93 protein-coding genes and 1 pseudogene (1 of these 94 running past the window's edge) are annotated in these 115,343 nt (G+C 51.6%); 57 read left to right on the forward strand and 37 right to left on the reverse strand.

Annotated elements, in window-relative coordinates; genetic code table 11:
- From M3090_RS06695 to M3090_RS06730, 8 genes are all read left to right on the forward strand, one after another.
- Nucleotides 1-189, forward strand: a 189-nt coding sequence (locus M3090_RS06695; RefSeq protein WP_249054730.1) for a DbpA RNA binding domain-containing protein, incomplete at its 5' end; no start/stop codon positions are given.
- Nucleotides 190-460: 271 nt separating this feature from the next.
- Nucleotides 461-1,528: a 3-phosphoserine/phosphohydroxythreonine transaminase gene (serC, locus tag M3090_RS06700; protein WP_249054731.1), complete on the forward strand. Its 1,068-nt coding sequence runs from the start codon at nucleotides 461-463 to the stop codon at nucleotides 1,526-1,528.
- Nucleotides 1,529-1,877: 349 nt separating this feature from the next.
- Nucleotides 1,878-2,801: an NAD(P)-dependent oxidoreductase gene (locus M3090_RS06705; RefSeq protein WP_249054733.1), complete on the forward strand. Its 924-nt coding sequence runs from the start codon at nucleotides 1,878-1,880 to the stop codon at nucleotides 2,799-2,801.
- Between the two features lie 12 nt (nucleotides 2,802-2,813).
- Nucleotides 2,814-4,067: a DUF1015 domain-containing protein gene (locus M3090_RS06710; RefSeq protein ID WP_249054734.1), complete on the forward strand. Its 1,254-nt coding sequence runs from the start codon at nucleotides 2,814-2,816 to the stop codon at nucleotides 4,065-4,067.
- Between the two features lie 109 nt (nucleotides 4,068-4,176).
- Nucleotides 4,177-5,031, forward strand: a complete 855-nt coding sequence (locus M3090_RS06715) for a DUF4469 domain-containing protein (RefSeq protein WP_249054735.1) — start codon at nucleotides 4,177-4,179, stop codon at nucleotides 5,029-5,031.
- Nucleotides 5,032-5,586: 555 nt separating this feature from the next.
- Nucleotides 5,587-8,274: a TonB-dependent receptor gene (locus M3090_RS06720; RefSeq protein ID WP_249054737.1), complete on the forward strand. Its 2,688-nt coding sequence runs from the start codon at nucleotides 5,587-5,589 to the stop codon at nucleotides 8,272-8,274.
- Between the two features lie 18 nt (nucleotides 8,275-8,292).
- Nucleotides 8,293-10,770: a choice-of-anchor J domain-containing protein gene (locus M3090_RS06725; protein ID WP_249054738.1), complete on the forward strand. Its 2,478-nt coding sequence runs from the start codon at nucleotides 8,293-8,295 to the stop codon at nucleotides 10,768-10,770.
- A gap of 71 nt (nucleotides 10,771-10,841) precedes the next feature.
- Nucleotides 10,842-12,164 carry a DNA/RNA non-specific endonuclease gene (locus M3090_RS06730; protein WP_249054739.1) on the forward strand — a complete coding sequence of 441 codons (1,323 nt, stop codon included), beginning with the start codon at nucleotides 10,842-10,844 and terminating at the stop codon, nucleotides 12,162-12,164.
- 188 nt (nucleotides 12,165-12,352) lie between these two features.
- On the opposite strand, the gene ettA is transcribed toward M3090_RS06730, so the two are convergent.
- Nucleotides 12,353-14,047 (reverse strand): energy-dependent translational throttle protein EttA, encoded by a 1,695-nt coding sequence (ettA, locus tag M3090_RS06735; RefSeq protein WP_249054741.1) that lies wholly within the window; start codon nucleotides 14,045-14,047, stop codon nucleotides 12,353-12,355.
- A gap of 399 nt (nucleotides 14,048-14,446) precedes the next feature.
- Between ettA and M3090_RS06740 the strand changes: the two genes are divergently transcribed.
- Nucleotides 14,447-15,694, forward strand: coding sequence for a DEAD/DEAH box helicase (locus M3090_RS06740; protein ID WP_249054742.1), 1,248 nt, complete (start codon nucleotides 14,447-14,449; stop codon nucleotides 15,692-15,694).
- A 107-nt stretch (nucleotides 15,695-15,801) separates the two neighbouring features.
- On the opposite strand, the gene M3090_RS06745 is transcribed toward M3090_RS06740, so the two are convergent.
- Together M3090_RS06745 and rfbC are read right to left on the reverse strand one after the other, a co-directional pair.
- Nucleotides 15,802-17,118 (reverse strand): UDP-glucose dehydrogenase family protein, encoded by a 1,317-nt coding sequence (locus tag M3090_RS06745; RefSeq protein ID WP_249054743.1) that lies wholly within the window; start codon nucleotides 17,116-17,118, stop codon nucleotides 15,802-15,804.
- A gap of 3 nt (nucleotides 17,119-17,121) precedes the next feature.
- Nucleotides 17,122-17,670 carry a dTDP-4-dehydrorhamnose 3,5-epimerase gene (rfbC, locus tag M3090_RS06750; RefSeq protein WP_249054745.1) on the reverse strand — a complete coding sequence of 183 codons (549 nt, stop codon included), beginning with the start codon at nucleotides 17,668-17,670 and terminating at the stop codon, nucleotides 17,122-17,124.
- Nucleotides 17,671-17,756: 86 nt separating this feature from the next.
- On the opposite strand from rfbC, the gene M3090_RS06755 reads away from it, so the two are divergent.
- From M3090_RS06755 to M3090_RS06790, 8 genes are all read left to right on the forward strand, one after another.
- Nucleotides 17,757-18,737, forward strand: coding sequence for a Gfo/Idh/MocA family protein (locus M3090_RS06755; protein ID WP_249054746.1), 981 nt, complete (start codon nucleotides 17,757-17,759; stop codon nucleotides 18,735-18,737).
- Nucleotides 18,738-18,781: 44 nt separating this feature from the next.
- Nucleotides 18,782-19,858: an SPOR domain-containing protein gene (locus tag M3090_RS06760; protein WP_249054747.1), complete on the forward strand. Its 1,077-nt coding sequence runs from the start codon at nucleotides 18,782-18,784 to the stop codon at nucleotides 19,856-19,858.
- Nucleotides 19,855-20,394 (forward strand): FHA domain-containing protein, encoded by a 540-nt coding sequence (locus M3090_RS06765; RefSeq protein WP_249054748.1) that lies wholly within the window; start codon nucleotides 19,855-19,857, stop codon nucleotides 20,392-20,394. The genes M3090_RS06760 and M3090_RS06765 overlap by 4 nt, the downstream gene beginning before the upstream one ends.
- A gap of 86 nt (nucleotides 20,395-20,480) precedes the next feature.
- Nucleotides 20,481-21,647 carry a nicotinate phosphoribosyltransferase gene (gene pncB, locus M3090_RS06770; RefSeq protein WP_249054750.1) on the forward strand — a complete coding sequence of 389 codons (1,167 nt, stop codon included), beginning with the start codon at nucleotides 20,481-20,483 and terminating at the stop codon, nucleotides 21,645-21,647.
- A 20-nt stretch (nucleotides 21,648-21,667) separates the two neighbouring features.
- Nucleotides 21,668-23,095, forward strand: a complete 1,428-nt coding sequence (locus tag M3090_RS06775; protein ID WP_249054751.1) for a phosphotransferase — start codon at nucleotides 21,668-21,670, stop codon at nucleotides 23,093-23,095.
- A gap of 12 nt (nucleotides 23,096-23,107) precedes the next feature.
- Complete coding sequence (locus tag M3090_RS06780; protein WP_249054752.1) at nucleotides 23,108-23,842, forward strand: NDP-sugar synthase; 735 nt, start codon at nucleotides 23,108-23,110, stop codon at nucleotides 23,840-23,842.
- A 73-nt stretch (nucleotides 23,843-23,915) separates the two neighbouring features.
- Nucleotides 23,916-24,521 (forward strand): uridine kinase, encoded by a 606-nt coding sequence (udk, locus tag M3090_RS06785; protein WP_249054753.1) that lies wholly within the window; start codon nucleotides 23,916-23,918, stop codon nucleotides 24,519-24,521.
- Nucleotides 24,522-24,532: 11 nt separating this feature from the next.
- A complete protein-coding gene (locus M3090_RS06790) occupies nucleotides 24,533-25,927 on the forward strand; it encodes a transglycosylase SLT domain-containing protein (RefSeq protein WP_249054754.1) in 1,395 nt (464 codons plus the stop codon).
- Nucleotides 25,928-25,948: 21 nt separating this feature from the next.
- Here M3090_RS06790 and metH read toward each other — a convergent pair whose 3' ends face one another.
- From metH to M3090_RS06815, 5 genes are all read right to left on the reverse strand, one after another.
- A complete protein-coding gene (gene metH / locus M3090_RS06795) occupies nucleotides 25,949-28,681 on the reverse strand; it encodes a methionine synthase (protein WP_249054755.1) in 2,733 nt (910 codons plus the stop codon).
- A 200-nt stretch (nucleotides 28,682-28,881) separates the two neighbouring features.
- On the reverse strand, nucleotides 28,882-29,328 hold the full coding sequence (smpB, locus tag M3090_RS06800; protein ID WP_249054757.1) for an SsrA-binding protein SmpB: 447 nt from the start codon (nucleotides 29,326-29,328) through the stop codon (nucleotides 28,882-28,884).
- 2 nt (nucleotides 29,329-29,330) lie between these two features.
- A complete protein-coding gene (locus M3090_RS06805; protein WP_249054759.1) occupies nucleotides 29,331-29,906 on the reverse strand; it encodes a Yip1 family protein in 576 nt (191 codons plus the stop codon).
- Between the two features lie 14 nt (nucleotides 29,907-29,920).
- A complete protein-coding gene (locus tag M3090_RS06810; protein ID WP_249054761.1) occupies nucleotides 29,921-30,733 on the reverse strand; it encodes a hypothetical protein in 813 nt (270 codons plus the stop codon).
- A gap of 105 nt (nucleotides 30,734-30,838) precedes the next feature.
- A complete protein-coding gene (locus M3090_RS06815) occupies nucleotides 30,839-31,336 on the reverse strand; it encodes a DMP19 family protein (protein WP_249054762.1) in 498 nt (165 codons plus the stop codon).
- 330 nt (nucleotides 31,337-31,666) lie between these two features.
- On the opposite strand from M3090_RS06815, the gene M3090_RS06820 reads away from it, so the two are divergent.
- From M3090_RS06820 to clpB, 3 genes are all read left to right on the forward strand, one after another.
- Nucleotides 31,667-32,368, forward strand: a complete 702-nt coding sequence (locus tag M3090_RS06820) for an iron-sulfur cluster assembly scaffold protein (RefSeq protein WP_249054763.1) — start codon at nucleotides 31,667-31,669, stop codon at nucleotides 32,366-32,368.
- A gap of 18 nt (nucleotides 32,369-32,386) precedes the next feature.
- Nucleotides 32,387-33,397, forward strand: coding sequence for a GGGtGRT protein (locus M3090_RS06825; protein WP_249054764.1), 1,011 nt, complete (start codon nucleotides 32,387-32,389; stop codon nucleotides 33,395-33,397).
- A gap of 240 nt (nucleotides 33,398-33,637) precedes the next feature.
- A complete protein-coding gene (gene clpB, locus M3090_RS06830) occupies nucleotides 33,638-36,232 on the forward strand; it encodes an ATP-dependent chaperone ClpB (RefSeq protein ID WP_249054765.1) in 2,595 nt (864 codons plus the stop codon).
- Nucleotides 36,233-36,843: 611 nt separating this feature from the next.
- On the opposite strand, the gene M3090_RS06835 is transcribed toward clpB, so the two are convergent.
- From M3090_RS06835 to M3090_RS06855, 5 genes are all read right to left on the reverse strand, one after another.
- Complete coding sequence (locus tag M3090_RS06835) at nucleotides 36,844-38,418, reverse strand: peptide chain release factor 3 (protein ID WP_249054766.1); 1,575 nt, start codon at nucleotides 38,416-38,418, stop codon at nucleotides 36,844-36,846.
- Nucleotides 38,419-38,436: 18 nt separating this feature from the next.
- The gene (rfbD, locus tag M3090_RS06840; RefSeq protein WP_249054767.1) at nucleotides 38,437-39,306 is read right to left on the reverse strand and encodes a dTDP-4-dehydrorhamnose reductase; all 870 of its coding nucleotides are present in this window, start codon (nucleotides 39,304-39,306) and stop codon (nucleotides 38,437-38,439) included.
- A gap of 28 nt (nucleotides 39,307-39,334) precedes the next feature.
- Nucleotides 39,335-39,874, reverse strand: coding sequence for a DUF4924 family protein (locus M3090_RS06845; protein WP_249054768.1), 540 nt, complete (start codon nucleotides 39,872-39,874; stop codon nucleotides 39,335-39,337).
- Nucleotides 39,875-39,902: 28 nt separating this feature from the next.
- The gene (locus M3090_RS06850; protein WP_249054769.1) at nucleotides 39,903-40,556 is read right to left on the reverse strand and encodes a LysE family translocator; all 654 of its coding nucleotides are present in this window, start codon (nucleotides 40,554-40,556) and stop codon (nucleotides 39,903-39,905) included.
- A gap of 549 nt (nucleotides 40,557-41,105) precedes the next feature.
- A complete protein-coding gene (locus M3090_RS06855; protein WP_410553189.1) occupies nucleotides 41,106-42,461 on the reverse strand; it encodes a DUF3078 domain-containing protein in 1,356 nt (451 codons plus the stop codon).
- 671 nt (nucleotides 42,462-43,132) lie between these two features.
- On the opposite strand from M3090_RS06855, the gene M3090_RS06860 reads away from it, so the two are divergent.
- The 3 genes from M3090_RS06860 to M3090_RS06870 all read left to right on the forward strand — a co-directional run bounded on the left by M3090_RS06860 (nucleotide 43,133) and on the right by M3090_RS06870 (nucleotide 48,681).
- A complete protein-coding gene (locus tag M3090_RS06860; protein WP_249054771.1) occupies nucleotides 43,133-44,752 on the forward strand; it encodes a CTP synthase in 1,620 nt (539 codons plus the stop codon).
- A gap of 151 nt (nucleotides 44,753-44,903) precedes the next feature.
- Nucleotides 44,904-46,757 carry a membrane protein insertase YidC gene (yidC, locus tag M3090_RS06865; RefSeq protein WP_249054772.1) on the forward strand — a complete coding sequence of 618 codons (1,854 nt, stop codon included), beginning with the start codon at nucleotides 44,904-44,906 and terminating at the stop codon, nucleotides 46,755-46,757.
- A 589-nt stretch (nucleotides 46,758-47,346) separates the two neighbouring features.
- Nucleotides 47,347-48,681, forward strand: coding sequence for an MATE family efflux transporter (locus tag M3090_RS06870; RefSeq protein WP_249054773.1), 1,335 nt, complete (start codon nucleotides 47,347-47,349; stop codon nucleotides 48,679-48,681).
- 67 nt (nucleotides 48,682-48,748) lie between these two features.
- Here M3090_RS06870 and M3090_RS06875 read toward each other — a convergent pair whose 3' ends face one another.
- The gene (locus M3090_RS06875) at nucleotides 48,749-49,303 is read right to left on the reverse strand and encodes a DUF4890 domain-containing protein (RefSeq protein WP_249054774.1); all 555 of its coding nucleotides are present in this window, start codon (nucleotides 49,301-49,303) and stop codon (nucleotides 48,749-48,751) included.
- A 123-nt stretch (nucleotides 49,304-49,426) separates the two neighbouring features.
- Here M3090_RS06875 and M3090_RS06880 point away from each other — a divergent pair, with 123 nt between their 5' ends.
- The gene (locus M3090_RS06880; RefSeq protein ID WP_410553185.1) at nucleotides 49,427-51,679 is read left to right on the forward strand and encodes a prolyl oligopeptidase family serine peptidase; all 2,253 of its coding nucleotides are present in this window, start codon (nucleotides 49,427-49,429) and stop codon (nucleotides 51,677-51,679) included.
- 182 nt (nucleotides 51,680-51,861) lie between these two features.
- A complete protein-coding gene (gene ald, locus M3090_RS06885; protein ID WP_249054776.1) occupies nucleotides 51,862-52,965 on the forward strand; it encodes an alanine dehydrogenase in 1,104 nt (367 codons plus the stop codon).
- A 141-nt stretch (nucleotides 52,966-53,106) separates the two neighbouring features.
- On the opposite strand, the gene M3090_RS06890 is transcribed toward ald, so the two are convergent.
- The 5 genes from M3090_RS06890 to hisG are packed head-to-tail and all read right to left on the reverse strand — an operon-like array spanning nucleotide 53,107 to nucleotide 59,448.
- The gene (locus M3090_RS06890; RefSeq protein WP_249054777.1) at nucleotides 53,107-55,089 is read right to left on the reverse strand and encodes an alpha-L-arabinofuranosidase C-terminal domain-containing protein; all 1,983 of its coding nucleotides are present in this window, start codon (nucleotides 55,087-55,089) and stop codon (nucleotides 53,107-53,109) included.
- A gap of 37 nt (nucleotides 55,090-55,126) precedes the next feature.
- Nucleotides 55,127-56,254 (reverse strand): bifunctional histidinol-phosphatase/imidazoleglycerol-phosphate dehydratase HisB, encoded by a 1,128-nt coding sequence (gene hisB, locus M3090_RS06895; protein ID WP_249054778.1) that lies wholly within the window; start codon nucleotides 56,252-56,254, stop codon nucleotides 55,127-55,129.
- A gap of 7 nt (nucleotides 56,255-56,261) precedes the next feature.
- Complete coding sequence (hisC, locus tag M3090_RS06900; RefSeq protein WP_249054779.1) at nucleotides 56,262-57,296, reverse strand: histidinol-phosphate transaminase; 1,035 nt, start codon at nucleotides 57,294-57,296, stop codon at nucleotides 56,262-56,264.
- The gene (hisD, locus tag M3090_RS06905; protein ID WP_249054780.1) at nucleotides 57,293-58,585 is read right to left on the reverse strand and encodes a histidinol dehydrogenase; all 1,293 of its coding nucleotides are present in this window, start codon (nucleotides 58,583-58,585) and stop codon (nucleotides 57,293-57,295) included. Before hisD ends, hisC begins: the two co-directional genes overlap by 4 nt.
- Nucleotides 58,586-58,596: 11 nt before the next feature.
- Nucleotides 58,597-59,448 carry an ATP phosphoribosyltransferase gene (gene hisG / locus M3090_RS06910; protein WP_249054781.1) on the reverse strand — a complete coding sequence of 284 codons (852 nt, stop codon included), beginning with the start codon at nucleotides 59,446-59,448 and terminating at the stop codon, nucleotides 58,597-58,599.
- Between the two features lie 557 nt (nucleotides 59,449-60,005).
- Between hisG and M3090_RS15985 the strand changes: the two are divergent.
- A pseudogene (locus M3090_RS15985) lies at nucleotides 60,006-60,271 on the forward strand (hypothetical protein); the annotation flags it as partial.
- 141 nt (nucleotides 60,272-60,412) lie between these two features.
- Here M3090_RS15985 and M3090_RS06920 read toward each other — a convergent pair.
- Nucleotides 60,413-60,814, reverse strand: a complete 402-nt coding sequence (locus M3090_RS06920; RefSeq protein WP_249054782.1) for an HU family DNA-binding protein — start codon at nucleotides 60,812-60,814, stop codon at nucleotides 60,413-60,415.
- 325 nt (nucleotides 60,815-61,139) lie between these two features.
- Entirely contained in the window at nucleotides 61,140-62,459 is a 1,320-nt protein-coding gene (locus M3090_RS06925) for an O-acetylhomoserine aminocarboxypropyltransferase/cysteine synthase family protein (protein WP_249054783.1), read from the reverse strand.
- Nucleotides 62,460-62,621: 162 nt separating this feature from the next.
- Between M3090_RS06925 and M3090_RS06930 the strand changes: the two genes are divergently transcribed.
- Nucleotides 62,622-63,083: an Lrp/AsnC family transcriptional regulator gene (locus M3090_RS06930; protein WP_249054784.1), complete on the forward strand. Its 462-nt coding sequence runs from the start codon at nucleotides 62,622-62,624 to the stop codon at nucleotides 63,081-63,083.
- 9 nt (nucleotides 63,084-63,092) lie between these two features.
- Here the strand turns inward: M3090_RS06930 and M3090_RS06935 are convergent, their stop codons facing one another.
- Nucleotides 63,093-64,091 (reverse strand): alpha/beta hydrolase, encoded by a 999-nt coding sequence (locus M3090_RS06935; RefSeq protein WP_249054785.1) that lies wholly within the window; start codon nucleotides 64,089-64,091, stop codon nucleotides 63,093-63,095.
- Nucleotides 64,092-64,195: 104 nt separating this feature from the next.
- Between M3090_RS06935 and M3090_RS06940 the strand changes: the two genes are divergently transcribed.
- On the forward strand, nucleotides 64,196-65,095 hold the full coding sequence (locus M3090_RS06940; RefSeq protein WP_249054786.1) for a helix-turn-helix domain-containing protein: 900 nt from the start codon (nucleotides 64,196-64,198) through the stop codon (nucleotides 65,093-65,095).
- A gap of 254 nt (nucleotides 65,096-65,349) precedes the next feature.
- Here the strand turns inward: M3090_RS06940 and xylE are convergent, their stop codons facing one another.
- From xylE to M3090_RS06960, 4 genes are all read right to left on the reverse strand, one after another.
- Nucleotides 65,350-66,828, reverse strand: a complete 1,479-nt coding sequence (gene xylE / locus M3090_RS06945) for a D-xylose transporter XylE (RefSeq protein ID WP_249054787.1) — start codon at nucleotides 66,826-66,828, stop codon at nucleotides 65,350-65,352.
- Between the two features lie 97 nt (nucleotides 66,829-66,925).
- Nucleotides 66,926-68,242: a xylose isomerase gene (gene xylA / locus M3090_RS06950; RefSeq protein WP_249054788.1), complete on the reverse strand. Its 1,317-nt coding sequence runs from the start codon at nucleotides 68,240-68,242 to the stop codon at nucleotides 66,926-66,928.
- Nucleotides 68,243-68,326: 84 nt separating this feature from the next.
- Nucleotides 68,327-69,811, reverse strand: coding sequence for a xylulokinase (locus M3090_RS06955; RefSeq protein WP_249054789.1), 1,485 nt, complete (start codon nucleotides 69,809-69,811; stop codon nucleotides 68,327-68,329).
- A gap of 37 nt (nucleotides 69,812-69,848) precedes the next feature.
- Entirely contained in the window at nucleotides 69,849-70,586 is a 738-nt protein-coding gene (locus tag M3090_RS06960; protein ID WP_249054790.1) for an NUDIX hydrolase, read from the reverse strand.
- A 318-nt stretch (nucleotides 70,587-70,904) separates the two neighbouring features.
- Between M3090_RS06960 and fabD the strand changes: the two genes are divergently transcribed.
- From fabD to M3090_RS06980, 4 genes are all read left to right on the forward strand, one after another.
- A complete protein-coding gene (gene fabD / locus M3090_RS06965) occupies nucleotides 70,905-71,792 on the forward strand; it encodes an ACP S-malonyltransferase (RefSeq protein WP_249054791.1) in 888 nt (295 codons plus the stop codon).
- A gap of 398 nt (nucleotides 71,793-72,190) precedes the next feature.
- Nucleotides 72,191-72,589 carry an HU family DNA-binding protein gene (locus M3090_RS06970; RefSeq protein WP_249054792.1) on the forward strand — a complete coding sequence of 133 codons (399 nt, stop codon included), beginning with the start codon at nucleotides 72,191-72,193 and terminating at the stop codon, nucleotides 72,587-72,589.
- Nucleotides 72,590-72,694: 105 nt separating this feature from the next.
- A complete protein-coding gene (locus M3090_RS06975) occupies nucleotides 72,695-74,923 on the forward strand; it encodes a RelA/SpoT family protein (protein ID WP_249054793.1) in 2,229 nt (742 codons plus the stop codon).
- 30 nt (nucleotides 74,924-74,953) lie between these two features.
- On the forward strand, nucleotides 74,954-75,325 hold the full coding sequence (locus M3090_RS06980) for a diacylglycerol kinase family protein (protein WP_249054794.1): 372 nt from the start codon (nucleotides 74,954-74,956) through the stop codon (nucleotides 75,323-75,325).
- Here M3090_RS06980 and M3090_RS06985 read toward each other — a convergent pair.
- Genes M3090_RS06985 through M3090_RS06995 form a run of 3 tightly spaced genes read right to left on the reverse strand, consistent with a single transcriptional unit; the run spans nucleotide 75,301 to nucleotide 77,731 of the window.
- On the reverse strand, nucleotides 75,301-76,239 hold the full coding sequence (locus tag M3090_RS06985) for an MFS transporter (RefSeq protein ID WP_249054795.1): 939 nt from the start codon (nucleotides 76,237-76,239) through the stop codon (nucleotides 75,301-75,303). The genes M3090_RS06980 and M3090_RS06985 overlap by 25 nt on opposite strands.
- Nucleotides 76,220-77,041: a 3-methyl-2-oxobutanoate hydroxymethyltransferase gene (gene panB / locus M3090_RS06990; RefSeq protein ID WP_249054796.1), complete on the reverse strand. Its 822-nt coding sequence runs from the start codon at nucleotides 77,039-77,041 to the stop codon at nucleotides 76,220-76,222. The genes M3090_RS06985 and panB overlap by 20 nt, the downstream gene beginning before the upstream one ends.
- Before the next feature lie 33 nt (nucleotides 77,042-77,074).
- Complete coding sequence (locus M3090_RS06995) at nucleotides 77,075-77,731, reverse strand: HAD family hydrolase (RefSeq protein WP_249054797.1); 657 nt, start codon at nucleotides 77,729-77,731, stop codon at nucleotides 77,075-77,077.
- Between the two features lie 123 nt (nucleotides 77,732-77,854).
- Here M3090_RS06995 and M3090_RS07000 point away from each other — a divergent pair, with 123 nt between their 5' ends.
- Entirely contained in the window at nucleotides 77,855-79,213 is a 1,359-nt protein-coding gene (locus M3090_RS07000) for an MATE family efflux transporter (RefSeq protein ID WP_249054798.1), read from the forward strand.
- A 13-nt stretch (nucleotides 79,214-79,226) separates the two neighbouring features.
- Here the strand turns inward: M3090_RS07000 and M3090_RS07005 are convergent, their stop codons facing one another.
- Nucleotides 79,227-80,003 carry a DUF4469 domain-containing protein gene (locus M3090_RS07005; RefSeq protein ID WP_249054799.1) on the reverse strand — a complete coding sequence of 259 codons (777 nt, stop codon included), beginning with the start codon at nucleotides 80,001-80,003 and terminating at the stop codon, nucleotides 79,227-79,229.
- A 461-nt stretch (nucleotides 80,004-80,464) separates the two neighbouring features.
- Here M3090_RS07005 and M3090_RS07010 point away from each other — a divergent pair, with 461 nt between their 5' ends.
- Nucleotides 80,465-80,692, forward strand: coding sequence for a winged helix-turn-helix domain-containing protein (locus M3090_RS07010; protein WP_249054800.1), 228 nt, complete (start codon nucleotides 80,465-80,467; stop codon nucleotides 80,690-80,692).
- A gap of 365 nt (nucleotides 80,693-81,057) precedes the next feature.
- On the opposite strand, the gene M3090_RS07015 is transcribed toward M3090_RS07010, so the two are convergent.
- The 3 genes from M3090_RS07015 to M3090_RS07025 all read right to left on the reverse strand — a co-directional run bounded on the left by M3090_RS07015 (nucleotide 81,058) and on the right by M3090_RS07025 (nucleotide 86,665).
- Nucleotides 81,058-83,391 carry an FtsX-like permease family protein gene (locus M3090_RS07015; RefSeq protein WP_249054801.1) on the reverse strand — a complete coding sequence of 778 codons (2,334 nt, stop codon included), beginning with the start codon at nucleotides 83,389-83,391 and terminating at the stop codon, nucleotides 81,058-81,060.
- A 127-nt stretch (nucleotides 83,392-83,518) separates the two neighbouring features.
- The gene (locus M3090_RS07020; protein WP_249054802.1) at nucleotides 83,519-84,199 is read right to left on the reverse strand and encodes an ABC transporter ATP-binding protein; all 681 of its coding nucleotides are present in this window, start codon (nucleotides 84,197-84,199) and stop codon (nucleotides 83,519-83,521) included.
- Between the two features lie 141 nt (nucleotides 84,200-84,340).
- Nucleotides 84,341-86,665 carry an ABC transporter permease gene (locus M3090_RS07025; RefSeq protein ID WP_249054803.1) on the reverse strand — a complete coding sequence of 775 codons (2,325 nt, stop codon included), beginning with the start codon at nucleotides 86,663-86,665 and terminating at the stop codon, nucleotides 84,341-84,343.
- Between the two features lie 357 nt (nucleotides 86,666-87,022).
- Between M3090_RS07025 and M3090_RS07030 the strand changes: the two genes are divergently transcribed.
- From M3090_RS07030 to M3090_RS07085, 12 genes are all read left to right on the forward strand, one after another.
- A complete protein-coding gene (locus tag M3090_RS07030) occupies nucleotides 87,023-87,829 on the forward strand; it encodes a metallophosphoesterase family protein (RefSeq protein ID WP_249054805.1) in 807 nt (268 codons plus the stop codon).
- Nucleotides 87,804-88,580 carry a hypothetical protein gene (locus M3090_RS07035; RefSeq protein WP_410553186.1) on the forward strand — a complete coding sequence of 259 codons (777 nt, stop codon included), beginning with the start codon at nucleotides 87,804-87,806 and terminating at the stop codon, nucleotides 88,578-88,580. The genes M3090_RS07030 and M3090_RS07035 overlap by 26 nt, the downstream gene beginning before the upstream one ends.
- Before the next feature lie 75 nt (nucleotides 88,581-88,655).
- On the forward strand, nucleotides 88,656-89,990 hold the full coding sequence (locus M3090_RS07040; RefSeq protein WP_249054810.1) for a sigma-54-dependent transcriptional regulator: 1,335 nt from the start codon (nucleotides 88,656-88,658) through the stop codon (nucleotides 89,988-89,990).
- Nucleotides 89,987-91,336 carry a sensor histidine kinase gene (locus tag M3090_RS07045; RefSeq protein ID WP_249054812.1) on the forward strand — a complete coding sequence of 450 codons (1,350 nt, stop codon included), beginning with the start codon at nucleotides 89,987-89,989 and terminating at the stop codon, nucleotides 91,334-91,336. Before M3090_RS07040 ends, M3090_RS07045 begins: the two co-directional genes overlap by 4 nt.
- Before the next feature lie 130 nt (nucleotides 91,337-91,466).
- Entirely contained in the window at nucleotides 91,467-93,134 is a 1,668-nt protein-coding gene (locus M3090_RS07050) for a long-chain fatty acid--CoA ligase (RefSeq protein ID WP_249054814.1), read from the forward strand.
- Nucleotides 93,135-93,208: 74 nt separating this feature from the next.
- Complete coding sequence (locus tag M3090_RS07055; RefSeq protein WP_249054815.1) at nucleotides 93,209-93,991, forward strand: DNA-binding domain-containing protein; 783 nt, start codon at nucleotides 93,209-93,211, stop codon at nucleotides 93,989-93,991.
- Nucleotides 93,992-94,329: 338 nt separating this feature from the next.
- Complete coding sequence (locus M3090_RS07060; RefSeq protein ID WP_249054818.1) at nucleotides 94,330-94,605, forward strand: tetratricopeptide repeat protein; 276 nt, start codon at nucleotides 94,330-94,332, stop codon at nucleotides 94,603-94,605.
- A 192-nt stretch (nucleotides 94,606-94,797) separates the two neighbouring features.
- The gene (locus M3090_RS07065) at nucleotides 94,798-95,031 is read left to right on the forward strand and encodes an ATP-binding protein (RefSeq protein ID WP_249054819.1); all 234 of its coding nucleotides are present in this window, start codon (nucleotides 94,798-94,800) and stop codon (nucleotides 95,029-95,031) included.
- A gap of 35 nt (nucleotides 95,032-95,066) precedes the next feature.
- On the forward strand, nucleotides 95,067-96,146 hold the full coding sequence (locus M3090_RS07070) for a 3-methyl-2-oxobutanoate dehydrogenase subunit VorB (protein ID WP_249054822.1): 1,080 nt from the start codon (nucleotides 95,067-95,069) through the stop codon (nucleotides 96,144-96,146).
- 21 nt (nucleotides 96,147-96,167) lie between these two features.
- Nucleotides 96,168-96,344 carry a hypothetical protein gene (locus tag M3090_RS07075; RefSeq protein ID WP_249054823.1) on the forward strand — a complete coding sequence of 59 codons (177 nt, stop codon included), beginning with the start codon at nucleotides 96,168-96,170 and terminating at the stop codon, nucleotides 96,342-96,344.
- A gap of 11 nt (nucleotides 96,345-96,355) precedes the next feature.
- Complete coding sequence (locus tag M3090_RS07080; protein ID WP_249054825.1) at nucleotides 96,356-97,117, forward strand: thiamine pyrophosphate-dependent enzyme; 762 nt, start codon at nucleotides 96,356-96,358, stop codon at nucleotides 97,115-97,117.
- 24 nt (nucleotides 97,118-97,141) lie between these two features.
- Nucleotides 97,142-97,684, forward strand: a complete 543-nt coding sequence (locus tag M3090_RS07085) for a 2-oxoacid:acceptor oxidoreductase family protein (RefSeq protein WP_249054827.1) — start codon at nucleotides 97,142-97,144, stop codon at nucleotides 97,682-97,684.
- 128 nt (nucleotides 97,685-97,812) lie between these two features.
- Here M3090_RS07085 and M3090_RS07090 read toward each other — a convergent pair whose 3' ends face one another.
- From M3090_RS07090 to M3090_RS07100, 3 genes are all read right to left on the reverse strand, one after another.
- A complete protein-coding gene (locus tag M3090_RS07090) occupies nucleotides 97,813-99,192 on the reverse strand; it encodes a BACON domain-containing protein (protein ID WP_249054830.1) in 1,380 nt (459 codons plus the stop codon).
- A 239-nt stretch (nucleotides 99,193-99,431) separates the two neighbouring features.
- Nucleotides 99,432-100,079, reverse strand: coding sequence for a response regulator (locus M3090_RS07095; RefSeq protein ID WP_249054832.1), 648 nt, complete (start codon nucleotides 100,077-100,079; stop codon nucleotides 99,432-99,434).
- Nucleotides 100,080-100,169: 90 nt separating this feature from the next.
- On the reverse strand, nucleotides 100,170-102,089 hold the full coding sequence (locus M3090_RS07100; protein ID WP_249054834.1) for a tetratricopeptide repeat-containing sensor histidine kinase: 1,920 nt from the start codon (nucleotides 102,087-102,089) through the stop codon (nucleotides 100,170-100,172).
- Between the two features lie 448 nt (nucleotides 102,090-102,537).
- Between M3090_RS07100 and M3090_RS07105 the strand changes: the two genes are divergently transcribed.
- From M3090_RS07105 to M3090_RS07120, 4 genes are all read left to right on the forward strand, one after another.
- Entirely contained in the window at nucleotides 102,538-104,643 is a 2,106-nt protein-coding gene (locus tag M3090_RS07105) for a putative porin (protein WP_249054836.1), read from the forward strand.
- Between the two features lie 51 nt (nucleotides 104,644-104,694).
- The gene (locus M3090_RS07110) at nucleotides 104,695-105,525 is read left to right on the forward strand and encodes a transporter substrate-binding domain-containing protein (RefSeq protein WP_410553190.1); all 831 of its coding nucleotides are present in this window, start codon (nucleotides 104,695-104,697) and stop codon (nucleotides 105,523-105,525) included.
- A gap of 188 nt (nucleotides 105,526-105,713) precedes the next feature.
- The gene (locus M3090_RS07115; RefSeq protein ID WP_249054838.1) at nucleotides 105,714-106,265 is read left to right on the forward strand and encodes a 30S ribosomal protein S16; all 552 of its coding nucleotides are present in this window, start codon (nucleotides 105,714-105,716) and stop codon (nucleotides 106,263-106,265) included.
- Between the two features lie 120 nt (nucleotides 106,266-106,385).
- Entirely contained in the window at nucleotides 106,386-107,483 is a 1,098-nt protein-coding gene (locus M3090_RS07120) for a TlpA disulfide reductase family protein (protein ID WP_249054840.1), read from the forward strand.
- Nucleotides 107,484-107,594: 111 nt separating this feature from the next.
- On the opposite strand, the gene M3090_RS07125 is transcribed toward M3090_RS07120, so the two are convergent.
- Complete coding sequence (locus M3090_RS07125; RefSeq protein ID WP_249054841.1) at nucleotides 107,595-108,953, reverse strand: MATE family efflux transporter; 1,359 nt, start codon at nucleotides 108,951-108,953, stop codon at nucleotides 107,595-107,597.
- A gap of 176 nt (nucleotides 108,954-109,129) precedes the next feature.
- Here M3090_RS07125 and M3090_RS07130 point away from each other — a divergent pair, with 176 nt between their 5' ends.
- The 7 genes from M3090_RS07130 to M3090_RS07160 all read left to right on the forward strand — a co-directional run.
- Nucleotides 109,130-109,525, forward strand: a complete 396-nt coding sequence (locus M3090_RS07130; protein WP_249054843.1) for a DUF1573 domain-containing protein — start codon at nucleotides 109,130-109,132, stop codon at nucleotides 109,523-109,525.
- 343 nt (nucleotides 109,526-109,868) lie between these two features.
- Entirely contained in the window at nucleotides 109,869-111,860 is a 1,992-nt protein-coding gene (locus M3090_RS07135; protein ID WP_249054846.1) for an OPT family oligopeptide transporter, read from the forward strand.
- A gap of 9 nt (nucleotides 111,861-111,869) precedes the next feature.
- The gene (locus tag M3090_RS07140) at nucleotides 111,870-112,751 is read left to right on the forward strand and encodes an alpha/beta hydrolase (protein ID WP_249054849.1); all 882 of its coding nucleotides are present in this window, start codon (nucleotides 111,870-111,872) and stop codon (nucleotides 112,749-112,751) included.
- A 24-nt stretch (nucleotides 112,752-112,775) separates the two neighbouring features.
- Nucleotides 112,776-113,567 (forward strand): N-acetylmuramoyl-L-alanine amidase-like domain-containing protein, encoded by a 792-nt coding sequence (locus tag M3090_RS07145; protein ID WP_249054851.1) that lies wholly within the window; start codon nucleotides 112,776-112,778, stop codon nucleotides 113,565-113,567.
- A gap of 39 nt (nucleotides 113,568-113,606) precedes the next feature.
- Complete coding sequence (locus M3090_RS07150; protein ID WP_249054854.1) at nucleotides 113,607-114,458, forward strand: helix-turn-helix transcriptional regulator; 852 nt, start codon at nucleotides 113,607-113,609, stop codon at nucleotides 114,456-114,458.
- A 76-nt stretch (nucleotides 114,459-114,534) separates the two neighbouring features.
- Entirely contained in the window at nucleotides 114,535-115,176 is a 642-nt protein-coding gene (locus M3090_RS07155; protein WP_249054857.1) for a CatA-like O-acetyltransferase, family 2, read from the forward strand.
- A 162-nt stretch (nucleotides 115,177-115,338) separates the two neighbouring features.
- Nucleotides 115,339-115,343, forward strand: the 5' end (the start) of a protein-coding gene (locus M3090_RS07160) for a hypothetical protein (RefSeq protein WP_249054859.1). The gene runs 256 nt beyond the window's last position; 5 of the gene's 261 nt are visible here — the first part of the coding sequence; the start codon lies at nucleotides 115,339-115,341; its stop codon lies beyond the right edge, outside the window.

Below are 115,343 nucleotides of genomic sequence, written 5' to 3' on the forward strand. Positions count from 1 at the left end.
AGCCGCGCCGACGTCGCAGGCTTCCTCGGCAAAAAAGCAGGACTCGGACGCGACGACCTCGGACGCATCGACATACTCCCCCACTTCGCCCTCGCCGCCATACGACGCAACCGCCTCCAACAGACACTCCGACTGGTGCAAGGCGAAAAAATCAAAGGCATGCACACACGCATCGAGCAGGCCAAGTGACAAACCCGCACTTTTCACGCCCGAAAACTGACAATTCCACCCACACCACCCCCACCCGCTTACAAAACGCATCCACCCTCCACACATTGGCACTTCCGCATAACAAATTGGCACAGAAATCACCCATCCGACAATAAAACGAAAGGAAAAACACCCCATCCGCTGAAAAAGCAGCAGGAAAGATTTGGTTTACCGAAATATTTCCGTAATTTCGCCCGGTCATAAGACACCAACTAATCAACAAAATGTGTAACTAAAAAACATTTTACCTATGCAGAAACATAACTTTAATGCGGGACCCTCCATTCTGCCCCGCGAGGTGATTGAGAAAACAGCCCAGGCCATCCTCGACTTTAACGGCTCAGGCCTCTCACTGATGGAAATCAGCCACCGTGCCAAAGACTTCCAACCCGTAGTAGACGAAGCACGCGCCCTGTTCAAAGAACTGCTCGACATCCCCGACGGATACTCCGTCCTCTTCCTCGGCGGAGGCGCCAGCCTGCAATTCTGCATGGTGCCCTACAACTTCCTGGAGCACAAGGCAGCCTACCTCAACACCGGCACATGGGCCAAAAAAGCCCTGAAAGAAGCCAAAGGACTGGGTGAAACCGTAGAAGTCGCCTCCTCGGCCGATGCCAACTACACCTTCATCCCCAAAGGCTACACCGTGCCTGCCGATGCCGATTACTTCCACATCACGACCAACAACACCATCTTCGGCACCGAACTGCGCACCGACCCCGACGTCAACGTACCCCTGGTAGGCGACATGTCGTCCGACATCTTCTCCCGCCCCGTCGACGTCTCCAAATACATCTGCATCTATGGCGGCGCACAAAAGAACCTGGCACCTGCCGGCGTGACCTTCGTCATCGTGAAAGACGACGCCCTGGGCCGCGTCAGCAGATACATACCCACCATGCTGAACTACAAGACACACGTAGACGGAGGCTCGATGTTCAACACACCGCCCGTCGTGCCCATCTACGCAGCCCTGCAGACCCTGCGCTGGATCAAGGCCCAGGGCGGCGTAACAGAAATGCAGCGCCGCGCCATTGAGCGTTCGGACATGCTCTACGGAGAAATCGACCGCAACAAGCTCTTCCAGGGCACGGCCGTGCAGGAAGACCGCTCGCGCATGAACATCTGCTTCGTCATGGCACCCGAATACAAGGAACTCGAGGCAGACTTCCTGAAGTTTGCCACAGAGCGCGGCATGGTCGGCATCAAGGGACACCGCTCGGTGGGCGGATTCCGTGCATCGTGCTACAATGCCCTGCCCAAAGAAAGCGTACAGGCACTCATCGACTGCATGCAGGAGTTCGAACGTCAACATTGATGAATCCTTTTTAGTTGACGAGGAGACAAGTTGACAAGTTGACGAGGCTACAAGTTAACGAGGGGACAAGTTGACGAGGATACAAGGACAGGAGTTATCCCTTGTCAACTCGTTCCCTTGTCAACTACAACAAGCCCCTGTTGACTCGTCAACTCGTTCCCTTGTCAACTACAATAAGACCTTGTTGACTCGTCAACTCGTCCCCTTGTCAACAACAACAAGACCTTGTTGACTCGTCAACTCGTCCCCTTGTCAACAACAACAAGACCTTGTTGACTCGTCAACTCGTCCCCTTGTCAACTACAATAAGACCTTGTCAACTCAATAATCATTTAATCATCTTATCATTATGAAAGTATTAGTCGCAACAGACAAGCCGTTCGCCCAAGTGGCCGTAGACGGCATACGCAAAGAGATAGAAAACGCCGGTTACACACTGGCACTGCTGGAGAAATATGGCGAGAAGGCCCGCCTGCTGGAAGCCGTGGCCGATGCCGATGCCCTCATCATTCGCAGCGACGTGGTAGACGCCGAGGTGCTGGACGCCGCCAAGCAACTGAAGATTGTGGTACGCGCCGGTGCGGGCTATGACAACGTAGACCTGGCTGCCGCCACCGCCCACGGCGTGTGCGTGATGAATACCCCGGGACAGAACTCGAACGCCGTGGCCGAGCTGGCCTTCGGCCTGATGGTGATGGCCGTGCGCAACCTGTACAACGGCACTTCGGGCACGGAGCTGAAGGGCAAGAAGCTGGGCATACATGCCTATGGCAACGTGGGGCGCAACGTGGCCCGCATAGCCAAGGGGTTCGGCATGGACATCCTGGCCTATGATGCCTTCCCCGCTGCCGTGGAGGCCATGAAGCAGGACGGCATCACGCCCGTGGACAGTGCGGAGGAGCTCTACGCGCAATGCAACGTCGTGTCGCTGCACATACCCGCCACGGCGGAGACGAAGGGTTCGATAGGCCATGACCTGGTGGGACGGATGCTCAAGGGCGGTGTCCTTATCAATACGGCCCGCAAGGAGGTCATCGACGAAGAGGGGATGCTGAAGCTGCTGGGCGAGCGTACTGACCTGAAGTATATGACCGACATCATGCCGGTGCGCCATGCCGAGTTCCAGGAGGTGGCCGCCGGACGCTACTTCTCTACCCCGAAGAAGATGGGGGCACAGACGGCCGAGGCCAACATCAACGCGGGCATTGCTGCCGCACGCCAGATTGTGGGTTTCCTGAAGGACGGGTGCGAACGCTTCCGGGTGAACAAGTAAGGAGGAGGGTGCATGGCAACAATCAAACCTTTCAAGGGATTGCGCCCGCCCCGCCAGTTGGTGGAGCGGGTGGCATCGCGCCCCTACGACGTGCTGAACTCGGACGAGGCACGCCGTGAGGCCGAGGGCAATGAGATGTCGCTCTACCACATCATCCGCCCAGAGATTGATTTCCCCGTGGGGACGGACGAGCACGACGAACGCGTGTACCAGAAGGCGGCCGAGAACTTCCGGCTGTGGCAGGAGCGCGGCTGGCTGGTGCAGGACAAGAATGCACATTATTATATATATGCGCAGACGATGAACGGGCGGACGCAGTATGGCCTGGTGGTGGGGGCTTACGTGCCGGACTACCTGAACGGGGTCATCAAGAAGCATGAGCTGACGCGCCGCGACAAGGAGGAGGACAGGATGAAGCACGTACGGGTGTGCAACGCCAACATCGAGCCGGTGTTCTTCGCCTATCCGGACAACGAGGTGCTGGACGCGCTGGTGCGCCGCTACGTGGCGGGGCGCGAGCCGGAGTATGACTTCGTGGCGCCGGGCGACGGGTTCGGCCACACGTTCTGGGTGGTGGACGACGGGAAGGACATCGAGACTATCACGCGGGAGTTTGACAAGATGCCTGCGCTGTACATTGCCGACGGGCATCACCGCAGTGCGGCGGCGGCCCTGGTGGGTGCGGAGAAGGCGCGGCAGAACCCCAACCACCGGGGGAACGAGGAGTATAACTACTTCATGGCTGTGTGCTTCCCGGCGGGGCAACTGACCATCATCGACTACAACCGCGTGGTGCGCGACCTGAACGGGATGACGCCCGCCGGGTTCCTCGAAGCCTTGGGCAAGCACTTCACGGTGGAGGACCGGGGCGCGGACGAGCCGTACCGCCCGACGGGGTTGCACAACTTCGCGCTCTACGTGGACGGGCGGTGGTACAGCCTGACGGCACGCGAGGGGACGTATGACGATGCGGACCCCATCGGGGTGCTGGACGTGACCATCTCGTCGCGCTACATACTGGATGAGTTGCTGGGCATACGCGACTTGCGCTCGGACCGGCGCATCGACTTCGTGGGCGGCATACGCGGCCTGGGCGAGCTGAAGCGGCGGGTGGACAGTGGCGAGATGGCCATGGCGCTGGCGCTCTATCCTGTCAGCATGAAGCAACTGATGGACATCGCGGACACGGGCAACATCATGCCGCCCAAGACGACGTGGTTCGAACCGAAGCTGCGCTCGGGGCTGGTGATTCATAAGTTGGAGTAGTTGACGAGGGGACGAGTTGACAAGTTGACAAGTTGACGAGTTGACAAGCTACCAACTACTAACTACCAATTACTAACTATTTTAATAACCTTATTAATACCCAAAGATTATGGAAGAGAAGAACAGCCAGCGCAGTGTGCTGAACCTGCTGGCGCAAGAGAATCTATTGACAAAGGACATCGACAACGATTATTACCTGAGCATCAGGCGGCAGGACACGCTCGACATCAAGGCGCTGGCGAAGGAGGTGGCCCAAAACCACGGGGGGAAGACGGCCTCGGAGGTGGAGATGCTGACCAACGAGGTGCTGGAGCTGGCGGCGTGGTACCTGTCGAACGGCTTCAGCGTGAACACCCCGCTGGGCTATTTCCAGACCAACGTGCAGGGCATCGTGACGGCTGCCGAACTGGCCGCCATCGACACGGGCCGCATCAAGCTGAGCGTGGGCTACACCATGAGCCAGGGGATGACCGCGATGCTGGGCAACGCTAAAATCAACGTCGAGGTGGACAAGGCGAAGGTGGGTCCCGAAATCTCGGCCGTCATCAGTTCGCAAGACGCCAAGAACCCCGCCGCCGTCACCCGCGGCGAGTCCGTCCCCGTCAAGGCCGGCGCAACCACCATCATCCGCGGTCGCAACCTCAAGGTGGACGGCCCGGCCGACTCGGGCGCAGGCATCACGCTGACCCGCGTGGACGAAGAGGCCGAACCCATCTTCATCTCCGCCACCGACCTCTACCCCAACGAGCCGAAGGAAGTGGGCTTCATCCTGCCCGCATCGGTGCCCGACGGGTCGACGTGGTCGGTGACGCTCAAGACGCAGATAGGCGCGCGGCCCGGCGTCTTCCTGAAAGAGCCACGCGAGTTCACCCTCCAGAGCGCCTTCACCGTGGGACAGGCATCATCGCCCACCACCCCCGGCAGTGGCGATGACGACGACAGCGGGCAGGGCACCTTCGGATAAGGGAAAAAACTCACCACCCCGTGAGGTAGCTACCTCACCACCCCGTGAGGTACATAGCTCACCACCCCGTGAGGTACATAGCTCACCACCCCGTGAGGTACATAGGTCACACCCCCGTGAGGTATATAGCTCACGGGGGTGTGAGATTTTCAGGCCCCCACTCACATCCCACTCCCCCCTGGCTCCAGGTGAGATCCTTCGATTCCGCTACGCTCCACTCAGGATGACAGATGCCACATCCCCTCCCGACTTACGCCCCCCTCTTTCCTGTCATCCTGAGCGAAGCCCGAAGGGCGCAGTCGAAGGAGCTCCCTACGAGCACCTACAACGTAAGGGAGATGTTTCGACTGCGCTGCGCTCCGCTCAACATGACAGCTCCCTCTCCCTTCCTGAACTTACACCCCCTCCCCCTCGCTTTTAACACTTCACCCCTGCAAATAGTCATACTGTTGTAACATACATTTAAGTTATATTGCTTACCTTTGCACAACGAAACAGATGTTAACGATGCGTTAACAGTAAATATTCACTAATTATTCACTAAAACCAAACAGTATGAAAAGACATCTTTTGCACATCCTGTTGTCAGCCCTGCTCTGCGTGGGCACCCTCACGGCCTACGCGCAGAACGTCAAGGTGAGCGGCCAACTGGTCGACGCCGAGACCGGCGAACCGCTCATCGGAGCCAGCGTCGTGGTGGAAGGCACCACACAAGGCAGCGTGACCGACATCGACGGCAACTTCCAGCAGACCGTCCCCCCACGCGCCACCCTCGTGTTCACCTACGTCGGCTACAAGGAAATGAAGTACACCCTTGAAGACGGCAAAACCCAGCTCGGCACCTTCCGCATGCAGGCCGACGCCGTGCTGCTGGCCGACGTCACCATCACCTCCAGCGTGGCCGTCGACCGCCGCACCCCCATCGCCGTCAGCAACATCGGCCCCGCCTTCATCGAAGAGAAGCTCGGCACACAGGAGTTCCCCGAACTGCTCAAATCCACCCCCGGCGTCTACGTCACTAAAGACGGCGGCGGCTTCGGCGACGCCAGCACCCGTGTCCGCGGCTTCAAGAGCGAAAACGTGGCCATGATGATCAACGGCGTCCCCATGAACGGCATGGAAAACCAGAAAGTCTACTGGTCCAACTGGGCCGGCCTCTCCGACGTCACCAGCACCATGCAAGTGCAGCGCGGACTGGGCGCCTCCAAAGTATCCGTCCCCGCCGTCGGAGGCTCCATCAACATCATCACCAAGAGCACCGACGCCAAGAAAGGAGGCTCCATCTCCTACGCCATGGGCAACGACGGATACAACAAGATACTCTTCACCGTATCCTCCGGCCTCACCAAAGACGGCTGGGCCTTCACCCTGCTCGGAGCCAAAACCTGGGGCGACGGCTACATCCAAGGCACCGCCTTCGAAGGCTACAACTACTTCGCCAGCATCGCCAAGCGCATCAACGACAACCACCAGCTCTCGCTGACCGTCTTCGGCGCACCCCAGACACACGACCAGCGCAACTACAACAACGCCCTCTCCATCAAAGAGTGGCAGCGCGTCAAACAATACATGGGCGACGACAGCCCCTACAAGTACAACCCCACCTTCGGTTACCGCAACGGCCAGGCCTACGTGTCCAACTTCAACGCCTACCACAAACCCCAAATCTCGCTCAACCACCTCTGGCAAATCGACCACAAGTCCAGCCTGAGCACCGCCGTCTACGCCTCCATCGCCCGCGGACACGGCAGCTACACCGGCGGTGACAGCGAACACCGCAACCTCTGGTACGGCGCCTCCAACGGCTACGTCAACAACACCTTCCGCCGACCCGACGGCACCTTCGACTACGACGCCGTCGACGCCCTCAACGCCGCCAGCACCACCGGCTCGAAGATGATCATAGGCAAGATGATGAACAACCACGAATGGTACGGCCTCCTGTCCACCTACACCACCAAGTTCGGTGAATACTTCGACTTCTATGGCGGCATCGACTTCCGCTACTACAAAGGCCTGCACCAGAACATCATCACCGACCTGTTCAGCGGCCAGTACTTCGTCGACAGCTACAACCGCTCCATCGTCTCGCCCGCCAACAACGCCGCAGCCGCCAACCCCGCTTTCGTCAACCAGAAACTCGGCGTGGGCGACGTCATCTTCCGCGACTACGACGGCCACGTCATGTCCGAAGGCGTCTTCGCCCAGTTGGAATACAACCGCGACAAACTCTCCGCCTTCATCTCCGGCGGCCTGTCCAACACCGGCTACTGGCGCTACGACCGCTTCTACTACGACGCCGACCACGCCAAGTCCGGCAAGAAGAACTACCTGGGCGGCAACATCAAAGGCGGCGTCAACTACAACCTGACCGACAAGCACAACGTCTTCTTCAACGCCGGCTTCATCAGCCGCGCCCCGATGTTCGACACCTCGTTCATCAACTCCCAGAACTCGCACGACCGCAACCCCGATGCCCTCAACGAAAAGGTCATGTCCTTCGAAGTGGGCTACGGCTTCCGCAGCCGCGTCTTCGCAGCCAACATCAACGCCTACTACACCCAATGGATGGACAAGAGCCTGTTCGACAGCCAAACCGGCCGCAGCGGCGAACGCTACACCCTCAACATGACCGGAGCCAACGCCAAACACATGGGTATCGAGCTCGACTTCAACTACCGCCCCACCCGCTGGTTCAGCCTCGACGGCATGTTCTCCTGGGGCGACTGGCGCTGGGACGGACTGGCCACCGGCTTCTTCTACAACTCCTCAGGCCAAATCATGGACGTAGCAACCGAACAGCCGATAAAAGACATGGCTAACGTAGAACAATACCGCTACCGTATCCGCATGGACAACGTCAACGTAGGCGGCTCCGCACAGACCACCGCAGCCCTCGGCGTCACCTTCCGACCCATGGAAGGCCTCCGCATCGGCCTCGACTGGAACTTCGCCGCACGCCTCTTCGCCGACTACGACATCGAAGCCAGCTCAGCCAAACTGGGCGAAGAATACATCGTCGGCAAACCCTGGCAAGTGCCCTCCTACCACCTGTTCGACCTCAACGCCGGCTACACCTTCGACTTCGGCAAGGTGCGTGCCACCCTCAGCGGCAACGTCAACAACCTCTTCAACCAAGAGTACATCGCCGATGCCTGGGACGGCAGCACGTGGGAAGACGTAGAGCGCGTGTTCTACGGCTTCGGACGCACCTACTCCGTGAGACTGAAATTCAACTTCTAATCCCTAACGCAACAGATTATGAAACATAAATACATACTATACAGTTTGTTTGCAGCCGCTTCGCTGACCGTGGCCAGTTGCGACTACAACGAGGACAACTTCCCCGGCTACGATGAACTGGCACAGCCCACTGACGTAAGGACAGACACCATTACGTTGGTTGCCAGCGACTATAGTGCCATCGCCAACTTGGAAGCCAACCGAGATACGGCATTATATCTAGATCCTGAAGGAGAAACCTATCTGAAAGCACTAACCGCCGTAGGTACCAACAAATATTTTACCGACGATGCACCCATCGCTACCTACATGCCGCCTTATTTGAAAACGCTGTATCCCTATTTGGACAATGACTCCAAAGTGACCGTAAACTACAACTACTATCAGGACCTGCCCGACTACGTCAAAGTATTCAACGGTACCACAGAATACCAGCTAAGCTCGTCGGATTACCGCAGCGTATGGGGCGAGTCAATATCGGCCACCTATCTTACGCCTTCTACCATAAGACAGATACCCAACATCCTGGCCAATGCAATCAACGAACCGGCCGACGGAACCATGAAACTGGTAAATTACGTATATTCGGAAACCGAACCCAGCACGGGAGGCGGTGAAACCGTTCCGATGGTTTATCGTAAAGTGGACGAACTGGATGCCACCGGCGGACGATATGTGATTGCAGCCCAAGCTCCGGATGGCACTTATTATCCTTTCGGAAAGCTCGATGACGAAAGCAGACCTTTCGGATATATGAATCCCGACCCCATCAATGTTACAGACGGCATCATCAGCAACGATGAGGGTGCGGAGCAAGTCATGGAAATCAGTAAGACGGACAACGGCTATTCTTTGCTGAACACATGGGGACAATATGTCTACAACAGTGGTAACTATAACAACTTCAACGTCTCCACTTCATTCCCGTCCAGCGGTGGCGAATGGACCATTACTCCCAACGGAGACGGAACCTTTGCCATCAGCAATGTCACAACCGGCAAGACAGTCAAACTGTATCCTTACCAAGACAGCTACTCTTTTGCCTGCTATGCCTCTTCGGTATTTGAAGTCGCAACTTACTACAACGAAACGCTGGCAGAGGGACAAGGCGACCTTACTATACAAGACATCTCACTGGGCGAAGGCATGAGCTATGCGTGGACCTATGACGATGGCTATAGTTGCATGAAAGCCGGAGCCTTTATCAACGGAGCAAACGTACCTTCAGAAAGTTGGCTGGTAACCCCAGAAATAGACCTTACCAACGCCAGCAGTCCGGTATTCTCCGCAGATATGGCCTTGAACTTCTTGAAAGGAGCCAACCGTGCAGACTTCGTATCGGTAATGGTTTCCACAGATTATGTAGATGATGTTACTACGGCAACATGGAAAGAACTGGAACTGCCGACTTGGCCGGAAGGAAACAACTGGACTTTCGTCAACTCCGGTGAGGCCGACCTGTCTGCATACAAAGGTGAGAAAATTCACATTGCCTTTAAGTATGTCAGCACCACTGCTACTGCCGCTACATGGGAAATCAAAAACCTGCTCGTAAAAGAGCCGGGCCAGTCTAACTATTGGGATGTTTGCTTGTTCCAAGAAATGCCCGAAACAGAAGCAATGTCTGCCACAACTAAGGCAGCTACCCGTTCAGCTTCCGATGTAAATGCTTCGGCAGTTTACCGTTACGATGCAGCCAACGGCGTATGGAGCCAATACACCAACAGCGATGCTCAAATTGCAGTGGTACAGCCTGCTGACTATGCACAAATGGGCGAAGACTATGTATCAAGCCCCAGCAATATGCTGCCTACCTTCCTTAGCCAAAAGTATCCGTATGCACAGGCCGATGATGAAGCAGCCGTAATCTACTACAATAGCGACGGCGATATCGTAGCAACAGGATTTACATTCGACGGAGCAACATGGACGGAAACGACCGTGGCAGCCCCGGCTGTAACGACATTCAAGAAGATGAATGGCTCATGGATCGAGGTTCTCGTCTATCTCGAATCGAGCTTGCTTGATGGTGAAAGCGGCGGTTTTGTAGCCCAAGACGTGGAACTTTCAGGTCTGAATTATGTATGGACTCTGGATGCAAACTACGGATGGAAAGCTTCAGGATATGCCAACTCCACAAACAACAAGACAGACAGTTGGCTGGTATCTCCCGAACTGGATTTGACGAAAGGCATCAATCCGCAATTAAGCTTTGACGTGGCCATCAATTACTTGAACGGCAACGACCGCTCGCAACTGTTCAATGTAGTGGTGCTGACAAACTATAACGGCGATGCTACTACCGCTACGCAAGAAGTGCTTGAAATGGAAGGATGGCCTGAAGGTACGTCGTGGTCATTCACAACTATGGGTCCGGTGGACATGAGTGCTTATATTGGAAAGAAGATACGCCTGGCTTTCCACTATGTTAGCACCGAAAGCGTAGCACCAACCATTGAAGTAAAGAATATCTCTTTCAAAGAGGTAGACGAATAATACATTTGTTTAATATAAAAAGGAGTTACAGGATATAAAATCCCATAACTCCTTTTTTGTCCTTGTATACGATGAAAAGAAACCTACTTATCTTCGTTATTGCAATGTTGGCTGGATTAGCTGGATGCGATAACAACAACGAAAATTCCCTTCCCCCTTCGACCGACAATGACCAACCCACCATCAGCGGCTCTACGTTCGATGTAATGGAAGGATATGAGAGTGCCGCCCAAGGCTTCAACACACTCAAGCCGGAAGGCCTGTCCGACCCTCTGTATATACGAGAAAAAGCATTGGCAGGAGACGCCTATCAATTTGCCGGCACTGACAAGCAACGCTTGGACGAAATGACGGCAATACCGACAGAAACGGGCGACTGGCAGCCTACGGCCTCTATTGCCGAAGGTAAATGCTACTGGATACGCCACACCTCTACTCTGCTCTACACTTACCTGAAACTGCGCATTGCCTACATCGAGGGTAACAACGTGGGCGTGGAATACATCATCGACAGTACGGAGCAACGCGACCCCTCAGCCGAGAATACCAACGCCAACCAGCCGTTGGAAGGCTATCCTTTTGTCACAGACCTGTCCATCCCCCATCTTGATGCTGCCAACCAATACGTAGAGCATACGGTGAATTACAACGATAACGAGATTTTGAACTACGCCCTCGAATGGGTCGAAGACAAACGCCACGCCGCCTGGGTAGCCTTCAGTTTCGATGCAGAGACCAGCCAGAAGAACGTGAACCGCAGCGACGATGCCTGGATGTCCGACCCCTTCGTCCCTACCAGCCCGGAGGAAAGCGACCACAAGAGTGACGGTTTCGACAAGGGACATCTCTGTGCCTCGGAAGACCGCGTATACAACCGCACAGCCAACGAGCAGACGTTCTACTACACCAACATCAGCCCGCAGATGAATTCCTTCAACGGCGGCTACTGGATAACCTTCGAGAAGCTGTTGCAGTCTTGGGCGCGCTCCGGCAACTATGAGCATATCTACGTGGCCAAGGGAGGGACAATGAACAACTTGCTCACCGACTTCACCGGTACACAAGAAGCTGCTGACGGACGACTCCCACAGACTGATGCCAACGGCCTGACCCGTCATGGACTGGCCTGTCCGGCCTACTACTTCATGGCCATCTTGGCACAAGAGGGCAACAATTACCAGGCCATCGGCTTCTTGGTGGAACACAAAGATGACTACGGGTATAGCAACAATCACCAGGCACCTGTCGACGTGACACAGGCTCATGCGCTCAGCATCGACGAACTGGAGGAGGAGACGGGACTGGACTTCTTTTGCAACCTGCCGGACAACGTGGAAACTGAGGTAGAAGCCAGCTATCAGGGAAATGAATGGCAATGGGTGATTACGGAATAAGTACTCCCCCTGAACGCCGGAACACACCATTAACGAGGAACCACAGATAAACAAGGAACCACAGATAAAACACGGATAAAACAAGATAATCACTGATGCCAAGGGATGATTCCCTCCCTCAAGCTGCCGTGGAAATCTGTTTTATCCGTGTTTTATCTGTGGTTCCTTATCTTTTACCGATTCTGCGTTTATTCCAACTTACGGTAACGCACCCGCGTCGGCTCTTCACGCCCCAGGCGTTTCAGCTTATTGGCTTCGTAGTCCGTATAAGAGCCCTCGAAGAAGAACACGTTCGAGTTGCCCTCGAAGGCCAGGATATGGGTACAGATGCGGTCGAGGAACCAGCGGTCGTGGCTGATGACCACGGCACAACCTGCAAAGTCTTCCAAACCTTCTTCCAACGCACGCAAGGTATTGACGTCAATGTCATTGGTCGGCTCGTCCAACAAGAGGACGTTGCCTTCTTCCTTCAGCGCCATGGCCAGGTGCAAGCGGTTGCGCTCGCCGCCGGAGAGGACGCCGCATTTCTTTTCCTGGTCGGCTCCGGAGAAATTGAAACGGGAGAGATAGGCACGGGCATTGATGTCACGTCCACCCATACGGATGAGTTCGTTGCCACCGGAGATGACTTGATAGACGGATTTCTCCGGGTCGATGTCCTTGTGCTGTTGGTCGACGTAGGCCAACTTGACGGTTTCGCCCACCTCGAAGTCACCGCTGTCGGGCTGCTCCAAGCCCATGATAAGGCGGAACAGGGTGGTTTTACCGGCTCCATTGGGGCCGATGACACCCACGATGCCATTGGGCGGAAGGGTAAAGTTGAGGTCGTCGAACAGCAGTTTGTCACCGTATGCTTTGGCCACATGGCGTGCTTCGATGACCTTGTTGCCCAGGCGCGGGCCGTTGGGGATGAAGATTTCCAGCTTCTCTTCCTTCTCCTTGACGTCTTCATTCAGCAGTTTATCGTACGAGTTCAGACGGGCCTTACCTTTGGCCTGCCGTGCCTTGGGGGCCATGCGTACCCATTCCAATTCACGCTCCAGCGTCTTGCGGCGCTTGCTGGCCACCTTTTCTTCCATCTCCATACGCTTGGTTTTCTGCTCCAGCCAACTGGAGTAATTGCCCTTCCAGGGGATGCCTTCGCCACGGTCCAGCTCCAGAATCCATCCGGCCACGTGGTCCAGGAAATAGCGGTCGTGCGTCACGGCGATGACCGTCCCCTCGTATTGCTGCAAATGCTGCTCCAACCAATCGATGGATTCAGCGTCCAAGTGGTTCGTCGGCTCGTCCAACAGCAGCACGTCGGGCTTCTGCAAAAGCAGGCGGCATAGAGCCACGCGGCGGCGTTCGCCTCCGGACAGGTGCGCCGTCAGTTGGTCTTCGGGCGGACAACGCAGGGCATCCATGGCCCGTTCCAGACGGGAGTCCAGGTTCCAGGCATCGGTAGCATCAATCTGGTCTTGCAGTTCAGCCTGACGGGCAAAGAGCTGGTTCATCTTGTCCTCGTCCTCATAATACTCGGGCAACCCGAATTTCTGGTTGATTTCCTCATACTCGGCCAACGTATCCACAATGGGCTGCACACCTTCCATCACCACCTGCTTCACCGTCTTCTCGGGGTCGAGGTACGGCTCTTGCGGCAGATAGCCCACGCTATACCCCGGCGCAAACACCACTTGCCCCTGGTAAGAGGTATCCAACCCGGCGATGATTTTCATCAATGTCGATTTTCCCGACCCGTTCAGACCGATGATGCCAATCTTGGCCCCATAGAAAAAAGAAAGGTAGATGTCCTTCAGCACCTGCTTGTTGTTCTGCTGGATGGTCTTGCTCACGCCGACCATCGAGAAAATGATTTTCTTGTCGTCCGTTGTAGTTGCCATAATTCTTGTTTCCTGATTTTGTTTAATGTAAGAATGAATCGGGCACAAACTTACGAAAAATTGGCGAGACCAGCAACGAATCCCCCACTTTGTCCCCGCCTCTCCCCCGGGATGAAGGCAGAAGACACGCCGGGCGACCTTACCATCATGTACGATGATGCCTATCATCATGTACGATGATCCTACCATCATATACGATGATGCCTGCCATCATATACGATGATGCCTGCCATCATGCATGATGATTCCCATCTGAAACCCGGGAAGAGGACAGGAAACTCCGGGGAAAAGCATACCTAAGACCACGGGAGAAGCCAGGCGGCCAGCCCTTTTGACAGCATACGCCTTGCACTTTCGCGGATTTATATTAACTTTGCGCTCAAATTGATAAAGAACCCCATGAAGTTTTCCGAACTGAACCTGAACGACCAGGTGCTCGACGCCCTGGATGCCATGCGCTTCGAAGAGTGCACCCCGATACAAGAGAAATCAATCCCCCTGCTGCTGGAAGGACGCGACCTGATAGCCGTGGCACAAACCGGCACCGGCAAGACAGCCGCCTACCTGTTGCCCATATTGAACAAATTGTCCGAAGGCGGATACCCGTCTGACGCCATCAACTGCATCGTGATGGCACCCACGCGTGAGCTGGCACAGCAAATCGACCAGCAGATGGAAGGCTTTTCCTACTTCATGCCCGTGTCCAGCGTGGCCGTGTATGGCGGCAACGACGGCATCCTGTTCGAACAACAAAAGAAAGGACTGACGCTGGGCGCCGACGTGGTCATAGCCACCCCCGGCCGACTCATTGCCCACCTCAGCCTGGGCTACGTCGACCTGTCGCACGTGTCGTTCTTCATCCTCGACGAAGCCGACCGCATGCTGGACATGGGCTTCTACGACGACATCATGCAAATCGTCAGCTACCTGCCCAAAGAACGGCAGACCATCATGTTCTCCGCCACCATGCCCGCCAAGATACAGCAGTTGGCACAAAACATCCTGCACGACCCCGCCGAAGTGAAACTGGCCGTCTCCAAGCCCGCCGACAAGATTGTACAGGCTGCCTACATCTGCCATGAAGGGCAGAAACTCGGCATCATCCAAAGCCTTTTCGCCGAACAAGTGCCCGAACGCGTCATCATCTTCGCCTCATCCAAGCTGAAAGTGAAGGAAGTGACCAAAGCACTGAAACGCATGAACCTGAACGTAGGAGAAATGCACAGCGACTTGGAACAGGCCGAACGCGAAGACGTGATGTACCGCTTCAAGTCCGGACAAATAAACATACTCGTAGCCACCGACATCGTGGCCCGCGGCATTGACATCGACGACATCCGCCTCGTCATCAACTACGACGTACCCCACGACAACGAAGACTACGTGCACCGCATCGGACGTACAGCCCGCGCCAACAACGACGGTGTAGCCCTGACCTTCGTCAACGAACAAGAACAAGGCAAGTTCCACAACATAGAAAAGTTTCTGGAAAAAGATATCTACAAGATTCCCCTACCCGAAGAACTTGGCCCCGCCCCTGAATACAAACCGGCCGAACGACGCAAAAGCAACGGTAAGAGCGGGCGACGAAACGGAGGGCGCGGTAACAACAAGGACAGAAGGAGGAACAGAAACAAAAAAGACTAAAGGCCATTGCCCCCCAATACACTAATTACGCGAACCACGCACTTACATCTTTTAAACAAGAAGTGCGCAATCCGCGTAATTAGTATTTTCAGGTGCAGAAAGACCTGTCAAGATTTCCCGATACAATGGTATTCAAACCCTAGCTCTTCCATCTCGGCACCATCGTAAATATTTCGCCCATCCAAGACCAAAGGCCTGCGCATCAGCTTTTTAACTACAGCCCACGAAGGCAAACGGAACTCCTTCCACTCTGTCACCAAGAGCAACGAATCAGCCTCAAGAGCAGCATCATACAAGTCCTTCGCATAATACACATCATCACCCATCCGCCGGCGGCACTCGTTCATTGCTACCGGGTCATATACCCTGATATGACATCCAGCCTCTAGCAAACGCTTCATAAGAATCAAAGAAGGAGCTTCGCGCATATCATCCGTTTCCGGTTTGAATGACAATCCCCACATAGCAACGGTTTTTCCTTTCAACTCCTTCCCAAGAAGCTTTTGCAATTTATCAAACAGCACTCCTTTCTGACGCTCATTCACTTCCTCAACAGCACGCAATACACGCATTTCATACCCATTCTGTTCTGCTGTCTTAATAAGCGCTTTCACATCTTTAGGAAAACAGGAACCACCATAACCAATGCCTGGATAAAGGAATTTACGACCAATACGGGTATCCGAACCAATACCACTGCGAACCATGTTAACATCAGCGCCAACCAACTCGCATAAATTAGCAATATCATTCATAAAACTAATACGAGTAGCCAACATGGAATTTGCAGCATATTTCGTCATCTCTGCCGAAGGAATATCCATGAATATGACACGAAAGTTATTAAGAAGAAATGGCTTATATAACTTGGTCATCAACTTTCTGGCTCGCTCCGAATCAACCCCGACAACCACACGGTCTGGGCTCATAAAATCGTTGATAGCATTGCCTTCCTTCAAAAATTCAGGATTAGAAGCCACATCAAACGGAATATCCACCCCTCTCTTACCCAACTCTTCAGAAATAGCCATACGCACCTTCTGCGCTGTCCCCACAGGCACTGTGCTTTTTGTCACCACTAATACATATTTCTGTAGGCTTCGCCCAATGGTATGCGCTACTTGAAGCACATAACTCAGGTCTGCACTTCCATCCTCATCAGGCGGGGTACCAACAGCACTAAACACCACATCCACCTCATTCAAACATTCTTCCAATGAAGTAGTAAAACTCAGGCGGCCAGCTTTTGCATTGCGAGAAACCATTTCCTCCAAGCCATTTTCATAAATAGGTATATGGCCTTTTTGCAAAGCCTCAATCTTCGCCTTATTGGTATCCACGCAAATAACATGTACGCCGATTTCTGCAAAACACGTACCTGTCACCAAGCCAACATATCCTGTGCCAACTATCGCTATCTTCATAGCCTAGTCAAAACAAACAGCATCCTTAAAGGCAACGCCACAATTATCTTTTACCGACAATACCAATTGAGACATAGCAATAGGCCAATCAATCTTCAAATCCGGATCGTCATAACGAATAGAAGCCTCAGCCTGAGGAGCGTATATATTATCTACTTTGTAAGTAAACAAGGCTTCATCACTTAACACCAAAAAGCCATGTGCAAAACCTCTGGGAATAAAGAACTGCCGCTTATTCTCATCACTCAACTCCACACTAACATATCGTCCAAAAGTAGGTGAAGAACGCCTCAAATCGACAGCTACATCAAGAACCTTCCCTTGCAATACACGTACCAATTTAGCTTGGCTATATTCTCCTTTCTGATAATGCAAGCCTCGAAGAACTCCAAAAGAAGATTTCGACTCATTGTCCTGCACAAAATGCACATCTCCTATATGTTCCCGGAATTCAGCTTCTTTAAATGCCTCCATGAAATATCCACGAGCATCAGCAAATACCTTGGGCTCTATCAGCCATACACCATTAATTTCTGTCTGTATGTAATTCATTTAACACTATATTTAAAATACGAGGCAAAAGTAGAAATATTTTTCCGAAAAATCTTATCTTTGCACCAGAACCCAATGCAAGCATTATGAAAAAATATAAAATAGGAATTATCGGAGCCGGACATATCGCACACAAAATGGCTGTTACTGTAAACGAATTAGAAGAGACAGAAGCATACGCCATTGCTTCACGAGATGCAGAGAAAGCTCAACTATTCGCACAAAAATACCAAATGTCCAAAGCTTATGGCTCATACGAAGAATTAGTTAAAGACCCCAATATAGATTTAGTCTATATCGCCACCCCTCACTCACATCACTATATGCACGCTAAATTGTGTCTGCAACACGATAAACCTGTATTGTGTGAAAAAGCTTTCACAGCCAATGCCCATCAAGCTGAAGAGTTAATAAATCTGGCTCGAACCAGAAATATATTTCTCACCGAAGCAATCTGGACACGCTTCATTCCTTTCTCTCAAACAATCCGCCAGCTAATCAACGAACGTATCGGCACTCCTATGACACTCACGGCCAGCCTTAGCTATCCAATATTCGGGAAAGAACGTATAATGCGCCCTGAGCTAGCAGGCGGAGCATTACTAGACTTGGGGGTTTATCCTATCAACTTCGCTCTCATGACTTTTGGCAAAGATATTGAAAAGATTACTTCCACTTGTCTTAAAACGAATACAAATGTAGATGCACAAAATAGTATCACATTTTCATATCATGATGGGCGTATGGCTGTAATGCAAAGCAATATATATTGTGCAGGAGACAGACAAGGAATTATTGCCGGAAACCAAGGATACATTATTATAGATAATATAAACAATCCACAAAGAGCAACTATATATTCTACAGATCACCAAGTTGTTGAAGAAATCTGCTGCCCACCACAAATCAATGGTTTCGAATATGAAGTTCTAGCATCTATTCATGCTCTGGAAAAAGGACAAATAGAAACCAATGAAATGCCACATGAGGAAACACTTTATGTTATGCGAATGCTTGATACGCTTCGCCGCAAATGGGAAGTATACTTTCCGGCAGATGATTTTTGAAAAGAAAATTCATATATCTGAGATTTTTATAATATTTTTGTAACATGATAGAACTAGCTCAACATATAAAGACACTGCTTACAGACAATGATTGTGTCATCGTTCCTGAATTAGGAGGATTTATAGCTCATTATACACCTGCCATGTGGATGGAAGAAAGAAATATGTTTTTACCACCCACACGAATGATTGGCTTTAATCCACAACTTAAAATGAATGATGGCCTGTTAGTACAATCTTACATGGCAGCAGAAAATCTCAATTTCTCAAAAGCTTCACAAAGATTGCAGCATGAAGTTTCTCAATTGATATCTAACCTTCATACCAAAGGTGAAATCATACTAACAGATATTGGTTCTTTGCGCCTTTCAATCTACAATACATTTGAATTTATACCCTGTCAACAACAAATCCAAGCACCTGCTTTATTTGGGTTCGCTCCTCTTAACATACAAAAAATAAGTGCAACGCAACCTGTATCTAAACAAATACCTTTCCCGACTTCTTCCGTGATAAAGAATGATCGGAAACCAAACTTCAAAATATCTATAAATGCATCTTTTCTCTCTAACGCCGTTGCTATAGCAGCAATTGTCATACTTTTCTTCACTCTTTCTATCCCGGTAGAGAATACGGAAGTCATCAAAGGGAATTATGCTCAGTTATTCCCGACAGATATGTTCGAAGAAATAGCTCCACAATCATTAGCGATAACTCCTTTAGCTATTCACGAAACTCCCCCAACGACATACATCACAATTATCCGCCCTACAGATAAGACAAAAGTAACAGATATAAATAAAAAAAATGAAAACAAAATTGCTCCACGCACAATAATGCCTTCGAATAAGCCACCAATGCCCAAAGTTACAGTTAATTACACTAAAGATTATCATATCATAGTTGCTAGTGTAGGTACAAAGTATGATGCCCAAAGTATGGCAGATGAATTGATAAAAAAAGGATTTTCAGATGCCAAAGCCATCATTGGAGACGGGAAAATGCGTGTATGCGTAAATTCTTACACCAACGAGACAGAAGCTTATCGAGCTTTGAACAAGTTACGTCAAAATAAAAATTATAAGAATGCTTGGATTCTTAAGAAAAAGCAGGAACAATGAAACGAATACGCTGCCCTAAATGCGAAAATTATTTGACTTTCGACGAAACGAAATACAAAGAAGGTCAATCATTGGTTTTCATATGCGAACATTGTAAGAAACAGTTTGCTATCCGTTTGGGAAAAACTAAAATACAAGCAATTCATAAAGAAGAAAATCTGGATGAAAACAAATACAAAGATACTTTTGGATACATTACCGTCATAGAAAATTCTTTTGGTTTTAAACAAATATTTCCTCTACGTGAAGGAGATAATATTATTGGCCGTAGATGCATAGGAAATACGATTCAAGTGCCTATTGAAACTTCAGACATGAGTATGGATAGATTCCATTGCATTATTAATGTAAAACGTAATAAGCAAGGAGATTTGATATACACTTTGCGCGATGCTCCTAGCTTAACTGGAACTTTCCTAAACAACGAATTATTAGAGGATAAAGATCGCATCCGAATAGAAGAAGGTGCAATCATTACAATTGGTGCTACAACATTTATCTTGCACACATACACACCCCAAGCACCCAAAGAATAAATCTTCAAAAAAGAAATATTCTCTCCAATCACAAAAGAAAGCTCTCTATTAATATTTCATCAGCTCTCATATATGTCACAGGTATTATGATTCACTCTATTCTAGATACAGATTTATATAAATTTACAACTTCATACGCCTATATCAAATTATTTCCTTATGCTATGGGCACTTTCAGTTTTACCGACCGTGACGACACAATTTATACAGAATTTTTTTTAGCAAAACTAAAAAATGCTATCGAGCATTTATCTCAGATTGTATTGACACCTGAAGAGTTGGAATATATGTCTGTTCATTGCCGTTTTTTACCTCGTGTATACTGGGAATGGCTGTCATCTTTTCATTTTCAACCTGAAAAAATTAAAGTACAATTAGATGAGAACTCTCATTTACACCTTGAAATCACAGATTACTTGTACAAAGCAACGCTATATGAAGTACCTCTATTAGCCATAATATCTGAAATAAAGAATGAGTCATTGCAACGTATTGTTAATATGGATTTAGTTATCCAAAAGTTGACTCAAAAAATAGAATTATCTAATGCCAATCGCTTATCATTTTCTGAATTCGGTACACGAAGACGTTTTTCTTTTGAGGTACAAGAAAAAGTAATCAATTATCTTAAAGGACATGCTCATTATTGTACTGGAACATCCAATTGCTACTTTGCCATGAAGTATAATATAAAGCCAATGGGAACACATCCTCATGAATGGTTCATGTTTCATGGAGCTCAATTTGGATATAAGCATGCCAACTATATGGCATTAGAAAACTGGGTTAATGTATACGATGGTGATCTAGGTACGGCTTTAGCAGATACATATACCACAGACGCTTTTCTAAACAATTTAAGTCGCAAACAAGCAAAACTTTTTGACGGCGTTCGTTGCGATTCTGGTGATGAATTTGATTTTACCAATCGACTTATTGAACGTTACCAAGAATTTGGTATCGACCCAACTACTAAGACTATTATTTTCAGCAATGCACTCGACTTTAATAAAGCTCTAGAAATACAAAAATATTGTGCTGGCAGAATCCGATGTGCCTTTGGTATAGGAACGAACCTAACTAACGATACAGGATTCAAGCCTTTGAATATTGTCATGAAGTTAACTCGATGCAAAATGAATACCCACCAGAAATGGCACGAATGCATCAAACTTTCTGATGACGAAGGCAAGCATTTAGGAAGCATTACAGAAGTACAAGCTTGCCTCCATGACCTTCAATTGACAAATTAAAGAAAACAAATCCCAATAATATGATAAAAGAAACACTTACAAATCTATATACTAATTATACAGGAATAAAGCCTGAAAAAATTGATGAATTACCAGCTTCTGGTTCTAACCGACGCTATTTCCGCCTTACAGGGAAACCTACACTCATCGGAGTTTATGGAGAATCGTTTGAAGAAAATCGGGCATTCTTGTATATGTCTCATCATTTTCAACAGAAAAGTTTGCCAGTGCCACAGGTATTTGCTCAATCAAATGACGGATTCTTTTATTTACAAGAAGATTTAGGAGACACACTCCTATTTAATGCCATTGAAAAAGCACGTCTTACCGGTGTTTTTGGTGAAGAAGAGAAAAAACTCCTTCGCAAAACAATTCGCTTACTACCTGCCTTACAAGTTTCTGGAGCCAAAGATATGGATTTCTCATACTGTTATCCTCGTTCCGAGTTCGATTTACGATCTATTTTTTGGGATTTAAATTATTTCAAATATTGTTTCCTAAAAGCTACTGGTCTTGACTTCCAAGAAGATCGCCTTGAAGATGATTTTCATAAGATGGCTGATATCTTATTACGTAACAATTCTACGACATTTATGTATCGCGATTTTCAAAGTAGGAACGTTATGATTAAAGATAACGAACCATGGTTTATTGATTTTCAAGGTGGGCGAAAAGGACCAGTATATTACGATATAGCCTCTTTTCTTTGGCAAGCTAAGGCCAACTATCCAGAAAGCTTACGCCAAGAATTACTGAAAGAATATATAGATTCTTTGCGACAATATCAAACAATAGATGAAACCTATTTTCATGCACAATTACGTCACTTCGTCCTTTTCAGAATCTTACAAGTATTAGGATGCTACGGTTTCCGCGGCTATTTTGAGAAAAAACCACACTTTATACAAAGTGTACCTTATGCAATCGAAAATCTACGGAAACTTCTACAAAAGCCTTACCCTGAATACCCTTATCTCAGCCAAATTTTAAAACAATTGACTGAATTGAAGCAATTTTGTCAATTACAAAAACATCGACTCATCGTCAGAGTAACTAGCTTTGCTTATAAAAAAGGCATTCCAGAAGATCCGACAGGCAACGGAGGTGGATTTGTTTTTGATTGCCGAGCTATAAATAATCCAGGAAAATATGATTGTTATAAGTCTTTTACTGGATTAGATGAACCTGTTATTCATTTTCTTGAAAAAGATGGAGAAATTTCATCATTTTTGGCCCATGCTTATGAGCTAACAGACGCAGCCATCAAACGTTACATAGAACGAGGATTCACCAGTCTGTCCATAGCTTTTGGCTGCACGGGAGGGCAACATCGTTCCGTCTATGCAGCACAGCATATGGCTGAACATATTAATAATAAGTTCGATGTTCAAGTGAATCTCCTTCATCGTGAACAAAACATTGAACAAATCTTACAGCCTCAAAATTAAAATCTTCGCACTATGAAAGCTATGATATTTGCTGCCGGAATGGGAACACGTCTCCGCCCTCTAACCGACAATATCCCCAAAGCATTAGTACGCGTAGGAGGAATACCCTTGTTACAAAGAATCATATTAAAATTGGCAGCATCCGGTTTTAATGACATTACTATTAACATTCATCATCGCGGGCAGCAAATCATTGACTTTTTACAAGCAAACAAAAACTTTGGACAGCACATAAATATTAGCGATGAGCGCGGACAACTCCTCAATACAGGAGGAGGCATTCGTCATGCCCAACATTTTCTAACAGGCGATGAACCTTTCCTGGTGCACAATGTAGATATTCTTACAGACGCAGATTTAAAAGCCCTTTGGCAACATCACCTATTACAAAAGTCGGAAGCGACTCTGCTTGTTGGAAAAAGACAAACAAAACGTTACCTTCTATTTGACAAAAACATGAATTTGCATGGATGGACCAATAAGCAAACAGGTGAGATTCGCCCAACCAATTTAGCTGGCAATTACGAAGAATGGGCTTTTGCAGGAATCCATATCCTATCTCCCTCGCTTTTTCGGTACATGAATGATTCATACTGGCAAGAGGCTTTTTCAATCATAGACTTCTATCTCAATATTTGTCCTTACAACCCCATTAAAGGCGTACCCATCTGTGCGACCCACTGGTTTGATACAGGCACACCTGAAACATTAGCCTGCGCAAACTCATGGTATGAACAATTGCACTAGAATTTTCAAGAATACACTTACTGTTTTTTTAAATTATTATACTTAACTTTGTCAAAAATCATATCTTTAACCCATGCTAATCATAGGAATTGCTGGCGGAACAGGTTCTGGAAAAACCACCGTCGTACGAAAAATAGTTGAAAGTCTACCGGCGAATGAAGTCGTTCTGCTCCCTCAAGACTCATACTACAAGGATAGTAGCCATATCCCCTTGGAAAAACGACAGAATATCAATTTCGACCATCCAGATGCTTTTGATTGGACACTTCTTTCAGAGCATGTAGCCGCTTTGCGCCGCGGTGAAAGCATTGAACAACCGACGTATTCATACCTCACTTGTACACGCCAAGCAGAAACCATTCATATAGAACCACGTGAAGTAGTCATCATTGAAGGTATTTTAGCCTTATGCGATCCTACTTTGCGAAACATGATGGATCTTAAAGTTTTCGTTGACACTGATTCTGACGAACGACTGATTCGAGTTATTCAACGAGATATGCAAGAACGTGGTCGGACAGCCGAGGCTGTAATGGAACGGTACATCCGGGTACTAAAGCCAATGCATCAACAATTTATTGAACCATGTAAACGCTATGCAGACCTTATCGTACCTGAAGGAGGAAATAACCAAGTAGCTATTGACATTCTGACCATGTATATTAAAAAGCACCTTTAAAGATAAAGACTATGAAGCTAAACCATTACGTCCTCTTCATACTTATTCTATTTACTCTGCTTGGCTTGACAGGAGGATGCAAAGAGAGAAAAGCCAAAACTCTCAAAGCTACACCGAATGACTTGCCGCAGCTAAAAGACAGCGGACGATTGGTTGTATTGACTCTTTACAACTCCACTTCCTATTTCATTTACCGAGGCCAGGAAATGGGATTCCAATATGAACTGGCTCAGCAATTCGCCCAAAGTTTAGGCCTGAAAATGGAAGTAAAAGTTGCCAGGAATGTGGCAGACATGGAACGTAAACTAATTAACGGCGAAGGAGATTTGATAGCCTATAATCTGCCCATTACTAAAGAAGGAAAGAATAGAGTAACTTACTGTGGAAATGAAATCATAACTCACCAAGTCATTGTACAACAAACAGGCAGACAGACCCGTCCCTTGAAAGACGTAACGGAACTGATTGGAAAAGAAGTCTATGTGAAACCAGGCAAATACTATGAACGACTCGTAAATCTTAACCAAGAATTAGGCGGAGGTATTCTTATTAAGAAAGTAACTTCTGACAGTATCGGAGTTGAAGACCTGATTGCACAAGTGTCAGAAGGGAAAATTCAATACACTGTGGCAGATAATGATATAGCCAGGCTAAATGCCACTTATTTCCCCAATCTCAATATCCATTTATCCATCAGTTTTGACCAACGTTCTTCATGGGCAGTTCGCCGCGATTGCCCCCTTCTGGCACAAGCAGCCAACGAATGGCAAAAGAACAATGCTACCTCACCAGCTTATACTGCCAGCATGAAACGATATTTTGAGACAAGCAAAAACCTCCCACATTCTCCTATTTTATCCTTGCGTGAAGGAAAAATCTCTCACTACGATGAACTATTCAAGAAATACGCCAAAGAAATAAACTGGGATTGGCGCCTTTTGGCTTCGTTAGCCTATAAAGAGTCTAATTTCGACACCACGGCTGTTTCATGGGCCGGAGCCAAAGGGCTGATGCAACTAATGCCTTCGACTGCACACGCCATGGGAATGCCTCCCGGCAAAGAACAGAATGCAGAAGAAAGCATCAAAGCAGCCGTCAAGTATTTGGGAATTACCACTAAAAGCTTTATGCAAATTCCCGAACCCGAACGCATCCATTTCGTTCTGGCCTCTTACAATTCTGGCCTCGGACACGTATTGGATGCGATGGCTTTAGCCGAGAAATATGGCAAAAAGAAATATGTATGGAAAGACAACGTTGAAAAATACATACTCTTAAAAAGCCAGGAAGAATATTTCACCGATTCCGTATGCAAATATGGCTATTTCCGAGGAACAGAGACTTATACTTTTGTACGCGACATCATGGGGCGATACGAACAATACAAGAAAAAAATCAAGCTCTGACGCCCTTCATGAAGGCTATTCTCAAAACAGCTTTAAACGATTCTTACGCGCTTCTTCCAACGGTATTGTATCGGACTGCTTCCGCCCATATTTCAGCCGGAGGTCCGCATATTCCTTGTCCAGTTCCTTCATGAGAATGACTCGCTGAGCGGGATTCATCAACCGGGCAGCCACACCTACATTCTGTGAGGCATCCTTCAGATGGACGACAGGGGCATGATAGACAGGGGCAATTCTCAATGCAGTATGAAGAAATGAAGTTGTGGCCCCACCAATCAACAGAGGAATGTCCAAACCAGCCTTTTCCAATTCTGTGGCAACGTGCACCATTTCCTCCAGCGAAGGCGTAATAAGTCCGCTCAGCCCTATCAAATCAACCTTTTCATCCATCGCTTTCTGGAGTATTACTTCTGCCGGTACCATCACACCTAAATCAATAATCTCGTAACCATTGCACGCCATTACGACCGAAACGATGTTCTTTCCAATGTCATGCACATCACCTTTGACCGTGGCCAACAGCACTTTACCCGCCGAAACTGTTCCACCACACTTTTCGGCCTCAATACTCGGCTGAAGTATGGATACAGCCTTCTTCATGGTGCGGGCCGTCTTCACCACTTGTGGAAGAAACATCTTTCCTTCTCCAAAAAGGTTGCCTACACGGTTCATGCCTGTCATCAAAGGACCTTCAATGATATCTACGGCTTTAGAATAATGCGGCAAAGCTTCAGCTAAATCTGTTTCTAGGTAATCGCTCACCCCCTTTATCAAGGCATATTGCAAACGCTCTTCCACCGAAGCATTTCTCCAATCGGCCACCTGGACATTGTCTTTCACTGACATGGACTGTAGAGAATGAGCCATTTCCAACAGGCGCTCGGCAGCATCCGGACGACGGTTCAACACAACATCTTCCAAGCGCTCCAACAAATCAACAGGGATATCGGTATAAAGTACAGACGAAGCCGGATTGACGATGCCCATGTCCATCCCGGCACGGATGGCATGGTAAAGGAAAACGGCATGCATCGCCTCACGTAAGTAGTTATTGCCTCGGAAAGAGAATGACAAGTTACTTACGCCTCCGCTGACATGCGCACCAGGCAAGTTACGACGTATCCAAGCAGCGGTCCGGATAAAATCCACCGCATAATTATCATGCTCGGGCATACCTGTGGACACAGCCAAGACATTAGGGTCGAATATGATGTCCTGCGGCTGAAAGCCGGCTTGTTCCGTCAGAAGGCGGTAAGCACGGGCACAGACCTCGATACGGCGCTCATACGTGACGGCTTGCCCCTGTTCGTCGAAGGCCATGACTACCACAGCAGCACCGAGGCTGCGTATGGTACGTGCATGCTGTAAGAAGGATTCTTCGCCTTCTTTCAAAGAGATGGAATTGACGATACCCTTCCCTTGCAGACACTTCAGGCCGGCCACTATCACTTGCCAGTCGGATGAGTCTATCATGACCGGCACACGGGCGATGTCCGGTTCGGAGGCCAGCAGATTGAGAAAGTTCACCATCTCTGTACGGGCATCCAGCAGACCGTCGTCCATGTTGACGTCAATCACCTGGGCACCATCTTCTACCTGTTTACGGGCAATCTCCAAGGCTTCTTCGTATTTCTTTTCATTAATCAGACGGAGGAACTTGCGCGAGCCGGCCACGTTGCAGCGTTCGCCGACGTTGATAAAGTTGCTCTCGGGCCTCACTTCCAGCAGGTCGAGCCCGGAAAGGCACAGGAAGGATGGCGCCGGGACGGGGACATGAGGGGCGGCGTTCGTTGCCAACGATGCAAAACGAGAGATGTATTCGTCCGTCGTGCCGCAACATCCGCCTACGATGTTTACCAGGCCTTCGTCCAGAAACTCTTTCACTTCAGCAGCCATTTCGCCGGGGGTCTGGTCATATTGGCCCAGGCTGTTGGGCAGGCCGGCATTGGGATAGACGCTGATGTAATAAGGTGCACGGGCGGCCAGTTGGCGCAAGAAGGGTTTCATCTGGCGGGCGCCGAAGGAGCAGTTCAGGCCGATTGAGAAGAGGCCACCGTGGCTGACAGAAGCCAGAAAGGCATCGAGGGTCTGGCCGGAGAGCGTGCGCCCGGCTTGGTCGGAGATGGTGACGGAGAGCATCAGGGGCACTTCCCTGCCTGTGAGCGTCATGGCCTGGCGGGCGGCATAGATAGCGGCTTTGGCGTTGAGTGTGTCAAATATGGTCTCGACCAGCAGTGCGTCGACTCCGCCTTCGAGCAGGGCAGTCATTTGTTCGACATAGGCTTCGGCCAGGCTGTCGAAGGTGAGGGCGCGCAGGGCGGGGTTGCTGACGTCCGGACTCATGGAGCAGGTTTTGTTGGTGGGGCCGACGGAACCTGCCACGTAGCGTGGTTTCGAGGGGTCGAGGGCGGTATATTCATCGGCCAGGCGACGGGCAAGGCGGGCGGCCTGGAGGTTGATGTCGCGCACGGCATCTTCGGTATGATAGTCAGCCTGGCTGATGCGTGTGGCGTTGAAGGTGTTGGTTTCGATGATGTCGGCTCCGGCTGCGAGGTATTTGCGGTGGATGTCGGCTATGATGTCGGGGCGCGTGAGGCAGAGCAGGTCGTTGTTGCCTTTCAGTTGGCCGGGCAAGGAGGCGAAGCGTGTGCCGCGGAAGTCGGCTTCGGTCAGGGGGTATTGCTGAATCATGGTGCCCATGGCGCCGTCGAGGATGAGGGTGCGGGTGCGGGCGGAGGTTTCGAGAGTCTGCATATTAAGATATTTATTTATTAGTTGACAAGGGGACGAGTTAACGAGACTACAAGGGGATGGCATACTTATTAACTTGTCTACTCCTCCACTTGTCAACTTGTTAACTTGTTAACTTGTCAACTTGTTAACTTGTTAACTTGTTAACTTGTCAACTTGTCAACTCGTCAACTTGTTAACTTGTCAACTTGTCTACTCCCAATCTATCGTTTGAACATGCGTGCCATGTCTCGTTTGTCGTCTTTCTCGCGCAGGGACTGGCGTTTGTCGTATTGTTTCTTGCCTTTGGCCAGGGCAACGACAAGCTTGGCGAAGCCTTTGTCGTTGATGAAGAGGCGGACGGGGACGATGGTGAAGCCGGGGTCGCGCGAGGTGCGGAGCAGCTTGTCCAGCTCTTTCTTGGTGAGGAGGAGCTTGCGGTCGCGGCGGGCGGCGTGGTTGTTGTAGGAGCCGTAGAAGTATTCGGCGATGTGCATGTTCTTGACCCAGAGTTCGCCGTTGGCAAAGTAGCAGAAGGTGTCGACCAGGCTGGCTTTGCCTTGGCGGATGGATTTTATCTCGGTGCCGGTCAGTACGATGCCGGCGGTGTAGGTGTCCAGCAGTTCGTAGTCGAAGGTGGCGCGGCGGTTCTTTATGTTGACGTTGTTCATTCTTAATTTAACAGTACGGTTAGTTCGTTGAACACCCACTCGATGAGCCAGGGGCAGAGAATGAGCAGGAGGGTGCTGACGAGGGTGAAGCGCAGGCGGTCGGCTTCGACGATGTCCAGCAGGGCGCGGCTGCCTTCCCATACGATGTAGAGGGTGTAGAACTGGAGGAGCAGGGCGATGATTTGGAAGTCGGGCAGGATGCCGAGTATGATGCGCAGCAGGAAGAGGACGACGAGGGCGTAGCCCGAGAACTGCCAGATGCCGGGCAGGTCGGAGGGGCGGTGGAGGAAGCGGGTGCAGAAGGCGTTGATGAGCCAGGCGGCCAGGAAGTAGCCTCCGAACAGGGCGACGGCCACGGCGCAGCAGCGGGTCATGGCGAGCTGGAAGCTTTGGGGGCCGCCCCAACCGTAGTCGACCAGGGTGCCGATGAAGACGCTGAGGCCGCACAAGCCTATCATAGGGTAGACGAAGGCGGTGAAGACGCGGCGCGGGTCGGTCTGCAAACGAATTTCCTCCCAGGCGCGGGCCGGGGAGGAAATCAGTCGTAGGGCTATTTGTAGGATGCTCTTGTAGTCCATCGGTTGCTAGTCCCCTATTCGGAAGGGGCCTTGTAAGTGACTGTATAATTGGTATATGTACTGGGCAGCACGGTGGTGGCAGCCTGCGACTCCTTGGCTTTCAGCACGATGCGCGTGGGATAGTTACCGGTCTTTGCGCGGAAGGATTGCACGGCCGTACTGACGTTGATGCCGCCGTAGAAATAGTTAGTGTAAGTCGTGCCTTCATCGCTGCCACGGTCGTGGCGCAGGTACAGGGTCATTTCGGTGCTGCTGGGGTCTACTTCCTCGTCCACGTAGGCCACGCGCACCCGGTGGTTTTGTAAGGATGACTCGCTGCCAACGAAGTAGCCGATGGTGGCCATCAGCATGGCGGAGTCGTACATGGCGGGGAAGCCGGAGGATGAGCTGCCAGCGTTCAGGGGCAGCAGGGGCGAGGTTTCGGGCATGCTGCTTTCCATCGTGGCTTGCGTGGAGGTGATTTCGGTGTCGTACACTTCTACTTCCTGGATGGAGAGCAGGTCGATGTTGTAGCTCTGTGTCAAAGTGGGGGTAGAGGCATCGGCGCTTTCAGAGTCGGGCCAAGAATAGTAGATGAATGCCATGCGGTAGCTCGACATATCGAAAGCAGGATTGTTGGCTTGGATGGCATTGAGGGATTCGGCGGTGGGGTAATAGATATTGCCCAAGGCATCGGCGAAGTAAGATACGCCCATCGAGTGGCGCACGTAAACAATGCCTGCGCCGTCGTATCCTGTGCTGTCGCTGTCCGAATCCAAGCACGATGTCAGGGTCATGCCCACGAACAGTGCGAGGGCCAGTGTCAAGAATTTCATTTGTTTCTTCATTGTTCTTTACTAATTTTGGTTTGCAAATTTAGGTAATATTTCGCTTCGTAAACGGGTGAGGGGGCGGAATACTGCACGGGGGAAGCGATTTTAACATATTTTCAGTCAGACAACCTCGGCGAAGTCGCCCAGGTGCTGGTCGACGTGGCGGGCCACGGCCTCGGTGGCCTCCTCCTCGGCGTCGAGGAACTGTTCTTCCAGGGGGTCGAACTGCTCGTATTGCTCGTACATGGCCATGAAGTCGTCGTCCGAGCGTTCGCGCTCCAGGTCGGCGCGGTGCTGGTCGTAGATGCGGCGGGCGGCGTTGAGCACGGCGGGCACGGCGGGGATGCCCCACTCGCGGAGGGCACGTGCCACGGGGTTGTGCAAGATGTAGGGTCCCCATCCGTTCTGGATGAGTTGGCAGAAACCGCCCTCCATCAGTTCGTCGCGCAAGATGCGGTAGGCCAGCAGCGTGTGTTGCGGGGCGCTGAGCAGGGCCATGTTGTCGGCGGTGAGGGTGCCGCCCAGTGCGCCGAGGTAGGCGTCGGCAAAGAGGTTGATGAAGGCGTCCATGCCGTCGGCGGCGGCGCGGCGCAGGTCGGAGTCGGATAGCTGTATCATTTTAATGAAGCATGAAGAGTGAATAATGAAGAATAGGCAGCCCGGAGGGTTGCGGGCACAAAGGTAGGGAAAGTTGGGGAGATATATATAAATAAAGGTGGAAATATTTGGAGATGTCGGATGGGATGGGTATGAGCCCGAAGGGCGAAGTAGAAGCAAGCCCCCTCGTAGCCTGAAGCCTCGTCAACTTGTCAACTCGTCAACTCATAGCTCGTAGCTAAAAAAATCCCCTCCCCCATAACCGATTATCAAGAAAAAACCTTATCTTTGCACGCGGTTAAAGCCAACCACGTTACATTAATTATAATAACTAATTAATTCGAGCTGATTATGACTTATTCACACGAAGTTGAACACATGTGTGTTGTAAAGAAAGGCCCCAACCACGGGCCAGCTCCCATCCCCGAAGAAGGCAAGTGGGTGAAAGCAAAAGAAATCGTAGACATCTCCGGCCTGACGCACGGCATCGGCTGGTGCGCACCCCAACAAGGCGCCTGCAAACTGACGCTCAACGTAAAAGAAGGCGTCATCCAGGAAGCCCTCGTTGAAACCATCGGTTGCTCCGGCATGACCCACTCCGCCGCCATGGCCTCCGAAATCCTGCCCGGCAAGACCATCCTCGAAGCCCTCAACACCGACCTCGTTTGCGACGCCATCAACACGGCCATGCGCGAACTCTTCCTGCAAATCGTTTACGGACGCACACAGTCAGCCTTCTCCGAAGGCGGCCTCATGATCGGCGCCGGACTCGAAGACCTCGGCAAAGGCCTCCGCAGCCAAGTAGGCACCCTCTACGGCACCCTGGCCAAAGGCACACGCTACCTCGAACTCACCGAAGGCTACATCACACGCATGGCCCTCGACGCCGACAACCAAGTCATCGGCTATGAATACGTCCACATGGGCAAATTCATGGAACAAGTAAAAGCCGGCAAAGACGCCAACGAAGCCCTCAAAGCCGTCACCGGAACCTACGGACGCTTCAAACCCGAACAGGGCGCAGTAAAATACATTGACCCACGTAAAGAATAATGAAGGAGGACACAGACAATGATTAGACCCGTACAATTTGAAAGCCAAGACCGCCGTATCAAGCAAATCCTTGCTGCACTGAATGAAAACGGCATCAAAGACATAGAAGAAGCGAACGCCATCTGTGAAGCCGCCGGCCTCGACCCCTACATGACCTGCCAGGAAACACAAGGCATCTGCTTCGAAAACGCCAAATGGGCCTACGTCGTGGGTTGCGCCATCGCCCTGAAAAAAGGCTGCAAGAACGCAGCCGACGCAGCCGAAGCCATCGGCATCGGACTCCAGGCCTTCTGCATCCCCGGCTCCGTAGCCGACGACCGCAAAGTAGGACTGGGACACGGTAACCTCGCCGCCCGCCTCCTGCGCGAAGAAACACAATGCTTCGCCTTCCTGGCCGGACACGAATCCTTCGCAGCAGCCGAAGGCGCCATCAAAATCGCCGAAATGGCCAACAAAGTACGTAAGAACCCCCTGCGCTGCATCCTCAACGGCTTGGGCAAAGACGCAGCCATGATCATCAGCCGCATCAACGGATTCACCTACGTACAGACACAGTTCGACTACTTCACCGGCAAGCTGAACATCGTCAAGGAGACCCCCTACTCCGACGGTCCCCGCGCTAAAGTAAAATGCTACGGCGCCGACGACGTACGCGAAGGCGTAGCCATCATGTGGCATGAAAACGTAGACGTATCCATCACAGGTAACTCTACCAACCCCACACGCTTCCAGCACCCCGTTGCAGGCACATACAAGAAAGAGCGCGTACTGGCCGGCAAGCCCTACTTCTCCGTAGCCAGCGGTGGCGGCACGGGCCGCACACTGCACCCGGACAACATGGCCGCAGGTCCCGCCTCTTACGGCATGACCGATACCATGGGCCGTATGCACTCAGACGCACAGTTCGCAGGTTCTTCATCAGTTCCCGCACACGTGGAAATGATGGGCTTCCTCGGCATCGGCAACAACCCGATGGTAGGCTGCACCGTAGCTTGCGCCGTTAACGTAGCTCTCGCCCTGAGCAAGTAATCTATATTATACTTACTCTACCTAAATCCCTGTAACTCGATGAGTTATGGGGATTTTTCATACATACCCTCCCCTCCCTCCAAAGTCCCCCATACAGCAAAGCGGAAAGCACCTGCCACACATCGACATATTGTCCGAAACTCCTCATACGTCCCTGACTTTTTGTCAGAACGAAGCCACTGGCAAATGTTTTGCATACAAGCTGGCGTATCTGAATAACGAAAAGAAAGGAGATAAAATATGAACTTCAACAACTTTACCATTAAAGCACAAGAAGCCGTGCAAGAAGCTGTGAACCTGGTACAAGCCAGAGGACAGCAGGCTATCGAACCGGTACATTTGCTGGCGGGCGTACTGAAAGCAGGCGAAAACATCGTCAACTTCATCTTTCAGAAATTGGCCATGAATCCCCAACAAATCGCACTGGTGCTGGACAAGCAAATCGACTCCCTGCCAAAAGTATCGGGAGGCGAACCCTACCTGAGCCGCGAAGCAAACGAGGTGTTGCAAAAAGCCATCGACTATTCGAAACAAATGGGCGATGAGTTTGTCTCGCTGGAACCGATACTGATGGCCATACTTTCCGTAAAAAGCACAGCATCAACCATACTGAAAGATGCAGGCATGACGGAAAGCGAACTGCGGAAGGCCATTGATGAACTACGGAAAGGCGACAAAGTGACCTCCCAATCGAGCGAAGACACCTACCAAGCCTTGGAAAAGTATGCCATCAACCTGAATGAAGCGGCACGAAACGGCAAACTGGACCCGGTAATCGGACGTGACGAGGAAATCCGCCGAGTACTGCAGATTCTAAGCCGACGTACCAAAAACAACCCTATCCTGATAGGTGAACCGGGTACGGGTAAAACGGCCATAGTCGAAGGATTGGCCCATCGTATCCTTCGCGGAGATGTGCCCGAGAACCTGAAGAACAAACAGATTTACTCGCTGGACATGGGCGCACTGGTGGCAGGAGCCAAGTACAAGGGTGAGTTTGAAGAACGACTGAAGGCCGTCATCAATGAGGTGAAGAAATCGGATGGGAACATCATCCTCTTCATTGATGAAATACACACATTGGTAGGGGCCGGTAAAGGCGAAGGTGCCATGGATGCAGCCAATATCTTGAAGCCGGCCTTGGCAAGAGGTGAATTGCGGAGCATCGGTGCCACGACGCTGGACGAGTATCAGAAGTACTTCGAGAAGGACAAGGCCTTGGAGCGCCGATTCCAGGTAGTCATGGTCAACGAACCGGATACGGCCAGCACCATCTCTATCCTGCGTGGACTGAAGGAGCGGTATGAAAACCATCACCATGTACGTATCAAGGACGATGCCATCATAGCTGCCGTGGAACTGAGCAACCGGTACATTACGGACCGTTTCCTGCCCGACAAGGCCATTGACCTGATGGATGAAGCGGCTGCCAAGCTGCGGATGGAGGTGGATTCCGTGCCCGAGGAGCTGGATGAGATTTCACGTAAAATCAAGCAACTGGAAATCGAGCGGGAAGCCATCAAGCGGGAAGACGATACGGCCAAGCTGGAGCAGATTGCCAAGGAGCTGTCGGAACTGAAGGAACAGGAAAGCTCATACAAGGCCAAATGGCAGAGCGAGAAGACTCTGGTCAACAAGATTCAGCAGAACAAGGTGGAAATCGAGAACCTGAAGTTTGAAGCCGACCGTGCCGAACGCGAAGGCGACTACGGACGGGTGGCCGAGATACGCTACGGCAAGCTGCAAGCCTTGAACAAGGAGATTGAGGAGACCCAGCAGAAACTCCACCAGATGCAGGGCGACAAGGCCTTGATTAAGGAAGAAGTAGATGCTGAGGACATTGCCGATGTCGTATCGCGCTGGACGGGCATCCCCGTCAGCAAGATGTTGCAAAGCGAGCGGGAAAAGCTGCTGCACCTGGAGGACGAACTGCACAAACGTGTTATCGGCCAGGAGGAAGCCATCGAGGCCGTGGCCGATGCCGTGCGCCGGAGCCGTGCAGGATTGCAAGACCCGAAGCGCCCCATCGGTTCCTTCCTCTTTCTGGGCACGACCGGTGTGGGTAAGACGGAGCTGGCCAAGGCCTTGGCGGAGTTCCTGTTCGACGATGAGTCTATGATGACGCGTATCGACATGAGCGAGTATCAGGAGAAGCATACGGTATCCCGCCTGATAGGAGCGCCTCCCGGATATGTGGGTTACGACGAAGGCGGGCAACTGACGGAGGCCGTGCGCCGCAAACCCTACTCGGTAGTGTTGTTCGATGAGATTGAGAAGGCGCACCCCGACGTGTTCAACATCCTGCTGCAAGTGCTGGACGACGGCCGGCTGACCGACAACAAGGGGCGCACGGTGAACTTCAAGAACACCATCATCATCATGACCTCGAACATGGGCAGCCAGTACATCCAGAGCCAGATGGAGAAGCTGAACACGGGCAACAAGGCTCAGGTTATCGAAGAGACCAAGCGCGAGGTGATGAACATGCTGAAGAAGACCATCCGCCCGGAGTTCCTGAACCGTATTGACGAGACCATCATGTTCTTGCCGCTGACGGAGACGGAAATCAAGCAGATTGTCAACCTGCAAATCAGCCATGTGCAGAAGATGCTGGCCGAGAACGGCGTAGAGCTGAGGATGACGGACAATGCCGTAAACTTCCTGGCCCGTGCGGGTTACGACCCCGAATTTGGTGCCCGTCCCGTCAAGCGTGCCATCCAGCACTACATGCTGAACGACCTGTCGAAGAAGCTGCTGTCGCAGGCAGTAGACCGCAACAGGCCCATCACGGTAGATGCGGACCCGTCGGGCAACGGACTGGTGTTCAGGAACTGACACCCGCTGCAACGCATACTCCAGAGAGTGCTTCCCCCCCACGGGGGGAGGCACTTTTTTTGTACCCACGCCCGGGGCGCGGCATCGCTGCATGTCACACATCCGCGACCTAACTATCTCACCCCCCCCGTGACCTAACTACCTCACACCCCCGTGACCTAACTACCTCACATACCCGTGACCTTACTACCTCACACCCCCATGATCCCCTTAGGCAACAGGTACTATTACAGTTTAAATAGCCACTTATTACAGCTTAAATACAAATCTATTACAGCTTAAATAGAAAAATATTACAGTTATAATAGTTGACTATCTTAGCTAAAATAGTTTTCTATGTAAACCATAATAACACCTGTTGCCTAAGGGGATCATGGGGGTGTGAGATAGTAAGGTCGCGGGGGTGTGAGACGATAAGGTATAGGGTATGTGACCTATTGCACCCGGGGGATGAAGGTGTGCCGAAATAAAAGAGTGTCAAATATAAAAAAGCACACAGATGACACAGATACAACAGATGACCGCCGATTGTATGTCATTGACGTACAATGAATCTGCGAGAATCTATTTAATCTGTGTTATCTGCGTGCCAATATCTCACTACGGAAGCGTCAGAACTCGCTGGTAAAGTGGAACTTGATGTGCTTGAAGTCGTTCTGCGCCATCTGGAGCACGTAGCCGCTGTCGGCCAGGAAGACGTCCCTCCCCTCGCGGTCGCGGGCCATGTACTGGTATTTGCGCTTCTTGAAGGCTTCCAGCTCGGCGGGGTCGTCGCTCTCTATCCAGCAGGCCTTGTAGAGACTCAGGGGCTCCCAGCGGCAGGAGGCGTTGTACTCGTTGAGCAGGCGGTACTGGATGACCTCGAACTGCAGTTGGCCCACGGTGCCGATAATCTTCCGCCCGTTGAACTGGTTGACGAAGAGCTGTGCCACACCCTCGTCCATCAGTTGGTCGATGCCCTTGGCCAGTTGCTTCTGCTTCATGGGGTCGGCGTTCTCAATGTACTTGAACATCTCGGGCGAGAAGCTGGGCAGGCCGCGGAAGTGCAGATGCTCGCCCTCGGTCAGCGTGTCGCCTATCTTGAACGTCCCGTTGTCCGGCAGGCCGATGATGTCGCCCGCCCAGGCCTCGTCGACGGTGGTCTTGCGCTGCGCCATGAACTGCGTGGGGCTGGAGAAGCGCATCGTCTTGTCGTGGCGCACGTGGTAGTAGGGCGCGTTGCGCACGAAGCGTCCCGAGCAGACCTTGCAGAAGGCCACGCACGAGCGGTGGTTAGGGTCGATGTTGGCCGTTATCTTAAAGATGAAGCCGGTGAACTTAGGCTCGTCGGGCTGCACCTCGCGCTCTTCGGCACGGACGGGACGGGGGCTGGGGGCAATCTCGACGAAGGTGTTCAGCAGCTCTTCCACGCCGAAGTTGTTCAGCGCCGAGCCGAAGAACACGGGGGCCAGGTGTCCCGCCAGGTAATCCGCGACGTTGAAGTCGGGATATACGCCTTCAATCAACTCCAGCTCCGAGCGCAGCCGATCGGCCAGGTCGTGACCGATGCGCTTGTCCAGCTCCTCGGTCGCGATGTCCACCTCCACCTTCTCCGTCACCACCTGCTTGGAAGGCTGGAAGAGGTTGAGGTTATGTTCATAGATGTTGTAGACACCCTTGAAGCGGATGCCGCTCTCGATGGGCCAGGTCAGCGGCCGCACCTTGATGGCAAGCTCTTCTTCCAGCTCGTCCAGCAGGTCGAAAGGGTCTTTGGCCTCGCGGTCCATCTTGTTGACGAAGATGATGACGGGCGTGTTCCTCATGCGGCAGACTTCCATCAGCTTGCGCGTCTGCGTCTCCACACCCTTGGCGCCGTCGACGACGATGATGACGCTGTCCACGGCAGTCAGCGTGCGGTAGGTGTCTTCGGCAAAGTCCTGGTGACCGGGCGTGTCGAGGATGTTGATTTTATATCCGTGGTAGTCAAACTCCATGACGGAAGTGGTAACGGAGATGCCGCGCTGCTTCTCGATGTCCATCCAGTCGGACGTGGCGGTCTTCTTTATCTTGTTGCTCTTCACCGCGCCTGCCACCTGTATCTGACCGCCAAACAGCAGCAGCTTCTCCGTGAGCGACGTCTTACCGGCGTCAGGGTGGGCGATGATGGCAAAGGTTCTTCTTCTTTCTATCTCTTGGTTATTGGCCATGATGGTTTCTTATGTAGTTTAATGTAAGTTCTTATCCCCCTCCAGACGGGCCACGCAGCGGGCCAGGCTCTCCTCCCAATGGGGGATGTCGATGCCCAGCGTGCGCTTGATTTTCGTCTTGTCCAGCACGGAGTAGTGCGGGCGCGGCGCCTTGGCCGGATACTCGTCCGTGTGCAGGGGGCTGACCTTGCACGTGCTGATGCCCGCCAGGCGGTGGATGGCTACGGTGAAGTCGTACCACGAGCAGACGCCCTCGTCGCTAAAGTGGTAGATGCCCGGCGTGACTCCCTGCTCGATGGCGGCGAAGATAGCCTCGGCCAAGTCGGCGGCATAGGTAGGCGTGCCGATTTGGTCGAACACCACACCCAGCGTCTCGCGCTCACGCCCCAGGCGGAGCATCGTCTTGACGAAGTTGTTGCCATACTCCGAGTAGAGCCATGCCGTGCGGATAATCATCGCCCGGCGGCAACGGGCCATCACCTCACGCTCGCCCGCCAGCTTCGTGCATCCGTAGACGCTGTTGGGGCATGGAGCCACCTCTTCGGTGTAAGGCACATGCGCCGTACCATCGAACACATAGTCGGTCGACACATGAATCAACGCGGCACCCACCCGCTCGGCCGCATCCGCCAGCCCGGCGGGAGCCAGGTGGTTCAGGCGGTCGCACAAGTCGGCATTGTCCTCAGCCTTGTCCACAGCCGTATAGGCAGCACAATTCACAATAAGCTCGATACCGTTCTCCGCCACAAAAGCCTGCACAGCCTGCGCGTCGCAGATGTCCAGCTCCTGCACGTCGGTAAAGAAATAAGTATGTTGCGCATATTTTACAGCCAAATCGCGCATCTCATTGCCAAGTTGACCGTTGGCACCGGTTACTAAAATCCTCATAATCTATTGCTTGTTATACACTCATTCTTCAGTCCCAGTCCAGCTCCCCTTCCCTGTCCTTCTCATAATAACTGGCCAGCAACGAGATGAAACCGGCAATGCTCTCCATGGCCTTCGCCGTAGCCGGACTGATTTCCTTCTTCTGCAGACGCAGCAGCAAAATGCCATACAGAGCCTCGAAACAGGTCTCCAGCTCCGGTTCCTCCTTCTCACCGTTCTTATGCCGCAGCTCCACAATAAAAGGCAGCGCCTTGAAATAAGCAGCATTGTAAAACGGGAACTTCGTAGATGACAACAAACGGGCATGCAAATCAGTCAAGTTCAGAATGACATTGCGGTTTATCTGCAAATGCCCCTTCTCGGTCACCCCCTCTACGTGCATCATGTTCACCAAATCACCATACCATCGTTCCAGCCCGTCACGTTCTCCGACAGGGAAACGGTCAATGACATTCACCCGGAGCTTATCCAGATCGCAATCGTTTGCCCGGATCAAGTCCTCCACTTGCCACATATAAATCAGATATTCGGCAATGTTCTTCTCCTTCAGTTGTTGTGCGATTCTCATACCTGCTTATATCCAGCTTGCTTATTCATTAATAAAGAGACTCACCCATCAAAGTAAACGACAGTCCCAACAAAGACACTATCACCACGATGCTCCCTATGACCCGGTTCAAAATCCAGATGCCACGCAAATTAAACTGCTTCCGCACCTTATTGACAAAATAAGTAATCCCGAACCACCAGGCTAAAGCACCCATGATAATAGCAACATAACCGGTCACCGTCTCAGACACCAAAGCCCCATTTCCCACAAATGAAAAACGAGCAAAGAGTCCCACAAAAAGAAAGATAACCAAAGGATTAGACAAAGTAACCAGGAAAGCCGTCACAAAATTGTGCAAATAAGTGCCCTTGTTTCCCGAAGGAGGCCTCAGTGAACGAACCGGATTACTGCGAAACGTATAAATGCCAAACACCAATAAAAGAATACTTCCAAAAAGCTGAAGATAGAAGATATTCTTATTGACATAATCGAAGACAAAACTCATGCCATACCCCGTCAACAAGGCATAACAGATATCACTCAGAGAGGCTCCGACACCAGTGACGAACCCATACCACCGACCCTTGTTCAGTGTGCGCTGAATACATAGCACTCCCACCGGCCCCAACGGTGCTGACACAATCACACCGATGATAAAACCTTTCCACAATATATCAAGTATAGTCTCTATCTGAATCATGGGTGCAAATATCGTACTTTTTTATGAGATGGGAACTATCTTTAGCCCTTTTTCCTCTTACAGAAAGATTAAAAACGCACAATCTACTTTCGTAGCTCATGCTTCTATCAAAAACAGGAAGACTAGAGGTACAGAATTGTTTATAAGTGCAAACAGGATAAGTCCAAATCAAAAACTATGTTATAAAACATATAAATCTACGGGCAACTATTTGCCATTATCAAAAAAAGCCCGTATATTTGCATCGCAGTTGAGAAATTGCATGACTTAATACATTAAAGCATTTTCATAGGTTAAAGATTTGGATTAATAGGTAATTAGGTAAAGGTAAAAATTAAACAGAAAAATGAGTTTTCAGTATTAGGTAATTGAAGTTTGTTTTTAAAGGTAAAGTAAAGATTGATTTTAGGTAACATTTGGATGTAAAAAAGAAAAGCCATTTTGGCTTTTCTTCAAGAGGCGAGGGGTTCGTGAGAACTGACTCGTTTTTTTGTTTTTGCCAGAAACACAAGCTCTACACCTTTTTAGATATACGATAATGGTAAATCCTTACCACGAATAGTTCAGACCAAAACCAAAGTTCTCATTGATTTGGAAATAAGAGCTATCCTCTGCCACTACTACCCCATCGTCGAATCGGCCATATACATAAAGCTTTGCAGACAAATAACGATTAAGTACAAAATTGAAGGTATTTTCCCACTCGATACGTACAGTCTTATAGCTGGTCAGATAGTCGAAACGAGACGTCACTGTAACAAACGATAAGGCATTCCACGTCAGATTGGCTTTCAATTGAGAACCAAAATCATGTTTCGTAGTTTTTCCTTCTTCCAGACCGAGAGAGGTTTCATTTACATCTGGATTCACGACCATTTTCATGGCATAAGTAAAAGGAGCTATCAAGACGGAGAGATTCACTTTGGGCTTGTTCAGTTTATAATCCATACCGATGCCGACAGTCCAATCAGCAGGGGAGAGAAATGACGAACTCATCGTCTGGCTGTTGGCTCCATAGCCTTTGCAGAACTGAGTCTTAAATTCGGTAGTGACAGTATAGTACCATTTCGATATGGCTTGCAAGCCCAGTTTCGATGCAATGCGCAACTGGTCATTATTGATAAGGTACTTATGGTATTGATCCGAGGGAGCTGAAATGAATCCTAATTTTGCATCTAACAGATTTTCCCATTGTACTTTTTCGCGGTCATTGTAATTCGCATAGAGTTGTATGTTCCCTAAAAGGGAATGTGTGCTTTCTCCCCCGTTATACCAGTTGTCAGAGATATGGTTCTGAGCGAATTGCAAAGAGCCGCTGCCTCCTGTCACCCACCAGTTGGGCTTATGTATGACGACTTCCGGTTCTTCACGCCTGACATGTTTCATGCTTTCGGAGGTGAACAATTTAAGGACGGAGGGACGTGATTGTTCTTCTTTTTCAATATCGTCATGATAGATAGGCAGGGAGTCCACCTGCTGCCCGGTACGCACAACCAGGTTCGGACAATCGACATAGGCCGAAAGCATGGCACGGTCGACGGCTTGGGCGGCCTGCTCTATGCGGGTATAGGGGAGTGTATCGACGTGCAAGGGAGCGACGGGAGGAAGCATGAAGGAGGAACGGCCGGTGAAATGCCAGTGCAACTGCGAGTAACGGGCCATGGGGCGTTCATAATAAGTGAAGGGAATGAACAAACGAAAGTAATAGGGGTCGTACTCAATGTAGCGCGCCGGAGAAGCCGGGTCGTTGAGGTAGGACAAGACGCCCAGATACTTTTCAAAGGCGACGGACACCGTATCCAACGTAAACGCATTGGTCTTGTCCGGACGGAGCTTCAGCACAAAATATTCCCGCAGCAAAGGGGACAAAGTCGGAATCGTAGCGGCTGCCGGAATCGTATCCATGCTTGCCGCTGACTGGCTTACTGTATCAGAGGAAAGGGCAAGTGTATCGGGGGCAACAACAAGACTATCGGGCGTAGCGGCAAGACTGTCGGACACAACGGCAAGGCTATCAGGCACAACGGCAAGGCTGTCGGACACAACGGCAAGGCTGTCGGCAACGGTTTGCGCACCTGCCACCGAAGGCATCGCGAGCGACAGCAGGCATAACATGAGTTGTTTGGCTTTCATAAGTTCCCTGTATGTTTCTTTGTTCGGGTGCAAATTTACTTTAAATATAGATAGAAGACAACAAGCAACCAGGAAAAATGGCTATCCGACGAAGACTTACAGGCAATACGGCAGAAAAACAACTCCGCACCTACGAAAAAAGACACCACACTCGTACAAAACTCTAAACCAACCGTTGGTTTATATATTTCAAACCTTGGTTTATATATTTCAAGCCTTGGTTTATATATTTCAAGGCTTGAAATAGAACTTCTCCCGATTGCCGACAGACATTCCGCCGTATGCCGACTGATTATCCCACGCTTCGCAGGACATTCTTCCTCCTTCCCATCCGCCAAAGCCGCCCGCGAAAGAAAATGTTATGCCAAATCGTAGGCGCTTCCCCTTTTTTTGCCTACCTTTGCGCCTTGAATGAACGATTTTTATTTAAAAAGACTATAACTGTGGGAGAAACTAAGTACATTTTCGTCACCGGCGGAGTGGCCTCCTCCTTGGGCAAAGGCATCATCTCCTCCTCCATCGGCAAGCTGCTGCAAGCACGCGGATACAAGGTCACCATCCAGAAGTTCGACCCGTACATCAACATCGACCCGGGCACACTGAACCCCTATGAGCACGGCGAGTGCTACGTCACCGTGGACGGCCACGAGGCCGACCTCGACCTGGGACACTACGAACGCTTCCTGGGCATCCAAACGACCAAGGCCAATAACCTCACCACCGGACGCATCTACAAAAGCGTCATCGACAAGGAGCGCCGCGGAGACTACCTGGGCAAGACCATCCAGGTCATACCGCACATCACGGACGAAATCAAGCGCAACGTCAAGATGCTGGGCAACAAATATAAGTTCGACTTCGTCATCACCGAGATAGGAGGCACCGTGGGCGACATAGAGTCCCTGCCCTACCTCGAGAGCATCCGCCAGCTCAAATGGGAGCTGGGGCGCGACGCCCTCGTGGTGCACCTCACCTACGTTCCCTACCTGGCCGCCGCCGGCGAGCTGAAGACCAAGCCCACGCAACACTCCGTCAAAGAGCTGCAAAGCGCCGGCATACAGCCCGACATCCTTGTGCTGCGCGCCGAGCACGAACTGAACGCCAACCTGCGCCGCAAGGTGGCCCAGTTCTGCAACGTGGACGAAGAGGCCGTCGTGCAGAGCATCGACGCCCCCACCATCTACGAGGTGCCCATCCTGATGCAAGAACAGAAGCTCGATGCCACCATCTTGAAGAAGATGGGACTCCCTGTGGGCGACACCCCGGGACTGGGGCCCTGGCGCAGCTTCCTCGAACGGCGCCACAAAGCTGAGGGAACCACGCCGCTGCACATCGCCCTCGTGGGCAAGTATGACCTGCAAGACGCCTACAAGTCCATCCGCGAGGCACTGTCGCAGGCCGGCACGTACAACGACCGCAAGGTGCAGGTGGATTTCGTCAACAGCGAACGCCTCACCGACGACAACGTGGCCGAGGCCCTGCAAGGCATGGCAGGCGTGCTCATCGGCCCCGGATTCGGCGAACGCGGCATCCCCGGCAAGCTCGTCGCAGCCAAGTATGCACGCACCCACGACATCCCCACCTTCGGCATTTGCCTGGGCATGCAGTGCATGGCCATCGAGTTTGCAAGGAATGTCCTCGGCCTGGCCGACGCCAACAGCCGTGAGATGGACGAGAAGACCCCCCACAATGTCATCGACATCATGGAGGAACAGAAGTCCATCACCAATATGGGCGGCACCATGCGCCTCGGGGCATACGAGTGCGTACTCCAGCCGGGCAGCAAGGCCTACGAAGCCTACGGCACCGAACACATCCAGGAACGCCACCGCCACCGCTACGAGTTCAACAACCAATACCGCGAGGCGTATGAGCAGGCCGGCATGAAGTGCGTGGGCGTCAACCCCGAGTCGGACCTGGTGGAAGTTGTCGAAATACCCACGCTGAAGTGGTACATCGGCACGCAGTTCCACCCGGAGTACAGCAGCACGGTGCTGCATCCGCACCCGCTGTTCCTGTCGTTCGTCAAGGCAGCCATCGAGAATGAACATCTTAACAGTTGACAAATAAATGAGTTTTAGTGGACAAGTTGACGAGTTGACAAGGGAACAAGGGCCGGAACGTTGCCCGGAGCACTCCCTGCCTCGTAGTCTCGTTAACTGGTCAACTTGTCAACTGACATATAATGTAAATCAATCATAAGCATACGTTCCAATGGACAAGAATACCATTACCGGGCTGGTGCTGATAGGCGTCTTGCTGGTGGGATTCAGCATACTGAGCCGCCCCAGCCAAGAACAACTGGAAGCCCAGCAACATTACTATGACTCTATCGCCCAAGTGCAGCGCGAGGCTGAACTGAAGGCCAAGGCAGAAGAGGCCCTCGCCAACGAAAGGGTCACGCGCAAAGACTCGACGGCTCTGTTCTTCCAAGCCATGCAGGGGGCAGATTCACTGGTGACCATCGAGAACAACGTGGCCAGCCTCACCCTCAGCACCAAGGGAGGAAGCATCTACAAGTCCGTGCTGAAGGAATACATGGAGCAGGACAAGGAGACGCCCCTGACGCTCTTCCGCGGGGGAGATGCCGAGCTGAACTTCCTGTTCTACAACACACGGGAGACCATACAGACGAAGGATTACTACTTCACCCCCGTGCAGCAGACGGACAGCAGCGTGACGATGCGTCTCCAGGCAGACAGCGCGAGCTACATCGACTTCCGATATACGATGCATCCGGACAATTATCTGGTGGATTTCGACATACAGGCTGTGGGCATGGACGGCAAACTGGCTTCCAGCAACAAGCATGTGGATATCGAATGGAGTGAGCGTGCCCGCCAGATTGAGAAGGGATATACCTATGAGAACCGCCTGGCCGAGCTGACCTACAAGATGGAGGGTGAGGGTACGGATTACCTCTCGGCCAACGGCAACGACGAGAAGGATGTGCCCGAACGTCTGGACTGGGTGGCCTTCAAGAATCAGTTCTTCTCGGCTGTGATGCTGAGCGAGGCGGGATTCGAAAAGACACATCTCGTCTCGAAGATGGACCAGGAGGGCAGCGGGTATATCAAGGATTACAGTGCCAGCATGAACACGGCCTTCGACCCCACGGGGCAGACGGCCACACGGCTCTATTTCTACTTCGGACCGAACCATTACAAGACGCTGACGGCGCTGGACAAGGACCGCGATGAGAAGTGGGAGTTGAACCGATTGGTATATTTGGGCTGGCCGCTGTTCCGCTGGATTAACAAGTGGATTATCATTAACTTGTTCGACTGGCTGTCGGGCCTGGGCCTGAGCATGGGCGTGGTGTTGCTGCTGCTGACGCTGATTGTCAAGGCCGTGGTCTATCCGGCTACGTGGAAGACGTACATGTCGTCGGCCAAAATGAGGGTGCTGAAACCGAAGATAGATGAAATCAATAAGAAGTATCCCAAGCAGGAGGATGCCATGAAGAAGCAACAGGAAATCATGGGTGTATATAGCCAATACGGCGTCAGCCCGATGGGTGGATGCCTGCCGATGCTGATTCAGATGCCCATCTTCATCGCCTTGTTCATGTTCATCCCGAGCGCCATCGAGCTACGCCAGCAGAGTTTCCTGTGGGCGGACGACTTGTCGACGTATGACGCCATCATCACCTTCCCGTTCCACATCCCGTTCATGGGCAATCACCTCAGTCTGTTCTGCCTGCTGATGACGGTGACGAACATCCTGAACGCCAAGTTCATGATGCAGCAGCAAGACACGGGTGCCAACCCGCAGATGGCGGCGATGAAGTGGATGCAGTATCTGATGCCCGTCATGTTCTTGTTCATACTGAACAGCTATCCGTCGGGCTTGAACTATTACTACTTTATCTCGACCCTCATCAGCGTGGTGACAACCATCATCCTGCGCCGGACGACCAACGAAGAGAAGCTGTTGGCGCAACTGGAGGCCAATAAGAAAGACCCGAAGCAGATGCGCAAGACGGGCTTTGCCGCCCGGCTGGAGGCCATGCAGAAACAGGCCGAAGAGATGCAGCGGCAGCGCATGGAGCAGCAACGGAGGCGTTGACGCGGGGGGAGTGCACCGAACGAAAGGCCGTATCCCGTCTGCGGATGAGTGCCCGTCGCACGGCCCATTCCCGCTGTCATCCTGAGCGGAGCGCAGCGCAGTCGAAGGATCTCACGACATGCCGCGCGTGACATGCCACGCTCGTAGTGAGATGTTTCGACTACGCCCTGCGGGCTCCGCTCAACATGACAGGGGGAAGAGGCGGGGCGAGGGAGGTTCTCCGCCGATGATACGGCCTTTCCCTTTCGCCTATTCTTGTAAACTATTTTCCAAACCCATCCCAAGCCTGCCCCGAAAAGGAGCCGAGCGAGGCCCCCGCGCGCCCCTTTCGAGCACCACCGGCCTCAGAAGGTATTCTGGAAGGGGTATGAGCGGTTGGAGGAATGGTACGGAACGATTCCGGGAATGGTACGGAACGATTCCCAGAATAGTAGGGAACCATTCCCCGGAAAGGTATATTACCTTTGCCCGAAAGGTATATTACCCTTCCCGGAAAGGTATAATACCCTTCCCCCAAAGGTAATATACCTTTCCCGGCACCCATAGGGATGTAAAGATTATTCATAACCAACGAAAACCATCAACCTATATGCAACAGACACGATACACCAACCGCCAAATCTGGCACATCGCCTACCCCATCCTCATCAGCCTCATTATGGAGCAGATGATAGGCATGACCGATACCGCCTTCCTGGGCCGCGTGGGCGAGGTCGAGCTGGGTGCGTCGGCCATCGCCGGCGTATTCTACATGGTCATCTTCATGGTAGCCTTCGGCTTCAGCATCGGCACGCAGATACTCATCGCCCGCAGGAATGGCGAGGAGAACTACCGCGAAATCGGCCAACTGTTCTACCACGGCATCTACTTCCAAGTGGCCCTGGCCGCCGTGATGTTCCTCCTGAGCTACTTCCTCTCGCCGCTGATTCTGGAACGCATCATCTCCTCACCCGCCGTCTGCCGGGCTGCCGAAGACTATCTGCACTGGCGCGTGTTCGGCGCCTTCTTCTCCTTTAGCGCCGTCATCTTCCGAGCCTTCTTCCTGGGCACGGTACAGACCCGCACCTTGACCCTGAACTCTGTGGTGATGGTGCTGAGCAACGTGGTGTTCAACTACATCCTGATTTTCGGCAACTTCGGCTTCCCGGCCATGGGCATCGCCGGCGCCGCCCTGGGTTCGTCGCTGGCCGAAGGCGTGTCGCTCCTGTTCTTCATCCTCTACACCCGCCGCCGCGTCGACACCCGCAAATATGGCCTCGACCGCATCCCCCGCTTCTGCCGCGGCGTGCTGCGCCGCATGCTGAACGTATCGCTGTGGACGATGATACAGAACTTCTTCTCGCTGGCCACGTGGTTCCTCTTCTTCCTCTACATCGAACACCTGGGTGAACGCGCCCTGGCCGTGACCAATATCGTGCGCAGTGCCTCAGGCTTGCTCTTCATGGTCATGATGGCCTTCGCCTCCACCTGTGGCTCACTCACCAGCAACCTCATCGGCCGCGGCCATGCCTCCGAAGTGCCCCACCTCATCCACCAGCACATACGCCTGGCCTACCTCTTCGTCATGCCCCTGGCCCTGCTGTTCGTGCTGTGCCCGCAACTCATCCTGGGCATCTACACCGACATGGCCGACCTGCGCGAAGCCGCCATTCCCTCGCTCTGGGTGATGTGCGCCTCCTACCTCCTGATAATCCCCGCCAACGTCTACTTCCAGTCCGTCTCCGGCACGGGCAACACCCGCACCGCCCTCGCCCTCGAGCTGAGCAGCCTCGTCCTCTACACCGCCTACATCACCTGGACCATCCTCATCCTCCGTCTCGACGTAGCCCTGTGCTGGACATCCGAGATGGTTTACGGCATCTTCATCCTACTCTTCTGCTGGCTCTATATCCGCCGGGGACACTGGGCAGGCAAGCAAATCTGACACACAAAAACAAGATGGGGCGTACCGAAATAATATGGCACAACCGCGCCTCACTCAAGCAACGTCCTCAACGTCTGCGCTCGCTGTATGCCTTATACTGCTCCTCCGTCATAATCTTCTGGAGACTCTTCTCATAAGCATCGCGGGCATCGCGCCATTCTTCCATCTTCTTCTGGCGTTCGGCCTGACGCTTCTCCCGTTCCTCCTTGGACAATTGGGGGCAACGCTCCTCTCCGTAATACGGGCAATCGGCCACATGATGGCCATCGGCACAACCATCCCCGCAGCAATAATCAGCAGGGCGAGGGGCACCACAACAACCACCCCGGCGAACATCCCGACGATGATGCCTCCGCCCGTCCCAACGCGGTGCACGGGCATCCCGGCGCCAAGCAGGCACATCACCCTGCTTCTGCAACCACTCCAAGTTCGCCTCCGTCAATTCCTTCACCTGCTTCTCGTCCAGGCCATAACGCTCGGCCATGTCCAAAGCCATCCATTCGGCACGCAACTTCATCCGCTCTTCCGAATAATCACGACGCTCGTCTTGCGCCACAACGCTCCCCACACCGGCAAAGAAAGCCAGCAAAAGAGAAACCACAGTCAATTTCATTGTCTTCATACACTACTTATTAATTAAATGTTACGAGCTTATGACACCCAAGCATACAAAAAGTTTAAAGCTTCCCTCCGGCTTTAACATTAAATTAGTAACTTCGCGCCATCAATATACAACCTAATGAACATGAAACCCATCCATTTTTTGTGTATGTCTGCAATCATCTTAGCAGCGACCTCCGCCTGTGACGGAGGCAAAAAAAACAGTACAGATACCCCTGGCACAGAAGACAGCCTCCTCATCCGGCGCTCGGACATCCGGATTGAGAACAAACGGCTGACACCCGAAGCCTTGTGGGCCATGGGACGCATCGGCGGCGTGGCCGTATCGCCCGACGCATCCAAAGTGGCTTATACCGTAAGCTATTACAGTGTACCGCAGAACAAGAGCAACACAGAAATCTTCCTGATGAACGCCGACGGCAGCGGCAACACGCAACTGACCCAAGACGCCTGGCAGGAAAACCAGCCCGTATGGATAAAGGAAGGCAAGAAGCTGGCCTACCTGAGCAACGAGAGCGGCTCCACACAGGTGTGGCAGATGGACCCCGACGGGACGAACCGCCGCCAACTGACCGACTATGAGGGAGGCATCGAGGGCTTTGCCTTCAGCCCCGACGGCAAGAAACTGCTCTTCATCGCGCAAGTAAAGACGGTGAAGACCACGGCCGAGAAATACCCCGACCTGCCCAAAGCAAGCGGCATCATCGTGGACGACCTGATGTACAAGCACTGGGACGAGTGGACCACCTCGGCACCCCATCCCTTCGTGGCCGACTTCGACGGTGACGAAATCAGCAACGTCCGCGACCTGCTGGAAGGCGAGCCCTACGAAAGCCCCATGAAACCTTTCGGCGGCATCGAGCAACTGGCATGGAGCCCCGACAGCAAGAAGATTGCCTACACCTGCCGCAAGAAGACGGGACTGGCCTATGCCGTGTCCACCGACTCGGACATCTATCTCTATGACCTGAAGTCGGACAGCACCCTCAACCTCTGCAAAGACCCGGAAATTAAGAAGATGGTACCCCTGGAGATAAAGAAAGCCTTGGCCGGAACCCCTGTCGTCAAGGGCGTCGGCCTCTCTCCCGAGGGAGACAAGAACGAAGGCTACGACACCAACCCGCAATTCTCGCCCGACGGCAAATACATCGCCTGGCAGAGCATGGCCCGCGACGGCTACGAGAGCGACCGCAACCGCCTCTACGTGCTCGACCTGGAGAAGAACGAGAAGTTCTGCGCCGATGCCGGTTTCGACACCAACGTGGACAGCTACGTCTGGGCGTCGGACTCCATGTTCTACCTCACCGCCACGTGGCACGGCACTACGCAAATCTACCGCCTCGGCCTGAACGACTGGCGTGAAGGCAAACAGCCCGTCCGCCTGACCGAAGGCCTGCACGACTACGGCAGCATCGCACTCTGTGGCAACAACCTCATCGCCACGCGCCACAGCATGAGCCAGGCCGACGAAATCTACGTCGTGGCACCCGGCACCGCCGCCCGCAACCAGTATGCCGAGAGCCGCCAACTGACACAGGAGAACCGCCACATCTACGACCAACTGGAGATGGGACGCGTGGAGGAGCGCTGGATAAAGACCACCGACCAGAAGGATATGCTCGTGTGGGTCATCTATCCGCCCCAGTTCGACCCGAAGAAGAAATACCCCACCCTGCTGTATTGCGAAGGCGGCCCGCAAAGCCCGCTGAGCCAGTTCTGGAGCTACCGCTGGAACTTCCAGATGATGGCGGCCAACGACTACATCATCGTCGCCCCCTGCCGCCGCGGCATGCCGGGATTCGGCACGGAGTGGAACGAAGACATCAGCGGCGACTACGGCGGCCAGTGCATGCAGGACCTGCTGACGGCCATCGACGAGGTGTCGAAAGAACCCTTCGTAGACCGTGACCACCTGGGATGCGTGGGCGCCAGCTTCGGCGGCTTCACCGTCTACTGGATGGCCGGCCACCACGAAGGCCGCTTCAAGGCCTTCATCGCCCACGACGGCATCTTCAACATGGAGATGCAGTATCTGGAGACGGAAGAGAAATGGTTTGCCAACTGGGACATGGGCGGCGCCTACTGGGACAAGGAGAACGAGACGGCCCAACGCACCTTCGCCAACTCGCCCCACAAGTTTGTGGACAAGTGGGACACGCCCATCCTCTGCATCCACGGCGAACGCGACTACCGCATCCTGGCCAACCAGGCCATGGCCGCCTTCGACGCTGCCAAACTGCGCGGCATCCCGGCCGAGCTGCTCATCTTCCCCGACGAGAACCACTGGGTGCTCCAGCCGCAGAACGGAGTGCTGTGGCAACGCACCTTCTTCGCCTGGCTGGACCGCTGGCTGAAACCCGCCAAGGAAGGGGTGTAAGACCCTGCACCCCGCTGGGTTATAACCCCCATACCCCCGGGGGTTATAACCCCCCGTACCCTCCGGGGCATAACCCCCATGCCCCACCCGATAATTATGTTATAAAACAACACGCCCGCAAGCACAGCGAACCGGTAAATTCGCTAACTTGCAGGCGTGTTTCACTTAAATAACCAACTACCATGATTATCGGAATACCCAAGGAGATTAAGAACAACGAGAACCGCGTGGGCATGACCCCGGCGGGCGTGGCCGAACTGACCCGACGCGGCCACCAAGTGTATGTACAGCACGAGGCCGGACAGAACAGCGGCTTTGCCGACGAGGCCTACGTGGCCGTGGGAGCCGGCATCCTCCCCACCATCGAAGAGACCTATGCCCGGGCTGAGATGATTGTCAAGGTCAAAGAACCCATTGCCCCGGAATACGGCCTGATTCGCCCGGGACAGGTGCTGTTCACCTACTTCCACTTCGCCGCCGACCGCACCCTGACGGAAGCCATGCTGAAAAGCGGTGCCGTCTGCCTGGCCTATGAGACGGTGGAAAAAGCCGACCACTCCCTGCCCCTGCTGATACCGATGAGCGAAGTGGCCGGGCGCATGTCGGTGCAAGAAGGCGCCCGCTTCCTCGAACGGCCGCAAGGCGGCAAAGGCATCCTGCTGGGCGGCGTGCCCGGCGTCCGTCCGGCGCGCGTGCTCATCCTGGGCGGCGGCACCGTAGGCACCAACGCCGCATGGATGGCCGCCGGCCTGGGCGCCGAAGTCACCATCGCCGACATCAACCTGGACCGCCTGCGCTACCTCAGCGAGATTATGCCGAAAAACGTCACCACGCTCTACTCGTCCAGCCACAACATACGCACCGAACTGCCCACAACCGACCTGGTCATCGGCTCCGTGCTCATCCCCGGCGACAAGGCGCCCCACCTCATCACCCGCGACATGCTCCCGCTGATGAAGCCGGGCAGCGTGCTGGTGGACGTCGCCATCGACCAGGGCGGCTGCTTCGAGACCTCTCACCCCACCACGCACAGCGAACCGGTCTACACCCTGGACGGCATCGTGCACTATGCCGTGGCCAACATCCCCGGCGCCGTGCCCTACACCTCGACGCTGGCCCTGACCAACGCCACCCTGCCCTACACCATCGCCCTGGCCTGCAAGGGCTGGAAACAGGCCTGCCAAGACGACCAGGCCCTGGCCCTGGGGCTCAACGTGGTGGAAGGCAAGGTGACCTACAAGGCCGTAGCAGACGTGTTCGGACTGCCTTATGAGCCGGCGCTATAAGCTCGTTTCAAAGCTACAAACTGATTAGGCGCGAACCGCATCGGGAATACACAGACCAAACTCTGTACAGCCGACGCGATTCACGCCTAATTCTTATCAATAAGGGGCTGCACCCGCAGAGGCAAGCCCCCTGATAAATACCTATTTCTTCAAGATATACACAGCAAAAGCATTAGGTCCCAAATCTACATGCAACGATTGCCCGGACACCTGTATTGCCTCTTCGCGCGGTGTAATCAGCGACGGGTTGTCCAACGTATTGTCTGCATATACATCCGGTGTAGACAATGTGATACGACGTCCTGCTGAAAGCCGCTCACCCTTCTTCATCCCCTTCAGAATAAAGTCAATGCTCTGCGTCTTGTCAGACGTATTGGCCACCTTGACAATCACCTCATCCGTCAGCTTATTATAGACAGCACTGGCAAAAAGCCCATCCTGCCCATCGGCACCCGTCACAGGCTTCCCATCCATAGTCAACGACAACACGTTCGTACCCTTGTTCAACGAATATAACTGCTGCACATAATAACTGGCAGTGCGCACAGAACGCAGATTATCATACCATATCATATCCGGACGCCACTGCCAACCTTCAACATGGGCAAACAACGGCGCGTATGTAGCCATATACACAATATCAGCATTACGCTCCAACCCGGTCATAAATGCAGCCTCCAGCAAAGAAGCATGGAAATGATTCCACTTCCGCCCCACCCCGTGACATGCATACTCACCGGCAAACACCTTAGGACCCTTCTTCCGGTCATATGTATCGTAACGTGCCCCTTGGCTCAAGAAGAACGATTCGGGACGATAAAAATGCTCGTCCACCAAATCCACTCCCAGATGCTTCATTTGCCCCCACAGGTAATCAAACTGCTTCCCTTCCGAGTCAGGCCCCGAACTTCCAATAATCTTTATCTCCGGATAAGCTTTACGAATGGCCTCAATAAATGGTTTAAGACGGACAGGATATTCCTCTCCCCATTGTTCATTGCCGATACCTATATACTTCAGATGAAAAGGTTCCGGATGTCCCATGTCGGCACGCACTTTTCCCCACCGGGTATCCGTGCCTCCGTTGGCGAACTCTATCAAATCCAATGCATCCTGTATATAACCATCCAACTGGTCCACCGGTTGATGCGCACTCTCATCCGTATTCTGGAACTGACAAGCCAATCCGCAACTCAAGACAGGAAGCGGTTCGGCTCCAATCTCCTCCGAAAGCACAAAGAACTCATAGAATCCCAATCCATAACTCTGATAATAATCAGGATACAGCCTATTGGGAAACGAATACTGCCAACGACTCTCATTCAAAGGACGGTTCTCCACCGGCCCTACCGAATTTTTCCAATTATAACGTGTCTCCAAATCTGTACCCTCGACAATACAGCCTCCGGGAAAACGGAAAACACCAGGCTTCAAATCTGCCAAAGCCTGCACCAAGTCCTTACGCAAACCATTCTCATAGCCTTTCCACGTATCCACTGGGAATAATGAGATATGCTCTAAATCAACCGACTGCGGAGAAACCAAGGAAATACGAAGAACAGCCTTCTCCAGCGTCTCCTCCGGTTTCAATATCACCTGATACTTCTTCCATTCCTTCGAATCAACCACCAGCTCCTGGGTAGCAAATGCCTGATTCTCTCCCATAGATGCTGTATTTACCAATTCTACCCGAATCTTACTTGCAGTATCTCCCTCAGGGATACGTGCCCAGACAGAAAAACGGTATTCTTCCCCTTTCTTCACACCAATACCGAAGAAACCCTCGTTGTCCAACCCCGTCTGTTTATGCGGATGCCCAGCAGGAGCCAATCGGACATAATGAGGATTACGATTAAAAGGCCCATCATCCATTAAGGAAACCTTGCCAAATACTTTCCAGCCTGTAAATGCCTGTGGGAACTCAAATGAGCGGTTCTTGATTAACTCCGCATACAAACCGCCATCAGCAGCAAAATTAATGTCCTCAAAGAACACACCATACATAGTAGGCTGAATCTCTGCACCTAGTTTTTTTGTTTGAATAACAAATTCATGCGTCTGTGCCTGTACTGTCATTCCCATGCCCATCAACAGAGCAGCTATTAATCCTTTATTTTTCATCATATTAGCTATATAATAAATACTATTGTTAACTGATTTACTACAACATTCCTTTCGAACTGGGCAATTCAAAGTGATAGATATCCCGTTTCACTGCCATTTTCATTGCACGCGCTAGAGCCTTAAAAATACCTTCTATCTTATGATGCTCATTTTTCCCTTCAGCCTTAATATTCAAATTCATGCGGGCAGCATCGCTCAGCGACTTAAAAAAGTGCAAAAACATCTCTGTGGGCATTTCGCCAATCTTCTCACGTCTGAACTCTGCATCCCAAACTAACCACGGACGACCACCAAAATCCAAACAAACCTGGCAGAGACAGTCATCCATAGTAAGAGCATAACCATAACGTTCAATCCCTCTTTTACTGCCAAGAGCTTGATAAATACACTCCCCTAAAGCTAAAGCCGTATCTTCAATCGTATGATGTTCATCTACCTCCATATCTCCTTTTACAGAAATCTCAAGATCCATTCCTCCATGTTTTCCTATCTGCTCCAACATATGGTCAAAAAAACCTAAACCTGTATGAATGTGGCAATATCCACTCCCATCCAAATTTAAAGTTACATGGATATCTGTTTCCTTCGTGGTACGTCTGACTTCTGCTCTGCGTTCACCAGCAAAAAGAAATTCAGCAACATGGTCCCAATCTTTGGACGCAAGGACACAGACATTTTCCAAATTTTTATCTCCCTGCAAAATAGATTTATCTTCTTGAAGAAGAATAGCACAGCATCCCAAATTATATGCCAACTCAACATCTGTCATACGGTCACCAATAACAAAACTATGCAATAAATCATAGTCGGGGCTATTGATATATTTTTTCAACATTCCTGTTCGCGGCTTACGAGTCGGGGCATTATCAGCCGGCATGCTTCGATCAATGCAGATATTATCGAAAGTAACTCCCTCACCAGCCAGAGTTTTGAGTATTAAATTATGAGAAGGCCAAAAAGTTTCTTCCGGAAAAGCTTCCGTACCTAAACCATCTTGATTGGTAACCATAACAAACTCAAAATCCAGCTTAGAACGAATAAAGCTTAAATTGCGTATGACTTTAGGATAGAACTCCAATTTTTCCAATGAATCCAATTGATAATCTTCTGGAGGTTCTATTACTAACGTACCATCACGATCGATAAATAAAACTTTCTTTTTCATAGGCTAATTAGTATTTCTTTAAAGCCCTTATCAATGTCTCATTTTCCATCTTCGTACCTACTGTAATACGTAAGCAATTTCCACAAAGGGCAACTGTATGTCGGTTACGCACAATAATGCCTTCTTCGACCAAGTATTTGTAGATTTGCACAGCGTCTGTTACTCTTACCAAAAAGAAATTTGCGTTAGATGGAAAGACCTTTTGTACACAAGGTAATTTAAGAAACTCTTTTTCTAAATGATCACGTTCTTCCTTCAACGTAGTAACCCAACGTTCTATTTCATAATACCGATGCAACATCTCCATAGCTTGTTGTTGCGTTAATTGATTTACATTATAAGGGTATTTTATCTTAGTAAGGACGCTAATAATATCGGCCGAAGCAAATGCCATACCTAAACGAATAGCTGCACATCCCCATGCCTTAGAAAAAGTTTGAAGCACAATAAGATTAGAGAAATCATCCAATCGCTTCAAAAACGAAGGCTGCTCTGAAAAATCATTATAAGCTTCATCCAATACCACAATACCATCAAAACGGTGAAGCAAGCGTTCTATCTCAGAATGATTCAAATCATTACCTGTTGGATTATTAGGCGAACAAAGAAATATAAGTTTGGTATGTTCATCCGCCGCATTTAAGATTTTATCAGCAGAGAACTGGAAATGTTCATCCAACAACACCTTACGATATTCCACTTCATTTATCTCCGCACAAACCAAATACATCCCATACGTCGGTTCTATAGCTACCACATTGTCTTCCCGTGGTTCACAAAAAGCGCGAAAAACGAGATCAATAGCTTCATCGCTTCCATTACCTAAAAAAATTCGCTCTGGAGCAACACCTTTCAATCGAGAAAGGCTTTTCTTCAGATCCCACTGTAATGGATCCGGATAACGATTGTTGGGACCATTATAAGGATTTTCATTAGCATCAAGGAAAACAGAAGCTGATTTCCCTTGATATTCATCTCGAGCTGAAGAATAAGGTTTTAATGCCCAAATATTAGGACGAGTCAATTCTTGTAGTGTCTTCATAATCTTCTTTTCAAGTTCTCCATTCTTACTGTTACTGCATTTTTATGTGCATCCAGATGTTCATTTGCAGCCATCTCCTGTATGGAAGGACCTATATGTTGCAATCCAACAGGACTAATCTCTTGAAATGTAATTTTACGAATGAAACTATCCAAACAAACACCACTATAAGCACGAGCATAACCATTAGTTGGCAAAGTATGATTGGTGCCTGAAGCGTAGTCACCTGCACTTTCAGTTGAATATGATCCCAGAAAAACAGAACCTGCATTGATGATTCGTTCCGCAATAGATCTATACTCATTTGCCTGGATAATGAGATGCTCAGGTGCATAAGCATTGACTAAATCCACAGCCTCATCCATATCATGTACCACAATCAATTTACTATGCTTCAGCGAGCAAGCAGCTATATCATGACGAGGCAAAAGAGACAATTGACATTCAATCTCTTCCATAACTGCCTGACGCAATATTGGAGAAGTGGTAATCAAGATTGCTTGACTATCCACTCCATGTTCTGCCTGGCTCAACATATCAGCAGCTACAAAAACTGGATTTGCAGTTTCATCTGCTAATACCGCAACTTCCGACGGTCCTGCTGGCATATCAATAGCCACATCACGTAAACTGACCAATTGCTTAGCCGCAGTAACAAACTGATTTCCGGGACCAAATATTTTATATACTTTAGGAACAGTCTCCGTGCCATAAGCCATCGCTGCAATAGCTTGCACACCTCCAGCTTTAAAAACATATTTTACACCTGCTACTTTTGCAGCATACAAAACCGCAGGATGTACCTTCCCATCTCTCATTGGTGGAGTACACAATATAATATCTTTACAACCTGCAATTCTAGCTGGTACAGCCAACATTAATACCGTAGAAAACAAAGGCGCTGTTCCACCTGGTATATATAAACCTACTCGTTCTATAGGCACCGCTTTCTGCCAACAGACTACCCCAGGTTGAGTTTCTACTCGGCATCCCGCAAAACGCTGTGCAGCATGAAAAGCATGAATATTTTGAGCAGCTAAATGAATAGCGTTCTTCAGGCTTTCAGTTATCAAATCTTCTGATAACTTCATTTCCTCCTCAGTTACTGCCAATGATGATAACTTGACTTTATCAAAATTCCACTCATAGTCCAATACCGCACTGTCACCTTCCGCCTGTACTCGTTGAAGAATCCCTCGTACCGTATCAAACAAGCTTTCTACATTCATCACCGGCCGCTTTAATACATCAGGCCACAGACTTCGATCCGGATAATCAATCTGTATCATAAATATTTATCTTAAATAATCATTTTCTCAATAGGTAGTACTAATATACCTTCGGCTCCCAAAGCTTTCAGTTTTCCAATAATTTCCCAAAAGCATTTCTCATCTAACACTGTATGTACAGAACACCAGCCATCCTGTGCCAAAGGCATTACCGTAGGACTCTTCATTCCAGGTAATACAGCCAAAATCTGCTCTAATTTGCTTTTAGGAGCATTCATTAAAACATATTTTTTATCTTCAGCCATTTTCACAGCATTCATACGAAATAGCAGTTCTTTTAAAATCTCCTGCTTTTGGTCATCCAAAGATTTATTACCAATAAGTAGAGCTTCAGACTTCATAACCACTTCCACCTCTTTTAAGCTATTGCTCACTAAAGTTGAGCCTGAACTTACAATATCAAATATAGCATCAGACAATCCAATGCCAGGTGCTACCTCAACAGAGCCTGTAATCACATGAATTTCTGCATTCACATTCTGCGCTGCTAAATAGGCAGATAAAATATGCGGATAAGAAGTAGCTATTTTCTTCCCTTCAAACCATTGAACACCAGAATAGTCTATATCTTTTGGCAAAGCCAAAGACAAACGGCACTTACTATATCCCAAACGTTTTATAATCTCAGCATCTTCACCTTTCTCTACGAACTCATTTTCACCAACGATACCGATATCAGCTACACCTGTGGCTACAGACTGCGGAATGTCATCATCCCGAAGAAATAGTACTTCCAAAGGGAAATTCGTCGACTGCACTAATAATGTGCGTTTAGTTGGACTCAATTTAATATCAGATTCTTCCAAAAAGGACATGGTTTCATCATAAAGCCGCCCTTTAGCTTGTACTGCGATTCTTAGCATAATTGTAATATTTTTATTAATATCATCTTAATAACATAAAAGCGAGACTTTCCGTTACAAATCGGTAAGCCTCGCTTTTTATTATATCAGTCCATTGCCCACCGAATTTACTCGCCGGAAAAATGATGATAATGGCAATGAATGATACTAATTCTCATAATTCTTATATTCAATGCGACAAAAATAAAGCTTATATCTGGAAAAAACAAAAAAATATTACGGAAAAGAGTTTTTCTCTATCAACTATTTTATTCGGAAAGCACAAGTAACATTTGGTAAACCCGCCGAAAAATAAAATAATATCAGATTTTTCATGTATTCAGAATAAAAAGATTAACAGTTCCTGTCTACAACCATATATAGCGTAAGATTGTTTATCATTGAAAAAACATTCAGCCATACGGTCAACATATCAAGTTCGAACTCGTATACTTTGACTACGTTTTTTACTGGATCTTCAAAAAATATTATCGAACAATGCATATTAATATCTGTTTTCAGTGTACGTAACCTCCTCTTGAAATTAATATTCTCGACAATGGAAGTAACTTCGCCAATTCATGAACTTGAAGCCGACTTCATACCCCGTTACCGTCCACCCGAAAGAAAACCTGCACGTCTGTTATCTGATTTTATCCGTATCATAAACCATTTGATCTCGTGAATGTGGTAAACTTTGGACAGAAGAGTTCCTAAAACATTACAGCATATCCAAGTTATGACAAACACTGCAGCGATTGTCTGCGCTAAAGGGGCAGCAAAAGGGAACTTGGATTTCCGTATATCCACCAAATATCCACCAAAAGAGAATCTTCCGCATTAATGCCTTCTTGCCATATCTACGCTAACTTTTGGAGTCCGTAAAGCAAGCCGTTTTCCACCGAGCTAGACAAAGAGGATTGTGGCATAGCCTACTTGGTTGTTCACATCGGAAGCCGTAATTTAGGAAAACAAGTGGAGTAAGTCATTTCTTCACCATTCCCTCCAGCTCCGTCCATTCCACCCGCGAGGGGACGATGGTGCGTTTCTTCACCCGGCTGTTCTGCGCACGGCTGTATTCGGGAATGAAAGCCACCGTTACCTTGCGGAATTGCTCCGGACTGACTTCCTCGGGCGTATCCACTCCTTGCCCGTTGGCGTTGCCCACCAAGTAGAAGGTGCCCAACCCGTCCAGTTTCACCGTGTTACCCATCTCCATCATGTCGCCCAACACCTCGCCCAATCCCATGAGAACGGCATAGGTGTCGCCTTTGCTCACCGTCGACATTTCCGACAAACGCTCGGCCACGTCCTTCGTTCCATACGTGCCTGCCGTAAACGAGCGGGGATACCATTTCTTCCCAATCTTCTGCTTTTTGTAATACATACTAACGTCCTTTCCTAAGTTAAGTCCATAGATGATCCTGGCTGAGTGCGGCAGCCAGGTGAGCATCATCATGCATGATGCCTAGGATCATCGTACATGATGCCTACTATCATCGTATATGATGATACCCATCATCGTGCATGATGACTACCTGGATGCAAAGATAAGGTTTGCTCACAATATATGCAAGCCTTCCTTTCTCCGTCAGTCAACTTTGCATGTGTTTAACAACACATGCCCCCCTCTTTTTTACTGCCTGTTCGCTTCCTTGATGCTCCACAGCGATACGTGTTCGTTACGGTAGCCTTCTTCGGTGACCGGGCTTCTATTCAATGCCCGTAGAAAGTTGGTCATTTCCCGCTTTTTCCAAAGCTTGCTCCAGGTCGGCGAGCAAATCCTCGATATGCTCCGTACCGATGGAGAGCCGGACGGTGGAAGGGGTAATATGCTGGGCTGCCAATTCTTCGGATGAGAGTTGTGAGTGTGTGGTGGTGGCAGGATGGATGACGAGGCTTTTCACGTCCGCCACATTCGCCAATAAAGAGAAAATCTGCAACGAGTCGATAAACCGCCAGGCGGCGTCCTGCCCGCCTTTTATCTCGAAAGTAAAGATGCTTCCTCCTCCGTTCGGGAAATAGTGTTGATAGAGCGCATGGCAAGGATGCTCCGGCAGAGAAGGATGATTCACACGTTCCACTGCGGGATGACGGTGCAGGAATTCCACCACCTTGAGCGCATTAGCCACATGCCGTTCCACACGGAGCGAAAGTGTTTCCAGGCCTTGCAAGAGCAGAAAGGCATTGAGGGGAGCCAATGTCGCCCCGGTATCCCGCAGCAGCACGGCACGAATGCGGGTGACGAACGCAGCCCGGCCTGCCACATTGGTGAAAACCGCCCCGTGATAGCAAGGTTCGGGATGTGCCAGCGTGGGGAACTTGTCCGGATATTCCGCCCAGGGAAACCTGCCTCCGTCTACAATCACACCGCCAAGCGTCGTGCCATGACCGCCGATAAATTTAGTGGCGGAATGCACCACAATGTCCGCCCCGTGTTCGATGGGACGGATGAGGAAAGGTGTGCCGAACGTATTGTCTATGAGGAGCGGTACATGATGGCGGTGAGCCACTTCTGACACGCCCCGGATATCCGTCACCTCCGAGTTGGGATTACCGAAAGTCTCGGCAAACACCACTTTCGTTTCCGGACGGATGGCAGCATCAAGGGCAATGAGGTCGTTTATGGAAACAATGGTATGGTTGATGCCCATAGCTGCTAACGTGTGTACAATCAAGTTATACGACCCACCGTACAGATTGTCTGCCGCCACGATATGATCGCCAGGACGTAGGATGTTCTGCAAGGCATAGGTTATCGCCGCGGCACCGGATGCCACGGCCAACGCAGCCACGCCGCCTTCCAAGGCTGCCATACGGGTTTCAAACACGGCCTGTGTGTCATTGGTCAGACGGCCATAGATATTCCCCGCGTCACGCAGGGCAAAGCGGTCTGCCGCATGTTTCGCATCGCGGAATACATACGAAGTGGTCTGGTAAATGGGTACGGCGCGTGCGCCGGTCGTGGGGTCGGGCTGTTCTTGTCCCGCATGCAACTGTAATGTTTCAAAATGAAGTTTCGTATTATCCATAATTCATAATTATTTGTTCCATGCAAAGGAATAAAACATAGGCAAATCACACAATATGTATTTGGATTTTAGAAAATATATCTATTTTTGCACTAACTATTAGATGAAATGCATAGTAAAACAACCCATTCTGCACATGTGGCAGAATAATATTCTTCGGCAATGGATACATTAGACAAAACCGATTTGCAGATTCTCCGTACTTTACAGGAGAATGCCCGATTGACTATGAAGGAACTTGCTGCCCGTGTCAGCCTGTCTTCCACTCCCGTATTCGAACGTCTCAAACGGTTAGAAACTAACGGATACATCAAGAAATATATCGCCGTGCTCGATGCGGAGAAACTTGGCAAGGGATTCGTTATCTTCTGTCACGTCAAGATGGCACGACTCAACCGGGAAATAGCGCAGGAGTTCGCACAAATCATCCGTGGAATTCCGGAAGTAACCGAGTGCTATAACATCTCCGGCAGCTTTGACTATCTGCTCAAGATTCATGCACCGGACATGAAATATTACCAGCAGTTCGTGCTGAACGTATTGGGAACCATTGAGCATCTGGGTTCGTTGGAAAGCGTTTTCGTGATGGATGAAGTCAAACACGAATATGGGGTGAATGTGTAACAGGAGAGCTCATTTCCGGTTTTCTTCCCAGAAACGGACTGCCCCGTCAATCCATCCTTCGGCACTCGTCCCGATGCCCAGTCCGAAACCGTGGCGCAAGTTCGGACACAGGTGAAACTCTGCCGGGATGCCGATGGCTTTCAGGGCTTCCGTGCGGCGGCGCATCGTGTTCGGATTGGCTATGCCGTCGTTGCTCCCCACCACCGAATAGGTAGGCGGATCTTGCCGGGTGTATTCACTATGTCCCGTATAAGCCATTACCACTGTGCGCGGACGGGGAAGCTGTGCCGCTCCGAAAGCCGCCGTCCCATAAGAACCGATATACGCCGCCATCCGAGCTCCTGCCGAACTGCCCCACACGGAATAGCCTGCCGTATCGACCTGCAACTCCGTGACGTGGCGGAAGATGTATTCGATGCCTGCAGCCAAGTCCTCGCACGCCGTCTGTGCGCTGCCCGTCTGATACTGGATGACGAAGGCATTGTAACCCATCCGGCTCAACGCCAAGGCGTGTGGGAATCCCTCATGGATGGAGCCGACATACGAGAATCCGCCTCCGGGACAGATGACGGCGAAGGGTGCTCCGGGCCGTCCGCGGAAGAAAAACAGCCCGGCATCGCGCCGCCCCAAGTCGTAATAAATCTTGCGCCCAGCCGCCACGGAGTCTATCATCTGGTTGATGTAGCCCACGCATCGGCCGGCATCGATATAATTATGGTAAGGCAATAGCCGAGCCACCTGCGAAAGTGGCATCGCCTCGTCATAGCCCCATTCCAACGGAAGGATGTACTGCGCAAAACCCTCGAAAGCCGGGTGAGCCAGAACATCGGCAATGGTACTACGGGTAGTAAGATGTCCCGTTGCAGCGGATGGCGTGGATAAATTCACTTTGCAGAACGTGGCGAACAGCATGATGAACAGCACGACAGGGAAGTCCATACACAGATTACGGATTGAAGCACCAATTTCGACGAAGGGGAACCACCCGGCCGGCAACCATAAACCCATTTCACAGAATCTTATACCGATTTTACAGAAAGTCCCGCCGCAAGGCACCAACCTTTCGGAAGATATCCGTACATTTGGGCAATCAAACTAAAATATGAACAAGTATGGGTGAAATAGTGGATTTGAAGACGATACACGACTACAACAAGTTTCTCGGGCTGGAAACGCTCAACCCGCTGGTGAGTTTCGTCGATTTCTCGAAAGTGGAGGTACTTCCACACCGCTGTAAATGCTTCGGCTTCTATGCCATCTTCTTGAAAGAAAAGATTCACGGGCCTATCACCTACGGGCGCAGCAAGTATGACTATCAGGAGGGCACGCTGGTGTTTATCGCCCCCGGGCAGGTGGGCGGTATCAATGACGGCGGCGAGACGTTGCATCCGCAAGGATATGCTCTGCTGTTCCATCCCGACCTCATCCGGGGTACATCGCTGGCGCGGAAGATGAAGGACTACACTTTCTTCTCCTACGAAGTGAACGAAGCCCTGCACATGTCTGAACGCGAACGGCAAACTGTCCTCAACTGCTTCAATGAGATAGAGGAAGAACTCCGACACTCCATTGATAAACACAGCCGAAGCATTATCGTCTCCAACATCGAAGTCCTGCTCAATCATTGCCTCCGATTCTACGACCGCCAGTTCGCCACCCGCGAAGCCATCAATTCAGATGTCCTCACCCGCTTTGAATCCTTGCTGAATGAGTACTTCGACTCCCCAAAGCCGGAAGAACTCGGGTTGCCATCCGTTGCCTGGTGTGCCGACCAGCTCCACTTCTCCGCCAATTACTTTGGCGACCTGGTGAAGAAGCAGACAGGCAAGTCGGCCATCGAATACATCCATTCCGCCATCATCAGCCGAGTGAAAGACCGCCTGCTGGAGACGAACAAAACTGTCAGCGAGATTGCCTACGAAGTAGGTTTCCAATATCCGCATCACTTGAGTCGGCTGTTCAAGAAGGTAACAGGGTGTACGCCGAATGAGTATCGGATACAGGGAAAATAAGTGTATTACTTTAAGCATAAAACCATAGGGTAGTATTCACCAAATCATCGTATATGATTCTATAAATCATCGTACATGATTCCCATAATCATCGTATATGATTTTATACTACGTAGCAATGGGTAATGACTTCAAGTAACATAGACCAACCTTGACCCTCCTACGTGACCTTATAACCACAGCATATACAAAGGATGCCACTCCGTAGTAGGTTTAACACAGAGTGGCATCCTTTGTATCTCACGCACAACAAGTCATCTTCGTCCGCGTTCTTTCCACAAGCGAGTCATGTCCTCCAACGTCTTCCCTTTAGTCTCCGGTACCAGACGCCAAACAAACAGAGCAGCCAAGACGCATATTACCCCATAAAGCGTATAAGTGAACCAATGCCCCAAATGCGGGTCGCTTGCTGATTGCATGTTAAACATCGGTACGAACGATGCACTGACAATCCAATTGAAAATCCACTGAAAAGCAACAGCAACGGCAACGGCAGCTCCACGTATCGTGTTCGGGAAAATCTCGGCAATAAGTACCCAGCAAATAGGCCCCCACGACATCATGAAGGAAGCACTGTAAAGCATGATGCTGAGCATGGTTACCAATCCAAGACCCGATTGGCCAAACGTACAAGCCACGCCAAATGCCCCTAATGCCATGCCTATCGAACCGGTGATAAGCAAAGGTTTCCGGCCCCAACGCTCGACAGTAAAAATGGCTATTAACGTAAATAATATATTCACCACACCCATGATGACTGTCTGCATCATCGGGTCCTCCATACCCATATCACCAAAGATACGGGGTGCGTAATACAACACCGCATTGATGCCCACCGCCTGCTGAAACACACTGAGCATGATGCCAATGAAAATAACCAGGAAACCATACGTTAAAAGACGTTCAGTACGTTCGCCAATGCTTTCTTTGATTTCCAACAACGTATTACGTCCATCAACCTTTCCGTTTATCTTACACAACACCGCCAGTGCCTTATCGTCCCGCCCGGCCATCACAAGATAACGTGGAGTCTCGGGAACAAAGCAAATAAGCACGGCAAACAGGCCTGCCGGCAAAGCTTCGCTTCCGAACATGTAACGCCATCCCGTACTAATTGTCCATGGGTCACTGCCTGGAGCCACAGCATTGACTCCCTGCCCAATAGACTCGATAATAGGATTCGTATGCTCACCCAATATCAAGAAATTGACCATGTAAACCACCAACTGGCCAAAGATAATGGCAAACTGATTCCATGACACCAAAGTACCGCGGATACGGCTCGGAGCAACCTCGGCAATATACATGGGACAGATAGCAGAAGCCAGCCCCACACCTACACCACCAATAATACGGTAAATATTGAAAGCTATCAATAAGCCCCAAGTAGGCTCACCGTGACGGAAAAAGAGAAACTCCGGCTCCATGGAACCCAAAGCCGAGATGAAAAACAAAATACCAGCCAGAATAAGAGAACGTTTGCGTCCCCAACCTGTGGCACAATAACCGGACATGGCACTTCCAATGACACAGCCAATCAATGCGCTGGCACAAGTGAAACCATGCCACCCATCTGTATAGATAAAATCGTGGGCACCTAAGAAGAAAGCTTGCAGCCCTTTCTCTGCTCCGGAGATGACAGCCGTGTCATAGCCGAACAAAAGACCTCCCAACACAGCCACAAGCACAATGGAAAAAAGATAAGATAGACTTCCTTTGTCTGTTTGATTCATGATACTAAATGGTTGATAGTTATGAATTAATAATAACAAAAAGAAGGGGCGAAAACCGTAGGAAAACTCCCCTCATCTTCGCCCCTTCCTCATAGGGTCATGCGTACATGTTTACAATAGCTTCATACAATTCCTGTTTGCCACTGATTTGCTTTGGTTCACCCTGTTGCCTAGCATAAGCAGCCAAATCTTCCAAAGTCAAACGGCCTTCTTCAAACTCCTTGCCTTTGCCACTGTCAAAAGAAGCATATCTTTCGGCCAACATGTGTCTATAAGGTGACTCCTCAAGCAACTGTGCCGCACTCTCCAGCGCACGAGCCATAGCATCCATGCCGGCGATATGAGCAATAAAAATATCTTCTAAATCCGTAGAGTTACGGCGTGTTTTTGCATCGAAGTTTGTTCCCCCATTGTGGAAACCACCGTTCCGGATAATCTGCATCATAGCTTGTACCAGTTCATAATTATCTATGGGGAATTGGTCTGTGTCCCATCCATTCTGATAATCACCCCGATTAGCATCTATCGAACCTAGCATGTCGTTGTCCACAGCAACGCAAAGTTCGTGTTCAAATGTATGACCAGCTAATGTAGCATGATTTACTTCTATATTCACTTTAAAGTCCTTGTCCAATCCATGTGCACGCAAGAAACCTATGACAGTTTCCGTATCCACGTCATACTGATGTTTCATAGGTTCCATTGGCTTCGGTTCTACCAAGAATGTACCGGTAAATCCATGTGCCCGTGCATAATCACGAGCGACACGAAGCATCTGAGCCAAATGTTCCTTCTCACGCTTCTGGTCGGTATTCAGGAGCGACATATATCCTTCGCGTCCCCCCCAGAAAACGTAATTCGTCCCTCCCAATTCAATAGTAGCGTCAATGGCATTCTTAATCTGCACAGCAGCACGAGCCACCACATTAAAATCAGGATTTGTAGCTGCTCCATTCATGTATCGTGCGTGCCCAAAAACATTAGCCGTTCCCCACAACAGTTTGATACCAGTTTCTTCTTGTTTTTTCTTTAGATACGCCACAATTTCTTTCATATTGGCCTCATACTGTTCAATAGTATCAGCCTCGGCGCACAAGTCAACGTCATGGAAACAATAATATTCTATGCCTAATTTCTGCATGATTTCAAAACCTGCATCAGCTTTATGCTTCGCTGCTTCTAAAGCATCGGAAGAATCGTTCCAAGGGAATTTCTTTGTACCTCCACCAAACTGATCACCTCCTTCGGCACACAATGTATGCCACCAAGCCATGGAAAACTTTAACCAATCTTTCATCTTCTTTCCCATGACAACCTTCTCTGCATCATAATACCGATAAGCCAAAGGATTTTTGCTCTCCTTACCTTCAAACTTAATTTTCCCTATTTCCGGGAAATACTCTTTTATAGCCATATATAATGTGTTTTTTAATGAGCTGTCTATACGACAGCACGGTTTAATAATATAATTAGATAAAAACTTCAATATTCGAGGGTGTCAAACATTACTTTCCAAACACTGCTTCCAGCGTTCGTAGGCATCAATGTACGCTTGCTTCTCACAAATGTCTGGTTCAACAACCGCCAGCCTCTCCAACATAGCAAAAGCCTCTCGGTTATCCTTATAGATACCAGCACCAATACCTGCACCTCTAGCTGCCCCCACTGCCCCATCTGTGTCATACAATTCTATGGTAGCTCCGGTTATACTGGCTAAAGTATCACGGAAAATAGGACTTAAAAACATATTGGCGTGCCCTGCATGGATGTTTTTCACCGATATTCCCATTTGCTCCATTATCTCTATGCCATACTTAAAGGCAAAAACGATGCCTTCTTGTGACGCCCGTATCAGATGCCGGCGATCATGAATATTGAAATTCACATGATGAACAGAACAGCCTACCTCGCTATTCCCCAACATACGTTCCGCACCATTCCCAAAAGGCAAAATGCTGACACCTGCACTTCCGACTGGTACTTGGGCTGCCAAATCATTCATTTCAGCGTACGATATTCCTGCTGGAACGACATTGCGCTTTATCCATGAGTTCAATATACCTGTACCATTGATGCAAAGTAAAACTCCCAAACGAGTTTGATTAGACGTATGGTTTACATGAGCAAACGTGTTCACTCTACTTTGTGAATCATAATTGACGCATCCGTTCACACCGTACACCACACCACTTGTGCCTGCCGTCGATGCAATCTCTCCTGGATTGAATACATTCAATGAAAGCGCATTGTTTGGTTGGTCTCCAGCTCGGTAAGTGATAGGAATCCCTGCTTTCAGTCCCAATGCCTGCGCGGCCTCTGTACTGACGCGGCCCTGCTCGGCAAAAGTCGGGCGAACATCAGCAATCAGCCCCTCATCGAAGCCGTAATAATCCATCAAGAAATGAGCAATGTTATCTTCCTTAAAATCCCAAAACATGCCTTCCGACAATCCGGACACCGTCGTACAAATTTCCCCACTCAGACGCATAGCGATATAATCGCCCGGCAGCATAATCTTATATATCTTTTCATATATCTCCGGTTCGTTCTCTTTCACCCAGGCCAGTTTAGAGGCTGTAAAATTGCCCGGAGAATTGAGTAAATGTGACAAGCAGATGTCCGTTCCCAACTCTTTAAAGGCACGCTGGCCATAAGGAACAGCTCTTGAATCACACCAGATGATAGCCGGACGCAATACTCGTTGTTCATGATCTACACATATCAGTCCATGCATCTGATACGAAATGCCAATAGCCCGGATGTCTTCAGGTCTTATACCCGAATCATTCAAGACAGCCTGTGTGGCTAACTTTAAATTATCCCACCACATCTGCGGGTCTTGTTCCGCCCACCCTGGGCACGCTGCTATAATGGGTGCCTCAGTCTTAGGGTAGAAAGCTGAAGCAATGCACTTTCCGGTCTCTGCATTTACCAAACTCGCCTTGACTGACGAACTGCCGATGTCATATCCTAATAAATACATATTTTGAATGATGCTTACAATAAATGTTATTCGATGCTTAACGCCTCGTCTTATTATAGATTTTCTTGTCAAAACGATAGAAACGGGCCGCACGATGTGCCACCCCTTGTTGTCTTTCTTCCAGCGGAATGACGTATTCCATCAGTGCTATTTTCTTGTGGAAGTTGCGGACGTCTACCGCTTTGCCGTAGACCAGCTCGTAAAGTGTACGTAATTGTGATGCGGTAAACTTCCTCGGCAGCAAATCGAACAATGCGGCAGGATTGGCGTCAATATACTGGCGGATGTAGGCCATGGCTTCTTTGATGATGAGGTTGTGGTCGAATGCCAGGTCGCCGATATCTTGCAATGTCACCCAGCAGGCTTGATAGTCGTCCAGACCTCGGTTCAATGCACGGTCAATCTTTACCAATGAGAGGTATGCAATCGTGACAATCCGTTCGACCTTGGATTGCATGGCACGTTCCAGCCAATGGACATCTTTGGGGTTCTTCGTACGGTCTTTGGAGCCGAAAGCTTTGAATTGGACCAGGCGGACATTCTTCAGCCCGGTCAATTCGTTCAGCACGCGGGCTGCTGCCTCGTCCAAGTCTTCGTCCATGTAGATGAGGCTGCCGGGCAGTTTCATGTCGTGGAAAACTTCTCCCTGCTCCTCACCCATGCGGCGTATCAAGAGGACTTTCAGTTGTTCGCCGTCAAAGCCTATCACCACACAATCTACGGATATATGGTTATTGGCCAGGGGCTGGTTGGGGGATTGATTTTTGTTTTGCATGGAAAATGTTTATTAAAACGCTGCAAAGATAAAGTCTGGTTATGAGATAAACAATAGCAAGATATATGTTATAAAACACTATTTCTCAATCAGATACATATCTTATCTCGTACAATATATACAATAAGGCTTATCATATGATGTACAATAAATGCTTATCATACAACATACAATATAGGAGGAAGGGGTTCAGGCCCTGCTACGATAAGGACAATTAAAGGGATGGGAGGTACAAAAAAAGGCGTTTTGTGCGGCTATTCGGCGGAAAAGACCTACCTTTGCCCCATCTAATTAATCTTTTATAATCAGAAAGAAGATATGAAAGCATTTGTATTCCCCGGACAAGGTGCCCAGTTCGTGGGCATGGGAAAAGACTTGTATGACAACTCGCCCCTGGCTAAAGAGTTGTTTGAGAAGGCTAATGATATCTTGGGCTATCGCATCACAGACATCATGTTCAACGGTACGGACGAGGATTTGCGCCAGACGAAGGTGACGCAGCCCGCCGTCTTCCTGCACTCGGTCATATCGGCTTTGTGCATGGGCGAAGGTTTCAAGCCTGAAATGACTGCGGGGCACTCGCTGGGCGAGTTCTCGGCCCTGGTGGCTGCCGGCGCATTGACGTTTGAGGACGGACTGAAGCTGGTGTATGCCCGCGCCATGGCGATGCAGAAGGCTTGCGAAGCCCATCCGTCGACGATGGCCGCCATCATCGCCCTGCCGGACGAGAAGGTGGAGGAAATCTGCGAACAGGTGCAGGCCGAAGGCGAGGTGTGCGTGGCTGCCAACTTCAACTGCCCGGGCCAGATTGTCATCTCCGGTTCCATCGAAGGCATCAACAAGGCTTGCGAACGGATGAAGGCTGCCGGTGCCAAGCGCGCATTGCCGCTGAAGGTGGGTGGCGCGTTCCACAGCCCGCTGATGGAGCCTGCACGGGCCGAACTGGCTGCGGCTATCGAGGCGACGGAGATTCACAAGCCCCATTGCCCGGTGTATCAGAACGTCGACGCCCTGCCCCATACCGACCCGGCGGAGATTAAGAAGAACCTGGTGGCCCAACTGACGGCCTCGGTGCGCTGGACGCAGACGGTGAAGAACATGATTGCCGACGGGGCGACGGACTTTACCGAGTGCGGTCCCGGAGCCGTGCTGCAGGGGCTCATCAAGAAGATTGACGCCTCGGTGCCTGCACACGGCATCGCCTGACGCCTGAGCCCTCCGCATATCCGCAGGATTAGGAAACCCATTACGCCAATTACGCAAAATCATTCGCCACCACCATTACCGGCGATACGAAATTTGTGTAATTGGCGTAATTTGTATCCCCATCCCGCCATCCTCCTATCCCCATCCCGGAACGATATATTACCCTTCCCCCTTGCATATATTAGAAGAACTCGTTACCTTTGTGGCCGAAGGTAGAATCATTGCCGATGATTCCCAGAATCATTGCCGATGATTCCTAGAATCATTGCCGATGTTTCCTAGAATCATTGCCGATGATTCCTGGGACCCTATCTAGGACATCCCGCAACAGTAAGTTACATAACCCGGCCGAAGATGCGACCCTTCCGCACCGAGGCCATAACCAAGGAGGACCCGATATGGCATTTTTCCGTAAACAAAAACTGAACGGCAAGTGGTACGCACGCGCCGTCAACCTGATGAGACCCGCCACGACCGACGAAGTGGCCGACGAACTGGCCCTGATGTCCACCGTCAGCCGGGGCGACACCTACGCCGTGCTCTGCAACCTGGGCAAAGTCATGGGACGCATGATGGCCGACGGACGCTCGGTCAAACTCAAAGGCGTAGGCACCTTCTACCTCACCTGCCAGACCAAAGGCAAGGGCACCGACACCCCAGAGGAACTGAAACCGCAGCTAATCACCGACGTCCGCGTGCGCTTCATCCCCGAATACGAGCGCGGACAAAACCACAAAGTGACACAACGCGCCCTCATCCATTCCTCCCTGAAGTGGGTCGACGCCGACGACATATAACCACCCCCAAAACACCCCTCTTGTTGGGCGAAACAGAAATATACCATGCAAAATGCAAGCAAATCAGATTAAATCACTATCTTTGTGCCGACAAAACCGACGATTATGGAAACAAATGACTTCTTCCGGGACGATGAGAAGAAACAACTCTTCACCCTCTACCGCAAACTGCTCCGCCTCTCGGGCGACACACTGCTGAAGGACGACTGCCGACGCCTCCGCCAACGGCTGGGACACGCCTGGCAAGTCAATCCCACACCGCGCGACGTCTTCGGACTGAACCCCCTTATCAAAGACATGCAGACGGCCGTCATCGTGGCCGAAGAGATAGGCATGCGCCGGGCCTCCATCCTGGGCGTCATGCTGCACGACACCGTGCGCACCGGCACCTACACCGCCGAAGAAATCGGCCGCGAGTTCGGCGAAGACGTGGCAGGCATCATCCGCGGACTCATCCGCGTGCAGGAACTCTACCAAAAGAGCCCCAGCATCGAGTCGGAGAACTTCCGCAAGCTCCTCCTCTCCTTTGCCGAAGACATGCGCGTCATCCTTATCATGATTGCCGACCGCGTCAACATCATGCGACAGATAAAAGACGCCTCGGACAACGACGCCCGCCTCCGCGTGGCCAACGAAGCGGCCTACCTCTATGCCCCGCTGGCACACAAGCTCGGCCTCTACAAGCTGAAGTCCGAACTGGAAGACCTCTCGCTGAAGTACACCGAGCACGACGTCTACTACCACATCAAAGACAAGCTGAACGAGACGAAAGCCTCGCGCGACCGCTACATAGCCCGCTTCATCGACCCCATCCAACGGAAGCTCGAGGAAGCCGGGCTGCACTTCCACATCAAGGGACGCACGAAGTCCATACACTCCATCTACCAGAAGATGAAGAAGCAGAAGTGCCCCTTCGAAGGCGTCTACGACCTGTTCGCCATCCGCGTCATCCTCGACTCGCCGCTGGAACGGGAGAAGCAGGAATGTTGGCAGGTCTACTCCATCGTCACCGACATGTACCAGCCCAACCCCAAGCGGCTGCGCGACTGGCTGTCCGTGCCCAAAAGCAACGGCTACGAGTCGCTGCACATCACCGTGATGGGACCCGAAGGCAAGTGGGTGGAGGTGCAGATACGCACCGAACGCATGGACGACATTGCCGAACGCGGACTGGCCGCCCACTGGCGCTACAAAGGCATCAAGGGCGAGACGGGGCTGGACGAATGGCTCACCTCGGTGCGCGAGGCGCTGGAGAACTCGGAGAGCGACCTCGAGGCCATGGACCGCTTCAAGCTGGAGCTGTACGAAGACGAGGTCTTCGTCTTCACCCCCAAGGGCGACCTCTTCAAGCTGCCCAAAGGAGCCACGGTGCTGGACTTTGCCTTCCACATCCACACAGCCTTGGGATGCCGCTGCATTGGCGCACGGGTGAACGGCAAGAACGTGCCCCTGCGCCAGCGGTTGCAGAGCGGCGACCAGGTGGAAATCATGACATCGAACACGCAAACGCCCAAACAGGACTGGCTGAACATCGTCACCACGTCGAAGGCACGCACCAAGATACGCCAGGCACTAAAGGAGATGGCCGCACGGCAGACGGCCTTCGCCAAGGAGATGCTGGAGCGCAAGTTCAAGAACCGCAAGATAGACTACGACGAGGCCACGATGATGCGCCTCATCAAACGGCTGGGCTACAAGGTGGTGACGGACTTCTACCAGGCCATTGCCGACGGAGCGCTGGACGTGAACGACCTCATCGACCGCTACCTGGAGCAACTGCGCCGCGATACGGCCGACACACGCGACGCCGCCACTTACCGCAGCGCAGAGGCCTACAACTTGACGCCTGCCACGCCCGACGACACCGGCACGGGCGGAGGCAAGGAGGACGTCCTGGTCATCGACCAGAACCTGAAGGGGCTGGACTACCGCCTGGCACGCTGCTGCAACCCCATCTACGGCGACGACGTCTTCGGCTTTGTCAGCATCACGGGCGGCATCAAGATTCACCGCACCGACTGCCCCAACGCCCCCGAACTGCGCCAGCGATTCGGCTACCGCATCGTCCGCGCCCGTTGGGCAGGCAAGGCCGAGGGCACACAGTATCCCATCACCCTGCGCGTGGTGGGGCACGACGACATCGGCATCGTCACCAACATCACGTCCATCATCTCCAAGGAAGACGGCATCACGCTGCGCAGCATCAGCATCGACTCGCACGACGGACTGTTCGGCGGCACGCTGACCGTCATGGTGGGCGACACCGGGCGACTCGAGGCCCTCATCAAGAAACTGCGCACAGTGAAGGGGGTGAAACAGGTGGCGCGCAACTGACGGCTATGTACACTTAGAACAATAGAAGAGATGAGATACGACCTCAAGAAACAACTCCGCAGCTTCCGCTACGCCTGGCAGGGAATCCGTCAGTGCGTGGGGCGCGAGCAGAACCTCAGCTTCCACCTCATCGTCACCGTCGCCGTGGTGGCCCTGGGCTTCGGCCTCGGCATCACGCGGGGTGAATGGGTGGCCGTCTGCCTGTGCATCGGGCTGGTCATCAGTGCCGAACTGTTCAACACGGCCATCGAGCGGCTGGTCGACCTCGTGTCGCCCCAACGCCACCCCCTGGCCGGGCAGGTAAAAGACATCGCCGCCGGGGCCGTACTGGTGTGCGCCCTGGCGGCGATTGCCGTAGGATTGATTATCTTCGTGCCCTACCTGACACGCATCTTCTTATAATAGACCCGGGTGATGCCGGCGTACATTGCCACGGCCACAGCCAGGCAGGCCAGCGGCATCCACCCCTCACAGCTACTGCCCCAGGGCAACGCCCCCACCTGGATGCCGAACAAGACGCCGACGGCCATCCAAAGGTGAAACGTCACATTGCCCGTGGCACGCTGACAGTGGTGAGACAGCTTAACGAACATCCGCACCATCCACGGGGACAGTACGGCCAGCACCAACAGTCCCGCCACGCCCCAAGGCCTGCACAGCGCCAGCCATCCGCAGGCAAACGCCAGCACCCCCACGTTCAGAGCCGGAAGCAACGCACGCCCCAGCAAGTAACGGTCGGTGCTGCACACCGGCAAGCCGATGGGCGCACGAAACGGCACATACACCGCCGATGCAGCCAGGAAACCCAGCACACAGGCCGCAGCCGTCCACATCCAACTGTAAGTCCCCGTAGCCAGCATCCACACCCCGGCCGCCACGCCCGCCGTCATGCCCAATCCGCAGACCAGGGCATACGTCCGGTTGGCCGCCGTGCGGTGGCCCGAATGTACCGAGTCGATGCTCAGCGTGATGCCGGCCGACATGGCCAGTCCGAAACACATGCCCTGCACCAGCGCCAACAAGGAGAACTGCTGGTCGGTCGTCGCGTAGATATTGCCCACAGCCACCAGCAACAGCCCCAAGAACGGATAGCTCAAGACGTGCTTCCGCCGGAACTTATCGGCCAGCCAGGCATGAAACGGCCCGACCACCAGCAACCCCATGGCAAAGGGGAAGCAGATGTCGCCCGGCCTCCCCGCCTGCCCGACCATGACGGACGCATACACCGAGGCATACAGCAAGAAGCCTGCCACACACGTCAGCACGAAGTTGCGGTTGCAGGGCGAACCGCCGCCGTCAATACTGCTCTTTCTCATTGGGGAAGTCCAGGTTCTTAACGTCCGAGATGTAGCGGCTGATGGCATCCGTCATCACCGTGTGCAGGTCTGCATAACGGCGCAGGAAGCGGGGGCGGAAGCCGTTGTTCATGCCCAGCATGTCCTGGACAACCAGCACCTGCCCGTCCACGTCTCCACCGGCCCCGATGCCGATGACAGGGATGGTCAGCTCGTGCGACACCCGCCCGGCCAGTGCGGCGGGAATCTTCTCCAGCACCAGGCCGAAGCACCCGGCCTCTTCCAGCAGGTGGGCATCGTGTATCAGCTTCTCGGCCTCAGCGTCGTCCTTGGCACGCACGGTGTAGGTGCCATACTTGTTGATGCTCTGCGGCATCAGCCCCAGGTGACCCATGACGGGGATGCCCGCACTGATGATGCGCTTCACCGTGCCGATGATTTCCTCGCCGCCCTCCATCTTCAGGGCATCGGCGTGGCTCTCCTTCATGATGCGGATGGCCGATGCCAGCCCCTCCAGCTCGTTGCCCTGGTAGGAGCCGAACGGCATGTCCACCACCACCATCGCCCGCTTCACGCCGCGCACCACGCTCTTGGCATGGTAAATCATCTGGTCGAGCGTGATGGGCAGGGTGGTCACGTTGCCCGCCATGACGTTGGAGGCCGAGTCGCCCACCAGGATGACGTCCATCCCGGCACCGTCCACAATCTGTGCCATCGTATAGTCGTAGGCAGTCAACATAGATATCTTTTCGCCTCTCTGCTTCATCTCTACGAGGCGATGCGTAGTCACCTTACGGTTATCTTCTGAAATGTATCCAGCCATGTTGTATAAATGTTAATGATTAATGGTTAATGGTCAATGGTTAATGGTTAATACGGCATCCATGTCCGCACAGGTGAAGCCACGGAAGTCGTCGATGACGTGGTGGCACAAGGGTGCGATGGCGTCGCGCGGGTTGGTGGTGGCCAGGCCGATGACCGTGGCTCCCGAGGCCATGCCGGACTTCAGGCCGTTGAAGGAGTCTTCGAAGACGCAGGTCTCGGCAGGGGTTGTGCCGAAGATTTGCATCCCCAGCAGATAGCAGTCCGGTGCGGGTTTGGAGCGGGTGAAGTGCTCGGCCGTGAGGATGCGGTCGAACAAGGCAGGCACCTCGGGGCGGGCATGGTAGACGGCGGCCATCTTCTGCTCGTTGGAGCTGGTGACGACGGCCGTGCGCACGTCGTGGCGGCGCAGGTCGGCCAGGAAGTCCAGGATGCCGGGCACGTAGTCATACGTCATCTCCTGCTCGAAACGGACCAGGGCATCGGTCAGACGGGGCTGCACGGCAGGGTCGGGGAAAAAGGTCTCGAATATATACGTGAGGGTCTGCCCCTTCACACGGTCACCGAAGCCGGGGTCGCCCAGATAATCCTGGCCTATCTTGTTCCAGAACAGGCTGTATTGCCCTTCGGTGTCCACTATCACGCCGTCGAAGTCGAAAAGAACGGCCTTGCATGCTATAGCTGTATCCATAAGTCAATCTACCTTAAATCGGGCACAAAGGTCTGAAATCTATCCGAGAGATGCAAGATATTTCGTACCTTTGCGCGGTTTTTTATCCCATATCAATAGTAGTAACCATATAGACATAAGCGTATGAACCAGAACAATCCTCATCTCATGGGCACGGAGCCTATCGGCAAGTTGTTGCTGCAGTACTCCATTCCGGCCATCATAGGCATGACCATTGTTTCGCTCTACAACATCATCGACAGCATCTTCATCGGCCACGGCGTGGGGCCCATGGCCATCGCGGGCCTGGCCATCACCTTCCCGCTGATGAACCTGACGGCGGCCTTCGGCAACCTGGTGTCGGCGGGCGGGTCGACCATCTCGTCCATCCGGCTGGGGCAGAAAGACCTGGTGGGCGTGAACAAGGTGCTGGGCAACACGTTGCTGTTGTGTATCATCAACTCCCTGTTCTTCGGGGGACTGACGCTGGTGTTCCTGGACGACATCCTGCGCTTCTTCGGGGCGAGCAGCGAGACGCTGCCCTATGCGCGCGACTTCATGCAGATTATCCTGGCGGGCACGCCCTTTGCCTATGTGATGATTGGCATGAACTATGTGATGCGTGCCACGGGGCACCCGAAGAAGGCGATGCTGACGTCGATGACCAGCGTGCTGGTCAATGTGGTGCTGGCGCCGCTGTTCATCTTCCAGTTCGGGTGGGGCATCCGGGGGGCGGCACTGGCCACCATCTGCGCGCAGTTCATCGGGATGCTGTGGGTGCTGAACCACTTCCTGAACAAGCGGAGCGACATCCGCCTGCAACGGCCCTACCTGCGGCTGGAGCGGCGCATCGTGGGAGACATCTTCTCCATCGGCATGTCGCCCTTCCTGATGAACGTGACGGCGTGCGTCATTGTCATCATCATCAACAACACGCTGCGCGAGCATGGGGGTGACCTGGCCATCGGTGCCTACGGCATCATCAACCGCCTGCTGATGCTTTACCTGATGATTGTCATGGGGCTGACGATGGGGATGCAGCCCATCATCGGCTACAACTTCGGGGCGCGCAAGCCCGAGCGGGTGAAGCAGACGTTGCGCCTGGCCATCACCGCCGGGGTGTGCATCACCACGAGCGGGTTCCTCATCTGCGAGCTGGTGCCGCACGCCGTGTCGGCCATCTTCACTTCGGACGAGGGGCTCATCGGCCTGGCGGCGCACGGGTTGCGCATCTGCGTGGCCATGTTCCCCGTCATCGGGGCACAGATTGTCATCGGCAACTTCTTCCAGAACATAGGGCTGGCGAAGACCAGCCTGTTCATGTCGCTCACGCGCCAGCTCATCTTCCTGCTGCCGGGGCTGCTGCTGTTCCCCCGCTGGTGGGGCCTGGACGGGGTGTGGCTGAGCCTGCCGGCCAGCGACCTGCTGGCGTTCGTGACGGCCGTCGGGGCCTTGTGGTGGTACCTGCGGCGGCAGCGGCGGGCGGCGGCGCAGGAGGCCTGAGCGGCGGCACAGGTCAATCGGAGCCGGCGGCCGGCAGGACTTGCAGGGGCGTGTCGTCCACGTAGCGGTTGGCTTGCCTGAGGGGCGCGGGGCCGCTGGTGCACTGGGTGGTGACGGCCAGGCGGTAGGTGCCCGCAGGCAGTTCGTCGGGCAGGCGGAGGCCGAGGCGGTTGCGGGCGTTCCAGAGGGGTGCGATGTCGTCGGGCGCGAAGCGGTGGACGAGGTCCCCCGTGTCGTAGTCCAGCAGTTCGACGCCGCGCTGGGGCAGGTCGCCGTTCATCAGCAGGTAGCGCCCGCGCAGGTAGACGTATCCGCCGGGCGTGAGCCGCTCGTTGTGCGTGCCGCTGGCCAGGTCGAAGATGTCCGTCACGCGCGGCCCCTGTGTGCGCCCCAGGTCTTCGTGGAACAGGGGGTTCTTGAGGGCTTCCTTCAGGCGGGGGCCGGGGGCGAAGGAGGCGGTGGCCTCGTTTGCGGCGCGGGCCAGTGGGTTGGCGCGGTCGGGGTTCCACGTGCCGGTGACCGAGGGGGTCAGCCGGCCCAGCGGGGTGTCGACGGCAAATCCGTCCACGAGGGCTTCGCACGTAGCGTCTATCAGATACTCTGCCGCCAGTTGCAAGGTACGGGCGTCGAACATGGTGCCGCGGCCTGCCGCCCAGCGGGCCAGCGAAGGCAGGTCGACCGTGCCGCGCAGCACGACGCGGGGCATGTCGGGCACGCGGGAGGCTTGGCCGGGCAGGTAGCTTTTGCGCAAGCTCACGTGCCATACGGGGCGTTTGTCTCTACTACTCATAAGATTCTCATCGTTATTCTACTCAGGCAAATATACGCAATACCCCCCAGTATGCCTTCCCCCATAGGGTTAAGGTATGTGAAGCACATAGGGAACAGTCGTTATTATATATTAAATATGAATGAATTACAGTTTAAATCCTTCTGAATTGTAATGATAACATATTCGTATTACAGTTGTCATACGGAGATATTTAAGTTGTAATCGCAAGGTATTTAAGTTGTAATTTATTTGTATTTAAGCTGTAATAAGACCTGTGAAGTAGTGGGGTCACGTGACTGTGGCCTACATAGGGGGAATGGCTGTGTCTGCCATGAGACCCGTGTGTGTAAAGTGCAGATGCCCGCTCCATCCTGCCCCGCAGGCTTATGGATGGGAAGAAAAAGCGCCCATGCATATGACAGTTTGAAAAAGAATCCGTATATTTGCCGACGATTTCTAACTATAACATCTTAGTCAGTATGAACGTACAAACCATTGGAGAAAACGCCGGCATCGTCTACCGCGTGCTGGCAAGCGAGCACCGGGAGTGGTCGTACAGCGAAGTGAAGGAAAAGACGGGACTGCCCGACCGCGAACTGAACGCCGCCATCGGCTGGCTGGCACGCGAAGGCAAGCTGGGCATCGAGGAGACGAAGGCCGGACGACGGAACCTCATCTACCTGACGCTGAGTTGCTATAACGGTTGATGTCTGCCGCAGACACCTGCAAACAGAGGGGCATCCCCACAACGGGGATGCCCCTCTTGCTTTTCCTGCCCGGGGGGTATCAAAAAATAGGTATCCATTTCCCCTCCTCCCCGGAGGAGGGGTGCCCAACGGGCGGGGTGGTAGGTAAAAATATGACCTTAAGTAGATATTGATATTTAGTTTATACTATCGATGTGTCTGTCATTCTGAGCGAAGCCCGCAGGGCGTAGTCGAAGAATCTCACTAAGGTCTCTGTCCGTCAGGCAGCACAAGAAGGAGATGTTTCGACTTCGCTGCGCTCCGCTCAACATGACAGATACACATCATATAAACTAAATATCAACAACTACTTATGATTCCCCCCCCTACTCGGCCTTGATGCTCTCCACGGGGTTCTCGTTGGCAATATGCCAGGCCTTCAGCACCACGATGCAGACAATGACCACCAGCAGCAGCACGGCCAGCCCGACGAAGTGCCAGGGGCTGATGCTGACCTGCCCGGCAAACTGCGTGAGCCACTCCGTGCCCACATACCAGGCCCCCCCCGTACCCACCGCCACGCAGGGCACGGCAATCAGCAGCACGCCGCGCGACAGCAGCCGCAGGATGTCGGCGGCCGACGCCCCGTTGACCTTGCGGATGGCTATCTCCTTGGCACGGCGGCCCGTCTCGTCGTTCACGTAGCCGATGAGGCCCATCAGCACGATGAGGATGATGAACACCGAGGCCAGGTAGACGGCGTTGCGGAAGCGGTACGTGTCCATGTAGATGTAACGCTGCATCTCGACCACGCTGATGAAGTTGAGCGCCACGTCGGGGAAAGCCTCCGCCACGAAGTCGTTCAGCTTGTCCAGGTTCTCGTCATACGGCTCCTTCAGGCGCACGTCGAAGGCATGATAGACGTTGCCGCACACCAGGGCGATGGCCTGCTGCTCCCACCGCATCCCCTTGTTGCGCACGTCGCGGAACACGCCCACGATGGGGCGGTCCGTCTTCTGGTCGATGAAGTTGTTCAAGCGCTTGCCCACGGCACCGTCCGTCCAGTTCATCAGGCGCACCACCTCTTCGTTCACCAGCACGTCGCCTATCTTCTCCATCGGCTTTCCCTCGATGATTTCAATGCCCATCACCTCCGCATAGTCCTTCTGGCAGGGATTATAGTTCAGCACGGTGATGCGCTTGCCGTCGTTGCCTATCAGCCCCTGCGTCCAATACTCGCCCAGCACACCCATGGCAGCCGCCGTGGCTCCCTCCACGTAGGGCTGGCGCTCGATATAGTCGCAGATGGTCTGCCCGCGGTCGGCCTGCTGCCAGCTCTCGGCCTGCACCAGCCCGGGGATGCGGAAGCCCATGTCGCCGTTCATCAGCAGGCTGTACTGCATCACCGTCACCATCAGCAGGCCCAGCACGAAGCTGACGCCCGCAAACTGCACGGCCAGCAAGCCGCGCTTCCACCCCTTCTTGCCGTCCGTATAGCGGCGGAACACCTGCGTGACGGGTATCCGGGCAAACATCCGCCCCGGCAGCACGCCCGCCACCACGACCAGCAGCAGCACCGTCAGCAGCGGCACCCACAGCGTCTGCCACGTGAAGAGCGCCCCCACCGAGATGCCCAGCCACGACTCGATGCCCCCGGCAAACAGCCACAGCAGCAAGGCCGACAGCACGGCGGCGGCCAGCACCATCGCCCCCGTCTCCAGCATGAACATGGTGAACACCTGCCCCTCGCCTGCCCCGTTGCACTTGTGCACGCCCACGGCCTTGGCCCGGCGGCTCAGCGTGGCGATGGAGATGAGGATGTAGTTCATGGCCGCCACGAAGAACAGGGCAAAGCCCAGGAAGCCCAGGATGGCCAGGCGGCGGCGTATGTCAGGATAATCGGTATGCAGGTCGGGCAAGGGGATGATGCTGTACGTCGACTTCCACCCGTCCCAACTGGTCGACGTGTGCCGCTCGATAACCTGCTGTATGCGGTCGTTGACAGCCTCCACGTCTCCGGCCCGGCGCAGGCGGAGGATGGCATTGAACATGTCGTTTCCCCGCCATCCGTTGCCGTTGACGTATCCGCCGTTGGCATGGACGGAAGCCACGAAGTCATAATGTCCCAGGAAGGTATTCTGCGGCATGTCGCGGTAGACGCCGCGCACGGTCAGCACATCCTGCTTGTCCAGCGTCAGCTCCTTGCCTATGGGGCTTTCGTCGCCGAAGGTAGCTTTGGCGAAGCTCTCGGAGACAAAGGTGGCACCCGTGCGCAGCAGGTCGCGCTGGTCACCCTCCAGTACCTCAATGCCCATCGTGCGGAAATAGGCCGTATCGGCCCGGATGTACGACGTGCCTTCCAGCAGCTTGTTGCCATAATACACGTATCGTCCCCCATTGGTGTTGATGGTAGTGGCCGACTCCACCCACTCGGCCATCTCTTCGGCCAGGGTAGGCGCCACGACGTCATAGACGGTCCCGTCGTAGGGATAATCGCCGATGGCGGTCTTCAGCGCGTCGGTGTCTTCGGTACTGAGCTGGATGCGCACCATGGCCAACCGGTCGGGCTCGGGGTAACAGTTCTCATAATTCAGCTCGTAGGCTATCTGCGCGAAGAGCAGCACGCCCACCAGCAGGCCGAGGGTGAGCGACAGCAGCTTGATGAAGCTGGACGCACGGCCCCGGCGCAGGGTCTGTATGGTATAGTATAGGTATCTCATAGATGATAATTTATAAGTTGACAAGGGGACAAGTTAACGAGTCAACAAGGCTTCGTTATGGTTGACAAGGGATAAGTCCTGTCCTTGTAGCCTCGTTAACTTGTCTCCTCGTCAACTAAATTCCTATTTACAAATTGTTCTTCGTGTTCGCCACCACGCTCCCGTCAAACAGGTGCACCGTGCGGTGGGCAAACGAGGCGTCGTGCTGCGAGTGCGTCACCATGACGATGGTCGTGCCCTCCTTGTTCAGCTCGGTCAGGAGGTTCATCACCTCAGCACCGTTCTTCGAGTCGAGGTTACCCGTCGGCTCGTCGGCCAGGATGAGCTTGGGGTTGGTGACGACGGCGCGGGCGATGGCCACGCGCTGCTGCTGTCCGCCCGAGAGTTGCTGGGGGAAGTGCTTGGCACGGTGGCCGATGTTCATGCGGCGCAGGATATTGTTCACCATCTCCTTGCGTTCGGCCGCCTTGATGCCGAGGTAGGTCAGCGGCAGCTCCACGTTCTCGAAGACGTTCAGCTCGTCGATGAGGTTGAAGCTCTGGAAGACGAACCCCAGCTTGCCCTTGCGGACGCGGGTGCGCTCCTTCTCCTTCAGTCCGGCCACCTCCTGGCCCAGGAGTTTGTAACTGCCCTCGGTGGGATTGTCCAGCAGGCCAAGGATGTTCAACAGGGTGGACTTGCCACAGCCCGACGGGCCCATGATGGCTACGAATTCGCCTTCCTTCACTTCGAGGTTGACGTGGTTCAAGGCTACGGTTTCTACTTCCGACGTGCGGAAGACTTTGCTGATGTCGTTAATCTGAATCATAATGCAGTATGTTTTTAGTTGTTAGTATTATATTATCTATTGACGGGGAAACAAGTTAACAAGACTACAAGGTACGTTGTCAGACAGGGTTGAATCTACCCTTGTCAACTCGTCAACTTGTTCCCTATCCACTAAAGTACGTCATTCGCTCTTCAGGCTGACAACGGGGTTCTCGTTGGCAATGTGCCACGTGCGCCACAAGACGCAGCCCAGGATGACCAGCAGGTTGACAAGTGCCACGAGCACATACATGGCCCAGCCCGACGGCACGGCGACGGAGAACATATCCAGCCACAACCCGTTGACATAGGCCGAGGCACCCACACCGATGACCACCGCGGGCACGGCCACCCAGAGGATGTCGCGGCCCAGCAATTCAAGAATGCCCGACGCCTCGGCGCCGTTGACCTTGCGGATGGCTATCTCCTTGGAGCGTCTTTGCACCTCGTCGGCCGTGTAGCCCAGCAGGCCCATCAGCATCACTAAGAACATGACCAAGGCGGCCACCATCATGGCGTTGCGCAGGACGCGGACGGGGTTGTAAAGACGGTCGGCTTCGCTCTGCATGGAGTAAATGTCAATGGTCTTATCTGGATAGGCATTGACGGTGGTCTGTTGCAGTTTCAGCAGGTTGTCGCCGAAGGGTTCCTTCAGCTTGAAGAACAGGTTGCCGCCGAAACTCGTTTTGGCGAAGCCGATGTAGGGTGCAGGCTGCTCGTAGAAACCGCCCATCTGGAAGTCCTTCAACAAGCCGACCACCTTGACGTTCACTCCCATGGTGTTCACCATGCACCCCACCACGTCGTCACCCCAGTGCATCATGCGGGCCAGCGTCTCGTTCACCACCACCTCGTCATACCAATGCTCCAGCCCTTCCAAGCGGGGCATACGGCCTTTCAAAAGGGTCATGCCCATGAAGTCGGCGTAGTTCGGACGGATTTGGTCGAAGCGGGCGGAGAAGAGCGAATTGCCGCCCTCGTCATTTATCATCGTGCCGCTGTAACCCATCAAGGGGTCGCCGCCGGCCGTCACATCCTCCACATAGGGCAGGGAGCGGAAGAAGTGTTCGGCACCCTCGCTCTCCTCGGCTGTTGCGAAAGGAATATAGCCCGTAGCCACACGCTCCGTGCTGAATCCCATGTCCTTACTGGTCACATAATCATACTGCACCGTCACCATCCACATCACTCCGCAGATGAAAGCCACCCCGGCAAACTGCACGAACAGCAGCGGGCGCTTCCAACCCTTCTTGCCTTCAGTGTAGCGACGGAACACCTGCGTGACGGGTATCCTTGCAAACAGTTGCCCCGGCAACACGCCGCCTATCAGGAAGAGCAGCAGCACCGTCCCGACAGGCACCCACAGGCGGCTGCCCGTAAAGAGATTGCTGAGCTTCGTCGCCGCCGTATCCTCCACAAAGTCCTGGAAGGCAAAGAGCAGGAACACCATCAAGCAGAGAGACAGGAAAATGATGAGAACCGTCTCCACCAGGAACATCCCGAAGATGCCCGCCGAGCTGGCCCCGTTGCACTTCTGCACGCCCACGGCCTTGGCCCGCCGCGACAGGGACGAGATGGAGATAAGCGCATAATTCAGCGCGGCGATGAAGAGGATGGCAAAGCCCATCACCGTAAGGATAACTTTGGAACGCTTCACGCTATCGTAACCCCGGTACGTGTCGCGCAGCGGGGCAATCTTGGCGGTATAGCCGTACTTCTTATCCTCCACCGGACGGTATTTATCTACCATCGCCCCCAAGCGACTGTTCAGCGCTTCAGCATCTGCACCCGGCTTCAGACGCACGTATTGCAGGTACGAATCTCCCCCGCTCCACGAGTAATTGGCCATCTCCGCCGCCCACGACGGAGGCAGGGAGACAATGCCCTCGGCCTTCAGCGTAGTGTTGTCCGGCAGATCGGCATACGTGCCCCGTACCGTCAGATCCCGCTCATGGTTATAACTGATAACCTTGCCGATGGGATTCTCCGTACCAAACATTTTCCGCGCCAACGTCTCGCTCAGGTAAATGACGTTGGGCTGCTGGAGGTCCTGCACGGGATTGCCGCTCAGCACCTCGATGCCCATCGTACGGAAGAACAGGGAGTCGGCGGCAATCTTCTTGTCGTCAAAGCGGGTGTTACCATAATAAAGCGGATTACTCACCAGCCAGTGCACGGTGCACGTGGCCGACTCTACCTGTTCAGGGAAGCTCTCCAGGATGGCGCCTGCCACGGGACCGCAGTTCATCTCTTGCCAATCCAGCTTCTCGCCCTTCACCGTAAACTGGCTCCATACCTGGTAGAGACGGTCGGTATCGGGAAAGCAGGTGTCATAACTCTGCTCGAACGCCACGCGGGCAAAGAGCAGGATGCTCATGGTCAATCCCAAGCCCAGGGAGACGACTTTCAACAGATTGCTCCCCTTCGAGTGGAGCAGGGTCTGAATAACGTAATGCAGTTGCTTCATATCGTTGTGTTTATGATTAGTTTCTCACCTTTCTCTAATATGTCCGTACCGAAGTGTTTGCCCTCGGCAGTTGTATTTATGATTAGTTTCTCACCTTTCTCTAATACCAAAACCATGCCAAACTCATACAAGGCTGATAAACAACGACTTTAAGGATACGCCTTCGTACCCGGGTGTCTAATTTTTAGACAACAGTGTCTATTTTTTAGACACCCGAGGACAGAAATACCCGTCATAAAGGATACTAAATAAGGTATATATATTATCAATGGTTAGATAGAAAACTCTATCTTTGCCACCGGTTTTGTAACATAATCCCCCAAGTTGTAACAAAATCTCCCAATTCACACGTTATATATGAAGAAACTGAACTACCTCATTCTATCAGTCGGCTGCCTGTTGTTTACGGGTTGCGACCTGATAGACTATCACCCTTATGATGTGCGCATCGAAGGAGAAACAGACATCAATGCGCATCACATCGAACAAATCGAGGCCGCCTGCCTGGGCAAAGATACCATCCGCTTCGTCACGATGGGCGACTCGCAACGCTGGTATGACGAAACGGAGGACTTCGTCAACCACCTGAACCTGCGGAACGATATAGATTTTGTCATCCACGGCGGTGATATGAGCGACTTCGGCCTGACGGATGAATTTCTGTGGCAACGCGACATCATGGACGGACTGAATGTGCCTTATGTCGTCCTCATCGGCAACCATGATTGCCTGGGCACAGGCGAGGAGACCTACCACAAGGTCTTTGGTGACCCTAACTTCTCGTTCATTGCCGGACGGGTGAAGTTCGTCTGCCTCAACACCAACGCTATTGAATATGACTACTCAACCCCGGTACCGGATTTTGAGTTCATCGAAGACGAACAAACCACACGTGCTGACGAATTCGATAAGACTGTTGTCTGCATGCATATCCGACCGGGATGCGGCGATTTTAACAACAATGTAGACCGTGTGTTCCAACACTATGTCACCGGCTTTCCTGGCATACAATTCTGCACAGCCGCTCATGAGCACCGCGTGTTCGAAGAAGACCTTTTCGGCGACGGCATCATGTATTACATGAGTGACTGCATGAAGAATCGTAATTATTATGTATTCACCATTACCCCCGATGGTTATGAAAGAGAAATCATATATTTCTAATAATATATATAATGTGTATCGTGCACTTATCCTCGGAGCTTTCTGCTTAGGCTTTCTGTGCACGGCCGGGGCTCAGGAAAGCGGACTGACAGACACGGTATTCATCATCAAAGAGGTGCACGACACACTGTGGCTTCCTCCCCATGCCGACCTACAAGACGTACACACAGGCCCAGCTTCCACCAGCCGCTACGACCGCCGTGTACACCGCTATCGTCGCCATTGGGCGGCTTTAATCCCTACACATACCAAAATGCAATTCGCCGGCAACATGGGCTTGTTGTCTTTTGGCTTCGGATGGGACTACGGCAAACGTAACCAATGGGAAACCGACCTTTCACTCGGCTTCGTACCCAAATACAATTCAGATAAAGCCAAGGCTACTTTCACCTTGAAACAAAACTATATCCCCTGGTCCTTACAAATCAAACAAAGCCGTTTTTCTGCCGAGCCCTTGACGTGTGGCATATATTTCAATACCGTTTTTGGCAATGAATTCTGGGTCAGTGAACCGGAGCGTTACCCGAAAGGATACTACGGTTTCTCGTCCAAAGTACGCATCCATGCCTTCTTGGGACAACGCCTGACCTACGACATCGACCCCAAGCGCCGTTTTACGGCCAAAAATCTCACGTTATTCTACGAAATAAGCACGTGCGACCTTTATATCATCAGTGCTTTTACCAACCGCTATTTACGCCCACGAGATTATCTGTCCCTATCTTTTGGTGTAAAGTTGCAATTACTCTAATTACAGCTTTTCCACATACTCTTATACGCTATTCAAGTAAAAGACGTATTTTTGCGGGCAGTAAAACGATAAATCATGAAGAAATACGGTAATATCCTTATCATAGATGATAACCAGGGCGTGCTAACTGCTCTGCAACTGTTACTGAAACCTTACTTCAACAAAATGGGGCTGTTGCCTTCTCCGATTACCCTGCCAGCCACCTTGAGGGAAGATGACTGGAACATCGTATTGCTCGACATGAACTTTACATCGGGCATTAACAATGGCAACGAAGGGCTGTATTGGTTACATGAGATACACCGTCTTCGCCCCAATCTGCCAATAGTATTGTTTACTGCTTATGCAGACATCGATCTGGCCGTACGAGGCATCAAAGAAGGAGCTACAGATTTTATAGTGAAACCGTGGGACAACCAGAAATTAGTGGACACTTTGCTCAAGGCGGCTGCTCCGAACAAGAAGGATGTTCCTGATGCGCAAGAAGGAAGCTGCATGTACTGGGGAACAAGTCCCGCCATGCAACACCTGAGATTATTGGTAGAAAAAGTAGCGGCAACAGATGCCAACGTATTGATAACGGGTGAAAACGGAACAGGTAAAGAAATGCTGGCACGCGAACTGCACCGCCTGTCAAACCGCAAAAAGCAACCGCTAATCATTGTAGACATGGGTGCTGTGACAGAGACGTTGTTCGAAAGCGAATTATTCGGACATGTCAAAGGAGCTTTTACCGATGCACGAACGGACCGGCCAGGGAAATTCGAGGCAGCCAACCACGGCACTTTATTTTTGGATGAGATTGGCAACCTGCCCTATCATCTACAAGCCAAACTGCTGACAGTACTCCAACGCCGCAGCATCGTACGCGTAGGAAGTAATACGCCTATATCCATAGACATCCGACTGATATGTGCCACCAACCGCGACCTGCCACTCATGGTACGTCAAGGAGAATTTCGCGAAGACCTGCTCTATCGCATCAACACGATACACTTGGAAATACCGCCGTTACGCAAACGGCCGGAAGATATTTTGCCATTAGCCAAGCAATTCATCACCCGATTCTGCAAACAATATGGCAAACCAGAAATGCAACTCTCGGAAGCAGCCTGCAACAGAATGGAACAACATGTTTGGCAAGGCAACATCCGAGAACTGGAACACGCCATCGAAAAAGCTGTCATCATCAGCGATGGTTCGATATTACCGGCCGAAGCCTTCCCATTATCCCACATCAACCATGCTTCCGAAGAAAAAGATGTCTCAACAGCAACCTTAGAAGACATGGAAAAGCAAATGATACGCAAAGCACTGAGTGCTTGCGACGGGAACCTGTCTGCCGTAGCTACCCAACTGGGTATTACACGACAAACGTTATACAACAAAATGAAAAAATACGGGTTATGAGACGGCTATGCTACACGTATCACGTCATCCTGTTGGTATTGACAACCCTACTGGCTGGAGGAGCATGGACATTATGTTTCCGGGAAATGCCCACGAGGGAAGACCCATTCCGAGCCTTACCGTGGGCCATAGGCTTAACGTTTATAACCTGCTTCTTGCTGTATAGGCTGTATAAGCTGAACCGACAATACACCCAACAAGTGCTTTTCTTGCTCGATGCCATAGAGAACAACGACTACTCCATTCATTTTTCCGAAGACAAACGAGACAAGGATGCTCGTCTGGTAAACAAGGCATTAAACCGTATTACACACATATTACATAATGTGAAAAACGAGACTGCTCAACAAGAAAAATACTACGAACTGATACTGGAATGTATCAACACAGGGATTGTAGTGCTGAACGGCAACGGAGCTGTCTATCAGAAGAATAACGAAGCCTTACGCCTGTTAGGATTGGAAGTCTTCACACACGTCAACCAATTAGACCGGATAGATCCACACCTCACCAATAGTTTCACGACATGCCGGGCAGGAGAAAGCTTTCAGATACCCGTCCAGAACGAACGAGGCATGCTCCAATTATTTGTAAAAGTCAGCGACATTACCGTCCACCAAGAACACCTCCGCATATTGGCCTTGAACGATATCAACAATGAACTGGATGAAAAGGAGCTTGACTCGTGGATGCGCCTGACCCGTGTATTAACGCATGAAATCATGAACAGCGTCACCCCTATCACCTCACTAAGTGAGACTTTATTAGAGCTGACCATGCAGAGGGCCCCGCAAGAAGAGATTGCCAATGGATTACAGACCATCCGGGCTACGGGTAAGGGGCTGCTATCTTTCGTAGAATCATACCGCAAATTTACTCACATCCCCACACCCGTACCATCGCTGTTCTATGTAAAAGGGTTCCTTTCGCGCATGACCGACTTGGCGCACCACCAGCACCCGGAAGCTTGCATCGACTTCCACACCGAGGTCGAGCCCGACGACCTAATCTTGCATGCCGACGAGAACCTCATCGGGCAAGTCATGACCAACCTGCTGAAAAATGCCATCCAGGCCATTGAAACGGCAGGGAAAGGTAACGGAAAAGGACACATCGATCTACGGGCTTACTGTGACGACACAGAAGCCGTCATCATTGAGGTGAGTAACGATGGGCCGGCCATCCCCAAAGACGTGGCCGAGCATATCTTCATACCTTTTTTCACCACGAAAGAAGGAGGCAGTGGCATCGGGCTGAGCATTTCACGCCAGATCATGCGCCTTTCGGGAGGAAGCATCACGCTATTGCCCAACAGAAAGACTACGTTCAGATTGACGTTTGACTAAAGGAAACTAACAAGCACGATTTGTACAATAGTGTGCAAAATTATAGGACTTTCGTAGAGGAAGAACCACAAATATCCGTATATTTGCGACATATTTTATTCACTAATCTGATCGAGACTACTTAAAAGACATGGAACGAGCAGCCACTTTCATCGACTATATAGAACAAAGTATCATACAGAACTGGGACCGCGACGCGCTGACGGACTACAAGGGCATCACCCTGCAATACAAGGACGTGGCACGGAAAATTGCCAAATTCCACCTGGTGTTGGAGAGTGCCGGCATCCAGCCGGGCGACAAAATAGCCGTGTGCGGCAGGAACAGTGCCCATTGGGCGGTGACTTTCCTGGCCACGGTGACCTACGGGGCTGTCATCGTACCGATACTGCATGAGTTCAAGGCAGACAATATACATCACATCGTGAACCATTCGGAAGCTAAACTACTGTTTGTTGGGGCTCGTGCCTGGGAGGCGCTGGACGAGGCCGCCATGCCGCTGCTGGAAGGCATCGTGGTGCTGGAAGACTTCGAGCCGGTGGTGTGTCGCAACGAAAAGCTGATGGAGGCCTTCGAACACCGCAACGCACGCTACGGCGCCCGTTATCCGATGCGTTTCCGCCCGGAACACATCTGTTACCGCAAGGAAGAGTCGCCTGACGAGCTGGCCGTCATCAACTACACGTCGGGCACGACGGGCTATTCGAAAGGCGTCATGCTGCCCTACCGCAGCCTTTGGAGCAACGTGGACTATTGCCGCGAGATGATGCGCGTGCAGCCCGGAGACCACATCGTGTCGATGTTGCCGCTGGGACATGTGTTCGGCATGGTCTATGACTTCTTGTATGGATTTTCAGCAGGGGCTCACTTGTATTTCCTGACGCGGATGCCATCGCCCAAAATCATCGCTCAGTCGTTTGCCGAAATACGGCCGAAGGTCATCTCGTGCGTACCACTGATTGTGGAGAAGATTATCAAGAAAAACATCCTGCCACGGGTGGACAACACTATCGGCAAGCTACTGCTGCGGATTCCCATCGTCAACGACAAAATAAAGGAATCGGCGCGCAAGGAGGCGATGGAGATATTCGGCGGGCAGTTTGATGAAATCATCATCGGCGGGGCGCCATTCAATGCCGATGTCGAACGTTTCGTCAAGCAGATAGGGTTTCCGTATACCATTGCATACGGCATGACCGAGTGCGGCCCCATCATCTGCTCCAGTCGCTGGGAGACGCTGAAGCAGGCTTCGTGCGGAAAAGCTGCAGCGCGGATGGAGGTGCGCGTCGACTCGCCCGACCCGAGGAACGTGGCCGGCGAAATCGTGTGCCGGGGCACAAACACGATGCTGGGATACTATAAGAACCCAGAGGCCACGGCGCAGATTGTGGACGCAGAAGGCTGGCTACACACGGGCGACCTGGCTACGATGGACGAGGACGGATACGTGACAGTACGCGGACGCAGCAAGAATATGCTGCTGACGGCCTCGGGACAGAACATCTATCCGGAGGAGATAGAGAGCAAGCTGAACAACCTGCCCTACGTGTCGGAGTCGCTCGTGGTCTTGCAAAACGACAAGCTGGTGGCATTGGTCTATCCCGACTTCGACGAGGCTTTCGCCAAGGGGCTGAAGCCCGAAGACGTGCCCGCCGCCATGGAGGCCAACCGCGTGGAGCTGAATCAGCAACTACCGGCCTATGCCCAGATATCGAAGGTGAAGATACACTTCGAGGAGTTTGAAAAGACGGCCAAGAAGAGCATCAAGCGCTTCATGTACCAAGAGGCGAAGGGATAAGAGAATACACAAGGCGCGTGGCAGAGCCCATACGACTGCGCATACATTCATTAACCTAATAAAGACTGAAAAACATGGCTAAAAACATCCTGAAAGCATGGCTGGTGGACAACACCGTGACCACCGACGACAAGACCGACAAGATTTTCCAACTGGAAAGCACCCGCACGGCCGACCTGGCATATATCATCGACCGCATGGTGGCGAAGAACCCCGGCGTGCTGCGCACGACGATGGAGATGATAGTGAAGCTGCACAACGAAGTGGTGGCCGAAGAAGTGCTCAACGGCGTCAGCGTCAACACCGGACTGTTCCGCGCCGTGGCCCAGTTCCGCGGCACGGCGGTGAACGACGCGTGGGACCCGAAGAAAGACTCCGTCTACGTCTCCTTCACCCAAGGCAAGACGCTGCGTGAGAGCATCCAGGACACCACCGTCGAAGTCCTCGGCGACCGCCCCACGAAGTTCTACATCGGCAGCACCAACGACGTGGCCACCAAGGCGACCGACAACAGCGCCACCGCCGGGCGCAACCTCACGCTCTACGGCAAGAACATCCTGCCCGCGGGCGACGACCCCTCCGTCGGCGTCACCCTGACCAACACGGAGACGCAGGCCGTCACGCGGCTGACGGAAGACATGATTGCCGTGGCCGAACCCTCGCGACTGGTCATCCTCATACCCTCCGACCTGGACGACGGCGAATACACGCTGACCGTCACCACGCAGTACAGCGGTGGAGGGAAACTACGCTCTACACCGCAAAGCACCTCGCAAACCATCTACATCGGCGGCGCACCTCAAACTCCCGGCAATGGCGAAGATGATGACGACAGTGGCCAAGGCACCTTCGGATAAAAACAAGGCCGTCCAAACATCTTGGACAGGGCGTCCAAACATCTTGGACAAAGGCGTCCAAGCATCTTGGACAGGGTGTCCAAACATCCTGGACAGAGCGGGGCATAATGAATACGGCACGCAGGCGACACCGGCGGAACAGATTTCCAAACACCTATTCCACTGCGAATCAACGACATATAATCAGCGGTCATCAGTCGCATCAGCGTCATCTGCGTGCCATTCACCTTCAGCCTCCCCTCCCGCGCCCTTCCCTTTTCCATTTTTTCACACCCGAAACGCCCGAAATTCCCCGAGAAAGCCTATCTTTGCGACTGATTAATCAGAGAAACATCCGTATGGAACAACTGACACTGATAAAAGAACACCTCCGGCAGAACCAAGTAGCCGAAGCCATCGACGCGCTGGACGCCCTGCTGCAGAGCGACTTCCCACACAAAGACCAGGTCTACTACCTGCGCGGCAACGCCCACCGCAAACAGGCCGACTGGCGACACGCCCTCGACGACTACCAGCGCGCCGCCGACCTCAACCCCCGCAGCCCCGCCGTCGAAGCCCGGCGCGCACTGCTCGACATCCTCGAATTCTACAACAAAGACATGTTCAACCAATAAACAGGGAACAAGGGGACGAGGAGACGAGTTAACAAGGGGACGAGTTAACAAGTCAACAAGGAGACAAGTTAACAAGGCCACAAGGAACTTCCACCCCATCACCCACCCCCTCGTCAACTTGTCAACTCGTCAACTAACAAACTTAAAAACTAACAAACTTAAAAACTCATAAACAAAAAGGAGAACGTAATTATGGCAAAAATAAAAGGAGCAATCGTAGTAGACACCGAACGCTGCAAAGGCTGCAACCTCTGCGCCGTAGCCTGCCCGCTGCACGTCATCGCCCTCGCCAAAGAGGTCAACATGAAAGGATACAATTACGCCCGCCAGGTGCTTGACGATACCTGCAACGGCTGCGCCTCCTGCGCCACCGTCTGCCCCGACGGCTGCATCAGCGTCTACAAAGTCAAGACGAATGAAGAATGATGAATGAAGAATCAAGAACTAAGAACCTAACAGATATGGCAGAAGAAATAGTATTAATGAAGGGCAACGAAGCCATAGCCCACGCAGCCATCCGCTGCGGCGCCGACGGCTACTTCGGCTACCCCATCACCCCCCAATCAGAAGTCCTCGAAACCCTGGCCGAATTGAAGCCCTGGGAAACCACCGGCATGGTCGTCCTCCAGGCCGAAAGCGAAGTAGCCTCCATCAACATGGTCTACGGCGGCGCCGGCGCCGGCAAAATGGTCATGACCTCCTCCTCCAGCCCCGGCGTCAGCCTCATGCAAGAAGGCGTCTCCTACCTGGCTGGAGCCGAACTGCCCTGCCTCATCGTCAACGTCATGCGCGGCGGCCCCGGACTGGGCACCATCCAACCCAGCCAGGCCGACTACTTCCAGACCACCAAAGGCGGTGGCCACGGCGACTACCGCCTCATCACCCTCGCCCCCGCCTCCGTGCAGGAAATGGCCGACTTCGTCCCTCTCGCCTTCGAACTGGCCTTCAAGTACCGCAACCCCGCTGTCATCCTGGCCGACGGCGTCATCGGACAAATGATGGAAAAAGTCGTCCTGCCCCCGCAGAAACCCCGCCGCACCGACGAGGAAGTCATCGCCCAATGCCCCTGGGCCACTACCGGCAAAACCCAAGGCCGCCGGCCCAACATCATCACCTCGCTCGAGCTCCGCCCCGAAGCCATGGAAGTCAACAACCTCCGCTTCCAAGCCAAATACCGGCAGATAGAGCAAAACGAAGTCCGCTTCGAAGAAATCCAGTGCGACGACGCCGACTACCTCATCGTAGCCTTCGGCTCCATGGCACGCATCGGCCAAAAAGCCATGCAACTGGCCCGCGAAGAAGGCATCCGCGTCGGCATCCTTCGGCCCATCACCCTCTGGCCCTTCCCCACGCAAGCCATTGCCGACCTCGCTCCCCGCATGAAAGGCATCCTCGTCACCGAACTCAACGCCGGACAAATGGTCGAAGACGTCCGTCTGGCCGTCAACGGGCAAGTTCCCGTCCAACACTTCGGACGCCTTGGAGGCATCGTCCCCGACCCCGACGAAATCGTCGAAGCCCTCAAGAAACTCATCGGCTAAACACACACGGGAAAAAAGACTATGGATACCGACAAGATACGAAACATCCTCAACCTCATCTTCATGCTGCTGGCCCTGATGGCCGTCATCTTCTACTTCACGAAAGCCGACGACCAACGCTTCTTCCTCTACACCTGCGGAGCCGCCATCGTGGTGAAGATAGCCGAATGTTTCATACGTTTCACTAAAAGAAAATAAGGAAAACCACCATGACAAAAGAAGATATCATCAAACCCGAAAACCTGGTTTACAAGAAACCCACTCTGATGAACGACAACGCCATGCACTACTGCCCGGGCTGTAGCCACGGCGTCGTACACAAGCTCATTGCCGAAGTCATCGAAGAAATGGGTCTGGCAGACAAAGCCATCGGCATCTCGCCCGTAGGCTGCGCCGTCTTCATCTACAACTACCTCGACATCGACTGGCAAGAAGCAGCCCACGGACGGGCACCTGCATTGGCCACCGCCATCAAGCGCCTCTGGCCCGACCGTCTCGTGTTCACCTACCAAGGCGACGGCGACTTGGCCTGCATCGGCACGGCTGAAACCATCCATGCCCTGAACCGCGGCGAGAACATCACCATCATCTTCATCAACAACGCCATCTACGGCATGACCGGCGGACAGATGGCCCCCACCACCCTCGTAGGCCAGAAGACCTCCACCTGTCCCTACGGCCGCGACGTCCACTTGCACGGCTATCCGTTGAAGATTGCCGACCTGGCCGCCCAACTGGAAGGCACTGCCTACGTCACCCGCCAGAGCGTGCAATCCGTGCCTGCCATCCGCAAGGCCAAGAAGGCCATCCGCAAAGCTTTCGAAAATTCGATGAACGGCAAAGGTTCTAACCTGGTGGAAATCGTATCAACCTGCAACTCGGGCTGGAAGATGTCACCCGAAAAAGCCAACAAGTGGATGGAAGAGAACATGTTCCCCTTCTACCCATTGGGAGATTTAAAGGATAAATAACAAACGAAACTCGTAATAACAGATATGACCAAAGAAATAATTATAGCCGGATTCGGCGGACAAGGTGTGCTCTCGATGGGCAAGATACTGGCCTACTCCGGCCTGATGGAAGGCAAAGAAGTCAGTTGGATGCCCGCCTACGGGCCCGAACAACGCGGCGGGACGGCCAATGTGACCGTCATCATCAGCGACGAGCGCATATCGTCGCCCATCCTCAGTAAGTACGACGCCGCCATCATCCTGAACCAGCCCTCGCTGGAGAAGTTCGAAAGCAAAGTGAAACCGGGTGGTATCCTCATCTACGACGGCTATGGCATTATCAACCCGCCCACGCGGCAGGATATCCGTGTCTACCGCATTGACGCGATGGACGCCGCCAATGAGATGAACAACAGCAAGGCGTTCAACATGATTGTGCTGGGCGGACTGCTGAAGATTGAGCCGATGGTGTCGCTGGAAAACGTCATCAAGGGGCTGAAGAAAACGCTGCCCGAACGTCACCATCACCTCATCCCGATGAACGAAGAGGCCATCCGCCGGGGCATGGAGCTGATACAGCCGGTGTGAAGCCTTGAGCGAGTATTGCACAGATAAAAAGATAACGACCGTCTGCCTCCCTAACCTTTGAGCAGACGGTCGTTTGTTATGTCACAACGTGTGCTGTGTGTGTGTTGTGACACGAACTCCCTCTCTTATTATTCGTAGGTGAAGATGTATTCGTCGTCGTAGTAGGACTCGGAGATGCTGATGACTTCTCCGGTGGCAATCTCCGTGACGATGGTGCGCATGACGGCGCGGGCTGTTACGCGCGACAGGTAGTTCTCGGCCGTGAAGCTGTATTCAAACGGCTCCCAATAATCCTCGTGGGTGGTCTCCGTAGTAGGTTCCGGTTCGTCGGGGTCGGGTTCTGGTTGCACGTCATATGCCCAGTTCACCAAGTCTTTCGTCACCAGGTTGCGGCTGTTCTGTCCCAGTAGGCGCAGGCTGAAGAGCATGTTCACGAGGTCGTTGTAGGTGTCTTCGGTGTTGCCGAAGAGGGGGCGGCTGCTCATCACATTGAAGTCCAGGCCGGGCGTCTCGTTCGGGTAGGAGGTGTATTCCCAGTCCATGAAGTCGTAGCCATAGCCGCCTGAGGTGTGCACCAGGTTGCCGTCTTGCCAGGTCATCAGCAGTCGTTCGTTGTTGAACGCGCGGGTGGAGGCCGATGCTCCCGAGTCCCAGCCGGGCGTGACTTCGTCGTCGTCATCGCCGTCGCCGTTGCCCGGTTCGTAGGTGTTGTTCTCGACGGCCTTCTGCAAGTAGCGGTTCTCGTCGTAGTCGAAGCGCCAGGCTGTCACGGTGCTGCTTCCGGTGTCTTCGTAGAGCAGGGCTATGTCGCCGGCGTCGTTCGTCTGGATGACGTAGGCGTGGTCATAGCCATAGTCCGAGTGCCTCTCGATGCGTTGCAGGCGTGCGTTTTCGTCGTAGCCGAAGGCGTAGATGTCTTCCGAATAATAGGCTTGCTCGTCGCCGTAATAGGCAATGTCGTGCACCTCGCCCAGCAGCCCATCGCGGTTGTAGGCAAAGGTGAGGATTACTTTGGTGTAATAGTCGGGGTTGTCGCTGTTGATGCTGGTGTATTCCATGCGGGCCAACCGGTCGCCCTCCTGCGGCACCGACGGGGTGTCTCCGCCCTCGGTGGTGCCTTTCTGTTCGACGGTGATGGTGATGCGGCTGGCTCCGCACACGATTTCAATCTGCGCCTTGCGGTCTTGGCCTGTGAGGTTTTCGGTCAGGGTGAGGGTCAGCGTGTAGTCGCCGGGACCGCCGCTGTAAGCGCTCAAGGTCAGCCAGTCCACCGTGCCGTCCGTGGTGGCTTTGGTGTCGGTCACGTCGGTCACTGTGGCCGTCCAGTCGGACAGGGCCGTGAAGCTGATGCCGCCGCCCGTGCCGCTGGTCTGGTCGGCATAGACGGTTTGCGTGGTCTGCGTATTGTCGGACAGGACGAGGTCGCGGGGCGCGTCGTCGTCGTCACTGCATCCGGCCACGAAGGCGGCCAGTAATAGGCTGAGGCAGCCTGCCAAGAATCGGTTCATACTCATATATACTTATTTATTAGAGGGTTAAACAGTCTCGTTTCTTCGGGATACTTTGGACATAGGCGTCCACGTTCCCTGGACATAGGCGTCCACGCTCTCTGGACATAGGCGTCCACGCTCCCTGGACATAGGCGTCCACACTCTCTGGACATAGGCGTCCACGCTCTCTGGACAAGGTTGCCCGGACATTGGCATCTATCTTTTTCATGGTGCGGTGGCGGTTATAACCTGTCGGTTCAAGATTTACGGATGGGGATGATGCCGCGCGAGACGGCGGTCATGATGAGGTCGGCCACGTTGCGCGCCTCCAGCTTCTCCAACAGGTGCCGGCGATGCGTATCCACGGTATTGACGGACACGCAGAGTTCGCAGGCTATCTCCTGCGTGTTTTTCCCTTCGGAGATGCGCTTCAGCACGTCCAGCTCGCGCACGGTCAGCTCCTCGCGTCGCCCCCCGTCCGAACGTTTCATCCGTGCCCGCACCCGTTCGGCATAGGGACAATAATAGGTTTGCCCTTCCAGCACTTTGCGGATGGCCTCGGCGATTCTGTTGGAGTTGACGGATTTGAAAAGGATGCCCGACACGTTGCACTGCAACAGGTCTTTGATGAACCAGACCTCCTCGTGCATGGTATTGACGATGATACGCGCCTGCGGGTCTGTCCGGCGGATATGGGCAATGAGGTCCAGGCCAGACATGTCGGGCAATTCAATGTCCAGCAAAAAGAGGTCAAACTGTTCGGCAGCAATCCGTTGCAAGACCTCCTGCCCGGTGGAAGCCGTACAAATGTGCTTGATTTCGGGCAACGAACATTCCACGATTCGCTTAAGCCCCTGAAGCACCAAATCATGATCGTCTACCAATAGTATGCGTGTATCTTTCATTCTAACCGTTGTCTTTCCGTTATCACTCTGCAAAGAAAGCGGTTTTCAAGATACCGGGAATCACGAAAAACAATGATTTATCCCACCCGTTCATGCTTTTCCGTCAGAAAGAGGCACCCTCAGGCAGAAAGTCTGCCCCGACTCGTCCGCCTCGACGTGCAACAGCCCTCCCAACGCCTTGGCCCGTTCGCGGATTGTGTCCAGCCCGATGCCATTCCCGTTGCCGTCCGCCGCCACAGGATTCAAGAAAACATCCCCGTCATCCGTCATGGACAATACCAGTTGAGAAGCCTCCAGGGACAGGACAATTTCAATCCGGGTAGCATGCGCATGACGGACAATATTGGAAAGCAACTCTTGCATGACCCGGTACACCTCGTATGCCACCTGTTCGGGGATGCCGGCCCAACTACCTCCCCTGTTTTGCTTGCGGAAACAGATGGAAACCTGCCCGCGCAACGGATGACGCTCCACATACTCCTCCAGCATCTCGTCCAACGTCGTACACTTGAACTTAGGAGGCATCAGTTCATGCGAAATATTACGCACCTCCATACGCACCTGCTCGACCCAATCCACCATCTGCGCAGTAACCTCAGTGGCCGGAAGACACTGCATCTGCATCCCTATCCCCAACAAATCATTGCACACGCCATCATGCAAATCTTTGGCCAGACGGGCACGCTCATTTTCCATTCCGTCGATATAGCTGCGGGCCAACTTCAACTCCTCTTCCCTGCGGACACGGCGCCAATGGAAAACATACCAAAGGACAAGCGTAAGAAGCAAGAAAAACAACCCGGAAGCCACGGCAATCCATTGCATGACCTGCGCACGCTGTTTCAGATGCTGCTCAGAAAGCCGGGCTATCTCAAGCTCTTTCTCCTGAGTCTCATATTTGACGGTCAGCTCCGACAGTTGCGCATCTATGTCAGCAGCATGAAGACTGTCAGAAACCTCATAAGTCAGTTCATAATAACGGGCAGCCTGGTCATATTCATGCAGCGCCTGATGGTTGTGTGCCATATAGAGATAAAGTTGATTGACACCGCCCAATTGGTTCCTCCCAGGCCCCATCAACAATTTCTGCTGAATGGACAGGCTTTCACGATAACGCCCCAAATCAGCCAAAATCTTATAAAGCATTTCCATGTAACCGACAGCCTCCGTCGATTCGGCAGGAACACGAAGAAACACCTTATCGGCCTGCTTCATATAGTAATCCAGAGAATCGCGCTGGCCGCTTCGCTGAAACATGCCCAGCAGGAAAGTGAGGCATTTCAGCTCCATCCCCGGCTTCTTTTGCTGGCGGGCCTTACTCAATACGGGATGTATCAATCCGGCAGCCTTGTCATTATGTCCTTGAAGCGCAAGAATACTGCCGGCCGTAGTATAAGCATAAAAGGCCATATCTATTTCATCACACCGGTCAACCACCCGCATGGCACGCTCAGCATAAGACATAGCTTCCTTCAGGCGTGACATATTAGCATAAAGTACAGCAATACTTGTCAGCAGATGCGCCTCCTCACCATAAGCATCCTGATTTTGCAGCAAACCAAGTGCCCGGTTGTAACACCACAATGCCGAATCAGGCTTTTCTTGCAGGCGATAGGTCACCCCTATCGAAGTAAAGGCAGTAGCACGGAAACAGGAATCACACCCCAACCGGTCAGCTTCATCCAACACATCCCACAGCAGCCGGCGTCCTTTTCCTAAATCTCCGGAAGAGATGTAAGCATTGGCCAAATTGCTCAGCAGAAAAAGATAAGGCTCGGAGCGCGAACGATCGGCATATTTCAATCCCAAGCCGCAATAATAACGAGTGGAATCCGCATCCCGATAGGCATAATATTCACCATAATGAGCATAGGCCGTAGCCAAGCTGTCCGCATTGTTTGAAGACAAAGCACGGGATAATTCAGCCCGGTATAAAGCCAACTCGGAATCTGAGGCACAGACAGCCACTGCGGTCTGAAACAAGAAACAGATAAGCAATAGAAATTTCATAAAAGAGTTTATATCCTGTTGCCGCAAAAATACGCCTTTTCAGGTAATATCAAACTAAAAAGGAGAAGAAATATGCAATATAAAGCACTTGAATACCTACCCCAAGTTATATCTCCAGACTATTAGATTCTGTTTAAAATTCATGTTCCTGTCATCCCGAGCACAGTCGAGGGACCTCACTACGCGCCTGAAAAGTATTAGTGAGATGTTTCGACTTCGCTTCGCTCAACATGACAGAATGATAGCTGTTTGTCTTTATGATACATCCCCACCCTCACGTTCTTTTGACGGGGGCGTCAAACATCCTTTTAACGGGGGCGTCAAACGTCCTTTTAACGGGGTCTTAATAAGGATATTAACTTTTCTCCATAAACAACCTCTCCATTTACATAAATAAAGATTCAATTGTACAGGCAAATGATAAAATGTTGTATCTTTGCCCCCAATTATGAGACGAATTATACTGACATATATCTTTTTGATGTCCATCGGCAGTCTGGCGATACAGGCACAAGTGCCTATCAATTCCATCGATTCAAACGGCACGATGCGTGATCAATATGGCAATCAGATAGATCCATCCACCCAACCAGATAATTTGGAGGACAGCACCGGAATAGAAATACAAAGCATTCCACCCAAACTCTATATGTGGACGCTGAGCGAAACATTGGGTGAACGTACCATGATTCCGGCCGATACACTCAGCCTCAATTTCCAAAACACCAATTTGGTAGAAGGAATGACAGGACACTACAACTATTTGGGTAACTTAGGCACCCCCCGTCTTTCACGTCTGTTCTTCGAACGTCGTTACACAGACGAACCCACCACCTTTCTTGCCCCGCTCTCCAGCTTCTATGTACGACCGGACGAATTGCATTTTACCAACAGCAACGTACCTTATACCAACCTGACCTATTACAAAGCCGGTAGCAAAGTCAATGGTGAAGACCGTTTCAAAGCCTACTTTTCTGTCAATGCCAATAAGCGTCTGGCATTAGGCTTCAACATTGACTATCTTTATGGCCGTGGTTATTATGCAGCCCAATCCACCGCCCATTTCAACGCAGGATTGTTCGCCAGCTACATTGGTGAGAAATACCAAATGCATGCTGCCTACAACAACTTTTACATGAAAATGAATGAAAATGGCGGCATCACCGATGACCGTTATATCACACATCCCGATGAAATGGAAGATGTCGGTGGCAATCAATACATCCCTACCCGATTGGAAGAAACATCTAACCGCAACCACAACTTTTTCGTTTATCTCACTCATCGCTACCGTTTAGGTTTTCACCGCGAAGTCACTAAAATAGAAGAGACACAAGATCCTGTGGCCAGGCATAAAGCCAAACGAGACAGCACCGAAATACCCAAAGACACAATCCTCACAGAAGAATTTGTACCTGTCACCAGCTTTATACATACTCTCAAAATAGAACGTTCCAGTCGCCGTTACCGTGCCGGTGTCGAACCGACAGGAGAAGACGCCATTTACGATAACACCTATTTCCAAGAAGGATCCAGCAACGACAGTACCATCGCACTGAGCGTCAAGAACGTATTGGGCGTATCATTGCTGGAAGGTTTTAACAAATATGCCAAAGCCGGATTGACAGCTTATGTATCGCACAAATTCAGCCGCTATACGTTAATGAACATGGACACTTCCATTCCTAATCCATCTCCTGTACAATATGACGAACACGAACTGTTTGTTGGGGGAGAACTGGCTAAACGCCAAGGAACCTTGTTGCATTATAACGTTAACGGGGAAGTAGGTTTGTTAGGCGAAGCCATCGGGCAATTTAAGGTAAATGGCGACATGGACCTGAATTTCCGTTTAGGAAAAGATACAGTCAATCTCTATGCGCGAGGACATGTAACCAATCTATTGCCATCATTCTACATGCGACACTACCATTCTAACCATTTTTCATGGGACAATGATTTGAATAAAGAGTTCCGTACTGGCGTAGAAGGCGAATTGAATATCCAACGTTGGGGGACTAATCTACGTGCCGGTGTAGAAAACATAAAGAACTACACATACTTCGATCAAAATGCATTGCCTGCACAACACAGCGGAAGCATACAAGTGATAGCAGCTACGTTAAATCAAAAATTTAAATTGGGAGTTTTTCATTTAGATAATGAAGTAACTTGGCAAAAATCAAGCAATTCCACTATCCTTCCTTTGCCAGACCTCTCGCTCTACCACAATTTTTATATATTAGGCAAACTGGCCAAAGTACTGACTGTACAGTTTGGTGCAGATATGCGTTATTTCACCACTTATCACGCCCCAGCCTACATGCCAGCCATCCAACAATTTCATTTACAACCAGAAAACGACCAAGTGCAACTTGGAGGATACCCCATCATCAATGCCTATCTCAACCTACATTTGAAACGGACACGCATTTTCGTCATGATGTACCACGTCAATGCAGGTATGGGCAACGGACAATCCTTCCTGGTTCCACATTATCCACTCAATTCCCGATTATTGAAGATAGGGGTATCCTGGAACTTTTACGATTAGCCAAACTGGCAATATTAAGCCTATTACAACTATAATATGACACTTTCATACCTGAAAAAACATAAAGCATGGATATATACAGGCATTACAGTTGCCGGACTTCTGGCACTACTGATAATCACCTTCGCACTCAAAAAAATACCATCTTCGTCTTTACCTTCTATAAGGGATTATAACGACATAGTTGAAGAGGGTATTATACGAGCTACAACTGAATATAACTCCATCAGTTTCTTCTTGGAAGGAGACACAGTAACAGGCTTTAATTATGAATTGCTTCAAGCTTTTGCCCGTGAACATAATTTAAAAGTAGAGATTCATCCAGAAATGGCCTTCAACACATGCTTGGAAGGACTCAACAATGGAACATTCGACCTTATAGCTAATGGGATTTTAGCTACTAGCGAACTGAAAGACTCGCTACTGCTCACCAATCCTATTGCATTAAGCCGACAGATTCTGATACAACGCAAACCAACATCAGACAACGATTCCCTCTACATAAAAAGCCTTCTGGATTTAGGGCAAAAGACAATTTATATTCCAAAAGATTCTCCCTATATGCTACGCCTGCGCAATCTGGAGGCCGAGATCGGTGATACTATCTATATTCAAGAAATGGATAAATATGGTTCTGAGCAACTTATTTCGCTAGTAGCCCACGGTGATATCAACTATGCCGTATGCGAAGAAAGCATAGCCATAGCCGCGGCTGATAGCTTGCCACAAATAGACATCAGCATAGCCATAGGCTTCACTCAATTTTATTCTTGGGCTGTCAATAAACAGTCTCCTATATTGCTAGATTCACTCAATGTATGGATTGATGACTTTAAAAAAAGGAAAGAATACAAAAGAATCTATCGCAAGTATTACCAATAAATTGTTACTCTGCTATTGTACAAGCCCATCTAAGCATACATAAAAAAGCTGCAAACTCTTTTTTATCACAAATCAACAAATAAATAATAATAACACCCTTTGCAAATCAAAAGAAAAGCATTACCTTTGCAGCCGCTATTACGAGTTATTAGCATAATTCAAATCATTAATTAAAAACATTTCATTAAATGGCAACTAAAATCAGATTGCAAAGACATGGACGTAAAAGCTACGCATTCTACTCCATCGTCATCGCAGATGCAAGAGCACCACGAGATGGTAGATTCATTGAAAAGATTGGTACGTATAATCCGAACACTAATCCTGCCACAGTAGATTTGAACTTTGACCGTGCATTGAAATGGGTTATGACAGGTGCACAACCCACAGACACAGTCCGTAACATTCTTTCCCGCGAAGGAGTTTACATGAAAAAGCATCTTTTAGGCGGTGTAGCCAAAGGCGCATTTGGCGAGGCTGAAGCAGAAGCTAAATTTGAAGCGTGGAAGAATAACAAGCAGAATGGATTGAACGCTTTGAAAGCCAAGACTGAAGAAGCAAAGAAAGCTGCAGCTAAAGTCCGCTTGGAAGCAGAAAAGAAAATAAATGAAGAGAAAGCTAAAGCTTTGGCAGAAAAGAAAGCTGCCGAAGAAGCAGCTAAGGCTGCAGCAGAAGCTCCTGCAGTAGAAGAAGGCGCAGAAGCAACTGAAACACCTGCAGTTGAAAATGTTGCAGAATAAAGCAGTAACGTGTAAAAATTGGAATTAAATTATAAAATCCTCTCCGAGCAACATCGGAGGGGATTTTTTATTCCTATATTTGCAATCGCAAAAAACATTAACCCTATAAAAGAAAACGCAATGAAAAAGTTTATTTATTTATTTGCTGCAGTTGCCTTTTTAGCAGCTTGTAACGGGAAAAAAGGTTATCAAATAACAGGAACCATAGAAAATGCTACCGATGGAGAAACAGTTTATCTGCAAAAGCCAGAAGGACGTCAACTGCAAAAACTTGATTCCGCCATCATTCAGGACGGCAAGTTCACTTTAAAAGGGCAACAGGATACTGCCTTAGTCTGCTATCTGACATACAAAGGAAAAGATACAGATAACGGAAAGAGTATGGACTTTTTTCTGGAAAACGGACAAATAAACATCCAATTAACAACAGATAACCACATTGCCACTGGAACTCCCAACAATGACATTTACCAAGCAATCAGACAACAGCTCAACGACCTGAACAAACAAATGTTCATTACCTATGAGTCTATGAGCGATACAGTTCTGACAGACGAGCAACGAGAAGCTAAGGCCAAAGAAATGGAAGTGCTTGATAAAAAGATGGTAGAGGTTACAAACGCTGCTATCACCCAAAACATCACTAACGCAGTAGGCATTTATTTGCTTAAGCGCAACTTCTACAACATGAGTGTGGAGGAGCTAGACCCATTGATAACAAAAATTCCTGCTGAATTTGCTAACGATGAAGCCATTGTTAAAATCAAAAATAACGTAGAAAAGATGAAAATCACTGCCGTTGGCCAAAAATTCACTGACTTTACCATGCAGACTCCTGATGGCAAAGAAATAAAATTATCCGATTATGTAGGAAAAGGTAAAGTAGTGCTGGTTGATTTCTGGGCAAGCTGGTGTGGTCCTTGCCGCCGTGAAATGCCGAATTTGGTAGAGATTTATAAAAAATACAAGAACCAAGGTTTTGAAATTGTAGGTGTTTCGTTGGACAGAGATGCTGAAGCTTGGAAGAAAGGCATCGAACAATTACACATTACGTGGCCGCAAATGTCTGATTTAAAATATTGGGACTGCGAAGGTGCCAGGCTCTATGCCGTAAGCAGTATTCCCCACACGGTACTGATTGATGGTGAAGGTACTATCTTGGCACGTGGCCTGCATGGAGAGGAACTTCAGGAAAAAATAGCTGAGTCCTTGAAATAAGGAAATCCTCCTTTAAATAATAAAAACGGGTGCGCTGTAATGAGATATTATGGCGCACCCTGTTTTTATAATATCATTCCCCAGGTTTACTACTATATATGCGAATCACATTCATGCTTCTTTACGCTTCATCTCTGCCAACACGCCACAAGTTAAGGGAATGGCCAACACAAAGGTAAACATATCTGAAACAGCTTGGCACATTTCGACGCCTTGTAGACCTAGGAAATGAGGAAGGATGAAAATAAGAGGCACGAAAAACAATCCTTGACGTGCCGATGAAAGGATGGTGGCACGTACAGATTTACGAATGGTCTGAAGCATCATATTGCTTACAATAATCCATGCACCTAAGGGATAAGTTACAAGTTGCCAACGCAAAGCCGATGCTCCGGTTGCAATGACAGCCGGGTCGCCTTTTCGGAAGAGTTCTACAACTTCCTCGGCATATCCAAAGCATAGCAAGGCGAAAATGAACAAGAAGATGAATCCAATCTTGACACAGAACCAGAATCCTTGGCGTACGCGCCCATAGAGACCGGCTCCATAATTAAATCCGCACACGGGTTGGAATCCTTGTCCGAAACCAATCAGGAAAGAGTTGATGAACATTCCTATTCGGGAAACAATGGACATGCCGGCAATGGCAGCGTCTCCATAGACTCCTGCTGCCAGATTGAGCAGCATCGTGGCCACGCTGGCCAAACCTTGGCGCGCCAATGAGGGAGTACCTCCTCCGATGATTTCTTTAATAAAGGCTATGGTCGGAGTGAAATTGCGATAGTGGATACGGATGTTTCCCCCGCGCCGCGTCATGAAAAGCAACAGAATGAAGCTGCACAATTGGCTGACAGCCGTGGCCCATGCTGCCCCGGAGATGCCCATTTCGAAGCTGAAAATCAGGATAGGGTCTAATACTACATTTATCACTGCTCCTGAAACAATGCCGACCATTGCATAGGACGCATTGCCCTGGAAGCGCATCTGATTATTCAGGACCAGGGAAGAAGTCATGAAAGGTGCGCCTAAAAGGATGATTCCCAAGTATTGTTCGGTATATGGCAAGATTGTGGGTGTTGAGCCCAGCAGGATGGAAAGCGGTGTAAGAAATATCAATCCCGCCATGGCCAAGGCCAAGCCAATGAAGAAGGCAAAAAAGAAACCGGTGGCAGCCATCTTTTCGGCATTAGCCGTATCTTGTGCTCCCAGTTTGCGCGAGATGTAATTGCCCGACCCATGCCCGAAGAAAAAACCGACTGCTTGTATGATGGTCATGAACGAAAAGACAACACCTACCGCCGCCGTGGCCTGCGTATTGATTTTTCCTACGAAATAGGTGTCGGCCATGTTATAGAACGAGGTCACCAGCATGCTGATAATGGTAGGCACTGCCAACGACATGATGAGCCGTGGCACGGGATAGGTTGTCAGATGGATGAAATTTTCTTGGGTCGTATGTGGATGTCTCATAAAAGCTATCGGACTAATTTCTTGCAAAGGTACGGGCATTGCTCCTATTTTGTTCTTCCGGGAAACAATAATTGCGGGCAAATTAATACAATTTCGCACGCCGACGCCCCTATTCTACCGAAAATGGCGTATCTTTGTCGCCATCGATGAAAAAGAATCTAAAAAATAAAGGAAATATGAGAAAAGCAGTTATGTGTCTGATGCTCTTGTTGCTGAGCATCGGTTATGCATCGGCGCAAGCCAAGGCAGAAATCAAGTTTGACAAAACCACGCACGATTTCGGCACGTTTTCAGAAGAAGACCCCGTGGTCACCTGCACGTTTACGTTTACCAACATCGGCAAGGCGCCGCTTGTCATCCACCAGGCCATCGCCTCGTGCGGATGCACCGTCCCCAAATATACGCAAGAACCGGTGCTGCCGGGCAAAACGGGTACGCTGACGGTGACTTACAACGGGACGGGACGCTATCCCGGCCACTTCCGCAAGTCCATCACGTTGCGCACCAATGCCGAGACTGAAGTGCTCCGCCTTTACATTGAGGGAGAGATGAAGGCCAAAGGTGAAAAATAGCCGCCTTGCATGCCGCACGGAAAGAGGTTGTCCGACCCACACATCAGACAGCCTCTTTTCGTTGAACTTACCCTAAAGGATTCCGTAAAAGCGTTCTACGTTATAAGGGAGAAACATCTTCCGCATAGTAAGGAGGAAACCTTCCGCATAGTAAGGAGGAAACCTTCCGCATAGTAAGGAGGCAGACCGCCGCATAGTAAGGAGGCAGACCGCCGCATAGTAAGGAGGCAGACCGCCGCATAGTATAGGTGGCAGACTACCACATAGTATAGGTGGGGGTGTACCACTCGGATAGGTGGAAGCATCCCGGAAAAGAATATTCAACCATTTAACAAGATAACCCATGAAACAAGAAGAAGAACCATTGACCGGCCTTCCGGAGAACGCCTTCCGCGAACTGAAGCCGGGCGAAGTGTACAACCCGCTGATGAGTCCCGGCAAGACCTATCCCGAGGTCAACCTCTGGTCCGTGCTGTGGGGCGTGTGCATGGCCGTGCTGTTCTCGGCCGCGGCGGCCTATCTAGGCCTGAAGGTAGGCCAGGTATTCGAGGCGGCCATTCCCATCGCCATCATCGCCGTGGGACTGTCCACGGCAACCAAACGCAAGAACTCGCTGGGCGAGAACGTCATCATACAGTCCATCGGTGCCTCGTCGGGCGTCATCGTGGCGGGAGCCATCTTCACCCTGCCCGCCCTCTACATCCTTCAGGAACGCTACCCGGCCGAGGTGACCGTCACCTTCACACAAGTGTTCATCAGCTCACTGCTGGGCGGCGTGCTGGGCATCTTGTTCCTCATCCCCTTCCGCAAATATTTCGTCAGCGACATGCACGGCAAGTACCCCTTCCCCGAAGCCACGGCCACGACGCAGATACTCGTCTCCGGGCAAAAAGGCGGCGACCAAGCCAAACCGCTGCTGACGGCCGGGCTGGTGGGCGGCTTGTATGACTTCATCACAGCCACCTTCGGCTTGTGGAACGAGAACTTCACCACACGCATCTGCGGCTTCGGCGAGATGCTGGCCGAGAAGGCCAAGCTGGTGTTCAAGGTCAACACCGGTGCCGCCGTGCTGGGTCTGGGCTACATCGTCGGGCTGAAATACGCGGCCATCATCTGCTTCGGTTCGCTCTTCGTGTGGTGGGTGCTCATCCCCGGCCTCTCGTTGGTGTGCGGAGACATGGTGCTGAACCAGTGGAACCCCGACATCACGCAAACCGTCGGCGCCATGTCGCCCGAAGCCATCTTCAACAACTATGCCAAGAGCATCGGCATCGGCGGCATAGCCATGGCAGGCATCTTGGGCATCATCAAGTCATGGGGCATCATCAAGAGCGCCGTCGGCCTGGCCTCCAAGGAATTGAAAGGCAAGTCAAACGCAGAAGCCCAAATCTTGCGCACCCAGCGCGACTTGTCGATGAAGTTCATTGCCATCGGCTCCATCGTGACACTGATACTGGTCGTGCTGTTCTTCTACTTCGACGTCATGCAAGGCAACCTGCTGCACACCGTCGTAGCCATCATCCTGGTGGCAGGCATTGCCTTCCTGTTCACCACCGTAGCAGCCAACGCCATCGCCATCGTAGGCACCAACCCCGTGTCGGGCATGACGCTGATGACCCTCATCCTGGCCTCCGTCGTCATGGTGGCCGTGGGACTGAAAGGCCCCGAAGGCATGGTAGCGGCCCTGGTGATGGGCGGCGTGGTATGCACGGCCCTGTCCATGGCGGGCGGCTTCATCACCGACCTGAAGATAGGTTACTGGCTGGGCACTACCCCGGCCAAACAGGAGTCGTGGAAATTCCTGGGCACCATCGTCTCGGCAGCTACCGTGGGCGGCGTCATGATTATCCTGAACAAAACCTACGGCTTCACCAGCGGCGACCTGGCCGCCCCGCAGGCCAACGCCATGGCTGCCGTCATCGAACCACTGATGAGCGGCGTACAAGCACCTTGGCTGCTCTACGGCATCGGTGCAGTGCTGGCCATCGTCTTGAACTTCTGCGGCATCCCCGCCCTGGCCTTTGCACTGGGCATGTTCATCCCCTTGGAATTGAACATCCCGCTGCTGGTGGGCGGAGCCATCAACTGGTATGTGACCACCCGCAGCAAAGACACAGAACTCAACACACGCCGCGGTGAGAAAGGCACATTGCTGGCCTCCGGATTCATTGCCGGTGGCGCCCTGATGGGTGTGGTCAGTGCCGGTATGCGCTTCGGCGGCATCAACTGGCTGAACGAAGCTTGGCTGGCCAATACATGGTCGCAAGTGGTTTCCCTCGCAGCCTACTGCCTGCTGATATTCTACTTTATCAAATCTGTTTTAAGAACCAAATAAGACGGAACAATGAAACACATCCTTTCAACACTTACATTATTGCTTATGAGCAGCCTGCTACTTCATGCACAAACACCGGTCGAAATCCCCCTGTGGCCCCAAGGCGCCCCTACCGACAACGGGATGCGCGGCACGCAAGAAGACCTGAACGGCGGTGAGGAAGCCTTCATCCCCCACCCGTCCATCACCATCTATCCGGCTTCCCGCCCCAACGGGATGGCCATCATCATGTGTCCCGGCGGCGGATACGCCCGACTGGCCCTGGGGCACGAAGGGCATGACATGGCGGCGTGGTTCAACGCACAAGGCATCACCTACGTCGTGCTGAAATACCGCATGCCCAACGGACACCGGGAAGTGCCCCTGTCTGATGCCGAACAAGCCATCCGCATCGTCCGGCAAAAAGCCTCAGAATTTGGAATCAATCCCAACCGGGTAGGCATCATGGGAGCATCGGCGGGCGGACACCTGGCCGCTTCGCTGGCCACGCTTTACAGCAGCGACGAGACTCGCCCCGACTTTCAGATACTCTTCTATCCCGTCATCTCCATGAAACCGGGAATCACCCACGAAGGCTCGCGCTTCAACCTGCTGGGCGTCGACGTCCCGGCAGAATGGGAAGACCACTTCTCACTGGAGAAGCAAGTCACCGACCGGACGCCTCAAGCCTTCATCATGCTGTCTTCGGACGACGGGACGGTCATCCCCCAGAACAGCATCGACTATTACAGCGCACTGAACAAGCACCACATCCCTGCCTCTCTGCACATCTATCCGACAGGAGGACATGGCTGGGGCTTTGGCGACGGTTTCATCTATAAACGTCAATGGACCGGAGAGCTGGAAAAATGGTTAAAAGAAGGGCTTACGTTTACAACAACCAATAATTAAATAATCATACTTAACAGAACAATCATGAGAGTTATTACAAAAAAAAGTATTACTGCTTTCTGTGCATTGGCAATGTTATCCGTTTCTTATGCACAAGAAACAGACAACGACATTATGCTGGCTAATGGAATTAAGTATCTGGGAACTCCCTATGCAGCACACACATTAGACACAAATGCCACGGAAGAACTTATCTTGAATTGCGACGAGGTAGACTGCACAACCTTCATAGAATATGTATTGGCAGAATCACTTTGCCCAATCATCAATGGTGACATTTCTGAAGGGACCTTTGCCCAGAAGTTGCAAATGATACGTTACCGTGATGGAAAGATAGATGGATACACTTCACGCCTGCATTATATTACAGATTGGATTAACAACGGCGTGCGAAATGGATTCTTGGAAGATATAACAGCCGAAAAGAGCAAAGAAACGCAAGTAGTCCAGCTCTCTTATATGAGTTCACATCCACAAGCTTACAAGCAACTGGCCAACTCTCCCCAAGAAGTTGAAAAGATAAAACAAATAGAAAAAGCTCTTTCCGGACAAACAGTGCATTATCTCCCCAAAAACAAATTACCCTATAATGGACTGAGTTGGATAAAAAACGGCGACATCATCGCCATAACGACCAATATTCCAGGATTGGATGTGGCACACATGGGATTGGCTTTCTACGCAGACGGAAAACTGACCCTGATTCACGCATCATCTTCAGACGGAAAAGTTGCAGCATCTACCATAGCTCTGTCACAAATGCTTAAAAACAATGCCAACTGGACCGGCATCCGAGTTTTACGCATGAAAAAATAAAGATTGAAACAGAGACGGATTCCGTAAACAGAGGTGTCTATGGAATCCGCCTCTCATGTATTGCCACATATGGTTCAAGAGGGCTTCCAAATCTACAAACCTTGCAAAGCACTGCAATCTTACGTCAGGTATTATTGGATATTCAAAAGCAAGCAACCATTGAATGTTCCCACCTTTCCCATAGGCTGTCCTCAAATCATTTTCCATAAGAAAACCCCACTTTACATACCAGAGCTAAAGAGTTATCAATCTGCATTGAGCGTCAGCGGTCAAGTGAATTATCCTGCTCATTTGTCTTCAGGCGGAAATACGAATATGATAACCATTGTGTTCCAACCTTATACCTTGGCTGCTTTCCTCCATCTGCCCATAAGCCTATTGCACAATCAAGAGATTTCCGGTTACGACCTTGAGAATAAACAATTAAACGAATTAGCCACACGTATTTTTGATTGTGAAGACGACCTCCTTAGCATCGGCATCATTGAACAATGGCTACTAACCACAATCACTAACACGCCAAACAAGAAAGTAACATACAATCTAAATAGGATAACCGCTGCCCTAAATGAATTACTGACAAAACCAGGAACCTCTGTCAACAACTTGGCTGACATCGCTTGCTTAAGTAAAAAACAATTTGAACGTTTCTTCTATGCTACCGTAGGAAGTCTGCCCAAAGAATATGCCCGTATAGTGCGGTTTCAAAAATCTTTGAAACTACTGCAACACTGTTCAGAGAATATTAATTTTGCGCAAATAGCCTATCAAAGCGGTTACGCAGACCAATCACATTATATCAGGGAGTTCAAACTATTCAGCGGCTACACTCCATCTGCATTGTTGAATGTTTGTACACCTTATTCAGATTTGTTTACCGATCCGGCATAATGTCCCTTTTATTCTATACATAAGCCAAAAAGCAGTTTACTTTTGCAAAACGTTCAACCTAAAAAGCAAAAGTAAAATGAAAGAAGTAAATCCTCAAGAAACGACACGTGCATATGCTTTTGACATGTGGATGAATGTCCCGATGCCTATGGTTACTTTTTTTAGGACTCTGGATGTAAGCCGGGTTCTTCAAGCAAGCCGGCGAAAAGGCTGTAAGTTCAACATGTTGATGTGCTGGTGCATCGGACGGGCAGCAAGCAGTATCAAAGAGTTCTACATGCTGCCCGTAGGCCAAAAACTAATGCAATACGACAGTCTTGCCATATGCACCATCATCGCCAATCGGAAAGGCGAAATAAATTCCTGTGACATTCCCTTCTCGGACAATGTGCAACAATTCAACCATGATTATATGGCATTGACAAAACGAGCGATTGAAAATTGCAAAAACCATGAATTGACAGAAAGCATGGTCATTGGCACATCAGCTCTCGCCCATTACCCAATAGACGGTGCAGTAGGGATGTATAGCGGGATTTTCAACAATCCATTTTTGATTTGGGGCCAATACCGGTCTTGCCTATGGAAAAAAACATTAAACATATCTTTCCAGTTTCACCACGTCCAAATGGATGGAGCACATGCAGCACATTTCTTGGACAAACTACAAAGCGAAATCACCAATTTGCACAAGCATCTTCCTCGTTTTCTGCCATAAGATATTAAAGGGCTCTAGCAAACAGTTTGATTCTAGCGAAAAAGAAAGCGCCACTGTATCAGTGTTTTTTCATCTTTAGGCTAGAGATATACAACTCTAACCTAAAGATGGCAATCTCTAGGATAAAGATTAGCATCTCTAACCTAGAGACATAAGAAATCTATGAC

This window comes from Bacteroides sp. ET71, assembly GCF_023336905.1.
In the GTDB taxonomy this organism is placed as follows: Bacteria; Bacteroidota; Bacteroidia; order Bacteroidales; family Bacteroidaceae; genus Bacteroides.

Bases quoted from the DNA above. Each gene is read 5' to 3' on its own strand.
- M3090_RS06960 (WP_249054790.1), bottom strand. From the start codon at position 70,586: ATGCAAAACAAAAATCAATCCCCCAACCAGCCCCTGGCCAATAACCAT.
- M3090_RS06755 (WP_249054746.1), top strand. From the start codon at position 17,757: ATGAAAAAATATAAAATAGGAATTATCGGAGCCGGACATATCGCACAC.
- M3090_RS06995 (WP_249054797.1), bottom strand. From the start codon at position 77,731: ATGGATACAGCTATAGCATGCAAGGCCGTTCTTTTCGACTTCGACGGC.
- M3090_RS06925 (WP_249054783.1), bottom strand. From the start codon at position 62,459: ATGGATAATACGAAACTTCATTTTGAAACATTACAGTTGCATGCGGGA.
- M3090_RS07125 (WP_249054841.1), bottom strand. From the start codon at position 108,953: ATGAGACATCCACATACGACCCAAGAAAATTTCATCCATCTGACAACC.
- M3090_RS07150 (WP_249054854.1), top strand. From the start codon at position 113,607: ATGGAATCCGCCTCTCATGTATTGCCACATATGGTTCAAGAGGGCTTC.
- hisB (WP_249054778.1), bottom strand. From the start codon at position 56,254: ATGAAAAAGAAAGTTTTATTTATCGATCGTGATGGTACGTTAGTAATA.
- M3090_RS07025 (WP_249054803.1), bottom strand. From the start codon at position 86,665: ATGAAGCAACTGCATTACGTTATTCAGACCCTGCTCCACTCGAAGGGG.
- M3090_RS07000 (WP_249054798.1), top strand. From the start codon at position 77,855: ATGAACCAGAACAATCCTCATCTCATGGGCACGGAGCCTATCGGCAAG.
- M3090_RS06850 (WP_249054769.1), bottom strand. From the start codon at position 40,556: ATGATTCAGATAGAGACTATACTTGATATATTGTGGAAAGGTTTTATC.
- M3090_RS06815 (WP_249054762.1), bottom strand. From the start codon at position 31,336: ATGATACAGCTATCCGACTCCGACCTGCGCCGCGCCGCCGCCGACGGC.
- M3090_RS06970 (WP_249054792.1), top strand. From the start codon at position 72,191: ATGGCATTTTTCCGTAAACAAAAACTGAACGGCAAGTGGTACGCACGC.
- metH (WP_249054755.1), bottom strand. From the start codon at position 28,681: ATGCAGACTCTCGAAACCTCCGCCCGCACCCGCACCCTCATCCTCGAC.
- M3090_RS07095 (WP_249054832.1), bottom strand. From the start codon at position 100,079: ATGAAAGATACACGCATACTATTGGTAGACGATCATGATTTGGTGCTT.
- M3090_RS07155 (WP_249054857.1), top strand. From the start codon at position 114,535: ATGAAAGAAGTAAATCCTCAAGAAACGACACGTGCATATGCTTTTGAC.
- M3090_RS06875 (WP_249054774.1), bottom strand. From the start codon at position 49,303: ATGAAGACAATGAAATTGACTGTGGTTTCTCTTTTGCTGGCTTTCTTT.
- M3090_RS06880 (WP_410553185.1), top strand. From the start codon at position 49,427: ATGAAACCCATCCATTTTTTGTGTATGTCTGCAATCATCTTAGCAGCG.
- M3090_RS06855 (WP_410553189.1), bottom strand. From the start codon at position 42,461: ATGGATACGATTCCGGCAGCCGCTACGATTCCGACTTTGTCCCCTTTG.
- M3090_RS06825 (WP_249054764.1), top strand. From the start codon at position 32,387: ATGATTAGACCCGTACAATTTGAAAGCCAAGACCGCCGTATCAAGCAA.
- hisD (WP_249054780.1), bottom strand. From the start codon at position 58,585: ATGATACAGATTGATTATCCGGATCGAAGTCTGTGGCCTGATGTATTA.
- M3090_RS06775 (WP_249054751.1), top strand. From the start codon at position 21,668: ATGATAAAAGAAACACTTACAAATCTATATACTAATTATACAGGAATA.
- M3090_RS06940 (WP_249054786.1), top strand. From the start codon at position 64,196: ATGGGTGAAATAGTGGATTTGAAGACGATACACGACTACAACAAGTTT.
- M3090_RS07060 (WP_249054818.1), top strand. From the start codon at position 94,330: ATGGAACAACTGACACTGATAAAAGAACACCTCCGGCAGAACCAAGTA.
- M3090_RS06845 (WP_249054768.1), bottom strand. From the start codon at position 39,874: ATGAGAATCGCACAACAACTGAAGGAGAAGAACATTGCCGAATATCTG.
- clpB (WP_249054765.1), top strand. From the start codon at position 33,638: ATGAACTTCAACAACTTTACCATTAAAGCACAAGAAGCCGTGCAAGAA.
- M3090_RS06790 (WP_249054754.1), top strand. From the start codon at position 24,533: ATGAAGCTAAACCATTACGTCCTCTTCATACTTATTCTATTTACTCTG.
- M3090_RS06975 (WP_249054793.1), top strand. From the start codon at position 72,695: ATGGAAACAAATGACTTCTTCCGGGACGATGAGAAGAAACAACTCTTC.
- M3090_RS06805 (WP_249054759.1), bottom strand. From the start codon at position 29,906: ATGGACTACAAGAGCATCCTACAAATAGCCCTACGACTGATTTCCTCC.
- serC (WP_249054731.1), top strand. From the start codon at position 461: ATGCAGAAACATAACTTTAATGCGGGACCCTCCATTCTGCCCCGCGAG.
- M3090_RS06725 (WP_249054738.1), top strand. From the start codon at position 8,293: ATGAAACATAAATACATACTATACAGTTTGTTTGCAGCCGCTTCGCTG.
- xylA (WP_249054788.1), bottom strand. From the start codon at position 68,242: ATGGCTATAAAAGAGTATTTCCCGGAAATAGGGAAAATTAAGTTTGAA.
- M3090_RS07130 (WP_249054843.1), top strand. From the start codon at position 109,130: ATGAGAAAAGCAGTTATGTGTCTGATGCTCTTGTTGCTGAGCATCGGT.
- smpB (WP_249054757.1), bottom strand. From the start codon at position 29,328: ATGAACAACGTCAACATAAAGAACCGCCGCGCCACCTTCGACTACGAA.
- udk (WP_249054753.1), top strand. From the start codon at position 23,916: ATGCTAATCATAGGAATTGCTGGCGGAACAGGTTCTGGAAAAACCACC.
- M3090_RS06980 (WP_249054794.1), top strand. From the start codon at position 74,954: ATGAGATACGACCTCAAGAAACAACTCCGCAGCTTCCGCTACGCCTGG.
- M3090_RS06935 (WP_249054785.1), bottom strand. From the start codon at position 64,091: ATGGGTTTATGGTTGCCGGCCGGGTGGTTCCCCTTCGTCGAAATTGGT.
- M3090_RS06705 (WP_249054733.1), top strand. From the start codon at position 1,878: ATGAAAGTATTAGTCGCAACAGACAAGCCGTTCGCCCAAGTGGCCGTA.
- M3090_RS07115 (WP_249054838.1), top strand. From the start codon at position 105,714: ATGGCAACTAAAATCAGATTGCAAAGACATGGACGTAAAAGCTACGCA.
- M3090_RS06765 (WP_249054748.1), top strand. From the start codon at position 19,855: ATGAAACGAATACGCTGCCCTAAATGCGAAAATTATTTGACTTTCGAC.
- xylE (WP_249054787.1), bottom strand. From the start codon at position 66,828: ATGAATCAAACAGACAAAGGAAGTCTATCTTATCTTTTTTCCATTGTG.
- ald (WP_249054776.1), top strand. From the start codon at position 51,862: ATGATTATCGGAATACCCAAGGAGATTAAGAACAACGAGAACCGCGTG.
- M3090_RS07045 (WP_249054812.1), top strand. From the start codon at position 89,987: ATGAGACGGCTATGCTACACGTATCACGTCATCCTGTTGGTATTGACA.
- ettA (WP_249054741.1), bottom strand. From the start codon at position 14,047: ATGGCAACTACAACGGACGACAAGAAAATCATTTTCTCGATGGTCGGC.
- M3090_RS07030 (WP_249054805.1), top strand. From the start codon at position 87,023: ATGAAGAAACTGAACTACCTCATTCTATCAGTCGGCTGCCTGTTGTTT.
- M3090_RS06920 (WP_249054782.1), bottom strand. From the start codon at position 60,814: ATGTATTACAAAAAGCAGAAGATTGGGAAGAAATGGTATCCCCGCTCG.
- M3090_RS06820 (WP_249054763.1), top strand. From the start codon at position 31,667: ATGACTTATTCACACGAAGTTGAACACATGTGTGTTGTAAAGAAAGGC.
- M3090_RS07080 (WP_249054825.1), top strand. From the start codon at position 96,356: ATGACAAAAGAAGATATCATCAAACCCGAAAACCTGGTTTACAAGAAA.
- M3090_RS07015 (WP_249054801.1), bottom strand. From the start codon at position 83,391: ATGAGATACCTATACTATACCATACAGACCCTGCGCCGGGGCCGTGCG.
- M3090_RS07070 (WP_249054822.1), top strand. From the start codon at position 95,067: ATGGCAGAAGAAATAGTATTAATGAAGGGCAACGAAGCCATAGCCCAC.
- M3090_RS07020 (WP_249054802.1), bottom strand. From the start codon at position 84,199: ATGATTCAGATTAACGACATCAGCAAAGTCTTCCGCACGTCGGAAGTA.
- M3090_RS06955 (WP_249054789.1), bottom strand. From the start codon at position 69,811: ATGTATTTATTAGGATATGACATCGGCAGTTCGTCAGTCAAGGCGAGT.
- M3090_RS07040 (WP_249054810.1), top strand. From the start codon at position 88,656: ATGAAGAAATACGGTAATATCCTTATCATAGATGATAACCAGGGCGTG.
- hisG (WP_249054781.1), bottom strand. From the start codon at position 59,448: ATGCTAAGAATCGCAGTACAAGCTAAAGGGCGGCTTTATGATGAAACC.
- M3090_RS06740 (WP_249054742.1), top strand. From the start codon at position 14,447: ATGAAGTTTTCCGAACTGAACCTGAACGACCAGGTGCTCGACGCCCTG.
- M3090_RS06810 (WP_249054761.1), bottom strand. From the start codon at position 30,733: ATGAAGAAACAAATGAAATTCTTGACACTGGCCCTCGCACTGTTCGTG.
- M3090_RS07005 (WP_249054799.1), bottom strand. From the start codon at position 80,003: ATGAGTAGTAGAGACAAACGCCCCGTATGGCACGTGAGCTTGCGCAAA.
- M3090_RS06715 (WP_249054735.1), top strand. From the start codon at position 4,177: ATGGAAGAGAAGAACAGCCAGCGCAGTGTGCTGAACCTGCTGGCGCAA.
- panB (WP_249054796.1), bottom strand. From the start codon at position 77,041: ATGGCTGGATACATTTCAGAAGATAACCGTAAGGTGACTACGCATCGC.
- M3090_RS06710 (WP_249054734.1), top strand. From the start codon at position 2,814: ATGGCAACAATCAAACCTTTCAAGGGATTGCGCCCGCCCCGCCAGTTG.
- rfbC (WP_249054745.1), bottom strand. From the start codon at position 17,670: ATGAATTACATACAGACAGAAATTAATGGTGTATGGCTGATAGAGCCC.
- M3090_RS06985 (WP_249054795.1), bottom strand. From the start codon at position 76,239: ATGAGAAAGAGCAGTATTGACGGCGGCGGTTCGCCCTGCAACCGCAAC.
- M3090_RS07120 (WP_249054840.1), top strand. From the start codon at position 106,386: ATGAAAAAGTTTATTTATTTATTTGCTGCAGTTGCCTTTTTAGCAGCT.
- M3090_RS07135 (WP_249054846.1), top strand. From the start codon at position 109,869: ATGAAACAAGAAGAAGAACCATTGACCGGCCTTCCGGAGAACGCCTTC.
- M3090_RS07100 (WP_249054834.1), bottom strand. From the start codon at position 102,089: ATGAAATTTCTATTGCTTATCTGTTTCTTGTTTCAGACCGCAGTGGCT.
- M3090_RS07035 (WP_410553186.1), top strand. From the start codon at position 87,804: ATGAAAGAGAAATCATATATTTCTAATAATATATATAATGTGTATCGT.
- M3090_RS07140 (WP_249054849.1), top strand. From the start codon at position 111,870: ATGAAACACATCCTTTCAACACTTACATTATTGCTTATGAGCAGCCTG.
- M3090_RS07055 (WP_249054815.1), top strand. From the start codon at position 93,209: ATGGCTAAAAACATCCTGAAAGCATGGCTGGTGGACAACACCGTGACC.
- M3090_RS07090 (WP_249054830.1), bottom strand. From the start codon at position 99,192: ATGAACCGATTCTTGGCAGGCTGCCTCAGCCTATTACTGGCCGCCTTC.
- fabD (WP_249054791.1), top strand. From the start codon at position 70,905: ATGAAAGCATTTGTATTCCCCGGACAAGGTGCCCAGTTCGTGGGCATG.
- M3090_RS07075 (WP_249054823.1), top strand. From the start codon at position 96,168: ATGGATACCGACAAGATACGAAACATCCTCAACCTCATCTTCATGCTG.
- M3090_RS06890 (WP_249054777.1), bottom strand. From the start codon at position 55,089: ATGATGAAAAATAAAGGATTAATAGCTGCTCTGTTGATGGGCATGGGA.
- M3090_RS07050 (WP_249054814.1), top strand. From the start codon at position 91,467: ATGGAACGAGCAGCCACTTTCATCGACTATATAGAACAAAGTATCATA.
- M3090_RS07065 (WP_249054819.1), top strand. From the start codon at position 94,798: ATGGCAAAAATAAAAGGAGCAATCGTAGTAGACACCGAACGCTGCAAA.
- M3090_RS07105 (WP_249054836.1), top strand. From the start codon at position 102,538: ATGAGACGAATTATACTGACATATATCTTTTTGATGTCCATCGGCAGT.
- M3090_RS06745 (WP_249054743.1), bottom strand. From the start codon at position 17,118: ATGAAGATAGCGATAGTTGGCACAGGATATGTTGGCTTGGTGACAGGT.
- M3090_RS06835 (WP_249054766.1), bottom strand. From the start codon at position 38,418: ATGGCCAATAACCAAGAGATAGAAAGAAGAAGAACCTTTGCCATCATC.
- M3090_RS06720 (WP_249054737.1), top strand. From the start codon at position 5,587: ATGAAAAGACATCTTTTGCACATCCTGTTGTCAGCCCTGCTCTGCGTG.
- M3090_RS07010 (WP_249054800.1), top strand. From the start codon at position 80,465: ATGAACGTACAAACCATTGGAGAAAACGCCGGCATCGTCTACCGCGTG.
- M3090_RS06760 (WP_249054747.1), top strand. From the start codon at position 18,782: ATGATAGAACTAGCTCAACATATAAAGACACTGCTTACAGACAATGAT.
- M3090_RS07145 (WP_249054851.1), top strand. From the start codon at position 112,776: ATGAGAGTTATTACAAAAAAAAGTATTACTGCTTTCTGTGCATTGGCA.
- M3090_RS06930 (WP_249054784.1), top strand. From the start codon at position 62,622: ATGGATACATTAGACAAAACCGATTTGCAGATTCTCCGTACTTTACAG.
- M3090_RS06780 (WP_249054752.1), top strand. From the start codon at position 23,108: ATGAAAGCTATGATATTTGCTGCCGGAATGGGAACACGTCTCCGCCCT.
- M3090_RS06730 (WP_249054739.1), top strand. From the start codon at position 10,842: ATGAAAAGAAACCTACTTATCTTCGTTATTGCAATGTTGGCTGGATTA.
- yidC (WP_249054772.1), top strand. From the start codon at position 44,904: ATGGACAAGAATACCATTACCGGGCTGGTGCTGATAGGCGTCTTGCTG.
- hisC (WP_249054779.1), bottom strand. From the start codon at position 57,296: ATGAAGACACTACAAGAATTGACTCGTCCTAATATTTGGGCATTAAAA.
- pncB (WP_249054750.1), top strand. From the start codon at position 20,481: ATGATTCACTCTATTCTAGATACAGATTTATATAAATTTACAACTTCA.
- M3090_RS07085 (WP_249054827.1), top strand. From the start codon at position 97,142: ATGACCAAAGAAATAATTATAGCCGGATTCGGCGGACAAGGTGTGCTC.
- M3090_RS06870 (WP_249054773.1), top strand. From the start codon at position 47,347: ATGCAACAGACACGATACACCAACCGCCAAATCTGGCACATCGCCTAC.
- rfbD (WP_249054767.1), bottom strand. From the start codon at position 39,306: ATGAGGATTTTAGTAACCGGTGCCAACGGTCAACTTGGCAATGAGATG.